We start from the raw sequence: 114,508 nt of genomic DNA on the forward strand, positions 1-114,508 counted from the left end.
TGCTGCGGCGGCCACGCCCGAGGACCACACCAGAAACCCCGAACCAGCGGCTATCGCAATCAGAGGCACGATTGCTTTCTTGAATCTCATCGACCGGGTTCCTTCCATGGACTGCAACTGGCGTGGGGTGGGATCTGGTGTCTCGTCTTCGGTATCCGTCATCGACTGTCGTCGGCGAGGCTCAGCGGAAGCTCAAGCGCGGCTCTGCGATGACGCAACATCTGTACGGTGCGTATTCAGATCTGACTTTCCGAGCCTGTTTCGTAGCGGAGAGTGTTCGTCGTAGGGGTGTCGGCTGACAGGTCGGCCGTTCGGCCCCCGGACTGTGGAAAACGCGGTGTGCGAAACCCGCGGACACCCGGGCGCACACCCGCCGGATACGAAGCGGTCCGGACCCCACGGGGGGAGGCCCGGACCGCGCCGATACCGGTGGGCGGAGGTGGGTTTCAGGTGCGGAAGACGGCCGTGAGCTTCGACAGCTCGGTGGCCATCGCGGACAGTTCGGTCGCCGCGCGGTAGGTCTCGTTGGAGGCGGCGCGGCTCTCGTCCGCGGCGCCGCTGATCGTCGCGATCGCGTCGGTGATCGACCCCGAACTCTCGGCCACCCGCGTCGCGCTCGCCGCCACCGCGGCCGTGCTGGCGCCCTGCTGCACCACCGTCGAGGCGACCGACTCCTGATGCGTCGAGATCGTGCCGATCACCTCGGTGATCTGGTGCACGGCCGAGACCGCGCCGTCCATCCCCGACTGGATCTCCTCCACCCGGCGGGTGATCTCCTCGGTCGCCTTCGCCGTCGCCTCCGCGAGATCCTTCACCTCGCCGGCCACGATCGCGAAGCCGCGCCCCGCCTCACCCGCGCGGGCGGCCTCGATGGTGGCGTTCAGCGCCAGGAGGTTGGTCTGGGCGGCGATCGCCGTGATCGAACGGACCACGTCGCCGATCTGCAGGCTCTGCTCGCGCAGGCGTTCGACGTTCTCCGCGGCCAGCCGCGCGTTGTCGACCGCGCCGCCGGCCGCCGAGGAGACCGCGTCCGTCGTCGCGCTGATCTCGTCGATGGCCACCCGCATCTGTTCCGCGCCGCGGGCGACCATGCCGAGTTCGCCGCTGGTCCCGTCGGCCTCCGACTTGACCGTGCTCAGCCGGGCGACCGTCTCCTCCGCCGTGGCCGTCATCATGCTGCTCGCCTCCTTGAGGGAGACGGAGGATTCGGCCAGTCGTTCCGCGGCCTCGCGCACGCCGCTCACCGTCGCGCCGACCTGCTTCACCATTCCGTTGAACGCCTGAGCCATCAGCCCGAGCTCCAACTTCCCCTCCATGTGGATCTGCTGGGTCAGATCCCCCTGAGCGGCTTTCGTGATCGCCGTCGTGACCGTCACGATTCCGTCGATCGTGGTCCGCACCGCGGACTTCGCGAAGTACAGGGCGATCGGGCCGCACAGGCCGAAGAAGACCGCGCTGACGTGGAGGCGTTCGAGGCCGGCGCGGGCTTCCGACCCGGCCGGCAGCGTCGGCGCCACATCGCCGGTGATCCACCAGGTGATGATCGCGAGACCGACCACGCTCCAGGTCCAGAGGGCACGACTGATGAACGCCCGCGCCTTGGCCGAGAGCACCTCGATCGGTCGGTAGAACACACGACACCTCCCTCGGGCATGCACATCGTCTGGCAACGAGCGACTTGCAGCAGATTGGTGTGAAAATTCCGAACGCGCGGGGGCCTGTCCGGCGACACTCCCGTGGCTGCGGTTGGATGGTGTGCATGAGCCAGCCAGGACCGCGTCCCGACCGTCTCGAACTGAACGTGCTCGGCCCCGTCGCCACCGTGACGATCAACAACGTCACCAAGCGGAACGTCATGACCGCCGCGATGTGGCACGACCTGTGCGTTCTGCTGGACCGGCTGGCCGCCGACTCCTCCGTTCGGGTGATGGTGCTGCGCGGGGCCGGCGACACGTTCTGCGCCGGGGCCGACATCACCAATCTGGGTGACCTCGGCGGCACCGACGACGGCGGCCTTGCCGCGGTGGCCGAGGAAAAACTGGCATCCTTCCCCAAGCCCACCCTCGCCCAGCTGAACGGCTACTGCGTCGGCGGCGGCTGTCAGCTCGCCGTCGCCTGCGACCTACGTTTCGCGGCGGCCGGCACGCGCATCGGCATCCCGCCCGCGAAGCTCGGCATCGTCTACCCCGCCCGGACGACCCGCCGCCTGGTGGACCTCATCGGCCCGTCGTCAGCGAAATACCTTCTCTTCTCCGCCGAACTCGTCGACGCCCAGCGCGCACTCGCGATGGGCCTGGTCGACGAGATCGTTCCGGCGCATCAACTGGCGACCCGGGTGGACGCCTTCGCCCGCGTCATCGCGAACCGCTCTCAGCTCACGCTCGCCGCCAGCAAGGACATCGTGGAGATGGCGGCCCGGGGCGAGATGGACCCCGCCCGGGTCGCGCACTGGTACCACCAGGCCGTGGTGGGTCCGGACGCCGCCGAGGGCGTAACCGCCTTCCAGGAACGCCGTGCCCCCCGCTTCACCTGGTCCCCGGCCACCGCACCGGCCCCACCTGGAGCCGCCACCCCCGCGACTCCGCCTGCCACTTCGCCCGGCGCGCCTGCCGGCCCTGCGGCCTGGTCGGCCCCCTCTGGCGCACCTGCCGCTGCGGCCCAGGCGGGCTCGCCCGGGGAGCGTGTCGGCCCTGCGGCTTGGGCGGGTCCGACCGGTGCGCCGACAGCAACGGACGGCCCGGGTGCTGCTCCGTCGGCGCCACCCGGTGCGGTGTATCGCGACGGGGTGGTCCCCGGCGAAGGCGGCTGGCCCACTCTCCCGGCACCGCAGCCGGCGCCCTCCGGCTCATCCGCACCGACAGCCCCGCATGCACCGATCGCCCCACAGCCCTCGGAGGCGCCCGCGTCGCAGTCCCCGGCCGCTCCGGGCAGGCCGACCGGGTCCCAATCGCCGGAAGCACCGCAGTCCCCGGCCGGACCGCCGACGCCACACAGGCCGCAGACTCCTGTCGGGCCGCACACGCCGCCGACGCCGCACACGCCTGCCGGGCCGCAGACGTCGACGGCGCCGCACACGCCGACGGCGCCATACCCGGCGGCGGCTCCCCGATCGCCGGTTGCGCCTCCGGCCGGCCTGTCCTCGCCGGGTGCGCCGGTCTTCCCGCCGCAGGCGCCGCCGCCTCCGGTCGCGTGGGCGACCCCGGTCCCCATGCCCGATCAGCCCGGCGTCGTCACGCCGCAGCCGCCCGCAGCCCCGTCGCCGGCCGGCGCGTCATCTCCAGCGGCCCCCTCCCCGGCGGACATCCCCACCGCCGTTGCGGCACCGGTGAGCCCGTTCGCCACGGGTACCCCGCCTTCCGACCGCCCCGCCCCGCGCGGCATCTCCACCCCGGGAAGCGAGGCGGCCGGGGAGGCCCATTCGCGCGAGCGCCCGGCACGGCACGAAGGCTCCACCGCGGGGGCGTCGAGCGCCTCCACCCCGGCCGGCGCAGCCGCCGCATCCGCCCCCCGCCCGCAGCTCCCGAAGGCCACCGTGTCGGCATCCGTCCCCGCCCACCGGCCCGGCGCCGCCGCCTCCGAACCCACCGCACAGGTGCCGGCCACGGACACCACCCCGAGCGCGGACCCGACGCCCCCCGGCACTACCCCGGAATCGACACCATCCGCCACGCAGGCCTCCGCAGCCGACCGCTCGAAGCCACCCGCCGCGCCCGGCCCCTCCGCAGCCCCGACTTCTGCCGAGCGATCGGCACCGACAATCTCCGGCCGAGCCGCACTGCCCACCTCGTCAGCCGCCACCAGGCCTCCCACCGGCGACGGCACGCGACCCGTGTCGCAGCACTCACCCGCTGGGTCGGCATCGGAGGGCTCATCCGCCGGATCGGGGCCAGGGTTCGGCCTCGGTGGCGTGTCGGCCGTCGCTTCCGCCCGGGTGTCGGGCCGCGGCGCCATGCACCCGCCCGCGTCGGGTTCGGTGCGGAGTCACGCCACCCCGGCCGGCTCGGCGGCGGTGCCGACGGTCCGCCCGGCCGTGCCCCGCCCGACCCCGCCGACGGAGGCCGATCCCGCACAATCCCCTCCGGCGGCCCCGGACAAGCCCTCCGCCCCCGCCGAGGCGGCCGCCCCCGAGGATGCCCGAGGGTCCGATCCGGAGGAGGCCGCCGACGAGGACGCCCCGACGGCCGTCGCCCCGATTCTGCCGGCCGCGCCGGTTCGCGCCACGGCTCCGGTGACCAAGAAGCGGAAGCAGTGATCGATGTAAGTTCGGTTGCGCGACGCGCCGAGGTGTCCCGTATCGTGGGCCGGCGTGAGCGGGGCACCGGTCCACAGCGACCAGAAGCAGTTCACCTTTTGCGATGACACCACCGGGGAGCGGGTCGCTCTCAGCGCGGGTGAGCTGGCCGGGTGGGCGGCGCGGGTGGCCGGGCTGCTGCACGAGGGCTGCGGGCTCGACGCGAGCAGTCGGGTGGGGGTTCTGGCGCCGGCGCACTGGCAGACGGCGGCGATCATGCTGGGCGCGTGGTCGGCGGGGATCCCGGTGTCGTACCACCGCTGGTCGACGGCCGGGCTCGAGAAGGCCGAGTGCGACGCGGTGTTCGTGACGCGCACACGGCTCGACTCGTGGTTGGAAGAAGTGCCTCCGGCGCGGCACAGGTTCGTGCTGCTGGGGGAGGCGCCCGCGGGCTACCGGGACTTCCTCGCCGAGGCGCAACGGTTCCCGGACAGCCTGCCGGCGTACGCGACCATCGGCGCGGCCGACGCGGCGCATCCCGACGGCACGACGTTCCGGCAGTTCGGGGCGGTGGCGCGGGAGTTGGCGGACCGGCTGGACCTGCGGGCCGGCGACCGCGTGCTCGTCGACGCGGCCGAGGTCGAGGAGCCGTTGCGGTGGCTGCTCGCGCCGCTGTCCGTCGGGGCGTCGGTGGTGGTGGTCGCCGGGCTCGATCGGTCCACTGTGGACGTTCGGGCGGCGGCCGAGGGAGCCAACCGCATCCTGTAGCGCGGCACCGGTGCGCGAACCTGCCGGCGTCCTGCCGCCGGATCGCCTGGCCCGAGGGTCGCCGAGAGCGAAGGATCGAAACGCTGAGCCTTCTTCACAACCGGGGGGATCCGGTGCCCGGGCGTGCATCGTCCGGGCACCGGCTCTTTCACCGGTAGTCGTTGACCTGCACGCCGATGCGGTGCCGGTCAGAGGGCCAAGCGGGCACGTTGACGACGTCGAGCCCGCCGCCGCGCGGTCGCACGGCCAGCGCGACGATGCCCCTCGCCGGCACGTAGACGTCCATCCCGGTGATGAAGGTCTGGCTGTAGAACGCGGGGATGGGCGCGCTCAGGTCGGTGACCCGGTCGACGTTCGCGTCGTAGGCGAACATGCCGATGACCCGCTTGACCCGCGGGGAGTTGGCGGCGTTGAGGACGTTCGTGCCGTTGACGAACACGGCGTCGCCGGCCTCGCCCTGATCGCCCCACCACTCCTTGTTGCGGCTGATCGTCAGGTTCGAGTGGTGCGGGCCGGTCTCCGTCAGCGCCCCGATGCCCTCGCCCGGGCGGCTGGTGAGCAGCCGGATGAGCCGGTCGGTGCGCCGGAACGGCTGGAAGTACAGGTGGTGCGTCTGCCCACCGGCGTAGACGATCGCGAACTCGTAGCGGGCGTCCGGATCGGCGCGGAACGGCCCGAACGCGCCGTCGCCGCTCAGTTCGTAGGTGTGCAGCGGCCGGTGGCTGAGCCGGTGGCCGGTGAGCGCGCCGACCCGGTAGATCTCCAGCCGCGCGCCGGTGACGCCGGCGTTGCTGGGGAACAGGACGGCCCGGCCGGCCAACGTCGTCGGGCCGCGCTTCACCTGCGAGGTCCGCGGAGCGGAGCCGTTGAAGAACGTGTACTGCGCGACGAAGCTCTCCTGTGACGTCACGGTCTGGGTGTGCGACTGGTCGGGCAGGTAGGTGTTCGTGGCGCCGGCGATCGCGCGGGTCTGGTCGCCCTCGCCCCAGATTGCCAGCGTCGGCACGCCACCGGGCGGCGCGGCGGCGGTGCGCCCGTCGAGATTGACGTAGTGGGCGACGCGCGCGGCGCGGGCGGGGGAACTGTTCAGATACCCCTGCATCACGAACGTCCCGAGCGAGTGCGCGGCCAGGTCCACCCGGTCGGCGCCGGTGGCGCTGAGCAGCCGGCCGATGCGCGCGTCGAGGCCGGCGTAGACGTCCGGCAGGACAGCGGCGATGTTCGGTGAGTCGTACTCGTGCGCCTCGATGTACTCGGCCGGATAGCCGTTGCCGGCGAAGCGTTTGGCCTGGGTCTCGTACTGCAGCCCCGAACCGGCGCTCCCGTGCAGGAAGACGATCGGCCGGTGCTTCACCGGGGTGTCGGCGAGGGCCGGGTTCGACAGGAAAGTGGTTAGCAACGCGAGGACCGGGATCAGACGGTGGATCTTCACGGGCAGCCTCCATTCTGCACTGTCGGTGAAGATACCCCGCAACGGTCAGCGTCGATAGATGAGCCGCTCCTGGAATCCCTGCGCCCGCGACACCATCCACAGGCCGAGGTAGCCGAAGACGAGAAAACCGCCGACGGCGTGCACCGCCCAGGCTCCGGCGAGGCTGGGCCCGCCCCAGGCGTTCGACAGCGAATCGGGACCGTCGACGCGGACCGGGTAGGCGAGGTTGAGCACCAGCCCCGCGACCACATAGGCGGCCAGTCCCGACGCGAAAAGATGCACCGGCAGTGCGAGCAGGGCCGCCTTCGGGGACGGAGTGCCCCGGCCGACCGCCGACAGCACGCGCGCCGCCGCCGAACGCCGTCCGACGATCACCAGCACCAGGCAGACCAGCCACCCGGCGGGGGAGAGGAGCGCGAACAGGAGGCGGCGCCAGGTCTCGACGCGGAACGGCAGTCTCATGCCGAAGGACGCTAGGGCACCCGCACGCCGGTTGTCCCCAGGGCGGGCCGCACCCTGTGCACCCCGGCCGGCCCGGTCACCGGTAGCCCATGCGCTCCCGCTGCAGCCGGGCCTTGTGCGAACTGCGCCGCACCCCGGTGACGATCGCGATGATCAGGGCGATGAAGAGTCCCACGCACGGCACCGCGATCGCCCCCACGAACGCCCCCGCGCCCCCGAAGACGCGCGCCATGAAGCCGCCCACCTCGATGGAGTCGCCGATCGCGTACACATCGGTCCCCGGAACGCGCGTGTTGGACGTGCAGGTGATCGAGTACTGGCCGTCCTGGCTGACCGTGATCTCGTAGAGGATCGACCAGGTGCTGCCCTCGGCGGTGGCGCTGGCGTCGTAGCTGAGCGGGCTCAGGTCGATCGTGCCGCCGGAGACCGGCGTGGCCGTGCACGTGGCGCCCGCCGAGCCCGCCGTGTCCTCCAGGACGACCGCGTAGATCGCCGACTTCTTTCCGGCCGTCAGCTCCACGGTCGTCGCGGCGCCGCCGTTGAACTGCGTGTCGAGGCTGGGCAGCTGCCCGATCGCCGACCCGAACGAGGCGAACCCGAGCACCACCAGCAGCGGCGCGGCGACGATGCCGAGCACCGCGATGACGGTCGCGACCAGGTACCACGCGCGGCTGGGCCGCACGTCGCGCGGGTCGATCGGGTAGGGAGGCGGCGGATAGCCCATGCCAGGCATGGTGCCCTAGCTGTCAAGCGGAACGATCGTCGCCGCCGTCATCCGACTCGCGCAGCACCCCCTGGGCGACCTTGAACGCCGTGTTCGCCGCCGGCACCCCCGCGTAGATCGCCGTCTGGAGCAGCACCTCGCGGATCTCGTCCGGGGTGAGGCCGTTGCGCAGGGCGGCGCGCACGTGCATCGCCAGTTCCTCCTCGGCCCGCAGGGTGGTGAGGATCGACAGGGTGATCACGCTGCGGGTGCGCCGGTCGAGGCCGGGCCGGGCCCAGATCTCGCCCCACGCGTAGCGGGTGATGAGGTCCTGGAAGTCGGCCGTGAAGTCGTCGGTGTTCGCCACGGCGCGATCGACGTGCGCGTCGCCGAGCACCTCGCGCCGCACCCGCATGCCCTCATCCAAGGAAGTGCTCCCGAAGCAGGTGGTTGACGGTGGCGGCCTGCTCGTGGCTCGCCAGGTGGGCGGCATCGGGGATCGACGCGAACCGCGCGCCCGGGATCGACGAGGCGATCGCCCGTGCGTGCTCGGGCGGCGTGGCGGGATCCTCCTGGCCCGCGATGACCAGCGTCGGCGCGCTGATCCGGCCGATGACCGGCCGCAGGTCCATCGCGGCGATCGCCTCGCAGCAGCCCGCGTACCCCTCGGGCGGCGTCGAGGCGATCATCTCCTGGAGGCGCCGCACCTCGTCGGGATGCGCCGACGCGTAGGCGGGCGTCAGCCAGCGGCTCACCACCGTGGGCGCCACGGCGCCGGTGCCCTCGGCGCGCACCAGCCGGGCCCGCTCCAGCCAGCCGGCGGCGGGCGGCAGGAACGCCGCGGTGCAGAGCAGGGCGAGGCGTTCGACCCGGTCGGGATGGTGCGCGGCGAGCCACATGCCGACCATGCCGCCCAAGGAGAGGCCGGCGTACGAGACCCGCGCGGCGCCCACCTTCTCCAGCAGGAGCAGCAGCTCCTCGCCGAGCCGGTCGAGGGAGTAGGGACCGGGCGGGACCGCCGAGCCGCCGTGGCCCAGGTGGTCGTAGCGCAGCAGCCGCACGCCCGAAAGCGTTGCGAGCTGCGGTTCCCACATCGCGCGGGTGCTGCCCAGCGAGCCGCCGAGCACCAGCACCGGCGCCCCGTCCGGCCCGCTGAGGTCGTAGTCGAGCTCGCTCATGTGTTTTCTCCGTGCGCGGTCAGGGCGCGGTCGACCAGCAGGCCGGCCCAACCCAGGTAGGAGGTGGGGTCGAAGGCGTCGGCCAGTTCGGGGCGGTCCAGCGCCACCCGCAGGGAGACGTCGTCCGCGCGGGCCTTGGCCACCGCCGCCGCGACGATCTCCCGCGCCTCCTGCCGGCCGACGGTGGCGGCGAGCCGGGTGACGACGTTCTCCGCCATGTAGAGGTCGCCGGCCGCGTCCAGGTTGGACCGCATCCGGCGCGCGTCGACCCGCAGGTCCGCGACGAGGTCGCCGTGGTGGGCCGCCGCCGCGCCGCACAGCTTGAGCAGATCGGTCACGGCACCCCACTCCGCCTGCCATCTTCCGGGGGAACGCTGTAACTCCTGCGGTTGCCCCGCCAGGATCGAGGCGACGAGTCCGGGTACCCGGTGCGCACACGCCGTCACGAGGGTGGAGCGGGCCGGATTGCGTTTGTGCGGCATGGCCGACGAACCGCCGGGTGCGCCCTCCGCCAGTTCCCCCAACTCGGTTTGGGACAGCAACGTGACGTCCAGCGCGACGGTCGCGACGGCGCCCGTGACGACGGCGATCGCGGCGGCCAGCTCGGCCACCCGGGACCGGGAGGTGTGCCACGGCAGGTCGGGCGACGGCAACCCCAATTCCTGCGCGAGAAGAGCGGCCACGTGCGGCGCGGCGTCACCGAGGGCCGCGAGCGTGCCCACCGCCCCGCCGAACTGCACCGCCAACCGCTCCCGCCGCACCTGCGCGAGCCGGGTGCGCGCCTCGTCCAGCGCCACCAGCCACCCCGCGCACACCACCCCGAACGTCGTCGGCAACGCCTGCTGCAACAGCGTCCGTCCGAGCATGACCGTGTCGCGATGGCGCTCGGTGTGATCGGCGAGCGCGTCTGCCGCGACGGCGAGATCCTCCAGCACCGGCTCCGTGGCCGAACGCGCCACCAGCATCATGGCCGTGTCGACGACGTCCTGACTGGTGGCGCCCACGTGCACGGCTACCGCCGCGTCGGCCGGCACCCGCGCGGTCAGGTGCTTCACCAGCGCCGGAACGGGCGTCGCCGCCGACACCGCCTCCCGACCGATCTCGCCGATCGGGAACTGATCGGCCACGCACGCCGCGGACACCGCCTCGGCGGCGGCGGCCGGAACGAGTCCCGCCCGCGCGCAGGCCCGCGCCAGCGCACCCTCGAAGTCGAGCATCGCCTGCAGCCACGCCGTCGCACCGACCCGCGCGTCGACCTCGGGAGTGCTGAACAGCCCACCGAACAGTGGATCAGACATCGAAGAAGACTGTCTCCCCTTCGCCCTGGAGCCGGATGTCGAACCGGTATCCGCCCTCGACCGCGGTCGCCACCAGGGTACCGGCGCGGCTCGGATCCGGCAGTCCGACGAGAACGGGGTCGGCGGCGTTGGCGGCCTCCTCGTCGGGGAAGTACAGGCGGGTCACGACCCGGTCGAGCAGCCCGCGCGCGAAGACCGACACGTCGAGGTGCGGCGCCTCGACGGCCCCGCCGCCGGCCGGCAGCGCGCCGGGTTTCACCGTGACGATCCGGTACGTGCCGTCCGGCCCGGTGGGACACCGCCCGAACCCGCGAAAACCGTCCACTGTGGACTTCGCCGCGCCGCGCGGGTCGTCCGGGTGGTCGAAGCGCCCGTCGGGATCGGCCTGCCAGGTCTCGATGAGCGCGTCCGGGACGGGCTGCCCGGCGCCGTCGTACACGGTGCCGGTGATGGTGAACGCACCCTCCACAGTGGACGGCACCACGAACGGCCCGTCCTCCCACGGCAGCCCGATGTGCAGGAACGGCCCCACCGTCTGCGAGGCGGTGATGGCCGGGGTCTCAGTCATCGTCCCCCTCCTCTTCGAACGGCGTCGTTTCGGCGCCGCGCAGCACGATGTCCCAGCGGTAGGCCAACGCCCACTCGGGCTCCGTGGCACTCAGGTCGAAGCGCGACACCAGACGCTTGCGGGCCCTGGGATCGCGGATCGAGTTCATGACGGGATCCTGGGCGAAGAGCGAGTCGTCCGGGAAGTACATCTGCGTCACGAGCCGCTGCGTGAACGCCCGCCCGAAGAGCGAGAAGTGGATGTGTGCCGGTCGCCAGGCGTTGTGGTGATTGCCCCACGGATAGGCCCCCGGCATGATCGTCAGGAACCGGAACCCGCCGTCCCGGTCGGTGAGGGCCCGCCCGGCGCCCGTGAAGTGCGGGTCCAGCGGCGCGGGCCAGGTGTCGCGCGCGTGCCTGTAGCGACCGCCCGCATTGGCCTGCCAGATCTCCACCAGCGTTTCCGGTACCGGCCGCCCGTCGGACTCGATCACCCGGCCCAGCACGATGATCCGCTGCCCCACGGCCTCGCCGCCGCTGTCCCGGGTCAGGTCGGCGTCGTCCGCCGTGACGCGGTCCTCGCCCAGCACCGGCCCGGTGATCTCGGTCAGCCGATGCGGCAGCAGAACGGGCTTCTGCGACGGCGCGCGCAGGACCGTGGATTTGTACTCCGGACTGAGCAGCGGCGGATGAACCCCGTCCGGCCGCACGTACGACGGCAGTTTCACGCGGAAACCCCTCCCTTGGTCGCTTCGAGGTGGCGCAGGATCTTCAGTTCCTCGGCGGTGGGCGGCGGGGTGGTCTCCAGGTCGGCCGCGACGGCGAGGTCCCAGCCGGTGGCGTCGCGCGCCTGCTCGACGGTCACGCCCGGGTGCAGCGCGGTCAGCGTCAGCTCCGCCGTGTCGGGGTCGGGGGAGAGGACCCCGAGATCGGTGATCACCCGGCGCGGCCCGGCGCCCCGGAAGCCCAGCCCGTCCCGCTTGGCGCCGACGCTCGTCACGAAGTCGACCCGTTCGACGAACGCGCGGGGGCTCTGGCGCACCACCACCGTCACCTCCTTGCAGGAGGCCGCGATCTCCGGCGCCCCGCCGGCGCCCGGCAGCCGCACCTTCGGATCGCGGTAGTCGCCGCCGATGACGGTGGTGTTGATGTTCGCGAACCGGTCGAGCTGCGCGGCACCGAGGAATCCCACGTCGATCCGGCCCGGCTGGAGCCAGTAGTTGAAGATCTCCGGCACGGACACCACCGAGTCGGCCGTCTCGGCGAGCACGCCGTCGCCGATGGACAGCGGCAGGTGGCCGGGCTTCGCGCCGATCGTGCCCGACTCGTAGATGAGCACGAGGTTTGGCGCGTGCGTGCGGCGGGCCAGGTTGGCGGCGGTGCTCGGCAGGCCGATCCCGACGAAGCACACCGCCCCGTCGCGCAACGTCCGCGACGCCGCCACCGACATCATCTCGTCAGCGGAGTACGCATTCATAGATCCTCCAGCCACCGTGTGAAGGCCTCCCGGTCCCGGCCGATCGGATCCCACTTCTGGTAGAACTCGTTGTCCCGCACCGAGTAGCCGTGGGCGTAGGACGGGTGCGCGCCGCCCGGCACGTGCGCCACGCGGGTGATCACCCAGGACGGGAGCACCACCGCGCCCGGCCGTGGCTCCAGCCGGTCGACCACTTCCTCGACCGTCACGAGGGAACGCCGTGCGCTCAGCACCGCCTCCTTCTGCACGCCGACGATGCCCCACAGCTGGACGTTCCCCGCACGGTCGGCCTGTTGCGCGTGCACGATCGCGACGTCCGGGTTGAGCGCCGGGACGGCCGTCAGCACCTCCCCGGTGAACGGGCACGTGATCGGCTTGATCGTCTCCGTCTGGTGCACGAGGTCGGTGCCCACGTACCCGCGCAGCACCGCGAACGGCAGGCCCGACGCGCCGGCCACGTACCGGTTCGCCATGCCCGCGTGGCTGTGCTCCTCCAGCTCCAGCGGCACCGGCCAGGAGTCCTTCACCGCGTCCCGGAACCGGTGCAGCGAGCCCACGCCCGGGTTCCCGCCCCAGGAGAAGATCAGCTTGCGCGCGCAGCCGGCCCCGATGAGTTGGTCGTAGACCAGGTCCGGCGTCATGCGCACGAGCGTCAGGTCCCGCCGCTTCTGCCGGATGATCTCGTGCCCCGCCGCGAACGGGATCAGGTGCGTGAAGCCCTCCAGCGCCACGGTGTCGCCGTCACGGACGAGTTCCGCGACGGCGTCGTGCAGGGAGACCAGTTCCGCCATGCGTCAGAGCCTTTCGTACGCGAGACCGACGTAGTTCTCGGCGAGGCTGGTGCGGGCCGGGTCGGAGGCGGCCGTGTAGCGCAGTTGCGCCAGTTGCAGCCGCCGGTCGAACGGGTCCGCGTCCGGCGCCAGGTGCAGCATCGACGTCATCCACCAGGAGAAGTGCTCCGCGCGCCAGACCCGCTTGAGGCAGTCGGCGGAGTAGCTGTCGAGGAGCCGTTCGTCCTTGTTGCGGACGAACTCCTCGACGGCCCGCGCGAGCAGGCGTACGTCGGCGATCGCCAGGTTCATCCCCTTGGCCCCGGTCGGGGGAACGATATGAGCCGCGTCGCCGGCCAGGAAGAGCCGCCCGTGGCGCAGCGGTTCGGCGACGAAGCTGCGCATCGGCGTGACGCCCTTGTCCAGGATCGGCCCGCTCGTCAGCGTGAACCCGTCCCGGGTCGCCAGCCGGGCGCTCAACTCGTCCCAGATGCGCGCGTCGGACCAATCGGCGATGTCCTCCTCGGGCGGCACCTGGAGATACAGGCGGGTGATCTCCGGCGAACGCATGCTGTGCAACGCGAACCCGCGCTCATGGTACGTGTAGATCAGTTCGTCGGCCGACGGTGCGGTCCGCGCCAACACCCCCAGCCACGCGAACGGGTACGCCCGTTCGAAGATCGTCAGCACGCTCTGCGGGATCGACTGCCGGGCCACCCCGTGGAACCCGTCGCAGCCGGCGACGACGTCGCAGGTCAGCTCCTGGGCGGTCCCGTCGGCGCCGCGCCAGGTGATGCGCGGGGCGTCGGTGGTGAGGTCGTGCAGGGCCACGTCGGAGACGTCGAACAGGAGCGGCTCCCCGGCGGCCAGGCGCAGCGCGATGAGGTCCTTCACCACCTCCTGCTGCCCGTAGACCGTGATCGGGTGGCCGGTCAGCCCGGACAGGTCGACCCGGTGGTCCACCCCGTCGAAGCGCAGCGCGAAGCCGTGGTGCGGCAGCCCTTCGCGGTCCAGGCGTTCACCGGCGCCGGTCTCGCGCAGCAGCTCGACCGTGGGGTGCTCGAGCACGCCGGCGCGCACCCGCTTCTCGACGTACTCACGGCTGCGCCGTTCGAGGACGACGGAGTCGATGCCGGCGAGGCGCAGCAGGTGGGCCAGCATGAGGCCGGCCGGGCCCGCACCGACGATGCCCACGCGGGTCCGCACAGGGTGCCTCCTCGTTCTGGTGTTGGCCCACTTTGCGTCGACCGGCTACCCGACTCCGCTCGCGTTTCCGTTGAACGGAAGGCAGGATGGCGTTCATGAGCGGAGGCTTGCCGGAGCGAATCGTGGGGCTCTGTGCGCTCGCGTCTCGTGGCGCCGGTGAGCGGAGCGAGGCGGCGGCATGAGCACGCGCAGGGAGCCGGGGGTCTCCGTGACGGCGCGGCTGTTGCGCGTGTTCGAGGCGTTCACGGCGGAACAACCGCGGCTCACCCTGTCCGAGATCGCCCGCCGGGTCGGACTCCCGCTCGCCACGGCCCACCGCATGATCGACGAACTGGTCCGCTGGGGCGCGCTCGAACGCGACGACGACGCCAGGTACCACATCGGACTGCGGCTGTGGGAGGTCGGCGCACTGGCACCACGCGGCCTGGGCGTGCGGGAACGGGCGATGCCGTTCCTCGAGGACCTCTACGAGGCCACCCACCAGAACGTCCAGCTCGCGGTGCGCGACGGTGTCGAGGCGCTCTACGTCGAACGCCTCTCCGGCCGTGGCGCCGTCAAGGTGATCTCCCGGGTGGGTGGCCGGCTCCCGCTGCACGCCACCGGCGTGGGGCTGGCCCTGCTCGCGTTCGCCCCCGCCGACGTGCAGGAACAGGTGCTCGCGGGGCCGCTGCGGGCGTTCACCCGAAAAACCGTGACGAGCGCCCACGAGCTGCGGCGGGTCCTCGCCACCGTGCGCCTGGAGGGGGTCGTGATCATCGAGGGCGGCGTCGACCTGGACGCGCTCTCGGTGGCCGCGCCCATCTTCGACCGCACCGACCAGGTGGCCGCGGCCCTGTCGATCGTGATCCCCGCGAGCGAACCTCCCGCGCCGTACACGCCGGTGGTGCGGGCCGCGGCGCGGGGGGTCTCCCGGGCACTCGGGGCACCCCGCGCGCTGCGCCGTCCGACCTGAACTTTCTGTCGTACCGCGGGTCTAGCGTGTGCCCGTGACCATCCAGGCGTACGCGTACCTCGCCGAGTCCAGCCTCGCCGGGCGCGACCTGCGCCTGCAGACCTCCTCCGACGGCCGGTTCCCGCGCTTCTTCACCGGGTTCCTGACCACGCCCGAGCCGGCTGCGCTGGGGCTGCTCGCCGTCGCCGAGGTGGCCCGCACCCGCTACTACCGGCCGCGCGATCCCGCCGGCCTCGACCCGGTCGTGACGGGCAGCGCCGACCGGCTGCGCTTCGAGTCGTTCTCCGGGTGCTGCGGCGTCTACGCCCGGCTCGACGTGCTCCCCGCCGGCCTCGACGGCGACGTGCTCGGACCCGGCACGACAAACGTCGACGTCAACGACCCGCTGCGCCGCGCGCTGACCGACGTCACCGGCCTGGAGCCGCTGCACCTGAGCGTCGGGCCGGACGACCTGACGGTGTCCACAATGGACGGTGCCGTGGTGGAGCGGAAGGTGCCGCTGCCCGACCGGTGGCTGCGCGGGTTCGCCGAGGTGCCGGTGATCGCGTCGGCGTTCGACCCGCGGGCCGAGCTGGACATCGCCGAGGCCCGCGCCTTCCTGCACCGGCTGCCGGCCGGGCGGGACACGTCGGTGCTGTGGGCGGTGCCGGCGGGCCGCGCGCTCCGGCTCACCTCGCGGCCGGTGCCCGGCGCCGTGTGCCTGGCCGGCGCGGGGCGGCTCGCGGCGCTGCGGCCGCTGCTGCGCTTCGCCTCCGCGCTGCGCGTCTACGGGCCGCCGGTCGGGGCCGGCAACGCGCCGGTCGCGAGCACCTGGGAGCTGGACACCGGTGCGCTGCGGCTGTCGCTGACCCTCTCCCCGGAGCCGCGGCGCGGGTTCTCCGGGGAGGGGGCGGTGCTGCCGTCGCTGGCCGACGCCGAGGACGAGGACGCCGAGCTGATCGGTTCCCTCCTGGCGTGGGACCCGACCGTGGACGTCGCCGTGCTTGCGGCCCGCGCCGACATTCCGGTCGAACGGACCCGCGCCGCGCTCATCCGCCTCGGCACCGCGGGGCAGGTCGGCTACGACGTCTCCGAGGCGGCGTACTTCCACCGCGTGCTGCCCTACGACGCCACGCGCGCGGCCCGGGACAATCCCCGCCTGGTGGCCGCCCGCGCACTCGTCGAGGCGGGCGCGGTCGAGGCCGGCGACGGCGCGGTCGCGACGGTGCGCAGCGGCGAGCGGGCCTACCGGGTGCGGCGCGACGGCGCGGCGTTCACCTGCACCTGCGAGTGGTGGGGCCGCTACCGGGGCGGGCGCGGGCCGTGCAAGCACGCGCTCGCCGTATCCCTCGCCGGGGCCGCGCTCGCCGGCACCGTGGCCGAGGACGCGCCCGCCTTCGCTCCCGCCGATCAGCCGCCGAGCTGATCCCGCCAGGCGTGGCGCGGCGTGTAGCCGAGCAGCCGCCGGGCCTTGTCGATGGAGAGCAGCGTCTCGGTCCCCTCGAGCGGCCGCTTGACGGGCGTGTCCGGGAAGTACTCGGCGGCGAGTTCGGCACTCGGGCGGCTCATCACCGTGTCGGCGTTGGCGATCACGAACACCTCCGTCCCCGGCCGCTCGTAGTCCAGGGCGAGCCGCACCGCCTGGGCGCCGTCGCGGGCGTCGATGTAGCCCCACAGGTTCCAGATCCGCTTGCGCGGGTCGCTGTCGAACGCGGGGAACGCGGCGTAGTCGCCGGGCTCCATCACGTTGGAGAAGCGCAGGCCGACGGCGGTCAGTTCGGGGTCCCAGCGGCAGAACTGCGCCACCATCTGCTCCTCGAGGTGCTTGCCCAGCGAGTACGTGCTCTCCGGCCGGGCCGGGTACTCCTCGTCGACGGGCAGGTACGGCGGCGGCACGTCGAACGGCAGCCCGAGCACCGTCTCGCTCGATGCCCACACGATGCGCTTGATGCCGGCGACGCGGGCGGCGGCGAAGACGTTGTAACTGGCGGTCAGGTTGTTGGCGAAGATCGCCGCGTTGGGCGCGATGCCCGGCGCGGGGATCGCGGCGAGGTGCACGACGGCGTCGAGCCCGCTGTGCCGGTCGTCGATGCCGGCGAGCGCCCCGACGACCTGCCCGTAGTCGGTGAGGTCGACGCGCGTGTGCGGCCCCTGCGGGGTGCGCGGCGCCTGGATGTCCAGGTTGACGACCTCGTGGCCGTGTGCGGTCAACTCCTCGACGACGGCGCGACCGAGCTTGCCGCTGCCACCGGTCACTGCGATGCGGTACGTGTTCACGGCACCAGTCTTACCCGGCCGCGACGCGGGGAGGCGGTCGAAATCTGGCCGGCGGGCCCGCGTCCGGCGCCCGGCCGCGCTAACCTACTCGTGAGTAGATACGCCGACCTATCGACAGGAGACCCGCTGTGAGCATCGACGGCAAGTGGAAGGTCGAGATCCAGACCCCGATGGGCAAGCAGAACGCCGACTTCGACCTCGCCTCCGACGGTGACAAGCTGACCGGCACGGCCACGCAGGGCGGCAACTCCACGCCGATCCAGGACGGGTCGGTCAACGGTGACGAGGCCACCTGGAAGCTCTCGCTGACCTCGCCGATCCCGGTGACGCTCACCTTCACGGTCAACGTGGCGGGCGACGCGCTGAGCGGCAGTGCCAAGGCGGCGGCGTTCCCGGCCTTCGCGCTCACCGGTCAGCGCGCCTGACCCACTGATCACCCGGGCGGCGGCTCCTTCGCGGGGCCGCCGTTTTCGTGTCTCGGCTGCCTGCCGCTCCCGGGCGGCCGGATCGCCGGGGACTGTGGCGTGGTCGGCGCCGCGTCGGCCGATCAGTGGGCGGGGCGGGACGCGTTGTGCCGGCGGGCTTCGGCGAGCTGGTCCTCGAGGGTGATGATGCGGCAGGCGGCGGCCATGTCGGTGCCTTGCTCGCACATCTGGTAGGCCCGGGCGGCAAGGCGCAGCTGGCTGCGTGAGTAGCGGCGATGGCCGCCGGCGGAGCGGTGCGGGTCGATCAGTTGCGCGTCGCCGAGCCGGCGAAGGAAGTCCTGCGAACAGCCGACGATGTCCGCGGCGCGGCCCATCGTGTAGGCGGGGTAGTCGTCGTCGTCGAGCATGTCGTCGGATTGGCCCATGCCACCTCCATGAACGAGGGCCCCGGCGCTTGCGCCGGGGCCCAGGGTCAACGGGTCAGAAACACCATTACCGACAGACTGTCGGCTTGCTCTGTCCGCACGTGGCCGGACGGCCTCTTGTGCGGTGATCGCGTAAGCGTGACCGGAGCACCACCTCTCTCGATGGGACTGCGGTGTCCGCACCCGGCCGTCAGTGCGGCCGGCAGCGGGCGATCCAACGGTGTACGGCCCTCCCTTTCCTCAATCTTCTTGCGCTGAATGCTGTGCGCACGAAGGTGTCCTTTGTCGAACCTTCACACGCAACGTTAGAAAGGCTAACCGACGAGCACCAGAAAATCTAGCGATCGGCGCGTAGATTTTCTCGTGGCCGTTGCCGGGCGCGGATGCCCCGCGCCAGCCGGTCGTTCAGGAGGCCCGGGCACTCCCGGGCGCTGTCACCGCTGCCCTACGGACGTTCGGCGACGGCGCTCAGCACCTCGGTGTAGCGGGCGCGGCGGTCCGGGCGGGCCCGCCCCTCGGCGTGGCGCAGCGCCGGCACGGCGACCGGGCCCAGGCGGACCAGGCCTTCAGCGGCGGTGCGCCGGACGATCGGGTGCCGGTGCTCGAGGAGGCGCACCAGGAACGGCACCGCCGCCTCGTACCCGCCGTGGCTGACGGACAGGATCGCGCGGCGCACCACGTCCGGCAGCGGGTCGTCGAGCAGGATCGCCGCGTGCCGCAGGTACGCCGCCCGCTCCAGCACCCGGCGGGACAGCCGCAGCGCGTGCAGGCGGACGCGCGGTTCCGGGTGGTGCAGCAGGTCGTCGACGAGCGCCACGAGCGCGGGGTCGTCTTCGTGCGCGTCGCGCAGGAGGGCGTTCAGGGCGCGGCGGTCGCCGTCCTTGGCCCGCGCCATCCACTCCGCGCGGTCGGGGGCGGCCGGGCGCGCCTGCCGGTCCGGCCGGCGCAGCGCGGCAAGGCGTTCGGCGTCGTCGGCCCCGGCTTGCGGATCGCGCAGCGGGCCGTCGACCAGGATCAGCGCCTCCGGGTCGTCGCCGGCCTCGGCGAGAGCGGCACGGAAGCGCACGAGCGCGGGAGTGCGCAGGAGCGGCCGGTGGGCGAACAGGTCCAGCAGGCCGCGGTCGCCGGCCGCGAGCCGGTCGGCCAGCAAATCGGCGAGGGCGTCGGCGGGCACCGTGCGCAGGGCGCCGCGCGCCTCGGTCCGGCCGCCCCGCCACTGCTCCAGCAGCCACGGCGCGAACGCCGTGCGCCGTTCCGGCGCCAGCCGTTGCACCAGGGCGGCGACGCGATCGACCCGCGGGTGCGCGTCGAGCACGGAGGTGTCCACTGTGGACGCCAACGCCGCGGTGGGACTCAGCGCGACCCGCCCGTCGAGGAACGCCTCCAGCACGGCGCGGCGGTACTCCGGTTCCGGCCAGGCGAGCAGGGTTTTCGCGGCGGTGTCGCGTTCGGCGGGGTCGGCCGCGTGCAGCGCGTCGCGCAGCCGTCGACCCTCCACCGTGGAACGCGTCCGCTCGGGCGGCGTCTTCTCGGGGTGGCCGCGCCGTTCCAAGAGTGTCCACTGTGGAGCGTCGAGCGGCTGCAGGTCGGTCATCCAGTCGAGGAGTGCCGGGCGGGCGTCGGCACGGGCGTGCGGGTAGGCCTCGATGAGCCCGTCGAGAACGGTGCGCGAGTCCGCCGGGTGCCTCCCCTCACGCCGGAACCCGGCCACGGTGCCGTCGACGCGCGCGGCGGCATCCAGAGCGGCCCGCCACGCCCGCACCTCGTGCACGGGCGGCGGCCGCAGCGGCACCGGTTCCCCGAACGCCTCGCGCAGCACCCGCAGCCGCGCCTTCCAGGGATCCGGCCCGTGGCCGGCGCCGTCGAGGGCCCGTTCGAGATCGCTGCGCACGATCACCGCCCCGCACGCGCGCAGGGCCGACAGCTGCCCGACGTGCCACACGTTCGGCTCCCGCAGCGCACCCACCACCTCGAACGCCGCCTCCGGCCCGAGCCTCGGCCCGACGGCGGCCACGATCGCGAGCAGCCCTTCCCGACTCCCGCGGTCGGCGGTGTCGCGCAGAGCCCCGATCAGCGCATGCACCCCCCGAAAGAAGTGCCCCAGCTCCGCTTCCGTCCACGGCGGCGGACACATCGCGACGACGAGCCGCAGCACGTCCCGGGCGGTCGACGCCTCGCAGGAGCCGGCCAGCCACAGCCAGTCCGCGAGGAACGCCCGCACCGGTCGCAGCCGCTCGGCGTCCGGCAGCGGCCCGGCACCGGCGATGCGGAGGGCCCGCTCCGTTTGCCAGCCCTCGCGGGCGAGCGCGTCGATGTCGACATCGACCGGATCGCGCGCCGGCTCGACCGGCACCTCGACCCCGAACGCCGCGAACATCCCGGCCAGGTCGCCGAGCGCGCCGCCGCGCAGCCCGATCCGCCGCTCGGCGACGAGCCGCAGCAGCGCTTCGGCCACGACGGGATCCCCGCCCGCCACGGGCCCCACACCGTCACGCGCACCCGCGCCACCGCGCACGCCGGAGTGCGCACCCGCGCCACTGCCCTCGCCGGAACGCGCACCGGCGCCACCGCCCACGCCGGGCCCGGCATCCTGGGGGCCGTCCTCCCGCGGCAAGGCCGCCGGGCGCACGCCACCCACCGACGGAGCGGCCGACGAAGCGCCGGCCGGTGAGGCATCGTCCCGCGCCGCGGCGGTGCGCGTGCCGTCCGGGGCCGCCGCGCCCCGCGAGTCGCCGGCCCGCGCTGCGGCGGAGCCTTCGCCGGCCTCCTGTGCCGGGCCGCTCGGCGAGGCGGCCTCCTGTGCCGGGCCGCTCGGCGAGGCGGCCGCCTGCGGCGTGGCGGAGCGGGGTGCGCGTTCGGCGAAGCGGCGCACCTGGGCCGTGTCGAGCGCCCGGTCGACCGCGAGGAGCAGCAGCTCACGCGTGCGCGGATCCGCTCCGGACGCCGCCGCCAGCAACGCCTCGGGCCAGTTCTCGCCGAGCACTGCCGCCAGCGCCTTGCGCAGCACGAGCCGGAACCCGCGGTTGTCGTGCCGCCCCAGCCAGCCCACCAGCGCCGGCGCCACGGCCGGGGTGCCCGCCTCGACCAGCGCCTCGGCGGCCGCCTTCTTCACCGCCATCGCGGGATGTTCGAGGCAGGCGGCGATCGCCTCGGCCGCCCAGCGTGCCCGGGCGGCGCCGAGAGCGGTCACGGCCTCGCGGACCGTGCCGTCATCGTCGGAACGGGTCAACGCGATCAGACTGGCCGACAGCACCGGCGCGCGCCGGGCCAGCAGCGCCACGACCCGGCGGCGGACCTCCGGCTCCGGGTCGCGCAGCAGGTGGTGCACCCGGGCGTGGGTGCGCGCGTACGGGGCGTGCCGCAGCAGGTCGAGGAGGATCGGCCGTTCGCCCGGTGCGGGCTCGGGGCGTTCGAGCAGGTCGAGTGCGAGGTGCGCGACGAGCGCGTGGCCCGCGCCGGTGGCGTCGGCCGCGTCCATCAGGGCCGCCGGCCGGATCCTGCCCCGCGCCCAGAGCCGACGCCCGAGCCCGGCGATCGCGTTGACCGCCTCGACCGGAACGGCCGGCGCGAAGTCCTGTGGCGCAACGGCCGCCAGGTCGACCACCACCCGGTGCAGCAGGTCGGCGATCACGGGCAGGGTGGCCGCGTCACCGACCTCCGCCAACGCGCACAGCGCCGCCACGGCGGCATCCGCATCGGACCGCGCGCCCGGAGCCGCGCCGGTGCCGGGCCGTCCGCCGAGAGCCGCACGCGTCGGCTGGGCGCGGCTCGTGTACTCGTCATGCTGGCCGCTCAGCTCGAGCCACGCTGTGTGGCCGGCGCCGGCGCCGCCAGGCCGGATGCGGCCGGCGGGCACCCGCACCGGCGGGACGTCCTGGGCCAGGGCCGTGGCGAGCACCGCCACCTCGTGCGGGTCGGGCGCGCCCAGGTCCCTGCGCACCGCCGCGGGCAGGTCGCGCGGGTCGAGGAGCGCCAGTGCGGCGGCCCGGTCGGGCGGGCCGAGCAGCCACCACACCTCCACGGCGCGCTTGCGGATCGGACGCAGCCACCCGGGAATCGCCCCGTCCGGCGCGAGTCCCGCCAGCCCCCGGCCGTCCCGATCCGAGCCGCCCGCGCCGGGGCCGGACGAGGTGGTAGCGCCCGCGCCGGCCGGGGCGCCCGTGCCGGGGCTGGGCGGGGTGGTCGTGCCTGCGCCGGTCGGGGCGCCCGTGCCGGGGTCGGGTGAGGTGGTGGCGCTCGTGCCGGTCGGGACGCGCGTGCCGGCGCCGGACGAGGTGGTCGCGCGCCCGCCGGTCGGGGCGCCCGTGCCGGGGTCGGACGGGACGGTGGTGGCGTGGCCGGACAGCGCGGCCGGGTCGGCGCCGAGCAGGGTGCCGAGCGCCTCGACGGTGCGGGTCCCGCCGAGGGCCGCCAACGCTTCGAGCGCCGCTGACGGGCTGCGGGGCAACGCGGCCAGTACCGCCTCCTCGGCGGGGGCGTAGCGCAGTTCGGCCAGTGCGCGTAGGAAGGGCTCCGGGTCGGGTGCGTCCGGCAGGACAGCCGTGATCGCCGCGCCGATCGGCAGGTCGCCGACGCCCTGGGCGGCGAGGGCCAGCAGGAGTTCGAGGCGGCGCGGCCAGTCCGGGGAGGTGGGCGGCGCGTCGGTGAGGTGGCGCAGCGCGGCGGCCCGGCCGACGTACAGCACGGCGGCGACGTCGAGCGCCGCGACGGTGTGGTCGGCGAGCGCCAGCGCCAGAATGTCCGGCACCCGCGCGTCGTCGGGAAAGGTGCCCCGCCGGTGCAGCCCCACGAACGCCTCGACGGCCGCCGGCGCGTACCGCAGCGGGTCCCGGGCCGCCACGCTCAGGATCTCCTCGACCGTGCCGCCGAGGGGCTCGTGCGGACGGGCCACAACCCGTTCCATCAAGGAAAGAAAGATGTCCGGACGGCGCGTGTCGCGCGGATCGAGACCGGCGACGGCCTGGTGCAACAGCTCGCTCGGCGGCTCGGTGCGCAGCAGCGCCGGATCGTGCCGGATGGCCGCGCGCAGCCAGGCGACCCGTACGCCGGGCGGGAGGTCGGCGGCGCGCCAGTCCGGCCACGGCTGCTCGTGCGCGTACCGCCGGTACAGCTCGGCGAGCAGGAGCGCCGACTCGGGTCGCAGGCCCGCGAGGTCGGTGGGCAGGCGGACCGCGCCCGGCGGCAGCCCGGGCAGCTCGGCGGCGAGCCGCAGCAGCGCCCGGTGCGTATCCATCGGCCGATCGTAGGCGCGTCCGAACACCCGCCCCAGCGATATAACGCGGTCAATCGCCCCAGTCGTACACGTCGGGGACGGCCCGTCCGGGCAGGTCGTCGAGGCCGCCGGCCGCGTGCGGGAACCGGTCGGCGAGCGGCCCCAGCTCCGGCCGCGGCGTGTGCGTGCCGAACGTGCGCCGGTGATACGTCAGCGGCGGACGCGACGGCTCCTCGGCGGCGCCCACCACCGTGCCGAACAGCACCTCGTGATCGCCGCCCGGCAGCACCGACGTGAGTTCGCAGGCCAGCCATCCGGCCGTGGCGGGGAAGCGCGGCAACCCGTCGTCGGTGAACCAGTGCGTGCCCGCGAACTTGTCGTCGCCCTTGCGCGCGAACCGCAGCGCGAGATCGCCCTGCCCGGCGGCGAGGATGTTCACCCCGAAGCGGCGGCTGCGCTTGGCCGCCTCCAGCAGGTGCGAGGAGAGGTCGAGGGCGAGCAGCACCATCGGCGGCCGCAGCGACAGCGACGCGAACGAGCTGACCGTCGCGCCGTGCGGCCCGGCGGCCGTGACGATGGTGACCGGGGTGGCCACGGAACCCATGACCGCGCGGAACACCTGGGGGTCGACGCTCATAGCCGGGCGATCACCTCGCGGCCGAACAGCTCCAGGCTGCGGCGGGCGTGTGCGAACGGCAGGTTCAGCTCGTTGAACGCCAGGTCGAGAATGCCCACGCCGGTGGCCGTCACGAAGTCCCGCACCTGTGCGGTGACGGTGGCGGACGAGCCGACGAACATCGGCCCCGCCGGCAGAACGTCCACAGTGGACGGTGCGGTGCCGCCGAAGGCGCGGGTCAGTTCGCGGGAGACGCGCGGATCGCTGACGGCCCGCATCGCGGTCAGATCCCCGTACCCGTACCGCCGCACCAGCCCGTCCGCCTCGTCGTCCGAGGGGGCGACCAGCGCGAACTGCCGGCACAGCACGTCGTCGGCGGTAGGTTCCCACCCGGCGGCCCGGGCCTCCTCCCGGTACGCCGCCACCAGCGCGGCGGCCCGGGCCGCGGAGACGAACGACAGCCCCAACCGGCACCGCTGCCGGGCCGCGTACCGGGCGGTCGCGGGCGTGTTGCCGGCGACCAGGATCGGCGGATGCGGCTGCTGCACGGGACGCGGCCACACGGCGACGGTCCGGTACTCGTGGTGCCGGCCGATCCACGCGAACGGCTCCGGCTCCGTCCACGCCGCCCGCACCAGGTCCAGCGCCTCCTCGTAGGCCTCGCGGGAGCGGTAGGGGTCGGTACCGTAGGCGAGGAACTCGTTCGGCGCGCCGCGGAACAGCCCCACCAGCAGCCGCCCGCCGGTGAGGACGTCGAGGACGGCGAGTTCCTCGGCGGTGCGCAGCGGGTTGGTCAGCGGCAGGTCGACGCCGAGCACCGCCACCCCGGCCGAACGCAGCCGCTGGCTCAGCGCCGCCGCCATCAGCAGCGGGTTGGGGGTCATCTGGCGCGGGTGGTAGTGGTGTTCGGCCACGCTCACGTAGTCGAACCCGAGTTCGTCGGCGAGGTCGCACAGCTCCCACGCGCGCGCCAGCCCGTCACCCGCCAGGCCGGGGGCGGAGTAGCGCGGCGGCACCGGCCAGCGCGCCGGGTCCGCTTCGGTGCCGTAGACGGGAAAGGGGTTGAAGGCGGAGAACTTCACGCGTCGCCGCCGATGGCGAACAGCACGTCCCGGGCGAGGAAGTCGCCGACCACTCGCGCGTACTGTGCGGGCCGGTCGCGGCGGACGTCCGCCCCGGCGCCGTGGACCAGCGCGTACGTGCAGCGCGGCAGCAGCCGCCGGTAGGCCCGCCCGCGATGCGCCTGCGGGTCGGCGTGCCCGAACAGCACCAGCACCGGCACCTCGCACCCCGGCAGCCGGGCGATCAGGTCCTCGTCGAGCGGCTCCTCGTGCAGGGCGGTGGGCGCCTCAAGCACCAGTGAGACCACCGATTCCGGCCGGTCGACGGCCCACCACAGGGCGACGGCGTCCCGGCCGAGGATCCGGTGCGGGCCGGGGCCGGCGGTGTCGGCGAGCGCGGCGGCGGTCTCCCGGGCGGGGCGGTCGGCCGGCGGCGACAACCCGACCACGCGAATCCCGGAGAGCGGAAGCCCGTCCGCCGGCCCGAGCGCGATCACCTCGTCGCGGCCGGGCCGGAGCCCGCGAACGTCGTCGGCCGGCTGCGCATCCATAGGCTGAAAACCCTACGCGGCCACCCCGCACGCGCCCCACCGACACCACCTACTACATTCCGTAGTATGCGCGGGCTCGGTGACCTGGAGCGCGCGGTCATGGAGGCCGTGTGGGCCGCCCCCGGTCCGGTCCGGGTGCGGGACGTGGTGGACCGCCTCGACGACCGCGGCCCGGCGTACACGACGGTGCTGACGGTGCTCGACCGGCTGGCCGGCAAGGGTCTCGTCAGCCGTGAGCGGGACGGCAAGGCCTGGTCGTACCGGGCCGTTCACGACCGCGAGGAGTACATCGCGCGGCTGATGCTCGACGCGTTGGCCCTGGCGGGCAGCCGGGACGCGGCGCTCGTGCACTTCGCCGACTCGGTCAGCCCGGACGAGGCCGCGACCCTGCGCGCCGCGCTGCGCGAGAAGTCATGACCCAGGTCGGCGTTCTCGCGATCGGCGCCCTCGTCTGGCCGGCCCTGGTCCGCGCGTGCTGGCCGGCCCGCGCGCCCCGTACGGCGATCGCGGTGTGGCACCTGGTCACCGCGGGCGTGGCCGCCGCCGTGGTCGGCCTCTTCCCGCCCGCACTCTGCGCCGTTCTCGTTCTTCTTCTCTGGGGATACGGCCACCGTGCCCGCGGCCGGCGACGGCACCTGCGCCTGTTGCGGCTGGTGGCGCGCCGTTCGGCGGACGGTTCGCTGGTCGTGGACCATCCGGGGCGGCTGGTGTACTGCCTGCCGGGGCGGGCCGGAGGAGTGGTGATCAGCGCCGGTGCGCTGGCCGCGCTGTCGGCGGCGGAGCTGTCGGCCGTTCTCGCCCACGAACGGGCGCACCTGCGCGAACGGCACGACCTGGCGCTGTTGCCGTTCGCCGCGTTGGGCCGGCTGGCGCCGGGGGCGCACGCGGCGGTCGCGACCCTGGTGGAGATGTGCGCGGACGATCAGGCCGTGCGCCGGCACGGGCGGCGTGCGGTGCGGGCGGCGCTGCGCCGGATCGCCGGCGGGATCCCCCCGCAGATGGGCCTGGCGGCGGCCTCGACCGGGATTCCGGCCCGGCTGCGGCGACTGGACCTGCCGCCGCGCGTACTACCGGTGTGGGTCAGGGCTCTGCTGTTGATGTCGGCCGTGCTGTACGCGTTCGCCCCCGTGGCGAGCACCTACTACGGCCTGTAGTAGGTTCGCGGGGGGAGGTGGTCGTGGACGCCGTCGAGGTGACCGGGGTCGTGGTGCGCTACGGCGACACCACCGCCGTCGACGGGGTCTCGCTGAGCGTGCCCCGCGGGCAGGTGCTCGGCCTGCTCGGGGCCAACGGCGCGGGCAAGACCAGCCTGCTGCAGGTGCTCGGCGGGTTCCGCCGGCCCGACGCCGGGACGGCCCGGGTGCTGGGCCTCGACCCGTTCGGCGACCATGACGAGCTGATGCCGCGCATCGGCGTGATGCTGCAGTCCGGCGGCGTCTACCCGTGGGTGCGCGCGGGGGAGATCCTGCGGCTGTTCGCGTCGTTCGCGGCGCATCCGCTGGAGCTGGACCCGCTGATCGACCGCTTGGGACTGCGCCCCAAGCTCGGCACCGCCTACAAGCGGCTCTCCGGCGGGGAGCAGCAGCGGCTCGCGCTCGCGCTGGCCGTCGTCGGCCGGCCGGAGCTGGTGTTCCTGGACGAGCCCACCGCCGGCATGGATCCGGCGGCCCGCCACGCCACCTGGGAGCTGATCTCCGAGCTGCGGGCCGACGGGGTGGCCGTCGTGCTCACCACGCACCTGCTCGACGAGGCCGAACGGCTCTCCGACTCGGTCGTGATCGTCAACAAGGGCCGGGTGGTCGCCACGGGCACACCCGCCGAGCTGACCGCCGTCGCCGGCATCGAACGCCTCACCATCCGCGCCGAGCCGGACCTCCCGCTGGCGCGGCTGCGCGAGAAGCTCCCGGACGGCGTGGAGCTGACGGAGTGCGCGCCCGGCGAGTACTCGGTCCGTGGGCGGCTCGCGACGGACACCGTGGCGGTCGTGCTCTCCTGGTACGCCGCCGAGGGCGCGCACGTCACGGGCGTCAACTCCGAACGCCGCACCCTGGAAGACGTCTACCTCGCGCTGACGAAAGCTGCCGCATGACTGCCGGTGCGGAGCGCCGGCTGGCGTGCGGCACGGGTTTGGCCGCTGTTGAAGGTGGTGGAGCATGAGTTTCGTTCCGGCTCCCGGCCGCGCGCCGATGCGCGTGGTGTTGCGTCACCAGACCCTGCTCGAGTTGCGCCTGACGATGCGCCGCGGCGAGGCGCTCGTACTGGCGTTGGGCGTTCCGCTGCTGGTGCTGCTGGGCGCGGGGCTGACCGACGTGACGCGGCTGCCGACGGAGGACCGGCTCGGCTGGGTGGCTCCCGGCGTGCTTGCGCTGACGGTGCTCTCGACGGCGTTCACCGGCCAGGCGATCACCACCGGCTACGAACGCTCCTACGGCGTCCTCAAGCGACTCGGCGCCTCCCCGCTGACGCGCGGCGGCCTGTTGGCCGCGAAGACGGGAGCGATCGCCTGCCTCGTCCTGATCCAGTGCACGCTTCTCGCCGCTGCCGCGGCCCTGGCGGGCTGGCGCCCCACGATCGTGCACCTGCCCTCGGCGATCGCCGTGACCCTGCTCGCGACGGCCGCGTACAGCGGCTTCGCCCTGCTGCTGGCGAGCCTGCTCAAGCCGGAGACGACGACCGGCCTGGCGACCCTCGTGTACGTCGTGATGCTGGCGGCCGGCGGCGTGATGTTCGAGGGCTTCGGCCCGGTCGAGTACGTGCTGCCGCTGGCCGCGCACGCGGAGGCGCTGCGGGACACGTTGACGGCGGGCCGCCCGGTGGCCGGCTGGACCTGGCTCACCCTCGCGGCGTGGGGCCTGATCGGCCCGCTCCTGGCGGCCCGCCATTTCCGTTGGGAGTAGTTGCTACGCGGGCAGCGTGAGGCAGGCGGCCCGGGCGCCCGCTGTACCCGACTGCCCGGGCGCGAACTTCGTCTGCTCCGCGTGGATCACCAGCGACCGCGCACCCTCCCCGGCGGGGAACTGCCACGTCTCGGTCATGGTGACGTTCGCCGCGCCCGAACCGTCGGTGGTGAAATCCAGCCACACCTCGTTGATCGGGTTGGCGTAGGACGGGTCGACCGACGGCGGTGAGGCCGAGGCCGCCGGGTCCGGCCGGTGCTGGTAGTGCGGCCCGGCCGCGTCGCCGGTGGGGCCGCAGGGCCTGGTGTGCAGGTGTGCCCCGTAGGCCCGGTTCGCCACGAGCCCGGTGACGGCGAGCGCGACCTCGCTGCCCGAACCGAGGACGGAGAGCACGACCTCGGCCGTTGCGCCGACCGGTACGAGGGCCGGGTCGTAGGTGACGGCCTGGTTGTCGGCCCCGGGCGCGGCGAACGTGCCGTACGACTTGGCGGTCGGCGACGCACTGGGCAGTCCCCGGTCGAGGCCCGGTGTCGAGGCGGGGCCGGCGCAGGCGCCGAGTCCGAGGCCGGCGGCGAGCAGGAGCAGGGTGAACGGTCGACGCATGCCCGCACTATGCCCGCAAAACGTGCGCCAATACGTCCGACTTCGTCATGATTCATCCCATGGTCCAAGGGTTTCCCGCCCTTGTGTGGCGGGTGCCCCGCTCAGAAGGATCGACCAATGGCGATACCCACACGCTTGCTCGCCGGTGCGCTGACGATCGTCACGGCACTGGCCGCCGCAGCACCGGCCGTTCAGGCCGCGCCGCCGGTCGACCCGCACACGCGGGACTTCGGCAACGGCCCCGAGCGCAACGACGTGGCGGCGTTGGACTCCGCGCCCGTCACCATTTCCGGGTCGGAAGCGGCCGACACGGCGCAGACCACCACGTTCCCCCGGGAGACCGGCTACCCGCGCAAGCGTGTGCTGCCGCTGCCGCCGGAGGACCCCACCGACCGTTCGATCAAATTGGGCCTCGTCCCGTATCACGGCATCGCCCCCCGCCTGAACGACCTCCAGGCCCGCAGCGACCGCGTCTCCGCCGAGATCATCGGCAGGTCGGCCGGCGGCCGCGATCTCTACCTGGTGACCGTGACGGCGCCGGAGAAGGCGTCGGACACCGCGCAGCAGTCCCGCTGGCGGCAGCTCATCGAGGACGCTCCGGCGGTGGCGGCCCGGGACCGCGGACTGCTCGCCGGCTACAAGGCCCCGATCTGGATCAACGGGAACATCCACGGCGACGAGTGGGAGGGCACCGACGGCGCCCTGCGCCTCATCGAGAAGCTGGCGACCGCGACCGACGCGGCGACCGGGGACCTGCTCCGGCGCACCCGCGTCTACTTCACCGTCACCAACAACCCGGACGGCCGGGTCGCCGGCACCCGCGCCAACGCGGCCGGGTTCGACATCAACCGCGACTACGCCACCACGGCACAGCCGGAGGCGCGGGCCAACCGTGCGGTGCTGCTCCACACGCAGCCGCTGGTCATGCTCGACGAACACGGCTACGCCGGCCCGACGCTGATCGAGCCGGCCACCGCCCCGCACGGCCAGAACTACGACTACGACCTCTACATCAAGCACGCCTACCCCAACGCGATCGGCATGGAGAAGGCGGTGCAGGCGCTCGGGTACCCGGAGACGGCGCGGGCGGACATCCCGTTCCGGGACTACGCGCCCGGGGACTGGGACGACTGGCCGCCGATCTTCACGCCGATGTACGCGATCTACCACGGCGCGGTGGGGCACACGGTCGAGCTGCCCCTGCGGGTCAACCGCAACGATTACAACACGCTGCCGGTGCAGGAGCTGCGCCGGCGTTCGGCGCTCAACGTGGACGTCGCCGAGGCGACCATCCGCGGCGCGATCGGCTACACGGACGCGAATCGCGAACAGCTGATCAAGGACCAGATCGAGCTGTTCCGCCGGGGCTGGGCCGGCGAGGCGCAGCGCGAGATCCCGGACGGGTTCGTGCCGGGTTTCGGTCCGGAGGACCGGTACCGCACCGAGTTCCCACGGGCCTGGGTGATCCCCGCCGGCAGCGGCCAGCGATCCGCCCCCTCGGCCGCCGCGCTCGTCGATCACCTCATATCGAACGACGTGCGGGTGACCCGCGCTCTTCTTCCGTTCACGCTGCACGGGAAGCGCTATCCGGCCGGCTCCTACGTGGTCGACATGCACCAACCGAAGCGGGGCCTGGCGAACGCGCTGCTGGAAGCGGGGCGGGACATCTCCGGACTGGTGCCGCAGATGTACGACATCTCGGGCTGGAGCCACGGGCTGCTGTGGGGCGCCACGGTCGACCGGATCGACGGGCGGTTCCTGCCGGTGCTCGGCATCCCGGTGAGCGTGGCGGCGCCGACCGGTGGCGTGGACGCGCCGCGCGGGGCCGACCTCCAGCTCACGCTCGCCGCCGAGGCCGACGTCAAGGCCCTGAACGCCCTCCTCGACGCCGGTGTGCCGCTGCGCGCCCGGGACAACGGGACGATCGTGGTGCCGGCGTCGGCCCGGCGCACGGCGGAGACCGTGGCCGACCGCTACGGCGTCCGCTTCACCCGCGCACAGGGCCCACCGGGGAACGCCCTGAAGCGGCCGGTGATCGCCGCGGCGGCAGCGGCGGACGAGCTGTTCGCCCTGCGGCGGATGGGCTTCGAGGTGCGACCCGTCTCCACCGCGCTGCTGAACGGCGGCTTCGACCTCACCGGCGTCGACGTGCTGTACGTGTCGGCCGGACTGTCGTACGCCGCGCTCAATCCGACCGCGAGGGGCGCGCTCGACGCGTTCCTCGGCCGGGGAGCGGTGATCACCCGGGGCGCCACCGGCGCCGCGTTCAACGCCGCGGCGGGGCTCCTGCCCGTGACGGCCACGGCCGGTCGAGGTGACGCCAACGGCGTCGTCGCCGTCCAGAACGGCACCGGCGCGGTCGGCACCGGTTCGTTGCCGCACGCGTTCGTCTACACGCCGTTGTGGTTCACGGTCACCGGCGCCGGCGTCACGGTGGAGAGCCGCTATGCCGCCGGCAATCCGCTCGTGGCCGGCCACTGGCTCCCGAACGACGACGGCACCGGCGGCCCCACCCGGGCCGGCGGGCAGCCCGCGATCGTCTCCGGGGTGGCCGCACGCGGGACGGCGACGGTCCTGTTCGGCACCGAACCGCTGTTCCGGGCGCACCCGCTGGGGTCGTTCGGCCAGGTGGCCAGGGCGGTGGTCTGGTCGGCCACGCACTAGCCGCCGCGGCCCCGCACTACTGGGCCGCGAGCAGCGGGTCCATCGTCACGAACCGGTAGCCCTGGCTCTTGAGCGCACGGATCACGTGCGGCAGGGCGTCGGCGTCCAATGTGGAGTGATCGGACTTGTTCTCCCCGGCGTGCATCAACACGATCGCGCCGGGGCGAGCGGCCCGCGTGACGTCGTTGACGATGCCCTGCACGGTGATCCCCTTGCTCGCGCCCATCCAGCCGCGGGAGTCGACCGTCCAGCCGACGCAGACGTAGCCCAGGGCGTTCACCTTGGCGACGAGGTCACCGTTGTGGTTGCCGTAGGGGAAGCGGAACAGCGGGCGCGGGTCGGCGCCGGCCGCGCGGATGGCCGCCTCGCCCCGCTCGATCTCGTCCCGCACGTTCCAGTCGCCGATCTGCGTGAAGTACGGGTGGTCGTAGGAGTGGTGCGCCATCCGGTGTCCCTCGCGCACGATCCGCTGCACCGCGTCGTGGTGCCCCTCGACGAACTGCCCCGTGAAGAAGAAGGTCGCCGGCACGTGCTCCCGCTTGAGCGTGTCGAGGACCGAACGCAGGCCGCGCCCGTTGCCGTCGTCGAAGGTGAGCGCGATCTCCGGCTGCGAGGTCGGGAAGCTGACCCAGTTGTGCCCGGCGAGCCGTGCCGGCAGGCCACCCGGCCCCCAGGTGGGACTCGGAACGGGCACGCTCGGCGACGGGCTGGTCACCGACGCGGGAGCCGCGGCGGCCGCGGCCCGCGCGGCGGTGTTCTCCTCCAGGTGCGTCTGCGACTTCACGGCGAGCATGAGCAGCGTGGTGACCAGGGCGAATACGGCCACGGCCGCCACGATCGTGGGGCCCGCCGGACGGCGGACGGACCCGGCCGGGGCGGTCGACTCGACCGGCTCCGGCGGCACGGAGTTGGGCATCCGTCGATTTGAGCAGGTCGGCGCCGCTCAAAAATCGGCCGAAAGTGTGAAACCTTCACAAGGGGACAGGGCGTCAGACATTTAATCGAGCGGTGCGCCGCAGCGTAGTGCGCTTCCGGCGGGTTACGGCGGGTTGTGGGTATTCACAGAAAGTTGCATGAACGCTCAATCAATGCTCGGATGGCCTGGTGGTGACAGGTGTGGAGGTCTCGGACGAGGCTCTCCTGGCCGGCATGGCCGCCGGTGATCAGGAGGCCGCTGGGGTGTTCGTGCGCCGGTTCAAGGCGCGCGTCTACGGGCTCGCCATCGCCATCGTCGGCTTATCCACCGAGGCCGAGGAGATCGCCCAGGACACGTTCCTGCGCGCGTGGCGCTACGCCGGCGCCTACGACCCGCGCCGCGGCAGCGTCGCCACCTGGCTGCTCACCATCACCCGCAACGCCTCCGTCGACGTGCTGCGGATCCGCCGCGAGGTCCCCGTCGACCCCGGTTCCCTGCTGGCCGCGCTCAGCCTCTCCTACGACGGCGGCACGGAGCAGCTGGCCGATGCCTTACGGCTGCGTTCGGCGCTCGCCGAGATCCCCCGCGAACAGGCGACCTCCGTCGTTCTATCGGTATTCTTCGGCTTGACGGCCGCCGAGATAGCGAGCCGGGACGGGATTCCCCTGGGTACCGCCAAGACCCGGATCCGGTCCGGCCTGCTGCGATTGCGGGACAAGCTGGGAGTCACAGATGGTTGAACGGTTCGGTTGCGACGACGCGGCCGACCTGCTGCTCGACGTCGCGACCGGCGCTGCCACCGGCGCCGACCGCGATCAGGTGCTCCAGCATGCCGATTCCTGTGTGATCTGCCGCACCGAGCTGGCCGACCTCGCCGCCGTCGCCGACGGGCTCCTGCCGCTCGTGCCGCACCGCGAGCCGCCGGCCGATTTCACCGAGTACGTCCTCGACCGCATCGCGTCGTCCGAACGGCCCATGTCGTTGGTCGACGAGCGGCGCCGCCGCCGGGCGCCCCGCGTGCTCGCCTACGCCGCCGCGCTGCTGCTCGTCGCCGCGCTCGGCGGAGGGCTGGTCTGGTGGCGCACCGGGACGGACCGCTCCGTCGCGGCCGACTACCGCGGGGCGCTGACCGCGGGCAACGGCAAGTACATCCGAGCCGGTCAGGTGCTCTCCGAGGACGGCGTGCAGGTCGGGCGGGTCTTCGCCTACCAGGGCGACCCGTCCTGGCTGCTGCTGACGGTGACGTCCGCACCGAGGGACGGGACGTACTCGGTGCACATGTACACCAAGGCCGGCTCCCAGAAGGACGTCGGGCAGTGCGTGGTCGTGGACGGCGCCTGCACGCTGGGTGTCACGATCGGCGACGTGAACGCCGGCGAGATCCGCGTGGTCCGGTTGGAATGCCCGGTCGGCACCCGCCTCACGGCCAGCTTCGCCGAACCCCCCGCCCGCTAGGACGATGCCTCACGCGAAGTAGGTGCGGCAGAGGCCCTGGCGGCGCGCGTCCCACACCATGTACGACCCGAGCACGAGCTGAACCACGCTGCGCCACACGTCCTCCCACCGGTCCCGCACCCGCAGCCACCCCAGCGCGGCCCGCCGGCGCCGGCCGTTCGGCGTGGTGCCGCGCGGCATGAGGAGCACCGGCCCACGGCTCGGCAGCGAACGGGTGTGCCCGGCGGAGGTGGCCAGTTCCCAGGACAGGAGCATGTGCCGCAGCACCGCGCGCAACGCCGTCGGGGCGACGCCGCGTGCCGGGCAGGGCCGGTTGGCCGTTATCCCGAACGGGATGTGGTTGGCGTCCTTTGTGGACAGCGTGTCCCAGCGGTCCGGCAGGAAGCGCTCGGGCGAGGCGAAGCCGGTGCGGTGGTACTCGGGGTAGCTGAAGCAGAGCACCGACCCGGCCGGGATCGTGGTGCGGTCGTTCACCCGGATGTCGGCGCTGGTGATGCGGTGCGCGATGCCGAAGAGCGGGTACAGCCGCACGGTCTCCTCCAGCACGTGCGCCATGAGCGGACCGTCGGGGTCGGCGGCGAGGCGTTCCTGCACATCGGGGTGGGCCGCCAGGGCCATGCCCAGATGCGCGGTGGCGTCGGACATCTGCACGACCGTGGTCGTGAAGAAGACCCCCTGCAGGTACAGCGCGAACTCGAGGTCGTCGAAGCCGGCCGGCCGCGGGTGCGGCACGTCGGCCAGGTGTGCGACGATGTAGCGGGTCAGCGCGTCGCGGCGGTCCATGTGGCGCAGGCGGGTGCACTTCAGCGCGTCGACCACGTCGGTGGCGTGCGCCACGATGAGGTCGCGGGCCGCGGGCGTGCACGGGCGGCCGAAGACCAGTTCGTGGGCGTACTCGGCCCAGACCGGCATCGCGAGGTCGCGGACGCGCACCAGGCCGGGTGCGAGGGTGACGCCGGCCAGGATCTTCTCCATCAGCGCGGCGGTGTCCGCGTGGCGCATCGCCAGGATCCGGCGCGTCGTGCGGGCGACCTCCTCGTAGCGCGGCCCGGGTTCGAGGTGTTCCTGGTGCAGGTGGGCGCCGGGGGAGAGCCAGTACCAGAACAGGTCCGACAGCGCGGCGCCCCGGCTGCGGCCGTCCGCGGCCGGATGGGCGTACACGTCGCGGTACTCGTCGACGCTGACGAGCGGGCCGGGCACCGGGATGCCGTCCGGGCCGTTGATCCGGGCGAAGATCCACATACGCAGCGCGGTGACCCGGGCGGGCAGCCAGTACGGAAGGCTGATCAGCAGCAGCGCCAGCGGCGGTACGACTATCCACATAGGACACTCCTGGTCAGGTCCGACGGGCGGGCGACGCCGCACAGCGCGAGGGCGCGCGAGATCTCGGCTCGCAGCAGGTCGAGCATCCGCGTGACGCCGGCCTCACCGGCGGTGGCCAGGCCCCACAGCACCGGCCGGCCGACCCCGACCGCGGTGGCGCCGAGCGCGAGCGCCTTGACGACGTCGGTGCCGCGCCGCACGCCGCCGTCCATGAGCACCGGGATCCGGCCGCCGACCGCGTCCACAATGGACGGAAGCAGGTCGATCGCGGCCGGCATGCCGTCGAGCTGGCGCCCGCCGTGGTTGGACACGACGATCCCGGCGGCGCCGTGCCGCACGGCCAGGCGGGCGTCGTCGGGATGCGCGATTCCCTTCAGCCACAGGGGAAGCGGGGTCGTCTCGCGCAGCCGCCGCACGCAGTCCCATCCCGAGCGCGGGTCGAAGGCGATCGTTCGGACCGCCCCGGTGTCGGGGTCGCGCAGGTTTTCGCAGTGCAGGCCCTCCGGCAGGTCGAGGAAGCCGTTGCGCACGTCGCGCCGCCGGTGGCCGAAGACGGGCGAGTCGACGGAGAGCACGAACGCGCCGCAGCCGGCCGCCTCGACGCGCTTGACGAGCCGTTCCATGAAGGCTTTGTCGGGTTGGGGGTACAGCTGGAACCACGGCGCCGGCGCGTCCGGGTCGACGCCGCGATGCGCGTCGAGCACCTCCTCGACCGCGACCGTCGCGGCCATGCTCACCACCATCACGACGCCCGCCGCGCTCGCCGCCCGCGCGGTCGCCCGTTCCCCGTCCTCGTGTGCCAGCCGGTGGAACGCCGTGGGCGCCAGCACGACCGGCATGGCGCCCACGGGTGGGGTGGGCAGGTCCGGCCGGCCGGCGCCGCACAGCACGCGCGGCACCAGCCGGAGCCGGTCGAACGCGGAAACGTTGTCCCGCAGCGTGTTCTCGTCGTCGGCGCCGCCGGCGAAGAAGTCGTACACCGGAGGCGGCAGCAGCTCACGCGCCGCCGCCTCCATGTCTTCGAGGCAAGCGACTGTGGCGAGGCAGGTGATGCTCACCGGGCCCCGGCCGGCTGTGGTGCGAGCGCCTCCGCGAAGAACGCCCGCAGCGGCTCGACGTGGTTCGGGGCCCGCCACTCGTTCTCCAGGTTCTCGGTGACGTGGTGCTCGGCGACGACGACGCCCTCCCGGTACTGGCGCACCACCGGGTGCAGGTAGCGGCTGTCGAGCGCGCCGCCGTCCGCGCTCTGCGCCATGCGGTCGATCGAGATGTCGAACGGGTCGACCGCGTCGTGATCCGCCCCGTACTCCAGCGTGACCGTGAAGTACGTGGCGGCCGGCGGAAGGCCACCGTCGCGCAGATAGTCGATCGGCACCTCCTCCAGGTATGCGGCCGTGCCGTCGTCGTGCACGGCCACCACGTCACCCAGGAACCCGAACAGCTGCCACAGCGCGGACGAGCGGTTGACCCGGTCGAGCACGGCGTCGGTCAGCGCATCCGCGTCCGTCGACAGTGGACGGTGCGGCCACGGGTTGTCGTGGTAACGGCTCTCCAGGATCCGGTGCAACGCCCGGACGCTGTACCGGAAACCGTGGATGAAGCCGTTCGTCGACTTCTTGAAGTCGCGCACCTGCGAGATGGTGCCGGCGAAGTAGAGCCCGGGCACGTTGGTGGACTCCCACGCCGAGGTCTGCGCCGGGAAGCGGTCGTTGATGGCCAGCGCCGGCCGGTTCCCCGGGGCGAAGATGCCGCTGTCGAAACGGAAGCCGGTGCAGGAGAGCACCCGGTCGTAGCGCAGTTCCTTGACGACCTCGTTGACCCGCACGAACGAGAACGTCACCACGTACTGGTCGCCGTCCTTCTCGATGCCCAGCACGTCGCCGTCGAGCAGGGCGTTCTGCGACTTGAGCTGGTAGGTGTCGAGGAAGTTGTTGTTGACGGCCCGCAGGTGTCCCACGTAGTGCGTGCGCCACGCGAACTTCACCGCGTGCGGTCCGGCCAGGTGGATGACGGCGGCGTGCGCCACGAGGCTGTCGGCGGTCTCGAACGCCGAGTTCCCCTTGCCGATGATGAGCACCCGCTGGTCGGTGTAGTCCGCCGGGTCGACCGGCATCGTGCCGTACGTCTCGGCGTGTTCGATGCCGGGGATGGGGGCGATGTTCTCCTTCGACACGCCGGTGGCCACCACGACCCGGGGTGCGCGGTACACATTGCCCGACGCGTCGGTGACCCGGAATCCGCCGCCGTCCACTGTGGACACCTCGGTGACCGTGGTGTCGTAGCGGATGTTCAGCCCGCGCGCGTCGGCGAACTCCTCCAGATAGCGCACCATGTCGTCGGCGTCCGGGAAGTACTTCGCGTTGCGCGCGGTGAACAGCAGCGACGGGTCGTCGGACAGCAGCGAGTTCCAGTCCATCCGCAGGCGCAGCTCGGGATCGTCGGTGCCGCAGTGGCGCTTGTTGATGCTGATCAGCGTGCGGTGCCGGGGATGGCTCCGGAAGAACGTGCCGGCCCGCGGCCCGGCCTCCAGGATCACGTACTCCCGGCCGGCTTCCTCGAGCAGGCTGCCGAGCTGCAGCCCGGCCGGGCCGGCACCGATGATGATGTAGTCCACGATTCTCCTCAGGCGGGGCTGGCGACCGGTTCGGGGCTCTTGGCGACGGGTGCGCGGACGCCGTGGGCGTCGAAGGTGTGTCCGCTGGCGATCCAGCGGTACATGGGCGTCGCCGCGAACGTCGTCACGATGGCCATGACGGCTAGCACCGTGTAGATCTCGGGCGATACGACACCGGCGTTCAGGCCGATGTTGAGCAGGATGAGTTCCATCAGGCCGCGGGCGTTCATGAGGGAACCGAGCGAGCCGGCCTCCCGCCACGACATGCCCTGGATCCGCGCGGCCAGCCCGACGGAGACGCCCTTGCCGACGAACGACACCACGAGCACCAGCGCGAGCATCGCCAGCACGGTCGGGTCGAAGAGCAGGGTCAGCCGGGTGTTCAGGCCCGAGTAGACGAAGAACGCCGGCAGCAGCACGTACGCCGTCAGCGGTTCCAACCGGTCGCGCAGCGCCTCGGTGAGCGCGCCGCGCGGCATCACCGTTCCCGCGATGAAGGCACCGAAGACGGCATAGATGCCCACGCGGTCGGTGACCCACGCGCCGGCCAGGAGGACCAGCATCACGATCAGCAGGGCCGCCGGGGGGATCGTGCCGTCGGCGGCGATCCGGGGCGCGGCCCACTCGCCGACGCGGCGCAGCAGGGCACGCCCGGCGGTGACCATGACCAGGAGGTAGGCGAGCCCGCCGAAGAGCGCGAGCAGCGCCACGGCGGGGCTGCCGGCGGTGGAGGCGACGACGGCGGCGAGCAGGATCCACGCGGCCGCGTCGTCGGCCGCCGCGCAGGCGAGCGCCATGGTGCCGAGGCGGGTGTGCAGGAGGCCGGAGTCGTAGACGATCCAGGCCAGCATCGGGAACGCGGTGATCGCGACGGCGGCTGCCACGAAGAGCGCCGCCTGCCAGTTCGCCATCTTGTCGGGGAACAGGCCGTTGGTCCACATGAGATAGCCGACGGCACCGCCGAGGATCATCGGCGCGGCGATGCCCGCGAACGACGTGACGGCGGCGTGCCGCAGGTGATCGGCGAAGATGCCGACGTTGAAGCCCATGCCGACGATGAACATGTACAGCACGAGGCCGAGTTGGCCGGTGACGTAGAGGGCCGCCAGATTGGGGTGGACGACCTGGGTGCCGGCCACGCTGGCCTTGGCCGGGAAGATCCACTCTTGAACGTCGGGCGCGATCGCCCCGAGCAACGACGGGCCGAGCACGAACCCGGCGACCATGATGGCGACGACCTGGACCTGACCGAGTCTGCGGAACAGGGGCCACAGCAGTCGGTAGGTGGCCAGGACGACGGCCATCTGCAGGAAGAAGTGCATGGCGACATCTGCGATTGCGGGCAACGGGAACCCCCAGGAGAAGTGTCGATCCTGGAGTACTACGGGTTTCCCTAGTGCAGAGATTGCGATCAATTGATGGCGTGAAGCGCGTCACATGTGGATCCGGTCGTCACCTGGGTATCACGGGTGGCCGTGGCCGAAGGTGGACTGAAGTCGATCATCGCCGCCCTCGGGGCGAACCTCGGGATCGCGGTGAGCAAGTTCGTGGCGTACCTGTTCACCGGCTCGTCGTCGATGCTCGCCGAGGCGGTGCACTCGTTCGCCGACTCGTCGAACCAGGTCCTCCTGCTGATCGGCGGCAGGCGCGCCAAGCGGCCCCCGACGGCGGAGCACCCGTTCGGCTACGGGCGTTCGCGGTACGTGTACGCGTTCCTCGTGGCCGTCGTGATCTTCTTGGCCGGTGGGGTGTTCGCGCTGTTCGAGGCGTACGAGAAGTTCCACTCGCCGACGCCGGTGGAGGATCCGGCGTGGGCGTTCGGGGTGCTGGTGGTCGCCATCGGGCTCGAGGGCTTCTCGCTGCGAACGGCCCTGCGCGAGGCGAAGCCCCGGCGGCGCGGACTCTCCCTCCCGGACTTCATCCGCCGCACGAAGACGCCCGAGTTCGCGGTCGTCATCCTGGAGGACTTCGGCGCGCTGTGCGGCCTGGTCCTCGCGCTCGTCGGGGTGTCGGTCGCGGTGCTCACCGGCGACGGGCGGTGGGACGGGGTGGGTTCGGCGGCGATCGGTGTGCTGCTCGTGGCGATCGCGGTCGTGCTCGCCACGCAGGTCGCCAGCCTGCTCGTCGGCGAGGCGGCCGACCCCACGATGGAGAACGCCGTCCGCGCGGCGATCGGCGACGAGCTGATCCACCTGCGCACCCTGCACCTGGGCCCGGACGAACTGCTGGTCGCCGCGAAGATCGCCGTTCCGGCGGAACGGGCCGCCGGCGACGTGGTCGACGCGATCCACGCGACCGAGGAGAAGATCCGCGCCGCGGTGCCCTACGACTGCACCATTTACCTGGAACCGGACCTGCGACGAACGCCGTCCTTTTAGGCTCACCCCTGGGTAAAGGGGGTGCGGCATGGTGGTTGTGGCTACGTCCACCGCCACGGCCGACCCCGGGCCCGCCGCCGGCCCCTGGACCACCGCCGGCGCGCTCGACCCCGAGGGGCACCGGCTGGACCTGCTCGTGGTGCCGGGCAGCGGCGGGGTGCGGTACGCCGTTCTCGCCGAGCCCCGGGTGCGCCGGGTGGCCGGAGGCGGGCGGCTGTTTTCCGCGACCGTGATCCACCACTCCGCCGACGACGACACCGTCGAACGGGTCGTGCTGTCGTTCGATGTCGACACCGCCCCGCCGGCCGTGGCGCTGGAGAGCCTGCGCGAGACGACGGGCGTGACGCACCTGGCGCTCTTCCCGCGCCGGACCACGGTGCGCCTGGTCGACGCCGGCACCGGGCGGGTGCTCGGCACCGGTTCGGCGCCGACCGGCTCGGCCGCGCTGACCTGCACGCTCGACGGGGCGGCGGCGCGGGCCGCGCACGATGCGATCGCCGGCCGTCCCGGAACGCTCGCCGTGCACACCGAACTCGAGTACCGGGTCGCGGGCGTCCGGGTGCCGCGGCTCGGGTTCGACCTGGCGGCCGTGCACGACCGGCTCGCCGGGATCGCGGCGGGTGCGCCCCTGCCGGCGGCGTCCCTCGCGGGGCACCTGCGCGACCTGATCCTCGCCGGCGTGGTGCGGGCCGAGCCCTCCGTCGACGGCCGGACCGCCACGGCGGAGCTGGCGGTGGCGACCCTGCCCGCGTTCCTCCGGGCGGCCGCCCCGATCCTGCACCCACAGACCCAGGCCACACCCTCACCGGTTGCCCCGCGACACCCGAACGCCGACCCCTCGCCCGACCCGGTGCCGGCTGACCCGCCCGGCCCGGACGCCGGCCGCTTGCCGGGACGGGAGCCGGCTGGTGCGCTCGGCCCGGACGCCGGCCGCTCGCCCGGCCCGGTGTCCGCTGACCCACCCCGCCCGGATGCCGGCCCCACGCCCGGGTCGCCGGCCGGTGAGGGCGCACTGCCCGCAGACCGCTACCTCCTCGGGGAGCGACCCGCCGACGGCAGGTGGGTCGAGACGGCCGACCCCTCCGCCGGCACCGGCCGGATCGAGCAGCGGATCCCGCTGGAGCGCCTGGTCGCCGAGGTCCTGCGCCGCGGCCCCCGGACCCCCTACGTCCGCGCGCTCACCACCGCCGGCGCGCGCACCAGGGCCGTCCCGTCCGAGGTCCGCACCGACCCGAGGTCCGCCCCGATGGTCACGGTCACCGGCCGGATCACCACCCGGTGGAACGCCGTCCGCCCGCAACCCGTCGACCCCGGACCCGACGCGCACGCGCTGCTGGCCGCGACGGCCGGCACCGCCGACCCGGCGGCCGCACCCGAGCGGTGGGTCCTGCCCGACGGCGTGCTCGCCGCACCCGGCCCTGGTCCGGAGCCGGACGGGAGCGACCTGTGGCCGGACCGCGTCGACCCGGCGATCCGCTGGTACGCGCCGACGTTCACGCTGGTGGGCCTGACCCTGACGCAATCCACCGGCGACCTGATGGTGGTGGCCGCCGTCGTCCCCGATCCCGCCCCGCCCGCCACCGCCCCGTGGCCGGCCCTGCCCGCGCACGTCCCGGACGCCGTCGCGCCCGCCCCGCCCGCGACCGCCGCGCCCGACCCCGGCACGGCCGCCGCGGCTGCCCCGGGCACCACCGCCTCCCCGGACCCCCGGCACGACCCCCGGCCGCTGCCGCTCGACGACCTCTCGGCCGCGCTGCACCTGCCGTACCGCGACGCCGACGGCCGCCCCCGGACGGCGGCGATCCCGGCGACAGGTGTGCGCGCCGACGCCGAACGCCTCGAGTTCACCTTCGCCGTCGCCGCCTCCTGGGCCGACACCGCCCGCGCGGCGATGGCCGGCGGCGCGTGGCGGACGGCGCGGCTGTCCGTGGCGTACACGTTCGCCGGCTGGGTCCGCGAACGCGCCACACCCGTGCTCGGCCCGATGACCCTGCGCCTGCCGGTCGTCGAAGGAACACCCGGCCACGGCACCACGGTCGACGCCCGCAGCGGCGTGATCCGCTTCGACGACGGCGCCGAACTCCCACCGCGCGACCGCCCCTCCGTTGCCGTGCACGTCGCCCCGTCGGCCGTCCCGCCGGAACCCGTCCGCCACGTGCGCCGCACCCACGGCCGCGCGTTCGCCGTCGAACTGATCGCACCCGGCCTGGACGCGCCGCCGGCGCCGCCCCCGGGGCCGGTGCACGAGGCGGTGCCGGTCGACGCCGCGCCCACCGGCACCACGATCCTGCGGGTCCGGCCGGCGCCGGGGCGGTTCGTGCTGGTGCCGGCCGCGTACACGATCACGCGCCACGGCCCCGAGGAGGGCGAACGCGCCTACCGGCCCGCACTGGCCGTGCACGGCACGATCGACCCGCCGCGCTGCCTGCTGACGGCCGGCCTGCACCCGGATTTGACCCCGGCGCAGCGCCACGCGATCGAGGTGGAGCTGCGCGCCCGCCACCATCCGGCGCCGGTGCTGGAACACGTGACGGCGGTGCCGGCCGGCGCCGATGTGCGATGGGAGCGGCCGGTGGCGACCGTGCGTTCCCCCGAGGGGTTCCAGATAGGTGTCGACACGGACGGCGCCGGGGCCGCGGAGCTGGAGTCGGCGCTGGTCGCCGGGGGTGTGCGGGGGCGGGTGACCTTCACGCTCAGCGACGGCACGACGGCCGCGTCCGAGCTGGTCCTGGACCTCGCGCGGATCTCCGGCCCGTGGACCGGTCCGGTGGCGACCGGCCTGGCCGACGACGTACTCGCGTTGACCAACCGGATCGAGGCGCCGGTCGGCGTGGCCGACGTGATCATCCCGGGTGCGCCGGGCGGCACCGTGCCCGTCGAGCGGGTGCTGGAGCCGGGCGCCGGCGTCGTCGTCCGAGTCCCGCCCGGCTCCGTCGGACACCTGGTCTCCGCGGCCGTGCGGGCCGCCCCCACCGGTCTTTCCGACATCCGGGCGAACGTCGATGAGGTGGTCTTCGACGTGGTCTTCCTCAACCTGGTGGACCCCGCGGGCATCGCCGTGACGGCCCGCCCGGTGGGCGCTCGCGCGGAGCACACCGTCGCCCTGCCACCGGGGACGGCCGCCGGTGGCCTGACGCTCACCCTCGCGGTGAACGCGTTCCTGGCCCGGCCGGTGCTCGAATACCGGGTCCGGCGCTCCGCCACGGGAGCCACCGGCGCATGGCACACGTGGGACCTGGCCCGCTACGGCCACGTCGTCGCCGTCACCCGGGACCGCGCCGCCTGAACGACTTGCGTCGATTTGCTAGCCTCCCGGTCCTGTAGTGACCTGGAGGGACCCGTGACGTCACCGGACAGCTACATCGACCCCGCGCAGTTGGCGGCCTTCGCCGACAAGACCCGTGCGCTCGCCGCTACCTTCGACCGTCTGAGCAGCGACAAGGCGCGACTCGACGTCAGCCGCTGGGCCTTCGGCCGGCTGCCGGCGTCGAACGAGTTCTGGGACCTGTACCAGGAGATCGCGGACGCCCTCCTGGCCGGGCTGGAGGACGGCTTCACGGCGTTCGAGGACATCGCCGACGGGGTCACCGACGAGAGCGCCGCGTACGAGGGCACCGACCTGGCCAACCGCGACCTGTTCCGGCCGGAGGGGGGAAATTGAGCCAGATCGCGCTGGAGCGCAACCGGACCTACTTCGAACAACTCGTCGGCTGGGCGCCGGAGCCGTTCAAGGCGCTGACCCGGGTGGTGCTCTTACCGTTCGAATGGGCGCTGGAACTGGTGGCCGGTGATCCGGACGAGCTCATGGAGGGTGCCCGGCAGGCGGCGCACATGGGCGACAAGGTGCGCTTCGCGGCGGCCCAGCACCGGATCAACTGCGAGCGGCTGCGCCCACACTGGCGAGGGCCGGCGGGTGATGCTTTCCAGGAGGCGATGGGCGAGTTCAGCGGCGCGGTCGACGAGTTGGGCGAGGGCTTCGACGAACTGGCGAAGATCCTGGTCGAGGCGGCGAAGGCGTCGGTCGACGCGTTCAACCTGCTGTGCGAGATCATCTTCGAGTTCATCCTGTGGTACGTCGCCGAGCTGATCATCGCCGCGGTCGCGGCCGCGGTCTCGTTCGGGGCGAGCGCGGTGGCCTTCGCCGTTCGTGCGGTCGCGCGGCTCGCGGCGGTCCTGAGCCGCATCTGGCGGGTGATCGGCCGCTTCGCGATGATGCTCGAACGGCTCGCCCTGCGGATCCGGGCCGTGGCGAAGCTGCTGATGACGTACTCCCGCAAGCTCGTGACGATCTTCAAGACGAAACGGCAGTACTCGCCCTGGAAGGGCGCGCTCTATACCAGAGCCGGATTCAACTTCCAGGTCCAGAAGTTCCTGTGGATGCTGCCGGGCAAGCTCGTCATCAACGCCGCCTCGCCGGTCAACCTTCCGGGGCTCGGCGGTGCGGCCCTCGACGCCGGGGTCGGGTTCCGCGACATCGGCGACGGCACCAAGGACCGCAACTACGTGGTCGACGGCACCTACGAGGATGTGACGGGCGAGTACACCCGACCCATCCAGGACCTCATCGATCTGGTGGGCACGTAGGTGAGCGGGCACGAGTATCCGGCCCTGGACCGGTTGGAGAAGCTCATCAACGGGCTGCACGCGATGGGCGGCCGGCTCGGTGAGCGCATCGGCGAACTGGCCGAGCAGGCCGCCGAGGGCGTCAGCGACTCCGGCTTCGTGATCGTCCGGGCGAAGAACGACGGCACCATCGTCGACGTCCTTCTCGACCCGCGCGCCATGCGTGCCGCGTCGCAGACCCTGGCGGAGGAGTTCCTCCAGGCTGCCCAACGGGCGCAGGAGCAGGCGGCCGAGTCGTCCCGTGCGGCGGTGCGCGCGCTGCTGGACCCGCTGCCCGGCATGGACGGGCGCACCGAGCCGGACGTTGATCGGTATCCGGATGTTCCTTGATCCGGATCCGCTGCGGGCCTACGCCGAGGCACTGGCCGAACTCGCGCCGGGGCAGCGCGTGCTGGCCGCGGTCGTCACGCACGCCGCACCCGGGGTCGGCCCGCTCCCGCCGCCCGAGCGGGACCTGACGCGCACCCCCGGGACGGTCGCGGCGGGTGTCGCCGGCGCGATCCTCTCGCCCAACCTGCCCGGTGGGGAACGCCTGGTGCGGCTCCTGCTCGGCCGCGCCGCCGGCGGGGCGCCCGACTCGCTCGCGGCGCGCTGCCGGCAGGCCTGCGAGGGCACGAGCGACCTGCTGTTGGTGGTCACCGACGCGCGGCTGCTGCTGTTCGAACCGCTCGACGGCGGCCACTTCGTCGACCGGGCCGACCAGCACGACAAGCCCGCGTCGGCGCGGCTGCGCCCGCTGTGGGAGACGCCGGTGTCGACCGTGCGTTCGGCCCGCGTCGGCCGGTACCGGCTCAACTGGTCCCGCCTGACCGTCGGGTTCGGCGACGGCTCGTGGGTGGCGTTCGCCAGCCTGCTGTACATGGGCCGGGGCAAGGCCCGCCGGATCGCGGCCGCGCTGTGCGGCTGAACGGTCAGGTCGACTCGCGCACCACCAGGTCGACGGGGAGCATCTTGGCCTGTTCGATCGCCTCGCCCGCGGCCAGCCGCAGCACCTGCCGGGCCAGGGTCCGGCCGATCTCCTGGATGGGCTGGCGCACCGTGGTCAGCGGCGGGTCCGCGAACGCCGCCACCATGTTGTCGTCGAACCCGACCACGGCCACGTCCTCCGGCACCCGACGGCCGGCCTGCTTGAGCGTGCGCAACGCCCCGTCGGCCATCAGGTCGGAACCGGCGAACACCGCGTCGATGCCCGGGTCGTCGGCCAGCAACTGGCGCATCGCCGTGGCGCCCGACTCGCGGGTGAAGTCGCCGACCGCGATGATCGAACGCCGGTCCGAGTCCTTCAGCACCGTGCGGTAGCCCTGCAGCCGGTCGACGCCCGCGACCATGTCCTGCGGCCCGGCGATCGTGGCGATCCGGCGCCGGCCCTGTTCCATCAGGTAGCGCACGGCCGTCTCGGCGCCGGCCACGTTGTCCACGTCCACGTAGGGCAGCGGCCCGAACTCCGGCGGCGGCTGGTTGGGCGGCAGCAGCGGCCGCCCGTTGCAGACCACCGGAACGCCCATCCTCAGCAGGGTGTTCGGCAGCGGGTCGGCGCCGTGGATGGAGAAGAGCATCACGCCGTCGACGTGACCGCCGGCCGCGTAGCGTTCGACCCGCTGGTGGCTGGCCCCGGTGGCGGCCATGATCAGCACGAGCTGCTTGCCGGCGCTCTCCAGTTCCTGGCTGACGCCGTGGATGACGCCCGCGAAGTACGGGTCGTCGGAGAAGATCCGGGACTGCGGCTCGGACGCGACCAGCGCGAACGCGTCGGTTCGCTGCGTCACGAGGCTGCGGGCCGCCTGGTTGGGCACGTAGCCGAGCGCCTCGACCGCACGCATGACGACCTCACGCAGGTGCGGGGCCACGGTCTGGGAGCCGTTGACCACCCGGGAGACGGTGGCGCGCGAGACGCCCGCACGCGACGCCACCATCTCCAGGGTCGGCCGTTCCCGACCGGCAATTCTCTCCGTCACGCTCCGACCATAAGGTAATTCGTCACGCCAGACCGTTCCGGGTGATCACGTCGGAGTAGAAGCGGGCGCTTGCCTTAGGGATCCGGGCCTGCGTGGGGTAGTCGACGTAGACGATCCCGAAGCGCTTGGCGTAGCCCTCGGCCCACTCGAAGTTGTCGAGCAGCGACCACGCGAAGTAACCCTTCAACGGGACACCGGCGGCGATCGCGTCGTGGCAGGCCCGCAGGTGGGCGTCGTAGTAGGCGGTGCGCTGCGGGTCGTCCACCCGCCCGTCGGGCCCGATCTCGTCGTCGAACGCGGCGCCGTTCTCCGTGATGTAGAGGTCGACCGCCGGATAGTCCGTGGCGATCCGGCGCAGCGTGTCCGTCAGACCGGCCGGGTGGATCTCCCAGCCCATCGCGGTGACCGGCGCGCCCCGGCCGACGAAGCGCACGTCCCCGCTGCCCGGCCAGGTGCGGTCCGGCAGCGCCGACTCCTGCGGGTCGGGTGCGGCCACCACCTGGGTGGTGTAGTAGTTGATCCCCAGGAACTCCAGCGGCTGGTGGATGGTCTCCAGGTCGCCGTCGCGGATGAACCCGAGGTCGCTGACGCCGGCGAGGTCACCGCGCACGTCGATCGGGTAGGTCCCCTTCAGCAGCGGATCCATGAAGATCCGGTTGAGCAGCCCGTCGATGCGCCGCGCCGCGTCGAGATCGCCCGGCAGGTCGGTCGCCGGGTAGATCGAGTTCGTGTTGAGCGTGATCCCGACCGGAACGCCCAGCCGCTGCGCCGCCAGGCCGTGGCCGAGCAGCAGGTGGTGCGCCGCCGCGACGGCGTTCGCCGGTTCGGTGCGCCCGGGCGCGTGGATCCCCGAGCCGTAGCCGAGGAACGCCGCCACCCACGGCTCGTTCAGGGTGGTCCAGCGCCGGACCCGGTCGCCGAGCGCGTCGTGCACCATCGCGGCGTAGTCCGCGAAGCGCGCCGCGGTGTCCCGGGCGACCCAGCCGCCCCGGTCCTCGACGCCCTGCGGCAGGTCCCAGTGGTAGAGCGTCACCCACGGTTCGATGTCGCGGGCCAGCAGTTCGTCCACCAGGCGGCGGTAGAAGTCCAGGCCGCGCTGGTTGGCCGGGCCGGAGCCGCCCGGCTGGACCCGCGGCCACGCCACCGAGAACCGGTACGCGTCGAGGCCGAGCGCGGCCATCATCGCGACGTCGTCCTTGTACCGGTGGTAGTGGTCGCAGGCCACGTCGCCGGTGTCGCCCTTGGCGACCTTGTCCGGGGTGCGGCTGAACGTGTCCCAGATCGACGGGGTCCGGCCGTCCTCGTCCGCCGCACCCTCGATCTGGTAGGAGGCCGTCGCCGCGCCCCAGAGGAACCCCGGGGGGAACTCGCGCTGGGTCTGCTCCTGCTTCGGTTGCGTCGTCGTCACGCCTTGACCGCGCCTTCCATGATTCCGCTGATGATCTGCCGGCCGAACACCACGAACACCACCAGCAGCGGCAGCGTCGCGATGGCCGTTCCCGCGAAGACGAGCGAAAAGTCGTTGTAGTAGGTGGTGCCCAGCAGCCGGAGGGACAACTGGACGGTCTGGTTGCCCGGGTCGTTCAGTACGACGAACGGCCAGATGAACTCGTTCCAGGTGGTCATGAACGTCAGCAGCCCCAGAACCGCCGCGGCCGGGCGCAGCGCCGGCAGGACCACGTTCCAGTAGATCCGCCACGTGGAGCACCCGTCCACCCGGGCGGCCTCGATCAGCTCGTCGGAGACGGCCTGGTCGGCGTACTGCCGCATCATGAAGACCCCGAACCCGCTGACCAGGAACGGCACGATGACGGCCTGGAGCTCGTTGTTCCAGCCCAGCTTGACCATGAGCATGTACTGCGGGATGAGGCCGAGCTGGATCGGCACCATCATGGTCCCGATGATGAACAGCAGCAGCCGGTTGCGTCCCGCGAACCGCAGTTTCGCGAACGCGAACCCGGCCAGCGAGGAGAAGAACACCACCGACAGCGTGACCGTCGTGGAGACGATCGCCGAGTTGATCAGACCCTGCGCGAAGTGCGCCTCGTAGTTGTCGAACAGGTGCGCCACGTTGGTCGCGAAGCGCCCGCCCGGCAGCAGCGGCGGCGGCACGTCGGCGATCGCGTCGTTGGTGCGCGTCGAGATGACGATCATCCAGTAGAACGGGAACAGCGAGATCAGCGCCAGGATCGTCAACGCGATGTAGGTGACGGGTCCCGCGTCCCACGGCCGCTTCGTGGCCTTGACCTTCGTACTCATGCCGCCGCCTCGCTTCGCTCACCGGCGCCCTGAGACCGGAGCGCACAGTGCTTCATGATTCGCTCCCGCGAGCGTCCGCTCATTGCTCGGCCCCCTTGCTGCCGCCGGCGAGACGGCGCACGAGCACCAGGTTCGCCAGCGACACGATGATGATCAGCAGGAACAGCAGCCACGCGATCGCGGCGCCGTAGCCGAAGTTGAAGCGCGTGAAGCCCTGCTCGTACAGGTACATCGCGACCGTCTGCGACTGGCGCAGCGACCCGCCGAGGATGGCGTTGTTGGAGCCGTTGAACAGCAGCGGCTCGGTGAACAGCTGCAGCCCGCCGATCGTCGCGATGATCACGCTGAACAGCAGCGTCGGCCGCAGCAGCGGCACAGTGATCTGCCAGAACTGGCGCAGCGCCGACGCCCCGTCGATCGAGGCCGACTCGTAGAGGTCCTTCGGGATGGCCTGCATCGCGGCCAGCAGGATCAGGGCGTGGTAGCCGGTCCAGCGCCAGTCGACCATCGTCGCGACGGCGAACCACGCGGAGTACCGCCCGGCCGGCCAGTCGATGGGGTCGATCCCGACGAAGCCGATCAGCCAGTTGATCAGCCCGAAGTCGCGCCCGAAGAGCTGGCTGAACACGATGGCGACGGCGGCGACCGAGGTGACGTTCGGGACGAGGACGCCCATCCGGAACGCGGTGCGCGCCCGCAGCTTCTTGTTGAGCCAGTACGCCGTCACCAGCGCCAGCAGGATCTGGGGGATCGTCGCCAGCAGGAAGATGCCGAAGGTGTTGTAGACGGCGTTCCAGAACCAGCTGTCCTTGAGGATCGCCGAGTAGTTGTCGAGGCCGACGAAGCCCCCGTCGCCGCCGAGCAGGTCCCATTTGCGCAGCGACACCCAGAGCGTGTACGCCAGCGGGAACGCGCCGAAGATCGCGAAGATGATGAAGAACGGCGAGATGAAGATGTACGGGGAGAACTTCAGATCGATCTTGGTGAGGCGGTGTCGGCTGGGCGCGGGTGGCTGCGGCGCCGCGTCCGGGGAACCGCGGTCGTGCCGGCCCCGGGTGATCTGCGCGGTCATGTGGGGTGACCTTTCCGTTCCGGTAAGGCCGCGCCGAGCCCACGGGAGAGAGAGTCCGTAGGCCCGGCGCGGAGTCCAGGGGTTAGGCCGCCGCCTTCTTGGCGTCGGCGACCGCCTGCGTCCAGGCCTGATCCGGAGTGCGCTGCTTCTGCTCCACCGTGCGGCTGGCGTTGAGCACCTGGTCCTGCACGGCCAGGTTCTTCGGGCCGTAGTGCAACGGCTTCAGGTTCCGCGCGCCGGCCGCGAAGATCTTGCCGGTGGGCGCGCCGGAGAAGTAGGCGTTGGTGGCGTCCTTGACGCTCGGGTCGTCCAGCGCCTGCGGCGAGGAGGGCAGCGTGCCCTTCGCCTTCCAACCGCCGAGCTGACCCTCGGGGCTGGTCAGGAAGATCGCCAGTTCGGCCGCGAGCTTCTTGTTCTTGCCCTGCTTCGGCACGCCGAGCCAGGAGCCGCCCCAGTTGCCGCCGCCGCCGGGCACGGTGGCGATGTCCCACTTGCCGGTGAGGCCGTCGCCGGCGTTGCCCTGGATGACACCGGTCATCCACGCCGGGCAGGCGATCGTCGCGAACTTCGACTGCTTGAAGCCGGCGACCCACTGGTCGGTCCACGACTGGTAGTTGGCCGAGAGGCCGGCGTTGATCATCTTCATGGTGGTGTCCCACGACTGCTTCACGGCCGGGTTGCTGTCGACCGCGAGCTTGTTCGACTTGTCGTAGAACGTGTAGCCGACCGAGGCGCCGTTCTGCTTGAGGATGGCCTCGAACAGGTTGGTGGCGCCGTCGACGAAGCTCGCCCCGCCGTTGTCGGGAGCCGACTTGAAGCGCTCGCCGGTGGCGATGTAGGCGTCCCAGGTGGGCCAGAGCTTGCTGACCTCGTCGCGGTTGGTCGGCAGGCCGGCCTTCTGGAACAGGTCCTGCCGGTAGCACATGGCCAGGCCGCCGACGTCGGTGCCGAGGCCCATCAGCTTGCCGTCGGCCATGCCCAGGTCCCACTTCCAGTCCAGGAAGTTGGCCTTCTTGTCGCCGGCGCCGTGGTCCAGCAGGTTCTCGAACTTGTCGGCCTGCGGCTTGTACTGGACGAGGAGGCCCTCCTCGATCGCGACGATGTCGCCGGCACCCGCGTTGGTCGCGAGGTACTGCGTCAGCTTCGGCGAGTAGTCGGAGAGGTTGGCGCCGGTGCCGCGCTCCTTGATGGTGACGCCGGGGTGGCTCGCCTCGAACTTGCGGTAGAGCTCGTCGTAGCCGAACTGGCCGAAGACGTCGACGGTCAGCGTGACGTTGCCGTCGCCGCCCTCGTCGTCGCCGCAGGCGGAGATGCCGGTCAACGCGAGGACCGCGACACTCGCGACGGCCGCGAGGCGTCGGGTGGTGGCGCCCATGCGGGTTTCCTTTCGGTGGGGTGTGAATCCCCCGGCGTCGGCGGGTGGGGCCGGCGTGGTGCCCGGGAGCGTGGCGCTCGGGGTTGAGAGAGCGCTCTCACGGAGGGTTCTACGTGTGGGAGCCGAAGTCAAGTCACAGGAGGTTCACAAACAGGCGGCGGGGCCGACCCGTGGAGTCGACCCCGCCGCGCGACGAGCGATCAGTGCACGAACGTGAACCAGTTGACGTTCAGGAAGTCGGCCGGCTGGCCGCTGGTGAAGGTCAGGTACACGGTGTGCTTACCGGTGACGTTCGAGATGTTGGCCGGGATCGTGCGCCAGGTCTGCCAGCCGCCGGTGTTGCCGACCGCGAAGCTGCCGATCGGGGTGGCCGTCGGGCTGTCCAGGCGCACCTCGAGGAGGCCGCTGATTCCGGCCCCGGCACCCGAGGCGACCCGCGCCTGGAAGTTCGTCGCCGGGGTGCTGCCGAAGTCGATGTTGTCGTAGCGGGCCCAGTCGCCGTTGGCCAGCCAGCCGATGTTCTGGCCGCCGCCCTCGTCGGTCGTGGCCTCGGTGCCCACGCCGTTGTTGGCGTTGAACGACTCGGCCTGCAGGCGCGAGTAGGCGTTGCCGCCACCGCCGGTGGGCGGCGGGCTGGTCGGCGGCTGCGTGGTGGGCGGCGGGGTGCCACCACGGGTCTGCACGGTCACGTAGTCGACCAGCATCGAGGCGCCCGGCTGGGTGCCGCCGTCCGGGCTGGTGCAGCCGCAGACGCCGTTCGGGAAGCCGCCGCCGATGGCCAGGTTGAGCAGCATGAAGTAGCCGGCGTGGTTGGTCATGTTGGTCCAGTGCGGCTCGCCGACCTGGCTCTGCGTGACCGTGTGGAACTGCTGCCCGTCCACGTACCAGCGCAGCTGCTTGGGCGAGGTGCTCTCGTCCCACTCGAAGCGGTACGTGTGGAACGCCGACTGGCACGAGGCGCCGGGGCAGGCCCGGTTGGCGCCGATGCCGTTGAACTCGTTGCACGGCCCGCCCGGCGCGACGCCGCAGTGCAGCACGCCGTGGACGTTGTTGATGCCGTTGACGTTCTCCATGATGTCGAACTCACCGATGCTGGGCCAGTTCTGGTAGTTCCCCCGGTACGGGCTGCCCAGCGCCCAGAACGCCGGCCAGTAGCCGAGGGCCGGCGCGCCGGTGATGTTCGGCATCTGGATGCGGCCTTCCATCGCCATCACGCCGCCGGCCGGGGGCCGGAAGTTGGTGCGCTGCGTCTCGATACGCGCCGATGTCCAGTTGCCCGAACCGTCGCGCAGGGCCGTGATGCGCAGGTTGCCGTTGCCGTCCTTGGCCACGTTCTGCGTGCTGTTCGTGTAGTTCTGGATCTCACCGGTGCCCCAGTTGGCGGGGCCGCCCGGGTAGTTGTGGCCGGTGTCGATGATCCAGTTCGCCGAGTCCGGCAGGGTGTTCGCGCTTCCGACGAAGTCGTCGGTCCACACGGAGGTCCAGCCGGACGGCGTCGGCGGGACGGAGGCGTTGGCGTTGATGACGACGGCGACGCTGGCCACCAGTGCGACCGCGCCGGCGGCACCGGCGGTGACGCGCCGGATCAGTCGGCGCCGGCCCGTGCGGGCACCGGTCGGGGGTTGAGTGGGCATGCCGGCCCTTTCTGGTCCTAGGGGGAGGTGCGTGGTGCGGGTGTGCGGATGCGCCGCCCAAGATCAGGGAGCGGTTTCTGATCAAGGGCGTGGCGGAACGCTAGAGATCGATTGCTTAACGGCGCTTTAATGGGGGCGGAAATGATGGAGAGCGCTCTCTTGGGCGCTGAGTGTTACGTGAAATCGATCGATCCGTCAACACCTACGACCAGGAGAATGCCTAGAGGTGCTTCATTGCGACGGTCCGTCGGGGGCGCGACCGTCGCTCCCGCCGAGCCCGCTCCGGGCCGGTCCGCTTCGCGTGACCGGCCACTCCGCTCGCCGGGTCCGCGCACCAAGATCAAACAACGCGTTGCCGCCGCACGGGTGTGAGCTCACTGCGGACGTGTGTGAGCTCAGGGAGATCAAATGGCTAGTTGACCTCCGTGAGCTCACACACGTTCGGCGATTTCGCGTCCCGGGCGGCTGCGGCTGCGGCTACGCGCGGCGCCGGCGGGCGAGCAGGACGCCTGTCGCGAAGACCGCCGCGAGCGCCGCCAGGATCGTCACGGGGCCGGCGGACTCCAGTGCGGCGGCGGCCCGCGCCTGCATGCCGGTCGCGGCGCCGACCACCGGGTCGTCGGGCGCGGCGCCGGACAGTTCGTACCAGCCGTAGTACGCCACGTACGCGCCGGTGCACGCCATGAGCCCGCCAGCGACCCGCGACACCGCCGCCGAGGCGCCGCGCAACCGCCGCACCAGTGGCGTCCGGACGGCCGCGACGGCCACGGCCAGCACGCCGACCGTGGCGCCCATGCCGGCGGCGTACACCACGAACAGCAGCAGCGCCTGCCCCGGCGAACCGGCCCGCAGGCTCGCCACGACGATCGCCAGGAACGGCGCGATCGTGCAGCTCAGCGAGGCGAGCGCATAGGCCGCCCCGAACAGGGCCACGGACGCCACGGTGCCCGTGAGTGCCGGCGCGCGGCCCGGCCGGACGAGCCCCGGAAGCGTTCGCCCGGCGACCAGCCACCCGCCGGCCACCACCAGCGCCACCCCCAGAACGACCGTGAACCACGGCAGCCGCGGCTGCAGCCACCCGGCGACCGGCGCCAGCAGGAGCCCGAACGCCGCGAACACGGCCACGAACCCGAGCGTCATCGCGGCCGTGCAGGTGAGCGCGCGCCACACCGACCCGGCGCCGTCCCGCGCCACCAGCACCGACAGGTAGGCCGGCAGCAGCGCGAACCCGCACGGGTTGGCGGCGGCCAGCATGCCGGCGGTGAACGCGAGCGGGATCAGGGCAGCCGTACTCATCGCGCCAGTGCCGCGACCTTCTCGTTGAACTGGTCGTAGTCGAGCCAGCCCTTGTGAATCACCTTGCCGCCGGCGTCGAGCAGAACGTAGGTGCTCTGTTGCGTGATCCCGTACTGCCGCCACACCGCGCCGGTCTGATCGTCCAGGTGGGTCACCGCGCCGACCTCCGCCTCACCCACGAACGTGCGCATCGCGGCGTTCTCGCCGAGCCCGGCGACGCCGAGGAAGCCCACCTTGCCGCGGTACTTCTCCTCGACCTCCGCCACCACCGGCCCCTGGCCCATGCAGCTGCCGCACCACGGCGCCCAGAACCAGAGCACCACCGGCTTCCCGGCGAGGGCGGCCGCGTCGTAGTTCTTCCCGTCGACCGTCTTCCCCTTGAACGCGAGGCCGGCGGGCACCACGGGCGCGGCCGTGCCCGAGGCGGTGGGGCCCGGGAGGGCGGACTCGGCGGCCGGCGGGGAACCCCCGGAAGATCCGGAAGTTTTGGCCGCACAGCCCGTTACCCCCGCCGCCAGGGCGATGGCGGCGAGTACCGCCACGAGTGCGCGTGCCCTCATCCGGTTACCTCCTCCGGGTGGTTCCGGCGCGATGCCGGCTCCCACAGGGAGTACGGACCGGCCCGTCACCTGGTTCCGAAGCGTGAATCCGAAGTGTGCTCGGGTTTCACATGACATTTTCAACTGGGATCGCGGGTCCCCTCGATGAGATCCTTTGCGCGGACGGGCATTTGGCGCCGAAAGGCCGAGGATGCGGAGCTGGGGAACATAGTGGACAAACGATTGACACGCTGAGATCTGAAACTCACTCCGATTTCACATCGCCCATCGCTCGCCTTTTCGGGTGACGGTGGTCCGTTTCGTTCGCCTGCACGCATGTGGTCTGGCGTGCGGCGATGCGAGTGGATTTATTGGTTCGTGATACGGGTTCGGGCGAGTCCGTAATAGATCTTGCGCCAATTACCTCCTTATTCCGTGCCACGTGTCGTTAGTGGTACCGACGGTGCCAGTGGTGCCTGCGATAACTGACGTTGTCATCGACACATTGACTTTGAGGGGCCAGACGTGCAGCACGAGCTTGCTTCCACGGGAAACCGGGAGCGTCTCAGCGGGCACCGTTCCGAGGAACGGGCCGAGCGGTCGCGCCCGGTCGAATCGCGCCTCTCGACCGCTCGCGGTCGCGCCTTCTCGGGCGACCGTTGGCGCCTGGTCGTGCTCGACCTGACCGTCGCGGTCGCGATCTCCGTCGCGGCCGCGTCGTCGTTCCCGGCCACGCTCCTGCGGGCGCTCGCACTCGTGGCGGCGTTCGCGGCGGTGGGGCTGTACCGGCGCCGGCTGCGCTTCTCCGTCCTCGACGACCTGCCCCGGCTGCTGCTCGGCGTGGTGCTCGTCCTGCCCACCGAACTGCTGGTGCGCGCCGAGCCGCGGCTGGCCGTGCCGGCGCTGCTGGGCTTCGCGGCACTGATCGGCCGGCTGGTCGGGTACGGCGTTCTGCATGCGCGGCGGCGCCGGCGTCCGGGTGTGCCGACCCTGGTGATCGGCACCGGCGACGTCGCGGTGCGGCTGACCGAGGTGCTCGCGGCCGACCGGACGTTCGGGCTCGCGCCGATGGGGCTCGTCGGGCCGCCGTCGATCACCGAGCCGACGCTGCCCGCGCCACTGCTCGGGCCGATCGAGGAGCTGGAGACGCTCGCGGCCGAGCTCGCGCCGGGGGCCGTCGTCGTCACCTTCGCGGGAACGCCCGACGCGAACCTCGTCGGCCTCATCCGCCACTGGCGGAGCCTCGGCGTGGCGGTGTTCGTGGTGCCGCGGCTGTTCGAGCTGGCGCTCGGCGAGGGTCAGGCCGAACTCGTGCAGGGCATCCCGCTGGTGCGCATGCGCCCGGAGCCGCCGCGGCGCTGGCGTCGGGCCGCCAAGCGGGCGCTGGACGTGGCGGGTGCCGCGTTCGGGATCGCCATGCTGGCGCCGGTGCTGGTCGCCTGCGCGCTCGCCGTGAAGTGGGAGTCCGGCCGGGCCGGTGTGATCTTCAAGCAGGAGCGGATCGGCCGGGGCGGTAAGCCGTTCACGATCCTCAAGTTCCGTTCCCTCACGCCTGCGACCGAGACGGAGTCGCAGGTCAAGTGGAACATCGGCACCGACCACCGGGTCGGCCCCGTGGGCCGCTTCATCCGCGCCACCTCGCTGGACGAACTCCCGCAGCTCTTCAACGTCCTGCGCGGCGACATGTCGCTCGTGGGCCCGCGCCCGGAACGCCCGTACTTCGTGGACCAGTTCCAGCGCACCTACGCCGGATACGCCGACCGGCACCGGGTGCAGGTGGGCATCACCGGCTGGGCGCAGATCAACGGCCTGCGCGGCGACACCTCGATCGAGGAGCGCACCCGCTTCGACAACTACTACATCGAGAACTGGTCCCTCGGGATGGACATCAAGATCATCGTCCGGACCTTCGGCTCCATGCTCGGAATGTGCGGGCGCTGACATGTCCGCCGTCGTCTCCGTGGTGCAGGGGCCCCTCCGGGTGGCCCTCGCCCCGCTCGCCTGGCTCCTCGCCGGGGTGGCCGGGGCGGTCCGCCGGCCGAGCGTGGTGATCGCGGCGGCGGTGCTGCTGGTCTGCCTGCCCGCGCCGTTGCAGGACCCGCTCGGCGTCGGCTTCGTCACCGTGCCGGACATCGTCGCCTGCCTCGGGGTCGGCGCGGTCGCGCTGAAGCTGTTCAGCGGCGAGGGGATCGAGGACCGGAAGGGCTTCGTGCCGTTCGCGGCGCTGGTGCTGTCCATCACGATCGCGACGATCCTCGGCACCGACATCGCGGCGAGCCTGCGCGGGTTCGTGCGGTACGCGGAGCTGTTCGTGCTGGTGCCGCTGGCCGCCGCGATGGCGGTGCGGGACCGGCTGGACCTCTTCCTGGTGGCCGGCGCCGTGGTGACCACGACCGTGGTCGAGGGGCTCGTCGGCGTGTACCAGTACTTCACCGCCACCGGCGCGTCGTACGCGGGGGAGTACACGCGGGCGGTCGGCACGTTCGGGGCGGAGCAGATCCAGGCGCTGGGCGCGCTGGTGGGCTACGGCATCCTCGTGACGCTCGCGCTCGCGTTCGCCACCGAGGGACGGACCCGCCTGGCGTTCCTGGGGACGACGGCGTTCCTGCTGGCGCCGCTGTACTTCTCGCTGAGCCGCGGCGCGTGGATCGCCACCGCCGGTTCGGTGTTCCTGATGCTCGTGCTGTTCAGCTGGCGACTCGTGACCGCTATCTCGGCCACGGCGCTGTTCGCCGTGGCCGTTCTCTTTGTGGTGCAGGACCCGGCGAAGCCGATCCTCGACGAGCGGGTCACCAGCATCTTCTCCAGCACGCAGGAGCCGGACCGTTCGGTGCGGGACCGCTATGCGCTGTGGAGCGCCGCGGTCGACATCTGGGCCACGAAGCCGGTCACCGGCGTGGGGCTCAAGGACTTCCCGAACTACCGGGACAGCCACGCGCCGATCGAACTGTCGGCCGGCAGCGACGTCTCCAACGGGGCGACGGACTTCCAACGCGAGCCGCTGCTGTCGCCGCACAACCAGTACCTGCTGGTGCTGGCCGAGCAGGGGCTGATCGGGATCACCGCGTTCGCCGGACTGCTGCTCGGCATCCTCTGGACCGCACTGCGCCGCCGCCAGGGCGCCGAGGAGTCCACCGTGGAGACCCGCTTCCTCGACTACGCGGCGCCGACCGTCCTGATCTGGACGATGATCGACTTCGCGTACGGCGACATCGGCGCGGGTCCCACCGGCATGGTGCTGGCGATCCTGCTCGGCCTCGCGGCCCGGCGTTCCCTCATCGTCCCTCGCTCCGGTGGTGCATCATGACCCGGACGGTCGACTCGAAGAGCAGCACCCTGGTCAAGGCGGCCATCGTCACGATGGTCGTCACCGTCTCCGGCTCCGCCCTCGGCTTCGTGCGGGACCTGTTGCTGGCGCGCTACTTCGGCGCCGGCAGCGACACCGACGCCTTCCTCGTCTCGTGGACCGTGCCCGAGACGGCGTTCCCGCTGGTGGTCGAGGGGGCGATGTCGTTCCTGCTGGTGCCGCTGTTCAGCCGGGCGGTGGCGGGCAACCTCTCCGCGCGGGAGGCCGTCGCGGCGACGCTGCCGAAGATCACGGCCGTTCTCGTCGTGGTGTCCACGGTGGTCTGTCTCAGCGCGCCGCTGATCGTGCGGGTGCTCGCGCCCGGGCTCGCCGAACCGGAGCTGGCCGTCACGTGCACCCGCCTCACGTCGGTGACGGTGCTGATGTTCGGGCTCGCCGGCTACGTCAGCGCGGCGCTGCGGGCGCACCACGTCTTCGCCGCACCGGCGGCCATCCACCTCGCCTACAACGTCGGGATCCTCGGTCTCATGTGGACACTCCACGGGCGGATCGGGATCGTCAGCGCCGCCGCGGGTGTCGCGCTCGGCAGCGTCTTCATGGTGCTGGTGCAGCTGCCGTCGTTCGTGAAGCACGTCGGGCTGCCCAGGTCCATCCACAAAGGACGGTCGCTGGTGACGCTCGGCGCGTTCGTCCCGCTGGCCGCCTACACGCTGACCCGTCAGGCGCAGGTCTTCGTCGAACGCTTCCTCGGCTCCAACCTCCCCGAGGGCACCATCTCGTACCTGAACTACGCGCAGAAGCTGGCGCAGCTGCCGATGCTGGTGGCGCTGCTGGTCTGCACGGTCACGTTCCCCACGCTGGCCCGCAACGTCGCCGCGGGCGAGGACGCCGCCGCCCGGCGCCGCCTGGAGAGCGACCTGCGCACCGTCACGGCGATGATCCTCGTGGCCGCCTCGTACCTGGTCGTGTTCGCCCCGGCGATCGTGGAGGTGCTGCTGGAACACGGGGAGTTCAGCAACGCCGACACCAACGCGACCGCCGCGATCCTGCGGGTGTACGCGCTCGGCCTGCTCGGGCACGCGCTCGTGGGTGTGCTGTCGCGCCCGTTCTTCACCGGGGAACGCCCGACGTGGCACCCGTTCGGGGCGATGGCCGCAGGGCTGGCGCTCACCACGGTGGTGGCGTTCGCCGGTGCGCCGCGCCTCGGCGCGTGGACGATCGCGGCCGCGAACGGCGCCGGCATCACGCTCACCGCCGCGCTGCTGCTCGTCGGGCTGCGCCACCGCATCCTCGCGGTCTCCCTGCCGGCGGTCGCCTCGGCCACCGCCCGGCTCGGGGCCGCCGCGATCGTCGCCGGTGCGCTCGGTTGGGCGCTCGGGCGGCTGCTGCTCGACATGCACCCGCTGCTGACGCTGGTCGGCGGTGGCGCGGTGGTGCTGGTGGCGTTCACGGGCCTGGCCCACCTGTTCGGGATCGGCGAGGTCGCCAGGCTGGCCTCGCGTGTGACGGGGAGGTTCCGTCGTGTCTGAAGCCATGCCGCTGGTGCTGATGTACCACTCCGTCGAGCCCTACGAGACCGACCCGTACCAGGTCACCGTCTCGCCGCGCCGGTTCGCCGCGCAGCTGCGGTGGTTGCGCCGCGCGGGCCTTCGCGGCGTCTCCATGGGGGAACTGCTGCAGGCCCGCCGCGAGGGGCGCGACGCCGGCCTGATCGGGCTCACCTTCGACGACGGCTACGCCGACTTCATGTCGAACGCCCTGCCGGCCCTGCGGGAGCACGACTTCGGCGCCACCGTCTTCGTGCTGCCGGGCGTCTTCGGCGCCGACAACGCGTGGGACACGCCCGGGCCGCGCAAGGCGCTGATGACGGCCGACGACGTGCGCACCGCCGCGGCGGCCGGGATGGAGATCGCCTCGCACGGCATGACGCACAAGCGGCTGCCGGACTGCGACGACAAGGTGCTGCACGAGGAGGTGCACACCAGCCGCGAACTGCTCGGCGACGTGCTCGGGCAGGACGTCACCGGGTTCTGCTACCCGTGGGGCTTCTACGGGCCGCGGGAGATGGAGGCGGTGCGGGCGGCCGGCTACGAGTACGCCTGCTCGGTGTATCCGTCCACATTGGACGGTCGGTTCGCGTTGCCCCGGCAGTTCGTCGGCGACCGGGACGGGCTGCTGCGCCTGGGCGCCAAGTGGGCCCGCTTCAACGTCCGGCAGCGGAGGGCCGCCTCATGAGGGTTCTGCACGTCATCACCGGGCTGAACGCGGGCGGCGCCGAGCACCAGTTGCGGCTGCTGCTGCGGCACCTGCCGGACGAGTGCGAGGTGGTCACGCTCGCGAACCCCGGCCCGATCGCCTCGGCGATCCGCGACGCCGGCACGCCGGTGCACGAGGTGCTCATGCGGAGCAACACCGACCTGGCGGCCGTTCCCCGGCTGGCGAGGCTGATCCGGGCCGGGCGCTACGACGTGGTGCACACGCACCTCTACCGCGCCGGGCTGTACGGCGCGCTCGCCGCCCGGCTGGCCGGCGTCCGGAACGTGGTCGCGACGGAACACTCGCTCGGCGACGGCGTCATCGAGGGCCGGCCGACGACCCGCGGCGTGCGCGCCCTCTACCTGGGCGCGGAGCGGCTCACGAAGGCGACCGTCGCCGTCTCGGAAACGGTCCGCACCCGCCTCGTGAACTGGGGCGTGCCGGAGCGCAAGATCCAGGTGATCCCGAACGGCATCGACGCGGCGGAGTTCCGTTTCGACCCGGTGGTCCGCGAGGCGACCCGCCGCAGGCTCGGCATCCCGCAGGACGCGCCCGTGGTCGGGGCCGTCGGCCGGCTCGTCGCCACCAAGCGGTTCGACGTGCTCGTGGGGGCGACGGCGGCGCTGCCCGAGGCGTGGCTGCTGCTCGTCGGTGGCGGGCCCGAGGAGGCCGCCCTGCGGGAAGCGGCAAGGGAACGCGGCCTCGCGGACCGGGTGCTGTTCGCCGGTCCGACCGCACACGCCCGCGAGGTGCTGTGCGCGATGGACGTGTTCGCGTCACCGTCGCCGCACGAGACGTTCGGGCTGGCCATACTGGAGGCCCTCGCCTCCGGCCTCCCGGTCGCCTACGTCGCCTGTCCTCCCCTGGAGGAGGCGCCGCCCGCCGCGGCGCCCACCGCCTCGCGCATCCCATTGGACGAGAAGTCCTTTCAGGACGCCCTGCGCGATGTGCTCACTCTTGTCAAACGACGTGACTACACACGGCAACCGGCGCCACCGATCGTCGCCCGGTTCGACATAGCGCCGCTGGCCAGCGCGGTCAGCGGACTTTACGAGCGGGTGACAGCCCCGCGCAGATCAGTTTCCCCTCGGGGTCCACTCAGGAGTGAAAGGTCATGAAGGTGCGAACGCCGGAGATCCTCAAGCGCCTGGTGCGGCGGTTCGGCCTGCTGCTCCTGCTGACGCTCATCGGCGCCGGCGCGGGAGGCGCGTACGGGGCCATGAAGACGCCGACCTACCAGGCTCAGTCATACGTGTCCGTCGCGCCGGGGGAGCAGGTCGAGTCGATCGCCGCGCTCAACTACGCGCAGGCCTACGGGAAGATCGTCACGAAGGGGCCGGTGGCCGACGCCGCCAAGGCCGCGCTCGGGCTGAAGAGCCTGGGCAATGTCACCGCGGCGACCTCGCCGGACGCCCCGATCATCGGTATCACCGTGGTCGGGCCGAACCGGCAGCGGGTCACCGACGTCGCCAACGCCCTCGCCAAGGCGCTCGTCGACTTCGGCAACGGGCGCAAGACCGAGACCCGGGTGGGGCTCGCCGTCTTCGCGACTGCGTCGGTGCCGGGTTCGCCGATCTCTCCCAAGCCCCCGTTGGAACTGGCGGTCGGCGCGGCCGGCGGCCTGCTCATCGGCGCGCTGGCGGTTCTCGCCGGGGTCGGCCGCGGCCGGCGGAAGGCCGAGGCGCCGGAGGGGCCGCCGAGCCCGGCCGCCCCGGTGGCACCCCCGACGATGCCCACCCAGCCGAGCGGAACGGCGCAGGTGTGGGCCGTCGCGGCGACGCAGCCGATCCCGATCGTGCCCGCGATCACGGCCGGACCCAGCGAGCACGTGGTGCGCCTGCCCGAACAGAAGGCGCTCGGCTGGTACGACGAGGCCGCCGTGCTGGAGTACCTGCCGGTCGAGTCCGACGGCGACAGCGCGGAGGCCGAGGCGGACACCGCCGACACCGACAAGATCGTGGGCCGCGCCGTCGTCATCTACCGGAGCAACCAATGAGCGTGATCCAGCGGACGACGACGGGCTTCACCACGAAGGTCATTCGCGACACCGACGCCTTCGCCGCCCTGCGCGAGGAGTGGATCGTCCTGTTCGGACGGTGTGCGCGGGCGACGCCGTTCCAGTCGCACGCGTGGCTGCTCTCCTGGTGGCAGGTGTACGGCCGGCCGGGTGCGCTGCGCGTGGTGACGGTCCGGCGCGACGGGCAGCTGGTCGGTGCGGCGCCGCTGTACCGGACCCGCCGCGGCGGGTGCGCGGTGCTGGTGCCGATCGGCGGCGCGCTGTCGGACTTCGCCGACCTGCTGCTCGACGACGCCTGTGCGCCCGAGGCGGCGGAGGCCATGACGACGGCCCTGCTGGCGCTGCGCGACTGGCAGGTGATCGACCTGCACGAGACGCGGCCGCGCGCCATGGCGGGCGGGGTCTTCGCCACCTCGTGGCGCGGCGGGGCCAGGGGGATCGCCGCATCCGTGTGCCTGGAACTCCCGTCGAGCCCGATGGACGCCCTCGTCAAGGAACTCCCGGCGCACACCCGCAAGACCGTGAAGCGGCGCGTCAACCAGATCGCCAAGCTCGGGGTGGACGTACGTCCGGCGCCGGCCGACGAGTCCACGCGCGCCGTCGCCGACCTGCTGCGCCTGCACGAGGCGCAGTGGCAGGGGCGCGGCGTCAACCCGGAACACCTGCGGCCGGAGTTCGCGCGGCACCTGAGCGGCGCGCTGGAGGGCATGGTGCGCGCCGGCGAGGCAGCCGTGCTGGAGTACCGGATCGACGGGCGGCACGTGGTGTCCAACCTCGTGCTGATCGGGCCGGACCTGGTGGGCGGCTACCTCTTCGGCGCCCTGCCGGAACTGCGCGAGAAGCTCGACGTGACCACGTTGCTGATCGGCTCGACGCTGCCGTTCGCGCACGAGCGGGGCCGGCCGGTGATGAGCATGCTGCGCGGGGCGGAGCCGCACAAGTACCGCTGGCGCCCCGCCGAGTCGCAGAACCTCCGCCTGCTCTTCAGCCGCCCGCGCAGCCCGCGCGCGGCGGTGTACGTGGCGCTCGTGGCGACGAAGCGGCGCGCCGTGCTCTACGCCAAGGCGAAGGCCCCATGGGTCAGGCAAGCCAGGGACCGGGTCCGCGCGCTGCTGTCCCGCAGGGCGAAGCCGAGCGTGCCCACCCAGCCCGGGCCACCGGCCGAGGAGAAGGCGCCATGAGGGTGCTGCATGTGGCCCAGCCGCGGGAGGGCGGCGTCGCGGGGTATCTCGTCGCGGCCGCCCGGGACCAGGTGGCGCGGGGGTGGGACGTGACCGTGGCCTGCCCGGCCGAGGGGCAGTTGGCGACCCGGCTGCGGGAGCACGGGATCGCGCACGAGGCGTGGGAGGCGGTGCGCAGTCCGGGGCCGTCGGCGTTCGGGGAGGCGCGCGCGTTGGGCCGGATCGTCGCGGCGAAGCGGCCGGACGTCCTGCACTTGCATGCCTCCAAGGCCGGACTGGCCGGCCGGCTCCTGCCCCGGCAGCGGACGCCGGTGCTCTTCCAGCCCCACGCGTGGTCCTGGCTCGCCGTCACCGGCGCGCTCCGGCACGCCACCGTCGCCTGGGAACGCCACGCCGCCCGCCGCACCGGCCTGTTCGTCTGCGTGGCCGAGGCGGAGGCCGCCCAGGGGCGCGAACGCGGCGTCAAGGGCGAGTACACGGTGGTCCGCAACGGCGTCGACCTGACCCGGTTCCGGCCGGCGGACGACGAGGCGCGCATGGCCGCCCGGGCGGCGCTCGGCGTGGGACGCGACGTGCCCCTGGTGGTCTGCGTCGGGCGCATCACCCGCCAGAAGGGCCAGGACGTGCTGCTCGACGCGTGGCGCCGGGTGCGGCAGGAGTGCCCGACCGCCGAACTTGCCCTGGTCGGCGGCGGCGATCTGTACGAGTCGACGAAGGCGACCGGGGCGCCGGGGGCGAGGTTCACCGGCCCGGTCGACGACGTGCGGGGCTGGCTGGCCGCCGCCGACCTCGTGGCGCTTCCCTCCCGCTGGGAGGGGCTGCCGCTGACGGCGCTGGAGGCGTTCGCGACCGGGCGGCCGGTGGTGGCCTCGGCGGTGCCGGGACTGATCGAGACGCTCACCCCGGAGGTCGGCGAACTCGTGCAGCCCGAGGACCCGGGCGCGCTGGCGTGGGCGCTCACCCGCCGGCTGCAGGCACCGGCGCTGATGCGCGCCGAGGGCAAGGAAGCGCTGCGCAGGTCCCAGGGGTTCGACCTGCGGCACACCTACGACCGGCTCGCGGACGCCACCACCGAGGTGGCCGAGCGCAGAAAGATGGCGGTGAACCGATGACGGCGACGCTTACCGTGGACCTGACCGACGCCGCGTTCTGGCGCCGGCCGCACGAGGAACGTGCCGCCGCCTTCGCCGCGCTGCGGCAACGGAGCGAGCCGGTCTTCTTCGCTGAAGGACGTTCCGGCAAAGGCTTTTACGCTCTGGTGCGGCACGCGGACGTGGTGGCCGCGAGCCGTAACCCGGAGGTCTTCACCAGCGGCTCCGGGGTGACCATGCCGAAGCCGGCGCGCTGGGTACGCACGGTCTTCGGCGACTCGATGGTCAACCTCGACGACCCGCGGCACGCGCGGCTGCGGGGCATCGTCTCGCGCGCGTTCACGCCGCGGGTGGTGCGCAAGATCGCCGACGACATGGGCGGCATCGCGTCGTCCATTGTGGACGGTGTCGTGGCGCAACGCCCGGACGACTTCGTGGCGTCGGTGGCGGCACAGCTGCCGTTCCGGGTCATCTGCAACATGATGGGCATCCCCGAGGAGGAGCGCCCCGCCATCTTCGAACGGGTCGAACGCAGCAGCGGCCACACAGGTGGGTTCCGCATCCCGGGCCAGACCCTGCGCGCGATGGCCCGCCTGCAGCACACCATCGGCCGCATCGGCCAGGAGAAGCGGGCGAACCCCACGGACGACCTGATCTCCGCGCTCGTCACGGCGGACGTCGACGGCCGCGGCCTGAACGCCCGTGAGCTCGGCGCGTTTTTCAACCTGCTGCTCGTCGCGGGGGTCGAGACCACCCGGAACGCCATCGCGCACGCGCTGCACCTGATCACCGTTCATCCGGACCAGCGGGAGTTGCTGCTGGCCGACTACGAGGGCCGGGTCGGCGGCTTCGTGGAGGAGACGGTGCGGCACTGCTCGCCCATCATCCAGTTCCGCCGCACGCTTTCGCGTGACCACGAGCTGAACGGCCACCTGTTACGTGAAGGCGAAGACGTCGTTCTCTTCTATAATTCGGCTAATAGGGACGAAACGGTCTTCAAGGATGCGGACCGCTTCGACCTGACCCGGTCGCCGAATCCGCACGTCGGCTTCGGCGGCGGCGGTCCGCACTTCTGCCTGGGCACCTCGCTCGCGCGGCAGGAGATGACGGTGCTGTTCCGGGAGCTGTTCACCCGCCTGCCGGAGATCCGTTCGGTCGGCGAACCGGAACTCGTGCCGTCCAACTTCGACAACCGAATCAGCCGGCTCCGTTTCACGTATTGAGGAATGATCATGGCGACCAACTACGCGACCCCACCGGCCCCTCCGGCCGGTCCGGGCCACCGTCCGCCCGTCAACAGGCAATGGTTGATCGTGGCCGCCGTCGCGGTCGTCGGGATCATCGTGGCGTCGACGATCCTGTTCATCGCGCTGAGCGGCGACGACACCGATACGACCGGCGTCGCCGGCACCCGCACGCCCGCCCCGACCGTGGCCGAGGACGGCGGGCCGCCGATGCCGGTCGGCCAGAAGTCCGGCTGGGCGTTGACCTTCTCCGACGAGTTCGAGGGGAACGCCCTCGACACCGGCCGCTGGACCGACGTCACCAGCGCCGCCGAGGACCTGGGCCAGGGCAACCGGGGCAACAAGCAGCTCGAGTGGAACCAACTCGCCAACTGCCAGGTCAAGAACGGCGAACTGATCATGACGGCCCGCAAGCAGGCGTACACCTCGAAGTCGGGGACGAAGTACGACTGGACCTCGTGCCTCATCTCCAGCACGCCCGGCTACGACTTCCAGTACGGCTACATCGAGGAACGCGCGGTGCTCCCGACGGCGCCCGGCTTCTGGCCGGCGTTCTGGACCTGGCAGGCGCCCCTGGAGAACGGCCGCTCGCCGGCCAAGCCGACCGAGACGGACGTGTACGAGCTGTACACCAACGAGTCCCGCGACTTCCATCTCACGCAGCACTCGGGCACCAAGGGCTTCTGCAAGTCGAAGGTGAACTTCGACCCCGGCAAGGGCTACCACACGTACGGCGCCGCGATCGAGCCCAGCGGCACCACGTGGTACATCGACGGCGTCGAGGTCTGCAAGAGCCCCGCGAGCAGCGACGCCCACACCAACATCCTCTCCAACCTCGCGGTCTTCGCCGAGAAGCCCCCGTCGGGCGGCACCACGTCGGCGGTCAAGGTGGTCGACTACATCCGCGCCTGGCAGCGGGCCTGATATCGCGCGTTTCCTCCCCTCGGGGACGGCGGAGCCCGGATAGTGATCCTGTGGGGGAAGCGGAGTTGGCCGCGGAGCTGCTGGCGTGCACGCGGACCGAGACGGTGCTCGACACGGCGGCCCGGACCGCGGCCTCGCTGATCGGCGACGCGGCCGTGCTCTGGGTCCGCGGCGAGGAGGGCGGCGGCACGGTCGTCGCCCATCACCGCGACCCGGAGACGGACCGGCTGGTCACCGAGGCGCTCGCCGCCGCCGGAGAGATCTCCGCGCCGCCCTCGGCTCCTCCGGGGGAACGGCGTGAGCTCGCGTTCACCGGTGCCGATCGGGAGCGGGTGCGGCGGCTCGTCCCGGAGAGCCACCGCGCGCTGTTCGACCGGGTCGACGTGACGGCCGGCGTGCTGTGCCCGTTGGTGGCAGGGGAGGCCTTCCTCGGCTACCTCGCGGTCGTCGGCAACGACGTCGACGTGCCCCGTGCGGCGGCCGCGGCCGACCAGGTCTCCGCGGCGCTCGCCACCGCCCGCACCGTCGAACGCGCCGACGCCACCGCGCGCCGCGAGCACGGCACCGCCGAGACGCTGCGCCGCCAGCTGGACGAACTGCGCCGCACCGACAGCATCGGCCAGCTGGTCGGCGGGATCGCGCACGACTTCAACAACCTGCTGACGTACATCTCCGGGGCGGCCGAGGTGCTCACCACCGAGCTGGATCCGGAGTCCCCGCAGCACGAGCTGGCGGCCGGCATCGTCGAGTCCGCGGCCCGCGGCGGCGAACTCACCCGGCAGCTGCAGTCGTTCGGCCAGCACAACCGCAAGTCCGACACCGTCTCGGTCGCCGACCTCCTGCACGGCGTCGGTGAACTGCTCGGCCGCGCGCTCGGCGAGCACATCCGCCTCAGCATCGGTGCCGCGCCCGACGTGTGGTCCGTCAAGGCCGACCGGGGCCAGCTCGAACAGGCCCTCGCCAACCTCGCCACGAACGCGCGCGACGCGATGGGCCGCGGCGGCACGCTCACCATCGAGGCGAGCAACGCCGAGATCGAGCCGGGCCAGCTGGAGAACGCCGGGAAGGCCGCGGGCCGCTTCGTGCGGCTGGTCGTCTCGGACACCGGCGTCGGCATGGACCCGACCGTGCGGGCGCGGGCGTTCGACGACGCGTTCACCACCAAGGGGGAACGCGGCGGGACCGGCCAGGGCCTCGGGACGGTGGACCGCATCGTGCGCGGTGCCGGCGGGCACATCCAGCTCTACTCCGAACCCGGACTGGGCACGACCGTCAACCTGTTCCTGCCGGCTACGGAGGAGCCCGAGGCGCCACCCCGCCCCGCCGTGGTGGAACGCCCGAGCGGCCGCCGCGCGCACATCCTCGTCGTGGAGGACCAGCCGGAGCTGGCCCGGCTCACCCAGCAGCTGCTCCAGCCGGACGGCTACACGGTGACCGTGGCGACCGATCCGGCCGGCGCCATCGCGCACATCCACACCGGCGCGCATCCCGACCTGTTGCTCACCGACGTCGTCATGCCCGGCATGACCGGCCCCGAACTGGCCCGCGCGCTGCGCGCCCGCAGGCCCACGCTGCGGGTGCTCTACATGTCCGGCTACACGGCCGGGGTGCTCAACCCGCAGGGGCACCTGGACCAGGACAGCGCCCTGCTGCAGAAGCCGTTCAACCGGGAGACCCTGCTGGCGGCCGTGTCTAGGGCGCTTGCCCGCTGAGCAGTTCCTTCAGCCGCGCCGCCGAGAACGGCTTCGCGAGGTAGCCGTCGGCGCCGGCCGCGCGCAGCCGGTCGACCGTCTGGTCGGCCACGTCGCCGCTGACGATCACCACCCGCGTGCCGGCCGTCGCCGGGTCGGCGCGCAGCTTCTCCAGCACCTGTTCGCCGCCGGCCCCGGCGAGGTTGAGGTCGAGCAGCACCAGGTCCGGCCGGTGCGCGCGGGCCAGTTCCAGAGCGGTGTCGGGGGTGGAGGCGCTCAGCAGCGTCACGTCGGGCACGGCCGCGGCGATCCGGGTCACCAGGCGCAGCAGCATGTCGTCGTCGTCGACGTAGAGCACCGTGCGGGTTCCCGTCCCGGCGTCTCCGCCGGCGGCGGCGGGGATCGCGGCGAGCGTGCGGGCGAGGCGTTCGGGCTCGATCGGCTTGGGCAGGAAGTCGTCCATGCCGGCGTCCCGGCAGGCCCGCCGGTTCTCCTCGGTGATGCTGGCCGTCAGCGCGATGATGTGCGGCCCCGCCTCCGTGCGCGCGGCGCGGATCCGCCTGGTCGCCTCGAGGCCGTCGACGTCGGGCATGTGCAGGTCCATCAGCACGACGTCGTAGTCCGCGCGCAGCACCGCCTCGGCCGCCGCCGCGCCGTCGACCACCGCGTCGACCCGGTGCCCGAGGCGTTCGAGCAGGAGCGTGGCCGCGCGGCGGTTCGCCGGATCGTCCTCCGCGAGCAGGATCCGCAGGGTGTGTCCGGTCGGGCGCAGCGCGGGAGTGTCCACAGTGGACTTCTGCGGGCGGCCCGGGTCCAGGATCCGCACCACCGTCTCGTACAACCGGTCGCGGCGCACCGGTGCGGTCACGACGGCCGTGACGGCGCCGCCGACCGGTGGTGCCGCGCCGGGTGCGGCGACCACGATCAGCGGTTCGCCGCGCAGTCCGCCGAGCGCCTCGTGGGCCACGACCAGATCGGCCCCGGCTACGTCGACGGCGCCGCGGGTCTCGGTCACGTGCATGCCCCACGAGGACAGGTGCCGGCACAGCGCCTCGCGGATCAGCCCGACCGGGTGCGTCAGCACGGCGCGCCGGCCCGCGAGCGCCCGGTCCGGGGTGCCGTAGCGCGGAGCCTCCGGGACCGCGCGTGCCGTCACCGAACAGGTGAACGTCGAGCCCACCCCGACCGTCGACTCGACCGAGATGCCGCCGCCCATCAGTTCCGCGAGGTGGCGGCAGATGAACAGGCCCAGGCCGGTCCCGCCGAAGCGGCGCGTCGTGGCGGCGTCCGCCTGACTGAACGGCGCGAAGAGGCGTTCGATCGCCTCGGGTGCGATGCCGATGCCGGTGTCGCGCACCAGGAACCGCACCAGCGGCGTCCCCGGTTCGCCGAGCACCTCCACGCTGACGGCGCCCCGCGCGGTGAACTTGACGGCGTTCGTCAGCAGGTTGACGAGGATCTGGCGCAGCCGCAGCGGGTCGCCGACCACCCGCGTCGGCGCGCCCGGGGAGAAGAGCGCCGCCAGCGGGAGCCCCTTCGCCTCGGCCGCCGGGCTGACGATGCCGACCGCGTCCTCCACGCAGCCCACCAGGTCGAACGGGATCTCCTCCAGGTCCAGCTTCCCGGACTCGATCTTCGCCGTGTCGAGCACGTCGTCGATGACGCTGTGCAGGTGGCTGCCGGCCGCGCGGACGGCCCGGGCGTACTCGTCCTGCTCGTCGTTGAGCGGGGTGTCCAGCAGCAGCGACGTGAAGCCGATGACGGCGTTCAACGGGGAACGGATCTCGTGGCTCATCGTCGCCAGGAACGACGACTTCGCCTGCGACGCCTGTTCGGCGGCGGTGCGCGCCTCCGACAGCTCGCCGTAGAGCGCCATCAGGCCGCGGTTCGTCTCGTCCAGCTCCCCGCGCAGCTCGTTCGCGTCGCGTTCGGCGGCGGTGAGGCGGCTGGTGTGCTGTTCCGCGCCGGCCAGCAGGTACGCGAGGAGTGCGCGCGGGGAGAGCGTCGCCGCCGCCAGGTACAGCTCGTCGTGCGCCACGTCGCCGGGGCCGGGCGGGTCGACGTTCACCGACAGGAGGCGTGGGCCGTCCGGCCCCGGCACCTCCACCTCGACCCGTCGCCCGTCGGAACGCACGCTCAACGCCGTTCCCTCGGAAGGTCGTCCGAGTGCCTCGATCGCGGCGAGGGCCAGGCGGACCGCGCGCACCGGGGGAAGGCCGCCGGCCATGGCGGCGTCCCGGACGCGCACGGCGACCTCCTCGGGATCCTCCGGCGGCCCCGCCGGGACGGACAGCAGCTGCCCGGTGCGCTCGGTGCTCATGTGGCCGTGCTCCGCACCACCACCACCGTGGCGTCGTCGCGATCGCGGGTGTGATCGCGGTGCAGCACGGCCGCCACCAGGGCCGGGTCGTGCTCCAGCAGATCCGCGCGCCCCTCCAGCTCCAGGCGGCTCGACAGCCCGTCGGTCCACAGCACCAGCGTCGAGTCGGGGGCCCAGGAAAGCGTCCGCACCTGCGCCTTGGGTGGCGTCGCCTGCAGGCCCAGCGTGCCGTTGCTGGTCGCGAGGCCGCGGATCCCGGACGGGCCGACGACGCGGCCGTTGACGTTGCCGACCGCGGTGTACCGCACGATCTCCGCGTCCGGGTCGATCACGCACAGGGTGGCGGCCGCGCCCCGGGTCATGCGGGCCGCCTCGTGCGCGCGGGCCACGTACCCCTCGACATCGGTCGGATCGAGCGCGAACGCCTTCAGCACCGCGTCCGCAGCCACCGACGCGGACGCCCCGTGCCCCAGCCCGTCGACCACCGCCACCGCCAGGCACCCGCCGGCCTCCGCCACCGCCCAGCCGTCCCCGCAGGCCTCCGTGACGCCGACGGACATGCCCGCCCAGCGGCGCGGGGCGTGCTCCGGACGGCCCCGGCGAACATCGACGAGCGACAGCACGGCGGTGCCGCGGTCCTTCTCGGTGTGCACGTCGAACCGCTCCGAGACCCGGCGGACCGAGGCGAGCCCGCACCCGAGGCCCTTCGGCTCGGGCACGTGCCCCTCGACGGCGGCCGCCACGTCGGCGATCCCCGGCCCGCGGTCGACGGCCAGGATCTCCACGCGGTCCGGCGGCACCGGCCGGGTCAGCACCCACCCACCCGGAACGGCGTGCCGCAGCAGGTTCGTCGCCAGCTCGGTGGCGACCAGTTCGGCGTGCGCGCTGGAGCCGTGCAGACGCTCGGCGTGCTGCTTGACCGCGCGGCGCGCGGCTCCGACATCGGCGGGGTCGGCGACGGCGACCCGTTCGTGGGCGAACTGCCTCAGCGGTTCCACTGGCAGATCACAATGGTCGTGCCACGGCCCGGGACGGAGTCGATCTCGAACTCGTCCATGAGGCGCCGGCTGCCCGGCAGCCCCAGCCCCATGCTGCCGCCCGAGCTGTAGCCGTCCGTCATCGCGGCACCCAGGTCGACGATGCCCGGCCCGTCGTCGGAGAACCGCGCCCGCACGCCGCGCCGCGACCCCTCCTCGGCCGTCTCGACCAGCACGACGCCCTGGCCGTGGGTGGCGTAGCGGACGATGTTGCGGGCCAGTTCGCTGCCGGCGGTGACCAGCTTGGTGGCGGCCGTCAGCCCCAGGCCCGCCACCTGGGCCTGCGCCCGCAGGGTCGAGCGGACCCGCAGCAGGTCCGCCTCGCCCGTGATCTGCACGAGGGTCGGCGCTTCCCCGGGTGCCCGGGGTTCAGCGGCGGTAGCCAGTGGTGTCATCCCACATCCTCCGCAATCGCGCCATGCCCTGTTCGGCGTTGAGCGCCGTGTGCACGTGGTCCATCGGGACCCCCAGCTCGACCAGGGTGATCGCGACGGCCGGCTGGATGCCGACGATGGTCGACACCGCTCCCAGCAGCGCGACCATGCCGACCAGGCGGGCGATCACCCGCGCCACGAACGAGTCCACGACGGCCAGCCCGCTGACGTCGATCAGCACCCCGCGGGCGCGCACCTTGGCGACCTCGTCGGTGACGGCGCGCTCGATCCGTTCGACCGTCGCGTCGTCGAGGTCGCCCTGCAGCGTCACGATGATCGTGTGCCCGAGCCGCTGGAGCGGCACCTGCTCAAGCATGGGCGTTGACCCGTTCATCCGCGGACCCGCCGCCGACCAGCCGCAGCGCGAGCTGGAGCGCGTCCTGGAGGGAGTTGCGGCTGCGCAGCCGGCCCAGTTCGATGCCGAGGTGCACGATCGCCTGCGCGGTCTCCGGCCGGACGCCGCTCAGGATGCTGGTGGTGCCCATGAGCCGGGCCGCCTCGACCGTCTTGAGCAGGTGCTGCGCCACGTCGGTGTCGATCGCCGGCACGCCGCTGATGTCGAGGATCACCACCTCGGCCTGGTCGACGGCGATGCGTTCGAGCAGGCTCTCGGTGAGCCGGGCGGCGCGGGCGCTGTCCAGCGTGCCGATGATCGGCAGCACCAGCACCTTGTCCCAGACCTGGATCACCGGGGTGGACAGTTCGAGGATCTCGTCGCGTTGGCGCTGCACCAGCTGTTCCTGCTCGCGCCGGTCGGTCAGGTCGCGGGCCACCTTGACGTAGCCGGTCACCTCGCCCTTGTCGTCGCGGATCGGGCTGAGGCTGATGCTGCTCCAGAAGCGGCTGCCGTCCTTGCGGACCCGCCAGCCCTCCGTCTCGTAGCGACCGGCCCGCGCCGCCGCGGCCATCTCCCGTTCCGCGAGGCCGGACCGCCTGTCCTCCTCCGTGTAGAACATCGAGACGTGGTGCCCGATCACCTCCTCGGCGGTGAACTGCTTGAGCGTGCGCGCACCCGGGTTCCACGACCGGACGACGCCCTGCTGGTCGAGCCGGATCACCTCGTAGTCGGTGATGGCGTCGAGCATCTGCTCCATGCTGCGCATCGCCAGTTCCTGCTCACGCGCCTCGCTGACGTCGCGGGCGACGAGCACGTAGCCGCTGATCGAACGGTCGTGCCCGTGGATCGGCGTGAGCACCGCGGAGGCCCAGAAGCGTGCGCCGTCCCGGCGGGACTGCCAGCTCTCGATCTTGTGCCGGCCCTTGTCGGCGGCGACGCGCAGTTCGCCGAGGAGCCGTTCGGCGGGAACCTCGTCGGAGGGGTACAGCATGGACAGCGGTTGGCCGACGGTCTCCTCGGCGGAGTAACCGGTGAGTTGTTTCGCGCCGGAGGGCCAGGTGAGGATCGTTCCCTCGGGGTCCAGCCGGATGATCTCGTAGTCCGTGACGCTGTCGATCATCGTTTCGTACGCGGTCAGGGCGCTGTCGACACCCGCTTCAGCCATGGCACACCCCCGGTTCACGAGTACAGGGGCATCCTATGTCCGGCATGACCGAGAGCTACTGGATTGCAACTTTCGGTGAACCCAACTTGCAACCGAGGTGTCCTCAGCGCAGCCAACCGTCGCGGCGGACGATCCGGATGGCGTCGAGCCGGTTGCGCGCACCGGTCTTGGTGATCACCGACGACAGGTGGTTGCGCACGGTCCCGAGCGACAGGTAGAGGCGACGGGCGATGTCCGCCACGGTGTCGCCCTGCGCGGCGAGGCCCAGGATCTCCAGCTCACGGGTGCTCGCCACCTTGTCCGCGCCGATCGCCGCGATCTCCAGCCGCGGGTCGACCAGCCGCTCGCCGCGGGCCACCCGACGGATCGCGTCGGCCAGCACCGGCGTCGGCGTGCCGCGCAGCAGGAAACTCGCCTCCCTGGCCCGCCGGCGCGGCGGCAGCATCCCCCGCACGTCCGGGTCGGAGAGGATCAGTGGATAGCCGACCGGATTGCGGGTGCGCATCTCGTCGACGACCGGCAGCAACTGGCTCACCATCAGCGCGGTGTTGAACAGCGCCACGTGCGGGCCGAGCCGCATGGCGTGCGCCGGCACGTCGGCCTCCACGTCCACCGAACCGAGCACGGCGATGTCCGCCTGGCCGGTGAGCAGGCGCACGAGTCCCGCGCGGGTGGACCGGCTGTCCTCGACCAGAAGAAGTCGGATCACGTGAGCCCCCGGGGGAGAGCTTGTGTACAAGACGTCGGCGCGGTCTCACGTTATCCCGGATCGGGCCTCCGGGGATTCCGGAAAGCCGGTTCCGGTAGCGGCGGAAATTTGTCAGTCGGCGCGGTTCAGCCGATAAAGGTCGTACTTCTTCATGATTGCGGTCAGCCGTGCGGCGTATTGCGGATCGGTCGCGTATCCCGCGCGATGCAGTTCGACCGCGAACCGGTCGGGATCGGTGCGGTGCAGATATGCGGTGGCGTAGCGCGGCATGTTCACGAACAGCAGCCCGTGGTCGCGGAACGAGTCCGCCGCCGACGCGTACACGCGGAAGCGCGCGGTGCTGGGACGGCAGCCGTTCGCGTCGCAGTGCCGATCGGCGCCGGCCCGACAACCGATCGCGATGGGACCGGCGCCGCGCCGGCCGCACGTCATTCCGAAGTAGTTGTTGGCGGTGCGCGACAGCGCGCTCCTGCCCCAGCCGGACTCGAGGATCGCCTGCGCCACGGTCACCGAGGCCGGGACGCCGTAGGTCGCCTGGCTCAGCCGCGCCGCCCGGGACGCCGACGCCAGGAACGTCGACTGCGCGCCGGAGAGCGTCGTGGCGTCGGCGACGCCGCCGGACAGGACGGCGCAGGCGAACGCGGCGGTAGCGGCGACAACGGCCGCGGTACGGAACACAAGGCGCATTGCTGCATCCTGGCGACGTTCCGGCCGCTTCGGGCGAAAGCCCGGGTGCGGACCGGTTGCAGGTCAGTTGCCGCGCGCGGTCAGCTCCTCGACGGCTGACAGCAGGTCCGGCGCGTCGAACGGCTTCGCGAGGTACCGGTCCGCGCCGCGGGCCCGCCCGAGCAGCTTCGCGACCCCGTCGTCCCGGGCGGTCAGCATGATCACGGGCAGGTCGGCGACGGCCGGGTCCTCCCGGATCTCCCGACACACGTCGAACCCGCTCATCCCCGGCATCATCACGTCGAGGATCACCAGGTCGGGCTTGTCGTCGCGGATCGCCCGCAGCGCCTCGGGCCCGTCCGCGACCATGTCGGCCCGGTAGCCGGCGGCCTCGAGCCGGGCGGCCACCAGCACCCGGATGTCCTCGTCGTCGTCGACCACGAGCACGCGTGCTGTCTCCATGGCGGCCTCCTCCGTCGTCACGCTCCGCAGATCTCATCTTGCGGGGCGGCGTCGCGGCGGGTCCGGCGATTCGGCCGAAAGGTTCGTGATCGCCCCGCAAAAGGAGTGAGTCGGACGCCCGGGCATGCCCGGGAACTATTTCCTATCGCCCGGTAAATGGGAGGTCCCGGAATTACCGGAGCGGGTGGCGCGCAATGCCGCGAAACCGTTCGGCCGGTTGAGGAAACTCGCCGACCGGACGGCCAATTCCGCTTCCCGGATTTTGTAACGGGCGCGGCCGAACTGGTATCGATGCTGCTGGGACTGATCGGAAGGGGTCGGACGTGGGCGAGGTACACCACTTCACGTATGGGTGGGTCACGCCGGTATTCGCCTACGGGCTGTCATTTCTGGGATCGATGTTGGGATTGGTGTGCACCGCGCGGGCGCGTGTGGCGACCGATAACCGCAAGCGCGCCGGACTGCTCGTTCTCGCCGCCTGGGCAATCGGTGGAACGGGCATCTGGGTCATGCATTTCATGGCGATGATCGGGTTCAGCGTGTCCGGTTCGGAGGTGCGCTACGACGTGCCGCTGACGGTGCTGAGCTTCGTCATCGCGGTGGTGATGGTGGGCGTGGGGCTGTTCATCGTCGGGATGGGGAAGCCGAACGCGCTCAAGGTGCTCAGCGGTGGTCTGGTCGCCGGGCTGAGCGTCGCCGCGATGCACTACATCGGCATGGCCGCGATGGAGATCGACGGAAAGATCGGCTACGACCGGAACCTCGTCCTCGGCTCCGTCGCGATCGCCGTGGTCGCCGCGACGGTGGCGCTCTGGTTCACGCTGGTGATCCGGGGACTCGGCGCGACGATCCTGGCGGCGGCCGTCATGGGGGTCGCGGTCTGCGGCATGCACTACACCGGCATGGCGGCCATGCGCCTGGAGTCCAGCACCGGCTTCACCGCCCTGCACGGCGTCTCAGTGAACTGGTTCCTCGCACCGATGGTGCTCTTCGTGCTGGTCGTCTTCTTCGCCATGATGAACCTGACGATGGCCGTTCCCACGGCGGAGGAGGAACGCGGATACGCTTCGCGTCAGATGGGCAACAGCCCGGCCTGAAACTTAGAGCAGTCTTAAGTGAGTACGTCCGGTTTGGCCACGGGGACCTCCGTTGACCTGGCACAAAGGCGGGATTCGCATTAAGTCCCACGCGGGACATGATCTGCGGGTCGAAGGAGGTGCGGGATGAGGAAGACCGCTCGGAAGTTGGTCATGGTGGGGGTGCTCGGCGGGCTCCTGGCCCTGGCCGGCTGCGGCGGTGGCGAGAAGGGTTCGTGGTACGAGCCCGGCGCCGCGCCGCCCGGAACACCCTCCCCGTCCCCGGTCGCCAACGTGACCGTCTCCGCCCCGGCGGACGGCGCCACCAACGTCACCACGGCCACCGAGCTGACGCTCAGCAAGGCCGACCCGGGCGTGACCGTCGCGGTCGCCGGCCCCGACGGCGCGGCCGTGCCGGGTGCGCTCAGCGCCGACGGCGCTACCTGGGTCCCCGGCGCACAGCTCAAGTACGCGACCGCCTACAAGGTCACCGTCACCACGCCGCAGAAGGCCGAGCCGGTGACGACGTCGTTCACGACGATGGCCAAGCCGGGCAAGACGACCTCGGTCAACACGCCCCTCGCCGACGGCAAGACGTACGGGGTGGCGCTGCCGATCGTGCTGAACTTCGGCTCGGCGGTCCCGCAGGACCAGCGCGCCAACGTCGAGAAGCGGCTCCGGGTCACCAGCGAACCGGCGCAGCTCGGCACCTGGCACTGGTTCAGCGGCACCGAGGTGCACTACCGGCCCAAGGAGTACTGGCAGTCCGGCACGAAGATCTCGGTGCGCGCGGCGATCGGCGGCCTGCCGATGGGCAACAACGCCTACGGCTCCAAGGACCTCACGTGGAACGCCACCATCGGCGACAAGATCGTGATGGTCACCGACGACGCCACCCACCACATGACCGTGTACCAGAACGACCAGGAGATCCGGCAGATCCCGATCAGCCTCGGCAAGGCGAGCACCCCGTCGTCCAGCGGCGCGATGGTCGTCATGGAGAAGAACCGCCAGGAGATCTTCAAGTCCACCGACCCGTCCGACCCCTACGAGGAGGAGGTCGAGTGGACCCAGCGCCTCACGTGGGGCGGGGAGTACCTGCACTCGGCCCCGTGGTCCGTCGGTGACCAGGGCAAGCGCAACGTCTCGCACGGCTGCACCAACATGTCCGAGTCCAACGCCACCTGGCTGTGGAACCTCACGAAGATCGGCGACCCGGTGACGGTCAAGGGCACGCCCCGCGAACTCAAGTGGGGCAACGGCTGGACCGACTGGAACCGGTCGTGGGAGGAGTACCTGAAGGGCAGCGCCCTGCCGGCTCCGGCCGCCCCGGCCGCCTCGCCGAGCTCCCCGGCGCCGGCGAACTAGGTGAGCCCCTTCTGGCGCTCCTCCTCCTTCGGGGCGTCCCGCATCTCGACGAACGGCTCCTGGTCCGGCGGCATCCCGCCGACGATGGCGCGCCCGCGGTGCAGCTCGGCGTCGAACTCGGCACCGAGCAGCACCGCGATGTTGGAGATGTAGAGCCAGACGAAGAAGACGATCACTCCACCGAGTGCGCCGTAGGTCTTGTTGTACGACTCGAAGTTCGAGACGTAGAGCGCGAAGCCGACCGAGGCGACGATCCAGATCAGGACCGCCACGACGCCGCCGGGCGTGATCCAGCGGAAGCCGGCGGGGCGGGCGTTCGGGGCGGCCCAGTAGAGCAGGGCGAGCATGAGGCCGACCAGCACCACCAGCACCGGCCACTTGACGACGTCCCACGCCGCCACCGCCCACTCGCCGGCGCCGATCAGGTCACCGACCCACTCGGCGAGCCGTCCGGTGAAGACCACGGCGATCGCGGTCGCGCCGAGCAGTGCGCCGACCACCAGGGTCAGGACGAGGCGCAGCGGGAGCGTCTTCCACAGCGGCCGCCCCTCGGGAACGTCGTAGATGGCGTTCGACGCGCGCATGAACGCCGCGATGTAGCCCGACGCCGACCAGAACGCCCCCAGCAGCGCCACGATCGCGAGCACGCCGGAGCTGCCCTGCGCGTCCTGCAACGAACGCGCCCCCTGCGTGAGGATGTCGCGCACGGCCCCGGGCGCGATGGTCGCCAGGTTGTCGATCAGCGGCTGCGTCACGCTCTGGCCGATGAGGCCGAGCACCGATACCAGCAGCAACAGGCCCGGGAAGATCGACAACACGGAGTAGTACGTCAGCGCGGCGGCCCAGTCGCTGAGATTGTCGTCGGAGTACTCGCGCACGGTCCGGCGCAGAACGCCCCACCAGGCGCGGAATCCCAGCTGAGAAGGGCGTTCGGGGAGTTCCATGGCCGGTGTATGCCCGGCGGCGGATTCGTTCAACCGCCGTCCGGCGCAGTGGCACCCGCGGGTACTTCCCCACGATGTGTGTAAACCGCCACACTGAGCGTGGTCTTGGATCGACAGGTGTGGAGGTCACGTGGCCCGTCCCGTCAGCACGCCCGAGCTCGTCATCGATCTGGACGCGGTGGCCGATGCGTATCGCGGCATCGCCGCCGCACTGCCCGGCATCGCCGTGCACTACGCGACGAAGTGCAATCCCCACCCGGACGTGCTGCGGCGGCTGCACGCGCTGGGCAGCCGGTTCGAGATCGCGTCGGCGGCCGAGCTGGAGCTGTTGGAGACCCTGGGCGTCGCGCCGGGGGAGGTGCTGTACAGCAATCCGGTGAAGCCCGTGGCGCACATCGCGCGGGCGTTCGCGACGGGGGTGTGGCGCTTCGCGTTCGACTCGCACGACGAGATCGCCAAGTTGGCGCAGGTGGCGCCCGGCGCGGCCGTCGTGGTCCGGCTGGCCGCCCCGCGTACGCGCAGCGACGTGCCGAGCGAGGGCAAGTTCGGCGTCGACCCCGAGCAGGCGGTCGAACTGGTGCTGGCCGCGCGGGCGCGTGGACTGCGGCCCTACGGGGTGGCGTTCCACGTGGGATCGCAGATGCTGGCGCCGGATGCCTGGAGCCGGCCGCTGCGCGCGGTGGGCTGGTTGATGGAACGCCTCGCCGAGCACGGCGTCCGACTGTCCATGGTGGACCTCGGGGGCGGGTTCCCGGCGCGCTACGCCGCGTCGCCGCTGCCGCTGGCCGAGTACGCCGCGGTGATCGAGGCCGGCCTGGCGGGCCTGCCGTACGGCGTCGAGGCGGTGATCGAACCGGGCCGGGCCGTGGTGGCCGAGGCGGGCACGCTGGTCGCGTCGGTCATCGGCACCGCGCTGCGCGGCGGGGCCCGCTGGGCACACCTGGACGTGGGCGCGTTCAACGGGCTGATGGAGAGCCTGGAAACGGGCAACCGGCTGCGCTTCCCGGTGCGCGACTCCCGCGACTCGGCGCAGCGGGACAGGTTCCACCTGACGGGCCCGACCTGCGACAGCCAGGACACCATCCTCTTCGACGTGGAACTGTCCGCGGACCTGTCCGTGGGCGACCACGTCTACCTGGGCAGCACCGGCGCCTACACGACGGTCTACGCCTCCCACTTCAACGGCTTCGCACCGCCGACGGTGCGGTGCGTGAGCGGTCAGGCCGCACCCGGGCGGGGCGCTCTGGTGGGCGCCCCGCCCGGACAATGACGACCCTCGACACACGTCCACGCAAAGGGGGTCAGGTCAACACACCGGCCTGGACGTCCTCCCGGCCGAAATGTGAAACGGCATATGTTGACTTTGGGTTGCCACTTCCCGTCGTTGTGTGTCTATGGGTACAGTCAGCTGGCGAGGTCGAACTCGCCGCCCTTCGCCGAGTCAATGAACGCGACCCAGGCGGAGGGGTTGAAGAACAGCGGAGAACCCGTGGGGTTCTTGCTATCACGCACGGCGACAGCCGTGTCGAGGACTGCCACCTCGACGCAGTTACTGCCGCCGTTGCCGTTGCTGCGGCTGCTCTTTTTCCAGGCAGCAGCCGCTAGATCGTGCGCGGACATGCCGGCACTCCCTTCCGGTATTCGGTTCTTAGGCGTGCGGATCGAATCGATCGAGAGCTTACCGGTCCAGGAGGCTCTCGATCATGCTTACCGATGAATGTTGATCGAGTGCTTTCTTGCTGAGTCGATCAAACTCTTCACGGTAGCGAGCAACCTCGCTCGGTTGCTCTTCGTAATAATCTCCCGCCAGCCCCTCCATGTAAATCACATCCGCGTGCACACTCTCGCCAAACTCGAGAAATGCAGCGGGGCCGCCGAGGAAGGGATGTTCGCCGGCGCTGAAGGGCATCACCTGAATGCTCACGTTGGGTAGCTGTCCGACCTTGATCAGGTGGCGCAGCTGGGTGTCCATCACGTCCCGCCCGCCGACCATCCGGCGCACCGCCGACTCGTCGATCACGGCGTACAGCGAGAGCGGGTTGTCGGCCGTCAGTCGGCTCTGGCGCTTGAGGCGCAGCGAGATCCGGCGGTCGATGTGCTCCTGCGGGTCGACGCTGCGGCCCGTGCGCATGAGGGCACGCATGTAACCCTCTGTCTGCAACAGGCCGGGCAGGAGGATCGGCTCCCAAACCCGGGTGATCGTCGCCTCGGCCTCCAGGCCGATGAAGTTGCCCGGCCGCATGATGTCGCGGTAATCCGTCCACCAGGTGCGTTGCCGGGAGGTGCGGGCCAGCTCGGTGAGCGCCTCGCGATACCCCTCGTCCGTCACCCCGTAGAGGGTCAGCAGGTCGCGCACGTCACGTGGAGTGACCGTCACGCGGGCGGTCTCGATCCGGGTGACCTTGGCCGCGTGCCATTCGAAGCGCCGCGACACCTGCTCCTGGGTGAGGCCGGCCGCCTCGCGGCACTTCTTCAGCTCGGTGCCCAGGCGCCTCCGTCGCAGTGTCGGACCCTCGTCGACGGTCACCCCAGACCTCCCCAATTGCGGTGCGGTGCGCGTTCCGCATGAGGTTAGAGGATCTAGCCGATCTATGCGGAACGTGTTCGGGGTCTTTACCTGGCGTTCGGTACTCCGAGTCTAGTACTTATTGCGCTAGACCCTGAGTCAGGTACATGATGCTGAGAGCATCGGGGCTAATGCTTTTCAATATCCACATCCTTGCCTGTCGACGTGGGCCATGAGGGGCGTGACGGCATTGTTGGCTGACCAGTTCTTCCTGATCGCACATGAGGACCGCAGTGGACGGTCGCGACTGCACCCGCGCGCCACCGGATTGGGTCTGGCCGCCGCTCTTCTCGGTGAACTGATGTTGAGCGACCGGCTCCGGGTCTTCGAGGGCGAGCTCGACGTGGTGAGCCGCGAACCTCCGCGCGACGCGCTGTCGCACAACATCCTCGACCTGCTGATCGCGCAGCCGCAGCATCGCGAGCTGCGTACCTGGCTGCACTTCCTGGCGCAGGACGCCGCGGAGAAGGTCGGCGAACGGCTGATCCGCGCCGGCGTCGTCGAGCCGGTGCTGCGCCGCAAGATTCTCTCGACCCAGACGATCTACATGCCGATGAACGAGGACCAGCGCAACGTCGCCGCGTGGGCGCCGATCCGGCTGGCGAACATCCTCGTGCACCGGCGTCCCATGGACATCGGTGACCGGGTGCTCTCCGGTCTGGTGGTCGCGACCGGGCTCACCCGGCACGTGCTGTGGGACTTCACCGCCCATCGCCAGGCGCTCATGCATCTGCCGAACGTCGTCGGCTCGCTCCCCGACGACCTCCGCGAGCTGATCGAGCACACCGAGGCGCTGGTCGGTTCGGCGATGGCCGCCGGCCGCCGGTGACCCGCCCGTGGCCGTCATCTCCACCCGAACCCGGGGCCGGCACCATCCCGGCCCCGGCAAGTTCAACTACTCAGACCGACTCAACGGCACCGCAGGGAGGCAGTTGATGCCCCGTCGTCCGGACCCGGCCGACCCCGATATCGTCTCGCGAGCCCTGGCCAAGAACAGGCTCGGAGTTCCGTCGGTGGTCTTCTTCGGGGTGGCGGGCGCCGCCCCGTTGACCGTGATCCTGGGAGCGGCGACGACGATCTACGCGGTGGTCGGCAACACCGCGGTGCCGCTGGTGTACTTCGTCGCCGCCGGCATCCTGTCGATGTTCACGGTCGGCTTCGTCGCCATGAGCCGCCACATCGTCAACTCCGGGGCGTTCTACTCCTACATCAGTCACGGGCTGGGGCGCGTGGTCGGCGTCGGTGCGGCGTTCGTGGCGTTGCCGGCGTACGCACTCATGCAGATCGGTCTCTTCGGTCTCTTCGGCGTGGTGGCCGACGGCATTCTCGGGTCTCTCGGCTTCCACGTGGGCTGGTTCAACTGCGCGATCGTGGCGTGGGTCGTGGTCGCCGTTCTCGGTGTGCTGTGGGTGGACCTGAGCGGCAAGGTGCTCGCCGTGCTCCTGGTCGCCGAGATCCTCATCGTGCTGACCTACGACGTCGTGATGCTGTTGAACCCGTTCGAGGGGCAGGTCAGCGTCACCAACCTCAATCCGGCGCGCATCTTCACGCCGGAGGCCGGCGCGATGCTGGTGCTGGCGATCGCGGGCTTCGTCGGGTTCGAGGCGACGGTCGTGCTCTCCGAGGAGGCGAAGGACCCGAAGAAGACCATCGCGCGGGCGACGCACTGGGCGGTGTTCCTGCCGGGCCTGCTCTGCGGGCTGTCGGCGTGGGCCATGTCGGTCGCGACCGGCCCGCAGAACATCGTCGAGGCGGCCAAGCGCGAGGAGACCGACCTGGTCTTCAGCCTGGTCTCGCCGCACGTGCCGGAGGCGTTGATCAGCACCGGCTACATCCTCTTCATGACCAGTGTCTTCGCCGCGCTGCTGGCGTTCCACGCGGCGGTCGCGCGGTACCAGTTCGCGCTCGGACGGGAAGGGGTGCTGCCGGAGACGTGGGGGCGCACCCATCCACGCACCGGCGCACCGATCATGGGCTCGGTGAGCCAATCCGCGCTCGCGCTCGTGGTACTGGTTGTGTACAACGTGTTGAAGATCGACCCGCTGGTCCACCTGTTCGCGTGGCTGACCGTCGTCGGCGGGCTCGGCGTGTTGATCCTCATGTGGTGCGCGTCCATCGCGGTGCCGGTGTTCTTCATCCGCAACCGCGGCAAGGAGAACGTGTGGCGCGGGCAGATCGCGCCGATCATCGCGTTCCTGTTGTTGAGTGTGGTGCTCGCCGCGACCGTGATCGGGCTCGGGGACCTGCTCCAGGTGGAGGGCGACTCGCCGTTCAACTGGGTGTTCCAGGTCGGGTTCGTGGTCGCCGCGGTGCTCGGCTTCCTGTGGGCGTTGATCCTGCGCACCACCCGTCCGGAGATCTACGCCGCGATCGGGCGTGGCACCGACGGGCGCGTCGCGGCGACCCCGTGGGACGAGCAGCTCGGTGCGATCAGCGTGCGGAACGCGCCGCGCCGCTCGGACATCGCCGAGATGAGCGACACCACCGCCGAGCTGACCGACATCAAGAAAGGACTCTGATGACCCACGCCATCCAGGAACTGGTGATTCGCGACGTCGCGCCAGTTGACACCGATGAGATCACCGGACTTCTGGCACTCGCGATGGGGGACATGCCCGTCGCGCGGTGGATGCAGCCGGACGGCGCTGCCCGACGCGCCGGCGCCGCGGCGTACTTCCACATCTACGCGGCGCACGCCGTCCAGTACGGCGAGGTGTACGCGACGGTCGACGACCGGACCGGCCGGCTCTCCGGCGTGGCGCTGTGGTTCCCGTACACGACGGCGATCCCCGGTCCGATCGACTACGAGCGCAGGCTGAAGGAAGCGACCGACACCGCCTTCGACCGCGCGTGCTATCTCGACCTCGCGTTCGAGGAGGAGCACCCGATCGACCCGCACCACTACCTGGCGTTCCTCGCCGTGCACCCGGACATGCAGAACCAGGGCATCGGCAGCTCGTTGCTCGATCGCCACCATGCCCGGTTGGACGCGGCCGGAATTCCGGCGTACCTCGAAGCCAACGATCCGCGCAATCGCGATCTTTATCTCCGCCACGGATACGAGATCCGCACGGTGATCCAATTGCCGGCCGGACCGCCGGTGTGGTCGATGTGGCGGAAGCCCCGCCCCTGAATGATCTCGGTCAATAATTGATCTTTAGGCGGCGCTGGGGAACTGATACATCCAGAACGATTGTTGATCCATCAGTTCGGCCTTCACGTCACCCGAGAGGCGGTGCAGCATGAGTTGGATGACCCGGGACATGTGCCGCTTCTTGTCGTTAAACGTGCAGAAGTCGAGACTGATGATCCCGTTCTGCGTGGCGGCGCGTAGGTACATGGCCTCCACCAGCTCCTGGAACGAGTGGTTCGCGCGTCCGTTGGCCGTCACGGCCACGAATCCGCAGTACCAGATGCGGTGTTCGCGGTAGTGGTCGGGCCAGCGGCGGGCGAAGTACTCCGGAGCGATGAGCGGCATCGACTCCAGTTGGTTGGTGTACGTGGAGAACCCGCACAGTTCACCGGCGTCGCTGTAGCACAGGTATTTCTCGATCCGCTCGTCGGCGATGACCTCGTCGAACTCGGACCGGTACATGAGGTGCCGCTGTACCGCGAGCGCGTTCACGTCCTTGAACGTGTCGTAGTACAGATCCCAGGAGGTCTCGGCCAGAGCACCGTCGAGCCGATCAACCACTTTGATTACCACGGTGTACCCCCGACCTGCGCATCTGCAGTGATCAATGGTATGGGCCACTAGATTACGTGAGGTTAGTTCAAGAGCGACAGAGTGTGAGTAAAGCTGCACATTGCAAGCGGCGATGCCCGGGAAGCATCGCCGCTGGTAGATGCCGCTATTGATCGGCGTTGCTAAGATCGCGCCTCGTCGTGCCATTCTGCGAGAGAGGCTGCGTTGGCCGTCCTGCACCTGCGTGTCCCGTACGCCGACTCCGACGCCGCCATGCTCGGGTTCGCCGTCGGGCTGCCGGTGATCGAAGCGCTGGGCGAGCTCAGCCTCGACGCCCCCGCGGGGCGCGGCACCGCCGTGTCCCTGCGCCTCCTGGGCGCCTCCCACCAGGTGGTGATCGACACCGGCGCGGGTGTCTTCACCGAGACCGTCGCCTGCCACGACGGCGTGCTCGCGGGCGAGCTGCCCGGCCGGGTCACGCGAACCGTGTGCGGCGCGCACTACGCGTTCCACGCAGAAGTGGAACGTGTGAGCGCGGACGGGATGCGGCGCGCGGCGGACGCGCTGCGCGGACGCCTCGCCGGCAGAAGGCATGCGCTCGTCGGGGTCTTCCCCGGCAGCCCCGACGCGATCACCGCGCTGCTGGCGGACCCCGCGCCGGACCGGCGTGCCGTACGGTGGCAGACCTGGCACCTGTATCCACGGACCGGGGAGATCGCGCACACCCTCAGCGCGGTGCGGATACGGCGCCGGTTCGGGAGGAGAACATGAAGCGGGCCCTGACCGTCGTCCTGGTCCTGGTGGCCTTCCTGGCCGGTGGCTGCGGATTCACCGACGACGACGTCGAGGACCACGTGCAGGGCGAGTACAAGCGCGCCCGGTCACTGGACATCGCCGGCGGCGCCGTCGCCTACACCTCGTCGAAGGCGCCCGGCCCCGTCGAGCAGGCGATCACCAAGAAGTGGAAGGCCAGCGACCGGCTCTCCGACGCGCAGGGCGTGCTGCTGCGCTATCCGCAGCACGTCGTCAGCCTCGGCCCCAACGGCTCCGGCACCGTGATCCGCGTCGAGCCGATCGGGACCGCGTACAACCGCTACCGCGACCGGGTCGGCAACCGGTGGGCGTGGGGACCGACCGGCGAGAATGAGCACGGCGGCGGCCCCGGAGAAGGAAAGTAGGAGCGCTCGTGTTTGAAGATCTTCTCCGGGACGCGATCGCGGTGCTCGCCTACGGCGGCGTCGGCATCGCACTCATGGGCCTCGGATTCGTCTACGTCGACATCATCACGCCCGGCAAGCTGCGCGAACTGATCTGGGTCGAGCGCAACCCCAACGCCGCGCTGCTGCTCGCCTCCAACCTGCTCGGGCTCGGCGGCGTCATCGTCGCGTCGATCTTCGCGAGCGACGGGCGGCTGGCGTTCGGGCTCGCGTCGACGGCCGTCTACGGGGTGCTCGGGCTGATCCTCATCGGGGTGTCGTTCCTGCTGCTGGACTGGATCACGCCGGGCAAGCTCGGGGACGTGCTGTGCGAGCCGCACCTGCACCCCGGGACGCTGGTCTCCTCGGCGGCGCACCTCGCGGTGGCGGCGGTCGCTGCTGCGGCCATTGTCTGAGGTTTCCTTGTCTTCGCCCGCGCCGTCCGAGGCGGCCTTACCCGCGACGGCCGGCGCGGCGCGGGCGCGGGGCTATTCGCGGCATGCGCGGGCCGGGGTGCTCGCGGCGGTCTTCGCGTGTGCGGCGTGCGGGCTCGTCTACGAACTGGCGCTGGTCGCGCTCGGCAGCTACCTGATCGGCGACGCGGTCGGGCAGGCCTCGATCGTGCTCGCCGTCATGGTGGCCGCGATGGGCGTCGGCGCCCTGCTCGCCAAGCCGTGGCAGCACCGCGCGGCCGCGGCGTTCGGCGCCGTCGAACTGCTGCTCGCCCTGCTCGGCGGCGTCTCCGTGCTGCTCCTGTACGCGGCGTTCGCGTGGATGGACGTGTACCACCCGATCCTCGTGCTCGTCGCGGCCGTGCTCGGCGTGCTCATCGGCGCCGAGATCCCGCTGCTGATGGTGCTGCTGCAGGACATCCGGCGGCAGGAGGCCGGCAGCGCCGTGGCGGACCTGTTCGCCGCGGACTACATCGGGGCGCTGGTCGGCGGTTTGGCGTTCCCGTTCCTGATCCTGCCGGTTTTCGGGCTGCTGCGCGGGGCGCTCGTCGTCGGCGCCGTGAACGCCCTCGTGGGGACGGTGCTGCTGTTCACCGCGTTCCGGCGTTCGCTCTCGGTGCGGGCCCGGGTGTCGCTCGGTGCGGCCGCGGCGCTGGTCGGTCTTCTGCTGGGCACCGTCTACGTCGGGAGCGGGCCGTTCGAGGTGACCGCGCGGCAGAAGCTCTACAAGGATCCGGTGGTGCACGCCGAACGCAGCCGGTACCAGGAGATCGTGCTGACCCGCGCCGTGCCGCTGCCGGGCATCAACGAACGGGTACCCGACCTGCGGCTGTTCCTCAACGGGGACCTGCAGTTCTCCTCCGTCGACGAGTACCGGTACCACGAGGCGCTGGTGCATCCGGTGCTGGCCGGCGCGCGGGGCCGCGTGCTGATCCTGGGCGGCGGGGACGGGATGGCCGCCCGGGAGGTGCTGCGCTACGCCGACGTCGAAAGCGTCACGCTCGTGGAGCTGGACCCCGCCGTGGTGCGCCTGGCCCGCACCCGCGCCGACCTCGCCGCGTTGAACGGGCACGTCTTCGACAATCCGCGGCTCCAGGTGGTGCACGCCGACGCGCTGGAGTGGTTGCGGCACAACGCTTCGCCGTTCGACGCCGTGATCGTGGACCTGCCCGACCCGGACGAGACGGCCACGGCGAAGCTGTACTCGGTGGAGTTCTACACGCTGGTGCGGGCCGCGTTGGCGCCCGGCGCGCGGCTGGTCGTGCAAGCCGGGTCGCCGTACTTCGCGCCGCGTTCGTACTGGTGCATCGACGCCACGCTGCGGGCCGCGGGCATCGCCGCCGCCGCCTACCACGTGGACGTGCCGACGTTCGGGGACTGGGGGTTCCTGCTCGGGGCCGTGGGGTCCGCGCCCGCCGTGGCGCTGCCGGCCGACGCGCCGGGGATGCGGTTCCTGACGCCGGGCGTGCTGAGCGCCGCGCAGACCTTCCCGGCCGACCGGCCGCGGTTGGAGATGCCGCCGTCGACGCTGCTCGAACCGCGCATCGTCGGCTACACCCGCGGGGAGTGGTCGGGCTACTGAGTGCGGCGCGCGGCACGGGCGGTCAGGTGGCGGCGCTCGGGAAGGCTGGTCGCGTGCTTCGCCGCGAGGCGGTAGTCGGCCGCCGCGCCCGCCGGGTCGCCGGCGAGGTCGCGGAGAAACGCCCGCGCGGCGAGGAGCCGGTGGTGGCGGGCCATCCGGGCCTCCGCCGCCAGCGTGTCCAGCAGCGCGAGGCCGGCCTCCGGGCCACGCACCATCGCGACGGCGACCGCGCGGTTGAGGGTGACCAGCGGGCCGGGCGCGACCCGTTCCAGCAGGTCGTACAGGGCGAGGATCTGCGGCCAGTCGGTGTCGTCCACGTGCGCCGCCTCGTCGTGCACCGCCGCGATCGCCGCCTGCAACTGGTACGGCCCGACCCGCCCCTTCGGCAGCGCGGCCGTCACCAGCGCGATGCCCTCGGCCACCAGGGAGGCGTCCCACCGTGAGCGGTCCTGCTCGGCCAGCGGCACCAGGCTCCCGTCGGGCGCCGTGCGGGCCGGGCGGCGGGCGTCGGTCAGCAGCATCAGCGCCAGCAGGCCCGTCACCTCGGCATCCTCCGGCACCAGGCGGTGCAGCCAGCGGGTGAGCCGGATCGCCTCGTCGGACAGGTGCGGGACGGTCAGGTCGTTGCCGGACGACGTCGTGTAGCCCTCGTTGAAGATCAGGTACAGCACGTGCAGGACGACGGCGAGGTCGCCCTTCCCACCCTGCAGGCCCTCGGCGCGGATCGTCTGCTTGGCGCGGCTGATCCGCTGCGCCATCGTCGCCTCCGGCACCAGGAACGCGGCGGCGATCTGCGCGGTCGTCAACCCGCCCACCGCGCGCAGCGTGAGCGCGATCTGGCTCGGCACCGACAGCGCCGGATGGCAGCACAGGAACAGCAGCGTGAGCGAGTCGTCGGTGTCGTCGACCGGCGGCTGCTCCTGCGGCGGGGATTTCTCCTCGCGGCGGCGGCGGGCGTGTTCGGAACGCATCTCGTCGAGCAGGCGACGGGAGCCGACCGTCACCAGCCAGCCGCGCGGGTTGTCCGGGACGCCCTCGGTGGGCCACTGCACGGTGGCGGCCAGCAGCGCCTCCTGGGTGGCGTCCTCCGCCTGGTCGAACTGCCCGTACCGGCGCACGAGCGCACCGAGGACCTGCGGCGCGAGTTCACGCAGCAGGCCCTCGATCGTCGCAGTGGTACTCAGAGGTCCGGACTCGACTCGTGCAGGATCGGCCACAGCTCCACCGGATCCCGATCGGCCATCGGCATGTCGGCGGCGATCTCGCGGGCGCGTTCCGGGCTCTCGCAGTCGAGCACGTACAGGCTGCCGACGTACTCCTTCGTCTCCAGGTAGGGGCCGTCGGTGACGGCGGGCAGGCCGTTCTCCCGGCGGATCAGCTTCGCCGTCACGGCGTCGCCGAGCCCGTAGGCGCCGAGCAGCTCGCCGGTCTGCTGGTACTTGGCGTTCCACGCGTCCTGGTCGGCGATGATCTGGGTCAGCTCGTCCGCCGGCAACGAGCCCCACTTCTCCTCGTTGCCGTAGATCAGCAGCAGGTACTTCATGTCGTGCTCCTCTCCTCGTCCGGTGGTCGGAGCGAGAAAGCGGCTCTCGACATCAGTTCACCTGACGGGTGCGATCCTTCCAGAACGGCTCGCGGAGCTTGAACTTCTGGACCTTTCCGGTGGCGGTGCGCGGCAGTTCGTCGACGAACTCCACCCGCTTCGGGCACTTGTACCCGGCCAGGTGCGCCCGGCAGTGCGCGATCAGTTCCTCGGCCGTCACGGCCGGGTCCTCACGCACCACGAGCGCGGTCACCAGTTCGCCCCACCTGTCGTCGGGGATGCCGATGACGGCCGCCTCGCGCACCCCGGCGTGGGTGTACAGGGCGTCCTCGACCTCGATCGAGGAGACGTTCTCGCCGCCGCTGATGATCACGTCCTTCTTCCGGTCGGCGATGCTCAGATAGCCGTCCTCGAACGTGCCGCCGTCGCCGGTGTGGAACCAGCCGCCCTCCTGCACCCGGGCCGTCTCCTCCGGGTTCTGCCAGTAGCCGTCGAGGTTGTGGTTGCTGCGCGCCAGCACCTCACCGCTGCCGTCGACCGCGATCCGGGTGCCGATCACCGGCGTGCCGGCGCGCCCGAGCAGGCGGGCCTGCTCCGCCGGGTCGAGGTCGTCCCACTCCTGGCGCATCCGGTTGATCGTCAGCAGCGGCGCCGTCTCGGTCAGGCCGTAGATCTGGATGAACTCCCAACCGAGCTCGGCGCGCACCCGTTCGATCGTGCGGGTCGGGGGAGGTGCGCCGGCCACCACGATGCGCACCCGGTCCCGGCCCGGGATCTCGCCCTCCCACGCCTGCGCGGCCTCCAGGGCGGCGGCCACCACGGCGGGAGCCGCGCACATCAGCGTCACCCCGTGCTCGCGCACCCGGCGCAGGATCTCGGTGCCGTCGACCTTGCGCAGCACGATGTGCCGGCCGCCGAGCCCGGTGACGGCGTACGGCATGCCCCAGCCGTTGGCGTGGAACATCGGCAGCGTGTGCAGCAGCACGTCCCGGTCGGTGACGGTGGTGTGCAACGCGAACGTGACGGCGTTGAGCCAGATGTTGCGCTGGGTCAGCTGCACGCCCTTGGGCCGGGCGGTGGTGCCCGACGTGTAGTTGATCGTCGCGGTGGCGCCCTCGTCACCGGCCCACGGCTCGGGCTCCGCGCTCCCCGCGAAGGCCGCCTCGACGGCAGGCGAACCGAGCACGAACGTGTGCTTCGCCTGCACCGTGTCCAGCAGGCCCTCCAGCTCGGGGTCGACGAGGAGCACGTCGGCTCCCGAATGTTCGACGATGTAACGCACCTCGGGGGCGGCGAGCCGGAAGTTGACCGGCACCAGGACCCGCCCCCAGCCGGAGACCCCGAAGAACGACACCAGCATCCGGGCGGAGTTGTGGGAGACGATCGCCACCCGCCCACCGACCGGAACGCCCAGCGCGTCCAGGCCGGCCGCCTGCGCGCGGGCGCGTCGCGCCAGCTCGCGATAGGTCAGCGGGCCGAGCGGGGGAGCGGGCTGGACGGGCTCGTCGACGACGGCCACCCGGTCGGGATAGACCGACTCGGCCCGGTCGAGGAAATCGCGCACACCGAGGTCGTAGAACATGGGCCATTATCACTCCGCAGCACACGCGTTGCGAGCAGATCGCCAACCCGGTGTAACAACGGCGGTACCCCGGTGAAACGGCCGCTGCCCACCATCGCGGGATGGAGACGGCCACCCACTGTCCGTACTGCTCCCTGCAGTGCGGGATCACGGTGCGGCCGGCCCCGCCCCGGGCGCCCGTTCTCGAACCGGCCGATTTCCCCACCAACCGCGGCGGCCTGTGCGCCAAGGGCTGGAGCGCGGCCGAACTGCTCGATCATCCGGACCGGCTGGACACCCCGCTGATCCGCCGCGGCGGCACACTCGCACCGGCGACCTGGGACGAGGCGTACGCGCGCATCGTCGACGGCATCCGCGCGAGCCAGGAACGCCACGGCAACGACAGCGTCGGCTGCTTCGGCGGCGGCGGGCTGACCAACGAGAAGGCCTATCAGCTCGGCAAGTTCGCCCGGGTGGCGCTGCGCACGGCGCACATCGACTACAACGGCCGGTTCTGCATGTCCTCGGCGGCGACCGCGGGCAACAAGGCGTTCGGGGTGGACCGGGGGCTGCCGTTCCCGCTGTCCGACATCGCGCGAGCGGAGGCGGTGCTGGTGGTCGGCGGCAATCCGGCCGACACGATGCCGCCGGCCATGCAGTACTTCGACGCCGGCCGGGCCGCGGGAGCGACGCACATCGTGGTGGATCCGCGGCGTTCGGCCACGGCGCGCGGGTCGCATCTGCACCTGCAGACCACGCCGGGCACCGACCTCGCGCTCGCCAACGGGCTGCTGCACATCGCGATCCGCGAGGGGCACGTCGACGAGGCGTACGTCGCCGCGCGGACCACCGGGTTCGCGGCCGTCAAGGCGTCCGCCGCGGCCTACTGGCCGGACCGGGTCGAGCGGATCACCGGCGTCCCGGCCGCCGACCTGCGTCGCACGGTCGAGGCGCTCGCGGGGGCACGGTCCGCGATGATCCTCACCGCCCGTGGTGCCGAGCAGCATTCCCAGGGAACGGACACCGCGTCAGCGTTCGTCAATCTCGCCCTGGCGCTGGGCCTGCCCGGACGGCCGTTCAGCGGATACGGCACCGTCACCGGGCAGGGGAACGGGCAGGGCGGCCGCGAACACGGCCAGAAATGCGACCAGCTGCCCGGGTACCGCCGGCTCGACGACCCGGCCGCCCGGGCACACGTGGCGCGGGTGTGGGGGATCGACCCCGACGAGCTGCCCGGCCCGGGGCGTTCCGCCGTCGAGATGCTCGACGCGATCGGCACACCGGGCGGGGTGCGCGTGCTGCTGACGTTCGCCAGCAACATCCTGGTGTCGGCACCGGACCGCAACCGGGTCCGCGAACGCCTCCGCGCTCTCGACCTCTTCGTCGTCTCCGATTTCTTCCTCTCCGAGACGGCGGCGCTCGCCGACGTCGTGCTGCCGGCGGCGATGTGGGCCGAGGAGGAGGGCACGCTGACCAACCTCGAGGGTCGCGTGCTGCGCCGCCGCCGCGCGCTCGACCCGCCGGCCGGGGTGCGCGACGACCTGACCGTCCTCGGCGAACTCGCGGAGAAACTGGGGCGGGGCAAGTACTTCGCCACGGATCCGCGCACCGTCTTCGACGAGCTGCGCCGCGCGAGCGCGGGCGGGATCGCGGACTACGCCGGCATCACCTACGAGCGCGTCGAGGCCGAGAACGGCGTCTTCTGGCCCTGCCCCGACGAGACGCACCCGGGCACCCCGCGGCTGTTCACCGAGCGGTTCTCCACAGTGGACGGTCGGGCGCGGTTCGTGCGGGTCGAGCACCGCGACGCGGTCGAGGCGCCGGACGCGGAGTACCCGTACCTGCTGACCACCGGCCGGGTCATGCAGCAGTACCAGAGCGGCAACCAGACCCGGCGGGCCAGATCGCTCCAGACCACGGCGCACGACCCGCGGGTGGAGATACACCCCGATCTGGCCCGCCGGCACGGCATCGGCATCAGCGACCTCGTCGAACTGCGTACCCGCCGGGGCAGCGCCGTCTTCCGTGCCCACCTGACCGACGCGATCCGGCCGGACACGGTGTTCGCGCCGTTCCACTGGGGCGGCGGGGCGAGTGCGAACGCGCTCACCGACCCGACCCTGGACCCCCACTCGCGCATGCCCGCCTTCAAGGCGTGCGCCGTCGCGCTGACCCGGGTGGCCGGGCCGGACGCGCCGGCGGCCGCCGAACCCCCGTTACGAAAGGACGGATGAGATGCAGTCGAGTCCACGGTTTCTGCAGGGTGTCTACCCGTTCGAGGGCAAGGGGCTGGACGCGCCGTTCGCGCTGGATGCCGCCCTTTCGTACACGGTGCCGGACGGGGTCGTGACGCAGCCGGTGTACCTGCGCGCCGGCAACTCCACCGGCGAACTGGTCTACCTGGTGCTGATGCGCGACGGGCGGCCGATGCGCTACTTCCCGATCGGCGCGCGCGCCGACACGCACGTGCCGCTGCGCGTGGTCGAGGACCTCGACGGCGGCACCTCGATCGAACTGCATCTCGCCGCACCGGCCGGGGCCGCCGGCTACGCGGTGATCGACGTGGGGCTGGTGGAGATCGCATGAACGGGGTGAGCGCATGACGAAGGTGGTGGTCGTCGGCAACGGGATGGCCGGTGCGCGCACGGTCGAGGAGATCCTGGCGCGCGGCGACGGCTTCGCCATCACGATGTTCGGCGAGGAGCCGTACGGCAACTACAACCGGATCCTCCTGTCGAACGTGCTCTCCGGGGCCGAGGAGGAGGACGGCATCTTCCTCAACAGCCTCGGCTGGTACGCCGAGAACGGCATCGACCTGCGCGCCGGGGTGCGGGTCACGCGCATCGACACGTTCGCGAAGGTGGTGCACGCCGACGACGGCTCCGTGACGGCCTACGACAAGCTCGTCATCGCCACGGGGAGCACGCCGTTCGTGCCGCCCGTGAAGGGGATGCACCATCCGCGGCGCGGGTTCCACCAGGGGGTCTTCGCCTTCCGCACGCTCGACGACACCCGCGCGATGGTCCGCTACGCCCGCGACCACGAACGCGCCGTCGTCATCGGCGGCGGGCTCCTCGGCCTGGAGGCGGCCCGCGGCCTGCAGACCCACGGCGTCGAGGTGACCCTCGTGCACGCCGCCGGGCACCTGATGAACGCCCAGCTCGACGCGCAGGGCGGCGGCATCCTGCGGCGCAGCGTGGAACGCCTCGGCATCACCGTGCGGCTGCCCGCACGCACCACCGAGATCCTGGGCAGGGACCGCGTCGAGGGGGTGCGCTTCGCCGACGGGAACAGCGTCGCGTGCGACATGGTCGTGGTGGCCGCCGGCATCCGGCCGAACGTGGCGCTGGCGCAGGCGAGCGGGCTGCCGGTCGAACGCGGCATCGTCGTCGACGACCAGCTGCGGGTGCAGGACGAGCCCGACGTCTACGCGGTCGGCGAGTGCGTGCAGCACCGCGGCGCGACGTACGGGCTCGTGGCGCCGCTGTGGGAACAGGCGAAGGTGCTCGCCGACCATCTGACGGGGCGCGACCCGAAGGCGGCGTACCACGGCTCGCGCACGGCAACCAAGCTGAAGGTCGCCGGTGTCGACGTCGCCGCGATGGGCATCGTGGCGCCGGAACGCGACGACGACGAGTTCGTGGTCTTCGCCGAGCCGAAGCGGGGCGTCTACAAGAGCGTGGTCATCCGGGACGACCGGATCGTCGGCGCCACGCTCCTCGGCGACGTGCACAAGGTCGGCTTCCTCATGCAGGCGTTCGACCGGGGGCTGCCGTTGCCGCAGGAGCGGGTGCGCCTTCTCTTCGACCTCGGCGGCCCGTCGGAGGAGGTCGCCGCCGCCGAACTGGACGACTCCGCGCAGGTGTGCAACTGCAACGGCGTCACCAAGGGCGCCATCGCCGCCACCGTCCACGGTGGAGTGAAGACGCTCGGCGGCGTGATGGACGCGACCCGCGCCGGCAAGGGCTGCGGCTCCTGCAAGACGCTGGTGTCGCAGATCGTCGAGTGGGCCGCGGGCGGCGCCGTCGAGGAGGACCCGTCCGCCGGCTGGTACGTGCCCGGGGTGCCGCTGTCCAAGCCGGAGCTCATGGCGGCGATCCGCGAACGCGGCCTGCGCAGCGTGTCGTCGGTGTTCGACGCGCTCGCGGGTGGCCGGGAGGACGCGAAGAGCAAGATGGGCCTCGTCTCGCTGCTGCGCATGATGTGGGGCGACGAGTACGTCGACGAACGCGACGCGCGGTTCATCAACGACCGCGTGCACGCGAACATCCAGAAGGACGGCACCTTCTCGGTCGTGCCGCAGATGAAGGGCGGCTGCACCACCCCGCAGCAGCTGCGGCGCATCGCCGACGTGGCCGAACGCTACGCGCTGCCGCTGGTGAAGGTGACCGGCGGGCAGCGCATCGACCTGCTCGGGGTGCGCAAGGAGGATCTGCCCAAGGTGTGGGCCGAGCTCGACATGCCCTCCGGCTACGCCTACGGCAAGAGCTTCCGGACCGTCAAGACCTGTGTCGGCGCGGACTTCTGCCGGTTCGGGCTCGGTGACTCGACCGCGCTCGGGATCGCGATCGAGAGCCGGTTCCAGGGGCTGGAGAGCCCGGGCAAGCTGAAGCTGGCCGTCACCGGCTGCCCGCGCAACTGCGCCGAGGCGTACGTGAAGGACCTCGGCGTGGTGGCCGTCGAGGGCGGCCGCTGGGAGATCTACGTGGGTGGCGCCGCCGGTGCGCACGTGCGCAAGGGCGACCTGCTGGCCACTGTGGACAGTCCCGCCGAGGTCCTGGCGCTCACCGGCCGGTTCATCCAGTACTACCGCGAGTCGGCGAACTGGCTCGAACGCACCTACGCGTGGGTGCCGCGCGTCGGCATCGAGCACCTGCGGGCGGTGCTCGTCGAGGACAGCGAGGGGCTGTGCGCCGGGCTCGACGCGCGCGTGCAGGCCGCCGTCGACGCGTACCGGGACCCCTGGAAGGAGGGCGCTGAACCGGCGACGCCCGGACAGTTCCGCGAATCGCTGCCGCTGACCGTCGTCGGCAACGGTGCCCGTGCGACGGGCCCGGTGCCGGCGGTCGGGTCGGCCGTGGCCGGGGAGTCGACATGACCGCGGCGGCGGTGGAGTACCGGCTCGGGCCGGTCGCCGACCTGCCGGTCGGGGAGGGCCGACTGTACACAGTGGACGGTGTCGGCGTGGCCGTGTTCCGGCTGCGCGACGGCTCGCTGCGGGCCGTCTCCGCGGTCTGCCCGCACGCGGGCGGGCCCATCGCCGACGGGCTGGCCGACGCCGAGGTCGTCATCTGTCCGTTGCACCAGCACGTCTTCGAACTGGCCACCGGATGTTCGCGAACCGGGCAGGCGCCGCTGCGCGTGTATCCCGTCCGCGACGACGGCGGCGAACTGGTGATCGGGGTGGAACAGTGACGACGACCGCACAGCCGACCGCCATCGAGTACAGCCGCCACGGCCGGACCGGCCGCTGGATCGAGGACTGGCGGCCGGAGGACGAGACGTTCTGGAAGCAGACCGGAGCGGCCGTCGCCCGACGCAACCTCGTCTTCTCCATCTTCTCCGAACACATCGGCTTCTCCGTCTGGACGCTCTGGTCGGTGCTGGTGCTGTTCCTCGGGCCGGCGTACGGGATCGACCCGGCCGGCAAGTTCGTGCTGACCGCCGTGCCGGCGCTGGTCGGATCGGTGCTGCGGCTGCCGTATACGTTCGCGGTGGCGAAGTTCGGCGGGCGCAATTGGACGGTGTTCAGCGCCGCACTGCTGCTGGTGCCCTGCCTGCTCGCCGCGCTCGTGCTGGAGCCCGGTGTCTCCTACTCGACGCTGCTGCTCGTGGCGGCCGTCGCCGGTGTGGGCGGCGGCAACTTCGCCTCCTCGATGGCGAACATCAACGCCTACTACCCGGAACGCTACAAGGGCTGGGCCCTCGGCCTGAACGCCGGCGGCGGCAACATCGGCGTCGCGGCGGTGCAACTCGTCGGGCTGCTGGTGCTCGCCACGGCGGGTGCGGCGCACCCGCGCCTCGTGCCGGGCCTGTACATCCCGCTGATCGTGCTGGCGGCGCTCGGTTCCTGGCGGTACATGGACAATCTCGCGTCGGCGCGCAACGACAAGCGGGCGATGCGTGACGCCACCCGCGATTCGCACACGTGGATCATGTCGGTGCTGTACATCGGGACGTTCGGCTCGTTCATCGGCTTCGGGTTCGCCTTCGGGCAGGTGCTGCAGGTGCAGTTCAAGGCCGACTTCGACACTCCGATCAAGGCGGCGTACCTGACGTTCCTGGGGCCGCTGCTGGGTTCGCTGATCCGGCCGCTGGGCGGTGCGCTCGCCGACCGGGTCGGTGGTGCGCTGGTGACGTTCTGGAACTTCGTCGCGATGGCGTGCGGTGCCGGGATCGTGCTGCTGGCGTCCAGCGCGAACTCGCTGTCGCTGTTCCTGCTGGGGTTCATCCTGCTGTTCGTCTTCTCCGGCGTGGGCAACGGGTCGACGTACAAGATGATCCCGGCGATCTTCCGGGCGAAGGCCCGGGCGGCGGTGGCCGGCGGCACCGACCCCGACGCCGCGGACCGGGACGCCCGCCGGCTGTCCGGGGCGCTGATCGGCATCGCGGGCGCCGTCGGGGCCTTCGGCGGCGTGCTGGTGAACCTGGCGTTCCGGCAGTCGTTCGTGGAGACCGGCAGCGGGAACGCCGCCTATGTCGCGTTCATCGGCTACTACGCGGTGTGCTTCGGGCTCACGTGGTGGGTGTACCTGCGCCCGTCCGAACGGCGTCTCGCAGGCGTGTAGCCGCCCACTCCGCGAGGCTCGTGAGCGGGATGCCGAACGCCCGCGCGTACTCCGGGCGGGCCGGCTGCGGGGCGGCGTTCATCCACTCGCCCGCGATGCCCATGGGCGGCATGCCGGCGGCGACCGCCTCCTCGAACGTGAGGTCGGGTGCGGACAGCGGCACGCCCCATGCGCGGGAGAGGATCGCGGCGATCTCGGTCATCGACAGGTGTTCGCCGGCGAGTTCGAGTTCGACCTGGTGGAAACGCTCGGGCTCGGCGAAGGCCACCGCCGCGGCGGTGCCGATGTCCCGCACCGCGACGGGGGAGATGCGGGTCCGCGGCCGGATCAGCGTCACCAGGCCGCCGTCGACGCCGCGCGGGAAGAGGTAGGCCGTCGTCGGCAGGAAGTTCTCCATGAAGAAGCCCGGCTTGAGGATCGTCCAGCGGGGGAAGCCGGCGGCCCGGACCGCGTCCTGCACGGCGCTCTTGGCGTCCATCGACGGGACGACGGCCGACCACCGGCTCTCCCACTCCGGGTGCCGCCGGTGCTGGCCCGCGCCGGTGACGGAGGTGTGGACGAACTGCGTCACGCCGGCGGCCCGCGCGGCCTCGACGAGGTTGACGCCCATGGTCACCTCGCCGGCGAAGTCGAAGCCGTCGGCGGTGAAGGCGGGCATCTGCACGGAGAAGACCGCGCGTGCCCCGTCGGCCGCGCGGCGGACGCTTTCCCGTTCCATCAGATCGCCCGTGACGAGCGTGGCGCCGAGGGCCTCGACGGCCTTGGCGCCCGCGGACGACGGGTCGCGCACCAGGGCGCGGACCGGAACGCCCGCCGCGAGCAGCGCCCGGGCGGTGGCCCCGCCCTGCTGGCCGGTGGCGCCGGTGACCAGGACCGGATTCTCGGACATGCGGACTCCCTCCGATAAACGGCGGGGGCCGCCGTTTCCTGTTCGCTACGATATGGCGGGGCCCGCCGTTTAGCAAGGAGTCGCCATGCCGCAGCGCGCCGACGCGCGACGCAACTACGCGCGGATCCTCGCCGTGGCGCAGGACGAGGTCGCCGCACACGGCGCGGACGCCTCCCTGGAACAGATCGCCCGCGTCGCCGGCGTCGGCTCGGCGACCGTGCGCCGGCACTTCCCCACGCGGCACGCCCTGCTCACCGCCGTCTCCCGGCACCGCATCGAGGCGCTGTGCGCGCGCGCCGAGGAGCTGGCCGGCGCGGAGAACGGTCGCGCCGCGCTACTGGAGTGGATGGACGAGGTCGTCGCCTACTGCGTCGACGCGCGCGGGCTCGCGGAGGCGATCGCGTACGACGGCGACATCCACGAGAACAGCTGCTCGGCCGCGTTGGAGGAGGCCGCGAGGCCGTTGCTGCGCGACGGGGCGGTGGCCCACGGGGTCACCGTGGCGGACCTGATCGCACTGGCGGTCGGGGTGGTGATGGCGACCTCGCACCACCCGGAGCCGCTGCGGCAGTCGCGACACCTCTTTCGGCTGGCGGCCGCGGGCTTCTCGCCCGGCGATCTTGACGGGCGGTCGTCCGTGTAGGTCAACTTCGCGTGATGACCTTCATGAGCCACCGCGCGTCAAGATCCGCCCGGGACCACCCGGTTCTCCCACGCCCACACGGCGATCTCGGTGCGGTTGCGGGCACCCAGCTTCGCCTGGATCCCGGACAGGTGGGACTTGACCGTGCTCAGCGAGATGAACAGTTCGGCCGCGATCTCCTGATTGGTGCGACCCCGCGCGACGGCCTGCACGACCTCGGTCTCCCGTTCCGACAGGGGATTGCTTTGCGGCTCACCGGCCGGGTGGAAGTGACGCAGCAGCCGCACGGTGATCGACGGGGAGATGAGCGCGTCACCGGCGTGGGCCGCGCGCACGGCCTCCACGAGCAGCGTCGGCCCGGCATCCTTCAACAGGAACCCGGCCGCACCCGCGCGCAGCGCCCCGTGCACGTACTCGTCCAGGTCGAACGTCGTCACCACGATCACCTTCAGCGGCGCCAACGCCCGCGTCACGGCGATGCCGTCCAGGCGCGGCATGCGGATGTCGACCAGGCAGACGTCCGGGCGCAACCGGCGGGCCGCCTCGATCGCGTCCACCCCGTCGACCGCCTCGGCGACGACCTCGAAGTCCGGCTGGTCCTCCAGGATCATCCGCAGGCCGCCGCGCACCATCGCCTGGTCGTCGGCGATGAGGATGCGGATCGTCATCGCGCCTCCCGGAGGGGGAGGCGGGCGCGTACGCACCAGCCGGTGTCCTCGCCGGCGGCCGGGCCGGCGTACAGGGTGCCGCCCAGCGCCTCCACCCGCTCGCGCATGCCGAGCAGCCCGAAGCCGCCCCCGCCCGACGACTGCGGCGGCGGTCCGTCGTCGGTCACCTCGACCGAGACGCCGTCGCCGTCGCGCCGCACCTCGACCGTCACCGAACGGGCCCGCGGGGCGTGGCGGGCGATGTTCGTCAGGGACTCGCGCACGATGCGGTGGACGGTGTCGGGCAGCGGCAGATCGCCCTCCGGCAGGCGCAGCGTCACGGGCGGGCCGTCGAAGTTCGCCACCAGGGCGGCGAGGTCGTCGTGGGCGAGAGCGGCGTCGGTGCGCAGCAGGCCGACGACGCGGCGCATCGCGGTGAGCGCGTCGGCGCCGGCCGTCTCGATGTCGTTCAGGGCGCCGTCGAGCCGATCCGGGTGGCGGCCGGCGACGAGGCGGGCGCCCTGCGCCTGGAGCACCAGGCCGGTGAGGTGGTGGGCGGCGACGTCGTGGAGTTCGCGGGCGAGGTCGAGGCGCTCCTGCCGCCGCACCCGCGCGGCGACGATCCGCCGGCGTGCTGCCACGGCGCGCAGCGTGGCCCCCGTGATCACCGCGCCGCACCAGCTGATCCCATGGAACGCCGCGACGGGATCGGCCCCCGACACCGGCGGCCGGGTGGCGAGCACCGAGACCACCACGACGGCCAGCCCGGCGGCCACCACCACGGCGGCGAACCGCAACCGCTGCCGCCGCACGACCGAGCCGGTCAGCACGGCGAGCCCGAGCGCGGCGGCCGGCCCCGGTTCGGCGGGCAGCTCGGCGACGCGCGCCACGACGACGGCCACGAACGCCACCCCGTAAGCGCCGAGCGCATACCGCCGGCGCAACGCCAGCCCGCAGATCACCACGGCGACGGCCGCCCCGAACACCCACGACAGGCCGCCCCACGTGACGGCCAGCGCGGCGACCTGGAGCACCAGCACCCCGCCGAAGAGCACCCCGACCCCCGTCTGCTTCACGAAATCCAGGCTACGAACGCGAACCGCCGTTCATACACCGGTCAAAAGTCGGGTCGTGCGGGCGCCGAACCGTCCCGCGGACCGATGCCGCACGCGCCTCCGGACCCAACGATGAGCCGCATGAATTCCCCAGACCGACCGGTGCTCGAGGCCGAGCACCTGACGAAGCGGTACGGAAAGCGCACCGCGCTCGACGACTGCGCCCTGGCCGTGCCGCGCGGGCGGATCGTCGGCCTCGTCGGCCCGAACGGCGCCGGCAAGTCCACCCTCCTGAACCTCACCTGCGGCCTGACGACCCCCACGTCCGGCGCGCTGCGCGTGCTCGGCGCGCGGCCCGGCGGGAACCTCGCGCGGGTCGGCTTCGTCGCGCAGGACACGCCGGTCTACGCGGGCCTGACCGTGGCGGAGCACCTGCGCATGGGCGCGCGCCTCAACCCGTCCTGGGACGGCGCCCTCGCGCGGCGCAGGATCGCCGACGCCGCCCTCGACCCGAACGCCAGGGCGGGCCGCCTCTCCGGTGGCCAGCGCGCCCAACTGGCCCTGACGGTGGCGGCCGCCAAACGACCCGACCTGTTGCTCCTCGACGAACCGGCAGCCGCCCTGGACCCCTTGGCGCGCAAGGCTTTCCTGCACGATCTCGTCGACTTCGTGGCGGAGTTGGGCAGCACGGCGATCCTCTCCTCGCACCTGCTCGCCGACGTCGAACGGGTCTGTGACCACCTGATCGTTCTCAGCGGCGGCCGGGTCCGGGTCGCCGGCGACGTGCGGGACCTGCTGACCGACGGCCGGCGGCTGGAGGAACTGGTGCTCAGCCACCTGGAGGCGACCCGATGATCTGGCTCAGTTGGCGGCAGTTCCGCGCGCAGGGCGTGACGGCTTGCGTGGCGCTCGTCCCGTTCGCGGCGTTCGTGGTGTGGACCGGGCTGCGGCTGCGGGACGACTGCGCGGCCGAGTGTGTGCGCGCCTTCCAGGGCCGGCTGTACCTGCTCGACGCGGTGCTGCTGGCGCTGCCGGCGGTGCTGGGGATGTTCTGGGGCGCGCCGCTCGTGGCCCGCGAACTCGAGGCCGGCACGCACCGCACGGTCTGGAACCAGAGCGTGTCCCGCCGGCGCTGGCTGCTGGTGAAGCTGCTGTTCACCGCGGCCTGCGCGGCCGTCCTCGCGGGCGCGTGCAGCGCGTTGCTGACCTGGGCGGCCGCGCCCTACGACCGGCTCGCGGCGGACCGGTTCACGGCGCTGATCTTCGGGGCCCGCAACGTGGCGCCGGTCGCGTACGCGGCGTTCGCCGTGGTGCTGGGCGCACTGCTCGGCCTGGTGCTGCGGCGCACGCTGCCCGCGATGGCGCTCACGGCCGCCGCGTTCGTCGCCGTGCAGGTCGCGATGCCGACGCTCGTGCGCCCCCACCTGGTCCCGCCCGTCACGGCGGATGCCAGGATGACCGTGGAAGTGCTGCGAAACCTCCGGTTTCTCGGGGCGGACGCGTCGATCGAGGGCCTGTCGGTCCCCGGCGGCTGGGTCACCTCCACGAGCAAAATGCGCCGGTCGAACGGCGATCCGGTCGACCTCGCCCACTACGGGAGTTGCATCTCCGCCTCGCCGGATCTCGCTTCCCAGTGCATCGCGGCGCTCGACCTGCACGTGCGTGCCGAGTATCAGCCGGCCGGGCGCTACTGGCGGTTCCAGTGGCTGGAGGTGGGTCTGTTCGCGGCGATGACCGCGACGGCCGGTGCGCTCGGCCTGTGGCGGGTGCGCCGCCGCCCGGACTGAGCGCCGCCTGCCGCGGCCGGCCCGGCGGCTCACGGCATCAGCGACTCGCGCGGCGCTCGCCCACTCAGCGGCCCGCACCGGCGGCCCGCGCCGGCAGCGCGCGTCGGTGGCGGGCGTCGCTGGTTCGCGCGGCGCTTGCTGGCCCGGCGGCGTGAGCCGGTGGTGGGTGTCGGTGGCTCGGTGCGGGTGGGCGATGCGACGCATCCGTGTCCGGGCGTGCGAAGCCGAGGCGGCGCCGGTCGGGTGCCGGCGCCGCGCGAGCGGCTGGGTCAGTTGTTGACCGAACGCATGCCCTGTTCGGGGTAGCGGGTGCCGGCCGCCGCACCCGGCGGGAGCGCGTCGTCGAGCCGGGCCAGCGCCTCCGGGCTGAGCGTGAGGTCGGCGGCGTCGGCGTTCTCCTCGACGTACTTGACCCGCCGGGTGCCGGGGATCGCGAACACGTCCTCGCCCCGGGAGAGCACCCACGCGAGCGCTACCTTCGCCGGCGAGGCGCCCACCTCGTCGGCGACCGTGCGCACCACGTCGACCAGCTTGGCGTTGTGGTCGAGGTTCTCCTCGGAGTACCGCGGGCTGAACCGGCGGTAGTCCCGCTCGGCCAGGTCGGCCCTGCTCTGCACCGTGCCGGTGAGGATGCCGCGCCCGTAGGGCGAGTACGCCACGAGCGCCACGCCAAGCTCACGGCAGGCGTCCAGGAGGCCGTTCTCGGGATCGCGGGTGAACAGCGAGTACTCCACCTGAACTGCCGCGATCGGATGCACGGCGTGCGCGCGACGCAGCGTGTCGACGGCCACCTCGGAAAGGCCCAGGTGCCGCACCTTCCCCGCCCGCACCAGTCCGGCCATCGCGCCCACGGTGTCCTCGATCGGAACATCCGGCAGCTTCCGGTGCATGTAGTACAGGTCGATCGTGTCGATCCCGAGCCGGGCGAGCGAGGCGTCGCAGGCCTGCGGCACCCACTCCGGGGAGGTGTCCCCGTACTGGCCGCTGTTCGGGCCGAGCCACGAGGCGCGGTCGGCGCCCTCGGGGAACCGCGCGAGGAACTTCGTCGCCACGAACGCCTCGTCGCGCCGACCCTTGAGCGCCTGCCCGAGAACCCGTTCGCTGTGGCCCGCGCCGTACATGTCGGCGGTGTCGAAGTGCGTCATCCCGACGTCGAGCGCGCGATGCACCGCTGCGATCGACTCGTTGTCGTCGGCCGGCCCGTACACGTCCGCGAACGACATGGTGCCGAGCCCGACGGCGGCGACCTGCGGCCCGTTCGTGCCCAACTGGCGAAGCTTCATGAGGTGGCCTCCGTGTAGAAGTCGATTTTCCAGTCGATGACCTTCAGGTCCTTCTGCAGGGCATCGATCTGCGCCACGACGCGGGCCCGGTGCGAGACCAGGATCTCGAGGCGTTCGTGGTTGGTGGTGTCGCCGACGTTTATCAGCTCCACATAGCGGATCATGTCCCGAACGGGCATCCCGGTGTCCCGCAGCTTGCAGAGGAAGCGCAGCCGCTCCACGTCCTGCTCGGCGTAACGGCGCCGGCCGGCGGAGTCGCGTCCGATCGGGCCGACCAGGCCCAGCCGCTCGTACCAGCGCAGCGTGTGCGCGGAGAGGTCGACCTGCCCGGCCACTTCGCTGACGGAGAGAAAGGCGCCCACGGGTTCCACTCTTCCCCTTCGAGCGCACTCTAAGTCAAGCGAACTCCACCAGATTGGGCCTGTGGATAACGTTGATTCGTCCGACAGGTGTACGAGAATGGGGGGCATGCGGACAGGCTGAAGGAAGCCGAAGCCGTACTGGCTCCGTGCCTTCAGACCAGCACGCTGTATCTGTCCACACAGGACATTGCCACCGGAGTGTGCCTGGCCGTGCTGGACGGCAACGGCATCCCACTCGACGTCGGCCGCACCAAACGACTCGTCGTCGGCGAGCTACGCCACGCCGCAACATCTGCCACCGGCGACCATGAGCCGCTACGGCCGGCCGAGGTCCCGCGGATGGTCGAACTCGTCCGCCGGACACCACACGTTGAGCGTGTACTCCGGCCGCAGCGTCGACCGGTCGAACGGGACCGTGAACCGCTGCCCGTCCGTGAGCACCACCTCGACGGTGTTCGCGGAGGCGAAGCGCGCCGACTCGTACTGCCGCGGCGGCGGGTCGTTGAACTCCGACCGCGCGCACAGCAGCGGATACCGCGACTCCCGAGTGAGAAGACCGGCGGGGCGGCGCACCACGAGTTCCTGGCGTTCGCCCCAGCCGTCGGGGCCGGCGGTGATCACCAGCTCCAGCCCCGCCTGCTCGGCGATCCGATGATCGGTCGGCGGGGCGTCGGAGAGGAACCACAGGGCGCCCGCCACGCAGGACAGCGCCAGCGCCGCCACGGACGCCAGCACGGTGACCACGATCGCTGCCCGCTTGTCCCGCAGGGTCAGCCAGGCGACCACGATCCCCATGAGCGGCGTACCCACCACGGCGAACGGCGGTGCCCAATATCCCGCCCGCCGCAGGATCACCAGGTCGAGGGGGTTCCACCAGAGCAGCAGCGAGAGGGTCAGCACGATCAGCGTGAAAACGGCGACCAGCGCGGCGATCCGGCGCGAGGCGCGGGTGGGCCGCAGCGAACCAGGCGTCGACCTGGGAAGCGTCGACAGCGGGGGCGGTAAGACGGGCACCCGACCGATGGTCGATCATGCCCGGCCGGCAGCGCGTCGCCCGCGCCGAGCCCTGGCACGAAGCCGGGGTTCGACGCCGAGGGTTGACGTCGGAGAACCGGACGGCGAACGTGAATCCCGTTGGCCGTACCGCAAAAGGCATGAACGCCGTCCCGCACAAAGGCTGAACGCCGCACCGCGAAGGGGATCAACCATGAGCGTCAAGGTCACCCAGCCGTCCGACAACGAGATCCGGCTCGTCCGGGTTTTCGCCGCGCCGCCCGAGCTCGTCTTCGCCGCGCACACCCGGGCGGAATACCTGAAGCAGTGGTGGGGCCGGGGCAATCCGCTCGACGTCGAGATCGACCTACGGGTCGGCGGCACCTACCGGTTCGTCGAGCACGCGCCCGACGGGGAGCTGTACGCGTTCCGGGGCGAGTTCCGTGAGCTGGAGCCGCCGGGGCGGATCGTGCAGACGTTCGAGTTCGAGGGGATGCCGGGGCACGTGGCCGTCGAGACGCTCACGCTCGAGGCGCACGACGGCGGGACGTTGATGACGAGCACGACGTGGTTCGACTCGAAGGAGGATCGCGACGGGATGCTGGAGACCGGCATGGTCGAGGGGACGGAGCAGTCGTTCGCCGCGCTCGACAAGATGCTCGCGGCAGCCGGCTAGAGGTGCTTGATGTGGCGCAGGATGCGGTGCAGGGCCTCGTCGTCGATCTCCTGACGGATCGTGCACATGACGTGGCCCGCCGCGTCCAGGTCGTCGACGAGTTTCCACGTGTCGGTGAGCGGGATGTCGAGCGTCGCCGCGATCTCCGCCACCGAACGGGGATTGAGGCACAGCCGCGCGACCCGCCGGCTGTCGGGGCTCAACGGTGCGGACAGCGCCGCCGGTGCCGTGGCCACGATCGTGTCCACCCCCAGGTCAGCCGGAACCGGGCGAGCGTAGTCGCTAGCCTGGCCGTTCGGCCGATCCGTCATACGGCCATATTCGCTTCTTCGCGAAGCCTGTGCAATCTGCGGTCCGATTACATACAGTGATCTTCGGCGAATGTAACGTTTCGAATTGGAGCCGTCGCTAATAGCCGTTCGACAAAGAACATATCCGCGAGCGCGGACGGCTCGAGCGGTCGGGCGAATAGGAATCCCTGACCGAGGCGGTAGCCGAGGTCGTGAAGGAACGCGGCCTGCTCCGGCGTCTCGATTCCCTCGGCCACCGCGGACAGCTCCAACGACCTGGCCATCTGCACCACGGCGGTGGCCACGGTCGACTGGCGGGCGACGGTCGTTACCCGGTCGACGAACGACCGGTCCAGCTTCAACGCGTCGACCGGGCAGGTCAGCAGCAGTCCGAGCGAGGACGCGGCGGTGCCGAAGTCGTCCAGCGCGAGGCCGATCCCCTGGGCGCGCAGTGCGTGCAGGGTGGCGATCGTCGGCGCGTCGGAGAGCACACCCGACTCGGTGACCTCGATCGTCAGGAGTTCGGCGGGCATGCCGGTCTCGGCGAGCACGGCCGCCACGTCGTCGGCGAACCCGGCCTCCTGCAGCTGGCGGCCGGAGACGTTGACATTCATCCGCAGGGCGCGGGCCCGCGGATGCTGCGCGCGCCACTCGACCGCCTGCCGGCACGCCTCGCGCAGGATCCAGCGGCCGAGCGGCACGATCAGCCCGGTCTGCTCCGCGATCGGGATGAAGTCGCCCGGCGACATCGGCCCGCGCACCGGGCTGTGCCAGCGCACCAGCGCCTCCACGCCCACGAGGTCCCCCTCCGGCAGCGTTACGATCGGCTGGTAGAGCAGGTGGAACTCGTTCGCGCCGATCGCGTCGCGCAGCAGCGACGTCAGCCGGGCCGTCTCCAGGATCCGCGCGGTCATGTTCGGGGTGTAGGCGGCGTATCCGCCCTTGCCGCTGTCCTTGGCCGCGTACATGGCGATGTCGGCCTTACGGATCAGCTCGTCCAGGGTGTCCTCGCCGTCGGCGACCGCGACGCCGACGCTCGCCCGCGTCATGATCTCCGAGCTGGCGGCCCGCACCGGCCGGCTCACGGCGGCGAGCAGTTCCGCCGCGTACGCCGAGCCGTCGCCGCCGGACTCCCGCCCGCGCAGCAGCACGGCGAACTCGTCACCGCCGAGGCGTGCCACCACGTCGCCGTCCCGGGTGGCGCCGCGCAGCCGCGCGGCGACCGCCACCAGCATCGCGTCGCCGGCCGCGTGGCCGAGCGTGTCGTTCACCGCCTTGAAGTCGTCCAGGTCGATGAGCAGCAGGTAGAGGCGTTCGCCGGGGGCGCGGCCGGCGAGCGCGCCGGAGACCGCGTCGACGAAGGCGGTCCGGTTGAACAGGCCGGTCATGCCGTCCTGCAGCGCCTGCTCGCGCAGCCGCCCCTCCTTGTCGCGCACCTCCAGCAGGGCCGCGTCCAGGCGGTCGATCAGGCGGAAGTTGTCGCGGAACGCGAGGACCTGCCGGACCACGACGATCGCGGTCACGGCCACGGCGCCGCCGATGGCACCCCACACGTGTGTGTCCAGGCCGTCCGGCAGGGTCACGATCATGGTGGCGAACGTCACGAGCACGGCCGCGTACGGCAGCAGCCGGTAGGGCTTCTCGCGCAGGGGGATGAGCGCGGTCGGATTGCCGCGCTGGCGCAGTTCCTGGATCCGCGGCCCGAACATGAGCACCAGCGACGGCAGCAACCGCAGTGCGAGCGTCGCCGACCCCACGGTCTCGGCCGAGTAGTCGACCGGCGCGACGAAGGCGCCGACCCCCTGCAGGAACGCGGCCGTCACCAGCGGCAGGGCCGCCAGCCGGGTCGCGGGCGGCACCGCCGCGAGGGTCACCCGGATCGCCGAGAACCCCGCGACCAGCACCAACGCCACGGTCATCACGCCGGTGGTCGCGTCGACGTCGCCGCCCCCGCCGCTCGCCAGCACCGCCCACGCGAGAACGCCGCTCGCCACCATCACGGTCGCCGAGTCGAGCCAGAAGCGCAGCCGCGCCCCGGGCGAACCGGTGCCGCTCGGGTAGATCAGCATGTTGACGACCATCACGGCCAGGCCGGCGACCAGCAGCACGGACTGGAGCACGCCGCCGTTGACGTCGCCCGGGGTCATGCGCCCCCACGTGTCGACCAGTTGCGCACCGTCGCCGGCCGTGAACATCCCGACCGCGATCGTCAGCCCGAGCCAGAACCGGCGCACGATCGGGTTCACCGCCGAGATCCGCACCAGCCGCAGCGTCAGCACCATCATGCCGAGGTCGGCGACCATGATCATCGGCCAGAACGCCGCGAGCTTGGTGTGCGCGGAGGCGGGCCACGCGAGGAACCACCCGACGGCGGCGAGCGACGACCCGGCGAGCCCGACGAGTACCGGATCGCGCCACAGCGGCACAGCACGCCCGCGGCCTGCTGCCGGATCAGCAGCGTGCACGCCAGGGGTCCCTTCTCGCGGCAGATGTCGATCTACTCGTCGGCGCCGCGAGGCGGAAGTTGAGCGGATGTGACAACGGGCCCGGGGGCAATCCCCGGGCCCGTTGCGGTGTGTGCCTTACAGCGTCAGGGTCCAGCTGTTGATGTAACCGGTGTCCAGCGACGCGGCGTCCTGCACGCGGAGGTTCCACGTGCCGTCGGCCTGCTCACCGGCGAGGTTGACCGTGAAGGTCTGGTCCACGTTGTCCGCCGAGCCGCCGCTGCGGTTGAGCAGCGTGTAGACCGAGCCGTCCGGCGCGATCAGGCTGACGACCAGGTCGCCCCGGTAGGTGTGGACGATGTGCACCTCGGCCGTGCTGCCGGCCGACGCGGCCCGCCCGCAGCCGTTGATCGTGATCGGGCTGCTCACCGTCGAGTTGTCGGAGATGGTGTAGTCCTGCGAGTTGGTGCCGGAGCAGCCCGGCGCGCCGACCACCGTCAGGGTGTAGGTCGCCGTCTTGACGGCGCTGCTGCCGGTGCCGGTGATCGTCACCGGGTAGGTGCCGCCCGGCGTCGACGCCGAGGTGGCGATCGTCAGCGTCGACGAACCGCCCGACGTGACCGAGGTCGGGCTGAACGTCGCCGTCGCGCCGCTCGGCAGGCCGCTCGCCGAGAACGCCACGGACTGCGCCGAGCCGCCCGTGGTGGCGGTGGAGACCGTCGCCGTGACGGAGCCGCCCGCGTTCGTCGAGCCCGCGGTCGGGCTGACGGCCACCGAGAAGTCGCTCGCCGGCAGGCCGGAGTTGTCGACGTACAGCAGCTTGTTGGGGGAGCCGGTGCCCGGGCTGGTGACGACGTTCGGGGTCGCGTCGTTGCTCAGCTTCGAGGCGACCTGCGCCGGCGTGTAGCTCGGGTTCTGGGCCAGGACCAGGGCGGCCGCGCCGACGACGTGCGGCGTGGCCATCGAGGTGCCGCTGATGGTGTTGGTGTTGGTGGCGCCGCCGATCCACGCCGACGTGATGCCGGAGCCGGGCGCGAAGATGTCCAGGCAGGTGCCGATGTTGGAGTACGACGCGCGGGCGTCGGTGTTGGTGGTGGCGCCGACCGTGATGGCGTTCGGGGTGCTGGCGGGGGAGACCTGGCAGGCGTTGGACCCGTTCTCGTTGCCGGCCGCCACGCCGTAGGTGACGCCGTCGGCGATGGAGTTGGTGACGGCCTGGTTGAGCGCCGTGTTGAGGCCGCCGCCGAGGCTCATGTTCGCCACGGCCAGCTCACCCGGGTCGTGGTCGCCGGTGACCCAGTCGATGCCGGCGATGACCTGGTCCCAGGTGCCGCTGCCGGAGCAGTTCAGGACGCGGACGCCGACCAGCGTCACGCCCTTGGCCACGCCGTAGGTGTTGCCGCCGACGGTGCCGGAGACGTGGGTGCCGTGCCCCTGGCAGTCGGTGGCGTCGTTGTCGTTGTCGATGGTGTCGCGCCCGGAGACGGCCCGGCCGCCGAAGTCGTTGTGGCCGAAGTTGATGCCGGTGTCGACGATGTACGCGCGCACCGTCGAGGCCAGGGTCGGGTAGGTGTAGGAGTTGTTCAGCGGCAGCGCCCGCTGGTCGATGCGGTCCAGGCCCCAGGAGGGGGTCGGCGCCTGGGTGCCGCTGGCCTGGACGGTGTGGTTCTGCGTCACGTAGCGGACCGTCGGGTCGGCGGCGAGCTTGCGGGCGGCGTCCGCGGACATGTTCGCCGCGAAGCCGCGCAGCGCGTGCTGATAGGTGCGCGCGACGGTGGCGTTGTACTGCGTCGCGAGCGAAGTGGCGGTGGCCTGCACGCCGGCGCTGCTGACCGCGAGGTCGTTCAGCACGACGATGTAGGAGTCGGCGATGGCGGTCGCCCCACCTGCGTCGAGGATGGTGCCCTCCGCGGGAGCGGCACTGGCCGGCGTGCCGGCCGCGACGGCGAGCGCCGCCGCCGCGATCAGGAAACCGGACCGGCGCAAACCGGTCCGGGTCGTTCCTGCCTTGCCCATGTGGTTCCTTCCCCCTACCCCTGGTGACCGATCCCCGCTCCGACGATCGAAGCGGGTCGATCAGTATGTGAGGCGTAATGGTAAGGACCACGTATTACGATTGATAGATATAGGCGTGCGTCATTGTAATGCCGTACACTGCGCCCCGGATTTCCGGGCCTAGGTGACGGTAAATGGGCGACTCGTGCCCGTGAACGCGGTTATCCTCCCGGTCCATCCGTTTTTCCAGTCACCGTGATGCACGATCCGATAGACGCCCGTCGGGATGTCCAGCGGAATCTCCCAGGTGATTTCCGCCTTCGAATCCGCGACGCTGTGCCGCGTCCAGCGATAGACGGTCTCCCAGTCGTCGTCGTCCGCGACCGTGTGCCAGGTCGTTCCCTCCTGGCGTTGGATTTCGAGGAACGTCCCCTCGGTGCGCAGGTTGTTCTTCGGGTGTCCGCTCCAGAAGACGGCCCGTGCCGTACCGCCCCGCGGGTACGAGGCGGCCGGCTCCTCGGCGACCTGACCGAAGCTCACCCCGCCCGGAGTGGTGTCGAAGACGACGCCGAGCCCCACGACGACCTGGTCGTCCGAGAGGTCCCGCGGCGTCACCGCGCTCGGCGTCGGCTGCCCCGCCCGCAGCGCGGCGGCCACCGCCGTGAACTCCTGCGTGAACGCCGGAAGCGTCCACCGCCCGAACAGCGTCGAGCCGCCCTCGTAGTGCTGCGCGTCGTACTCCTCCGGCGTCGTCACGTAGTTCGCGTAGGCGTTCGCGTAGCCGGCCAGCAGTACGTGCCGCGCCGCGGGCCCCATCGCCGCCCGCACCGCGTCGGTCAGCCGCGCACCCGCCACGATCGTGAACTCCGCCGGCGCCGCCGCCAGCACCAGCGGGCCGATCCGCACCACCTGCACCGGCAGCACCTCCGGCGTCCACGGGTACGGCGCCTGCGTCCCCGTCGCGAGGAACACGTCCTTCGGCGCCTGGCACGCCCGCAGCTGCGGGGACGGCGCGGACACCAGGATCCCGGCCGCCAGCAGCAGTGGGTTCGAGCGCAGCGAACCCTCGTCGGCGAAGTCCGGCCCGGGCGCGTCCTCGGCCCCCGCCGTGAACGCCTCACCGAGCGCCGCCTGGCACGTCCGGTGCGTGGCGCCGTCGCCGGTGAACTCCGGCCGAACGTCCACAGTGGACATGTTCACGTAGCGGAGGCGGCCGCCGACCGGGCCGGTGAGTTCCTCCGTGGCGTTCGCGAACGCCTGCCGCGCCGCCGCGTCCTGGCGCTGGCCGATGATGCGGGTGCTCTCCGTGCGGTCGTCGACGGGGCCCTGAGAGCCGCCGCCGCGCAGGTTCGGCGACATGTCGCCGGCGGCCGTCTGCGCGAACGCCGTCACCATGCCGGGCGCCGAGCGTTCCCACGCCCACTCGGCGTAGCCCTTGTTGTCGCCGGTGATCAGCGGGTTGTCCGGGTCCATCGAGGTTCCGTGCGTGGGGAACCAGCTGATCGCGCCGACCGGCTGCCCGCCGCGCGCCAGTTTCAGCACCGTCATGCGGGAGTCGATCGCGTCCGGGAAGCGCGCCCGGTCGGCCGCCGGATTCAGGTCGAACGCCGCCCGCGAACGGTTCACCGACGCGTTCGTCAGCGTCGACGTTCCGATGTGGACGGTGCCGGGGGCGAGGTTCGCGTGCGCCCGTTCGATCGAACGCACGATGCCCGACACGATGGCCTCGTACGTCTTGGGCTGGTAGCCCAGGATCGTCAGGTTGTAGAGCGTGTAGTGCGAGTGCCCGCCCGGTCCGGAGTGGCTGTGAGTGGCCGACAGGATCGTGTTGTCGGCGGTGTACACGCCGCCCATCCGGCTCGACAGGCGGCGGATCACCTCCAGGTGCACGCCCTGGAAGAGCTGGCCCACGTCGACGTTGACGAACACGGCACGCCCGCCGCCCGGCTGCGCGACGACGAACGCCCGCGCCCACTGGCGTTGCTTGACGCCGGCCGTCTTCTGGTCGACGCGGGCGTTGCCCATCATGCCGACCTCGGCGGCCTCGCCGGTGACGTCGGCCTTCCCGACGCCCACCAGGTACGGCGGGTCGGCGGCCGCGCCGGCGGCCGGTGGTATCCAGGTCGCCACCGCGACGACGAGGGCGACGACGAGAGCGATGACGAGCGGGACGGCTGATGGGCGGAGGGGCTTCAAGTGCGGGGGTCTCATGTGAAACATTTACACATATCAACGTCTGTCGCGCAGCAGGTCAGCGGTAGTAACTTGTGGCAGGGTGGTCCCGTGGGTGCCGCCGATGAGACGCGTGACGGGGTCGCGCTGACCAACCTCGACCAGCCGCTGTTCGACGGGGCCGAGGCCACCAAACGGGACCTCGTGGACTACCTCGACGCGGTGGCCGAGCGGATCATCCCGGCGCTGCGCGACCGGCCGCTGTCGGTGCTGCGCGTGCGGCCCGGACAGCAGCCGTTCATGCAGAAGAACCTGCCGAAGTACACGCCGGACTTCGTGCGGTCCGTGAAGCTGTGGGCCGAGGCGTCGCACCGCGAGATCTCCTACGCGCTCTGCGAGGAACGCCCGACGCTGCTGTGGCTCGCCAACCAGCGGGCGGTCGAGTACCACCCGACGCTGCTCAGCGTCTCCTCACCCGACCGGCCCACGCACCTCGTG

The 114,508-nt window shown here is 72.0% G+C and carries 104 protein-coding genes and 2 pseudogenes (1 of these 106 cut by a window edge); 49 read left to right on the forward strand and 57 right to left on the reverse strand.

What is annotated here, in order from left to right; genetic code table 11:
- Nucleotides 1-446: 446 nt before the first annotated feature.
- The gene (locus Val02_RS31515; RefSeq protein WP_203902902.1) at nt 447-1,634 is read right to left on the reverse strand and encodes a methyl-accepting chemotaxis protein; all 1,188 of its coding nucleotides are present in this window, start codon (nt 1,632-1,634) and stop codon (nt 447-449) included.
- A gap of 125 nt (nt 1,635-1,759) precedes the next feature.
- Between Val02_RS31515 and Val02_RS48565 the strand changes: the two genes are divergently transcribed.
- Together Val02_RS48565 and Val02_RS31525 are read left to right on the forward strand one after the other, a co-directional pair.
- Nucleotides 1,760-4,252: an enoyl-CoA hydratase/isomerase family protein gene (locus Val02_RS48565; RefSeq protein ID WP_308440033.1), complete on the forward strand. Its 2,493-nt coding sequence runs from the start codon at nt 1,760-1,762 to the stop codon at nt 4,250-4,252.
- A 54-nt stretch (nt 4,253-4,306) separates the two neighbouring features.
- A complete protein-coding gene (locus Val02_RS31525) occupies nt 4,307-4,999 on the forward strand; it encodes a TIGR03089 family protein (RefSeq protein ID WP_203902903.1) in 693 nt (230 codons plus the stop codon).
- A gap of 148 nt (nt 5,000-5,147) precedes the next feature.
- On the opposite strand, the gene Val02_RS31530 is transcribed toward Val02_RS31525, so the two are convergent.
- The 11 genes from Val02_RS31530 to Val02_RS31580 form a co-directional block, all read right to left on the reverse strand.
- Complete coding sequence (locus Val02_RS31530; RefSeq protein WP_239153476.1) at nt 5,148-6,431, reverse strand: alpha/beta hydrolase; 1,284 nt, start codon at nt 6,429-6,431, stop codon at nt 5,148-5,150.
- A 45-nt stretch (nt 6,432-6,476) separates the two neighbouring features.
- A complete protein-coding gene (locus Val02_RS31535) occupies nt 6,477-6,893 on the reverse strand; it encodes a hypothetical protein (RefSeq protein WP_203902904.1) in 417 nt (138 codons plus the stop codon).
- Nucleotides 6,894-6,969: 76 nt separating this feature from the next.
- Nucleotides 6,970-7,617, reverse strand: a complete 648-nt coding sequence (locus Val02_RS31540; protein ID WP_203902905.1) for a hypothetical protein — start codon at nt 7,615-7,617, stop codon at nt 6,970-6,972.
- 22 nt (nt 7,618-7,639) lie between these two features.
- Nucleotides 7,640-8,011, reverse strand: coding sequence for a 4-carboxymuconolactone decarboxylase (gene pcaC / locus Val02_RS31545; protein WP_239153477.1), 372 nt, complete (start codon nt 8,009-8,011; stop codon nt 7,640-7,642).
- A gap of 4 nt (nt 8,012-8,015) precedes the next feature.
- Nucleotides 8,016-8,774 carry a 3-oxoadipate enol-lactonase gene (gene pcaD, locus Val02_RS31550; RefSeq protein ID WP_203902907.1) on the reverse strand — a complete coding sequence of 253 codons (759 nt, stop codon included), beginning with the start codon at nt 8,772-8,774 and terminating at the stop codon, nt 8,016-8,018.
- Nucleotides 8,771-10,072 carry a 3-carboxy-cis,cis-muconate cycloisomerase gene (pcaB, locus tag Val02_RS31555; RefSeq protein WP_203902908.1) on the reverse strand — a complete coding sequence of 434 codons (1,302 nt, stop codon included), beginning with the start codon at nt 10,070-10,072 and terminating at the stop codon, nt 8,771-8,773. Before pcaB ends, pcaD begins: the two co-directional genes overlap by 4 nt.
- A complete protein-coding gene (gene pcaG, locus Val02_RS31560) occupies nt 10,065-10,640 on the reverse strand; it encodes a protocatechuate 3,4-dioxygenase subunit alpha (protein WP_203902909.1) in 576 nt (191 codons plus the stop codon). The genes pcaB and pcaG overlap by 8 nt, the downstream gene beginning before the upstream one ends.
- Nucleotides 10,633-11,346, reverse strand: coding sequence for a protocatechuate 3,4-dioxygenase subunit beta (gene pcaH / locus Val02_RS31565; protein ID WP_203902910.1), 714 nt, complete (start codon nt 11,344-11,346; stop codon nt 10,633-10,635). The genes pcaG and pcaH overlap by 8 nt, the downstream gene beginning before the upstream one ends.
- A complete protein-coding gene (locus tag Val02_RS31570) occupies nt 11,343-12,095 on the reverse strand; it encodes a CoA-transferase subunit beta (RefSeq protein ID WP_203902911.1) in 753 nt (250 codons plus the stop codon). Before Val02_RS31570 ends, pcaH begins: the two co-directional genes overlap by 4 nt.
- Nucleotides 12,092-12,886, reverse strand: a complete 795-nt coding sequence (locus Val02_RS31575; protein ID WP_203902912.1) for a CoA transferase subunit A — start codon at nt 12,884-12,886, stop codon at nt 12,092-12,094. The genes Val02_RS31570 and Val02_RS31575 overlap by 4 nt, the downstream gene beginning before the upstream one ends.
- 3 nt (nt 12,887-12,889) lie before the next feature.
- Nucleotides 12,890-14,071 carry a 4-hydroxybenzoate 3-monooxygenase gene (locus Val02_RS31580; protein WP_203902913.1) on the reverse strand — a complete coding sequence of 394 codons (1,182 nt, stop codon included), beginning with the start codon at nt 14,069-14,071 and terminating at the stop codon, nt 12,890-12,892.
- 178 nt (nt 14,072-14,249) lie between these two features.
- Between Val02_RS31580 and Val02_RS31585 the strand changes: the two genes are divergently transcribed.
- Entirely contained in the window at nt 14,250-15,023 is a 774-nt protein-coding gene (locus Val02_RS31585) for an IclR family transcriptional regulator (RefSeq protein WP_203902914.1), read from the forward strand.
- A 34-nt stretch (nt 15,024-15,057) separates the two neighbouring features.
- A complete protein-coding gene (locus Val02_RS31590; protein WP_203902915.1) occupies nt 15,058-16,428 on the forward strand; it encodes an SWIM zinc finger family protein in 1,371 nt (456 codons plus the stop codon).
- Here the strand turns inward: Val02_RS31590 and Val02_RS31595 are convergent.
- Nucleotides 16,413-17,279 (reverse strand): NAD-dependent epimerase/dehydratase family protein, encoded by an 867-nt coding sequence (locus Val02_RS31595; RefSeq protein ID WP_203902916.1) that lies wholly within the window; start codon nt 17,277-17,279, stop codon nt 16,413-16,415. The two genes, Val02_RS31590 and Val02_RS31595, sit on opposite strands and share 16 nt — an antisense overlap.
- A 128-nt stretch (nt 17,280-17,407) precedes the next feature.
- Here Val02_RS31595 and Val02_RS31600 point away from each other — a divergent pair, with 128 nt between their 5' ends.
- Nucleotides 17,408-17,704 carry a hypothetical protein gene (locus tag Val02_RS31600; RefSeq protein WP_203902917.1) on the forward strand — a complete coding sequence of 99 codons (297 nt, stop codon included), beginning with the start codon at nt 17,408-17,410 and terminating at the stop codon, nt 17,702-17,704.
- Nucleotides 17,705-17,826: 122 nt separating this feature from the next.
- Here the strand turns inward: Val02_RS31600 and Val02_RS31605 are convergent, their stop codons facing one another.
- The 5 genes from Val02_RS31605 to Val02_RS31625 all read right to left on the reverse strand — a co-directional run bounded on the left by Val02_RS31605 (nt 17,827) and on the right by Val02_RS31625 (nt 25,569).
- On the reverse strand, nt 17,827-18,129 hold the full coding sequence (locus tag Val02_RS31605) for a helix-turn-helix domain-containing protein (RefSeq protein WP_203902918.1): 303 nt from the start codon (nt 18,127-18,129) through the stop codon (nt 17,827-17,829).
- A gap of 445 nt (nt 18,130-18,574) precedes the next feature.
- Complete coding sequence (locus tag Val02_RS48340) at nt 18,575-23,362, reverse strand: HEAT repeat domain-containing protein (protein ID WP_203902919.1); 4,788 nt, start codon at nt 23,360-23,362, stop codon at nt 18,575-18,577.
- Nucleotides 23,363-23,411: 49 nt separating this feature from the next.
- Nucleotides 23,412-23,978, reverse strand: coding sequence for a flavin reductase family protein (locus tag Val02_RS31615; protein WP_203902920.1), 567 nt, complete (start codon nt 23,976-23,978; stop codon nt 23,412-23,414).
- Nucleotides 23,975-25,039, reverse strand: coding sequence for an LLM class flavin-dependent oxidoreductase (locus Val02_RS31620; RefSeq protein WP_203902921.1), 1,065 nt, complete (start codon nt 25,037-25,039; stop codon nt 23,975-23,977). The genes Val02_RS31615 and Val02_RS31620 overlap by 4 nt, the downstream gene beginning before the upstream one ends.
- Entirely contained in the window at nt 25,036-25,569 is a 534-nt protein-coding gene (locus Val02_RS31625) for an alpha/beta fold hydrolase (protein WP_203902922.1), read from the reverse strand. Before Val02_RS31625 ends, Val02_RS31620 begins: the two co-directional genes overlap by 4 nt.
- A 66-nt stretch (nt 25,570-25,635) precedes the next feature.
- On the opposite strand from Val02_RS31625, the pseudogene Val02_RS31630 reads away from it, so the two are divergent.
- The 4 genes and pseudogenes from Val02_RS31630 to Val02_RS31645 form a co-directional block, all read left to right on the forward strand.
- A pseudogene (locus Val02_RS31630) lies at nt 25,636-25,983 on the forward strand (BlaI/MecI/CopY family transcriptional regulator); the annotation flags it as partial.
- A complete protein-coding gene (locus Val02_RS31635; RefSeq protein ID WP_203902924.1) occupies nt 25,983-26,723 on the forward strand; it encodes a M48 family metalloprotease in 741 nt (246 codons plus the stop codon). The pseudogene Val02_RS31630 and the gene Val02_RS31635, both read left to right, overlap by 1 nt.
- Nucleotides 26,724-26,746: 23 nt before the next feature.
- A complete protein-coding gene (locus tag Val02_RS31640) occupies nt 26,747-27,658 on the forward strand; it encodes an ABC transporter ATP-binding protein (RefSeq protein ID WP_239153478.1) in 912 nt (303 codons plus the stop codon).
- 64 nt (nt 27,659-27,722) lie between these two features.
- Entirely contained in the window at nt 27,723-28,466 is a 744-nt protein-coding gene (locus tag Val02_RS31645; protein ID WP_239153479.1) for an ABC transporter permease, read from the forward strand.
- A gap of 3 nt (nt 28,467-28,469) precedes the next feature.
- Here Val02_RS31645 and Val02_RS31650 read toward each other — a convergent pair whose 3' ends face one another.
- Complete coding sequence (locus Val02_RS31650) at nt 28,470-29,069, reverse strand: superoxide dismutase family protein (RefSeq protein ID WP_203902926.1); 600 nt, start codon at nt 29,067-29,069, stop codon at nt 28,470-28,472.
- 117 nt (nt 29,070-29,186) lie between these two features.
- On the opposite strand from Val02_RS31650, the gene Val02_RS31655 reads away from it, so the two are divergent.
- Nucleotides 29,187-31,733 (forward strand): M14 family zinc carboxypeptidase, encoded by a 2,547-nt coding sequence (locus Val02_RS31655; RefSeq protein WP_203902927.1) that lies wholly within the window; start codon nt 29,187-29,189, stop codon nt 31,731-31,733.
- Between the two features lie 16 nt (nt 31,734-31,749).
- Here Val02_RS31655 and Val02_RS31660 read toward each other — a convergent pair whose 3' ends face one another.
- On the reverse strand, nt 31,750-32,649 hold the full coding sequence (locus Val02_RS31660) for a polysaccharide deacetylase family protein (protein WP_203902928.1): 900 nt from the start codon (nt 32,647-32,649) through the stop codon (nt 31,750-31,752).
- Nucleotides 32,650-32,837: 188 nt separating this feature from the next.
- Between Val02_RS31660 and Val02_RS31665 the strand changes: the two genes are divergently transcribed.
- A complete protein-coding gene (locus Val02_RS31665) occupies nt 32,838-33,389 on the forward strand; it encodes a sigma-70 family RNA polymerase sigma factor (RefSeq protein ID WP_203902929.1) in 552 nt (183 codons plus the stop codon).
- Nucleotides 33,382-34,104, forward strand: a complete 723-nt coding sequence (locus Val02_RS31670; RefSeq protein ID WP_203902930.1) for an anti-sigma factor family protein — start codon at nt 33,382-33,384, stop codon at nt 34,102-34,104. Before Val02_RS31665 ends, Val02_RS31670 begins: the two co-directional genes overlap by 8 nt.
- Nucleotides 34,105-34,113: 9 nt before the next feature.
- On the opposite strand, the gene Val02_RS31675 is transcribed toward Val02_RS31670, so the two are convergent.
- The 4 genes from Val02_RS31675 to Val02_RS31690 are packed head-to-tail and all read right to left on the reverse strand — an operon-like array spanning nt 34,114 to nt 39,363.
- Nucleotides 34,114-35,427 (reverse strand): cytochrome P450, encoded by a 1,314-nt coding sequence (locus tag Val02_RS31675; RefSeq protein ID WP_203902931.1) that lies wholly within the window; start codon nt 35,425-35,427, stop codon nt 34,114-34,116.
- The gene (locus Val02_RS31680) at nt 35,418-36,443 is read right to left on the reverse strand and encodes an alpha-hydroxy acid oxidase (protein WP_203902932.1); all 1,026 of its coding nucleotides are present in this window, start codon (nt 36,441-36,443) and stop codon (nt 35,418-35,420) included. Before Val02_RS31680 ends, Val02_RS31675 begins: the two co-directional genes overlap by 10 nt.
- A 38-nt stretch (nt 36,444-36,481) precedes the next feature.
- Complete coding sequence (locus tag Val02_RS31685; protein ID WP_239153480.1) at nt 36,482-38,041, reverse strand: NAD(P)-binding domain-containing protein; 1,560 nt, start codon at nt 38,039-38,041, stop codon at nt 36,482-36,484.
- A gap of 8 nt (nt 38,042-38,049) precedes the next feature.
- Entirely contained in the window at nt 38,050-39,363 is a 1,314-nt protein-coding gene (locus Val02_RS31690; protein WP_203902933.1) for a cation:proton antiporter, read from the reverse strand.
- A 153-nt stretch (nt 39,364-39,516) separates the two neighbouring features.
- Between Val02_RS31690 and Val02_RS31695 the strand changes: the two genes are divergently transcribed.
- From Val02_RS31695 to Val02_RS31720, 6 genes are read left to right on the forward strand one after another with little or no spacing between them, the layout of a single operon-like run.
- The gene (locus Val02_RS31695; protein ID WP_308440034.1) at nt 39,517-40,419 is read left to right on the forward strand and encodes a cation diffusion facilitator family transporter; all 903 of its coding nucleotides are present in this window, start codon (nt 39,517-39,519) and stop codon (nt 40,417-40,419) included.
- Nucleotides 40,420-40,447: 28 nt separating this feature from the next.
- Nucleotides 40,448-43,705, forward strand: a complete 3,258-nt coding sequence (locus Val02_RS31700) for a hypothetical protein (protein ID WP_203902935.1) — start codon at nt 40,448-40,450, stop codon at nt 43,703-43,705.
- 54 nt (nt 43,706-43,759) lie between these two features.
- A complete protein-coding gene (locus Val02_RS31705; protein WP_203902936.1) occupies nt 43,760-44,080 on the forward strand; it encodes a hypothetical protein in 321 nt (106 codons plus the stop codon).
- The gene (locus tag Val02_RS31710) at nt 44,077-45,003 is read left to right on the forward strand and encodes a WXG100 family type VII secretion target (RefSeq protein WP_203902937.1); all 927 of its coding nucleotides are present in this window, start codon (nt 44,077-44,079) and stop codon (nt 45,001-45,003) included. Before Val02_RS31705 ends, Val02_RS31710 begins: the two co-directional genes overlap by 4 nt.
- Entirely contained in the window at nt 45,004-45,372 is a 369-nt protein-coding gene (locus Val02_RS31715; RefSeq protein WP_203902938.1) for a YbaB/EbfC family nucleoid-associated protein, read from the forward strand.
- Complete coding sequence (locus Val02_RS31720; protein ID WP_203902939.1) at nt 45,362-45,949, forward strand: hypothetical protein; 588 nt, start codon at nt 45,362-45,364, stop codon at nt 45,947-45,949. Before Val02_RS31715 ends, Val02_RS31720 begins: the two co-directional genes overlap by 11 nt.
- 4 nt (nt 45,950-45,953) lie before the next feature.
- Here the strand turns inward: Val02_RS31720 and Val02_RS31725 are convergent, their stop codons facing one another.
- From Val02_RS31725 to Val02_RS31760, 8 genes are all read right to left on the reverse strand, one after another.
- Entirely contained in the window at nt 45,954-46,985 is a 1,032-nt protein-coding gene (locus Val02_RS31725) for a LacI family DNA-binding transcriptional regulator (RefSeq protein ID WP_203903028.1), read from the reverse strand.
- Nucleotides 46,986-47,019: 34 nt separating this feature from the next.
- Nucleotides 47,020-48,405 (reverse strand): GH1 family beta-glucosidase, encoded by a 1,386-nt coding sequence (locus Val02_RS31730; protein WP_203902940.1) that lies wholly within the window; start codon nt 48,403-48,405, stop codon nt 47,020-47,022.
- Entirely contained in the window at nt 48,402-49,256 is an 855-nt protein-coding gene (locus tag Val02_RS31735) for a carbohydrate ABC transporter permease (protein ID WP_203902941.1), read from the reverse strand. The genes Val02_RS31730 and Val02_RS31735 overlap by 4 nt, the downstream gene beginning before the upstream one ends.
- Before the next feature lie 79 nt (nt 49,257-49,335).
- A complete protein-coding gene (locus Val02_RS31740; RefSeq protein WP_203902942.1) occupies nt 49,336-50,328 on the reverse strand; it encodes a carbohydrate ABC transporter permease in 993 nt (330 codons plus the stop codon).
- A gap of 82 nt (nt 50,329-50,410) precedes the next feature.
- Nucleotides 50,411-51,703, reverse strand: coding sequence for an ABC transporter substrate-binding protein (locus tag Val02_RS31745; protein ID WP_203902943.1), 1,293 nt, complete (start codon nt 51,701-51,703; stop codon nt 50,411-50,413).
- A gap of 200 nt (nt 51,704-51,903) precedes the next feature.
- A complete protein-coding gene (locus Val02_RS31750; protein ID WP_203902944.1) occupies nt 51,904-53,337 on the reverse strand; it encodes a glycoside hydrolase family 16 protein in 1,434 nt (477 codons plus the stop codon).
- Between the two features lie 477 nt (nt 53,338-53,814).
- On the reverse strand, nt 53,815-54,633 hold the full coding sequence (locus Val02_RS31755; protein WP_203902945.1) for a cytochrome c biogenesis CcdA family protein: 819 nt from the start codon (nt 54,631-54,633) through the stop codon (nt 53,815-53,817).
- Nucleotides 54,630-55,193 carry a TlpA family protein disulfide reductase gene (locus Val02_RS31760; protein ID WP_203902946.1) on the reverse strand — a complete coding sequence of 188 codons (564 nt, stop codon included), beginning with the start codon at nt 55,191-55,193 and terminating at the stop codon, nt 54,630-54,632. Before Val02_RS31760 ends, Val02_RS31755 begins: the two co-directional genes overlap by 4 nt.
- Before the next feature lie 504 nt (nt 55,194-55,697).
- On the opposite strand from Val02_RS31760, the gene Val02_RS31765 reads away from it, so the two are divergent.
- Genes Val02_RS31765 through Val02_RS31815 form a run of 11 tightly spaced genes read left to right on the forward strand, consistent with a single transcriptional unit; the run spans nt 55,698 to nt 68,904 of the window.
- On the forward strand, nt 55,698-57,113 hold the full coding sequence (locus Val02_RS31765; protein ID WP_203902947.1) for a sugar transferase: 1,416 nt from the start codon (nt 55,698-55,700) through the stop codon (nt 57,111-57,113).
- 1 nt (nt 57,114) lies between these two features.
- The gene (locus Val02_RS31770; protein ID WP_203902948.1) at nt 57,115-58,479 is read left to right on the forward strand and encodes an O-antigen ligase family protein; all 1,365 of its coding nucleotides are present in this window, start codon (nt 57,115-57,117) and stop codon (nt 58,477-58,479) included.
- Nucleotides 58,476-60,008 carry a murein biosynthesis integral membrane protein MurJ gene (murJ, locus tag Val02_RS31775; RefSeq protein WP_203902949.1) on the forward strand — a complete coding sequence of 511 codons (1,533 nt, stop codon included), beginning with the start codon at nt 58,476-58,478 and terminating at the stop codon, nt 60,006-60,008. The genes Val02_RS31770 and murJ overlap by 4 nt, the downstream gene beginning before the upstream one ends.
- Nucleotides 60,001-60,714, forward strand: coding sequence for a polysaccharide deacetylase family protein (locus Val02_RS31780; RefSeq protein WP_203902950.1), 714 nt, complete (start codon nt 60,001-60,003; stop codon nt 60,712-60,714). Before murJ ends, Val02_RS31780 begins: the two co-directional genes overlap by 8 nt.
- Nucleotides 60,711-61,853: a glycosyltransferase gene (locus Val02_RS31785; protein WP_203902951.1), complete on the forward strand. Its 1,143-nt coding sequence runs from the start codon at nt 60,711-60,713 to the stop codon at nt 61,851-61,853. The genes Val02_RS31780 and Val02_RS31785 overlap by 4 nt, the downstream gene beginning before the upstream one ends.
- Nucleotides 61,850-62,731 (forward strand): YveK family protein, encoded by an 882-nt coding sequence (locus tag Val02_RS31790; RefSeq protein WP_203902952.1) that lies wholly within the window; start codon nt 61,850-61,852, stop codon nt 62,729-62,731. Before Val02_RS31785 ends, Val02_RS31790 begins: the two co-directional genes overlap by 4 nt.
- Nucleotides 62,728-63,933 (forward strand): GNAT family N-acetyltransferase, encoded by a 1,206-nt coding sequence (locus Val02_RS31795; protein ID WP_203902953.1) that lies wholly within the window; start codon nt 62,728-62,730, stop codon nt 63,931-63,933. The genes Val02_RS31790 and Val02_RS31795 overlap by 4 nt, the downstream gene beginning before the upstream one ends.
- Nucleotides 63,930-65,045 carry a glycosyltransferase gene (locus Val02_RS31800; protein WP_203902954.1) on the forward strand — a complete coding sequence of 372 codons (1,116 nt, stop codon included), beginning with the start codon at nt 63,930-63,932 and terminating at the stop codon, nt 65,043-65,045. Before Val02_RS31795 ends, Val02_RS31800 begins: the two co-directional genes overlap by 4 nt.
- A complete protein-coding gene (locus tag Val02_RS31805) occupies nt 65,042-66,247 on the forward strand; it encodes a cytochrome P450 (protein WP_203902955.1) in 1,206 nt (401 codons plus the stop codon). Before Val02_RS31800 ends, Val02_RS31805 begins: the two co-directional genes overlap by 4 nt.
- A 9-nt stretch (nt 66,248-66,256) precedes the next feature.
- Complete coding sequence (locus Val02_RS31810; RefSeq protein WP_203902956.1) at nt 66,257-67,192, forward strand: glycoside hydrolase family 16 protein; 936 nt, start codon at nt 66,257-66,259, stop codon at nt 67,190-67,192.
- A gap of 50 nt (nt 67,193-67,242) precedes the next feature.
- On the forward strand, nt 67,243-68,904 hold the full coding sequence (locus Val02_RS31815; protein ID WP_203902957.1) for an ATP-binding protein: 1,662 nt from the start codon (nt 67,243-67,245) through the stop codon (nt 68,902-68,904).
- Here the strand turns inward: Val02_RS31815 and Val02_RS31820 are convergent.
- The 8 genes from Val02_RS31820 to Val02_RS31855 form a co-directional block, all read right to left on the reverse strand.
- Nucleotides 68,885-71,203 carry a response regulator gene (locus tag Val02_RS31820; protein WP_203902958.1) on the reverse strand — a complete coding sequence of 773 codons (2,319 nt, stop codon included), beginning with the start codon at nt 71,201-71,203 and terminating at the stop codon, nt 68,885-68,887. The two genes, Val02_RS31815 and Val02_RS31820, sit on opposite strands and share 20 nt — an antisense overlap.
- A complete protein-coding gene (locus Val02_RS31825; protein WP_203902959.1) occupies nt 71,200-72,201 on the reverse strand; it encodes a SpoIIE family protein phosphatase in 1,002 nt (333 codons plus the stop codon). The genes Val02_RS31820 and Val02_RS31825 overlap by 4 nt, the downstream gene beginning before the upstream one ends.
- On the reverse strand, nt 72,189-72,635 hold the full coding sequence (locus Val02_RS31830; RefSeq protein WP_203902960.1) for an ATP-binding protein: 447 nt from the start codon (nt 72,633-72,635) through the stop codon (nt 72,189-72,191). Before Val02_RS31830 ends, Val02_RS31825 begins: the two co-directional genes overlap by 13 nt.
- The gene (locus tag Val02_RS31835; protein ID WP_203902961.1) at nt 72,610-72,990 is read right to left on the reverse strand and encodes an STAS domain-containing protein; all 381 of its coding nucleotides are present in this window, start codon (nt 72,988-72,990) and stop codon (nt 72,610-72,612) included. The genes Val02_RS31830 and Val02_RS31835 overlap by 26 nt, the downstream gene beginning before the upstream one ends.
- Nucleotides 72,983-74,176 (reverse strand): PAS domain S-box protein, encoded by a 1,194-nt coding sequence (locus tag Val02_RS31840; RefSeq protein ID WP_203902962.1) that lies wholly within the window; start codon nt 74,174-74,176, stop codon nt 72,983-72,985. The genes Val02_RS31835 and Val02_RS31840 overlap by 8 nt, the downstream gene beginning before the upstream one ends.
- 103 nt (nt 74,177-74,279) lie before the next feature.
- Nucleotides 74,280-74,885, reverse strand: coding sequence for a response regulator transcription factor (locus tag Val02_RS31845; RefSeq protein WP_203902963.1), 606 nt, complete (start codon nt 74,883-74,885; stop codon nt 74,280-74,282).
- Nucleotides 74,886-74,996: 111 nt separating this feature from the next.
- Nucleotides 74,997-75,572 (reverse strand): glucosaminidase domain-containing protein, encoded by a 576-nt coding sequence (locus Val02_RS31850; protein WP_203902964.1) that lies wholly within the window; start codon nt 75,570-75,572, stop codon nt 74,997-74,999.
- Nucleotides 75,573-75,635: 63 nt separating this feature from the next.
- Nucleotides 75,636-76,013, reverse strand: a complete 378-nt coding sequence (locus Val02_RS31855) for a response regulator transcription factor (RefSeq protein ID WP_203902965.1) — start codon at nt 76,011-76,013, stop codon at nt 75,636-75,638.
- A 431-nt stretch (nt 76,014-76,444) separates the two neighbouring features.
- On the opposite strand from Val02_RS31855, the gene Val02_RS31860 reads away from it, so the two are divergent.
- Entirely contained in the window at nt 76,445-77,110 is a 666-nt protein-coding gene (locus tag Val02_RS31860; protein ID WP_203902966.1) for an MHYT domain-containing protein, read from the forward strand.
- 126 nt (nt 77,111-77,236) lie between these two features.
- Nucleotides 77,237-78,457 (forward strand): Ig-like domain-containing protein, encoded by a 1,221-nt coding sequence (locus Val02_RS31865; protein WP_203902967.1) that lies wholly within the window; start codon nt 77,237-77,239, stop codon nt 78,455-78,457.
- On the opposite strand, the gene Val02_RS31870 is transcribed toward Val02_RS31865, so the two are convergent.
- On the reverse strand, nt 78,454-79,401 hold the full coding sequence (locus tag Val02_RS31870) for a YihY/virulence factor BrkB family protein (RefSeq protein ID WP_203902968.1): 948 nt from the start codon (nt 79,399-79,401) through the stop codon (nt 78,454-78,456). The genes Val02_RS31865 and Val02_RS31870 overlap by 4 nt on opposite strands.
- Nucleotides 79,402-79,531: 130 nt before the next feature.
- On the opposite strand from Val02_RS31870, the gene Val02_RS31875 reads away from it, so the two are divergent.
- On the forward strand, nt 79,532-80,671 hold the full coding sequence (locus Val02_RS31875; RefSeq protein WP_203902969.1) for a type III PLP-dependent enzyme: 1,140 nt from the start codon (nt 79,532-79,534) through the stop codon (nt 80,669-80,671).
- Nucleotides 80,672-80,805: 134 nt separating this feature from the next.
- Here the strand turns inward: Val02_RS31875 and Val02_RS31880 are convergent, their stop codons facing one another.
- Together Val02_RS31880 and Val02_RS31885 are read right to left on the reverse strand one after the other, a co-directional pair.
- Nucleotides 80,806-81,021: a DUF397 domain-containing protein gene (locus Val02_RS31880; RefSeq protein ID WP_203902970.1), complete on the reverse strand. Its 216-nt coding sequence runs from the start codon at nt 81,019-81,021 to the stop codon at nt 80,806-80,808.
- 58 nt (nt 81,022-81,079) lie between these two features.
- On the reverse strand, nt 81,080-81,928 hold the full coding sequence (locus tag Val02_RS31885) for a helix-turn-helix domain-containing protein (RefSeq protein WP_203902971.1): 849 nt from the start codon (nt 81,926-81,928) through the stop codon (nt 81,080-81,082).
- 211 nt (nt 81,929-82,139) lie between these two features.
- Here Val02_RS31885 and Val02_RS31890 point away from each other — a divergent pair, with 211 nt between their 5' ends.
- From Val02_RS31890 to Val02_RS31900, 3 genes are all read left to right on the forward strand, one after another.
- A complete protein-coding gene (locus tag Val02_RS31890) occupies nt 82,140-82,796 on the forward strand; it encodes a GOLPH3/VPS74 family protein (protein WP_203902972.1) in 657 nt (218 codons plus the stop codon).
- Between the two features lie 106 nt (nt 82,797-82,902).
- Nucleotides 82,903-84,486: an APC family permease gene (locus Val02_RS31895; protein WP_203902973.1), complete on the forward strand. Its 1,584-nt coding sequence runs from the start codon at nt 82,903-82,905 to the stop codon at nt 84,484-84,486.
- Entirely contained in the window at nt 84,486-85,100 is a 615-nt protein-coding gene (locus tag Val02_RS31900; RefSeq protein ID WP_203902974.1) for a GNAT family N-acetyltransferase, read from the forward strand. Before Val02_RS31895 ends, Val02_RS31900 begins: the two co-directional genes overlap by 1 nt.
- Before the next feature lie 24 nt (nt 85,101-85,124).
- On the opposite strand, the gene Val02_RS31905 is transcribed toward Val02_RS31900, so the two are convergent.
- Nucleotides 85,125-85,661, reverse strand: a complete 537-nt coding sequence (locus Val02_RS31905; RefSeq protein ID WP_239153481.1) for a hypothetical protein — start codon at nt 85,659-85,661, stop codon at nt 85,125-85,127.
- A 216-nt stretch (nt 85,662-85,877) separates the two neighbouring features.
- Here Val02_RS31905 and Val02_RS31910 point away from each other — a divergent pair, with 216 nt between their 5' ends.
- The 4 genes from Val02_RS31910 to Val02_RS31925 are packed head-to-tail and all read left to right on the forward strand — an operon-like array spanning nt 85,878 to nt 88,882.
- Nucleotides 85,878-86,423, forward strand: a complete 546-nt coding sequence (locus Val02_RS31910) for a DUF2617 family protein (RefSeq protein WP_203902976.1) — start codon at nt 85,878-85,880, stop codon at nt 86,421-86,423.
- Nucleotides 86,420-86,830 (forward strand): DUF4247 domain-containing protein, encoded by a 411-nt coding sequence (locus tag Val02_RS31915; RefSeq protein WP_203902977.1) that lies wholly within the window; start codon nt 86,420-86,422, stop codon nt 86,828-86,830. The genes Val02_RS31910 and Val02_RS31915 overlap by 4 nt, the downstream gene beginning before the upstream one ends.
- A gap of 8 nt (nt 86,831-86,838) precedes the next feature.
- Nucleotides 86,839-87,264 carry a DUF350 domain-containing protein gene (locus Val02_RS31920; RefSeq protein ID WP_203902978.1) on the forward strand — a complete coding sequence of 142 codons (426 nt, stop codon included), beginning with the start codon at nt 86,839-86,841 and terminating at the stop codon, nt 87,262-87,264.
- A gap of 7 nt (nt 87,265-87,271) precedes the next feature.
- Nucleotides 87,272-88,882 (forward strand): polyamine aminopropyltransferase, encoded by a 1,611-nt coding sequence (locus Val02_RS31925; RefSeq protein ID WP_203902979.1) that lies wholly within the window; start codon nt 87,272-87,274, stop codon nt 88,880-88,882.
- Here the strand turns inward: Val02_RS31925 and Val02_RS31930 are convergent.
- From Val02_RS31930 to Val02_RS31940, 3 genes are read right to left on the reverse strand one after another with little or no spacing between them, the layout of a single operon-like run.
- Nucleotides 88,876-90,099 carry an RNA polymerase sigma factor gene (locus Val02_RS31930; protein WP_239153482.1) on the reverse strand — a complete coding sequence of 408 codons (1,224 nt, stop codon included), beginning with the start codon at nt 90,097-90,099 and terminating at the stop codon, nt 88,876-88,878. The genes Val02_RS31925 and Val02_RS31930 overlap by 7 nt on opposite strands.
- Nucleotides 90,063-90,425 (reverse strand): YciI family protein, encoded by a 363-nt coding sequence (locus tag Val02_RS31935; protein WP_203902980.1) that lies wholly within the window; start codon nt 90,423-90,425, stop codon nt 90,063-90,065. Before Val02_RS31935 ends, Val02_RS31930 begins: the two co-directional genes overlap by 37 nt.
- A gap of 52 nt (nt 90,426-90,477) precedes the next feature.
- Nucleotides 90,478-92,007 (reverse strand): AMP-binding protein, encoded by a 1,530-nt coding sequence (locus Val02_RS31940; protein WP_203902981.1) that lies wholly within the window; start codon nt 92,005-92,007, stop codon nt 90,478-90,480.
- Nucleotides 92,008-92,108: 101 nt separating this feature from the next.
- Between Val02_RS31940 and Val02_RS31945 the strand changes: the two genes are divergently transcribed.
- From Val02_RS31945 to Val02_RS31965, 5 genes are read left to right on the forward strand one after another with little or no spacing between them, the layout of a single operon-like run.
- On the forward strand, nt 92,109-94,220 hold the full coding sequence (locus Val02_RS31945; protein ID WP_203902982.1) for a molybdopterin oxidoreductase family protein: 2,112 nt from the start codon (nt 92,109-92,111) through the stop codon (nt 94,218-94,220).
- 1 nt (nt 94,221) lies between these two features.
- Nucleotides 94,222-94,572 (forward strand): molybdopterin oxidoreductase, encoded by a 351-nt coding sequence (locus Val02_RS31950; protein ID WP_203902983.1) that lies wholly within the window; start codon nt 94,222-94,224, stop codon nt 94,570-94,572.
- 13 nt (nt 94,573-94,585) lie between these two features.
- Nucleotides 94,586-97,084, forward strand: coding sequence for a nitrite reductase large subunit NirB (gene nirB, locus Val02_RS31955; protein WP_203902984.1), 2,499 nt, complete (start codon nt 94,586-94,588; stop codon nt 97,082-97,084).
- On the forward strand, nt 97,081-97,401 hold the full coding sequence (locus tag Val02_RS31960) for a Rieske (2Fe-2S) protein (protein WP_203902985.1): 321 nt from the start codon (nt 97,081-97,083) through the stop codon (nt 97,399-97,401). Before nirB ends, Val02_RS31960 begins: the two co-directional genes overlap by 4 nt.
- A complete protein-coding gene (locus Val02_RS31965) occupies nt 97,398-98,774 on the forward strand; it encodes a nitrate/nitrite transporter (protein WP_373317971.1) in 1,377 nt (458 codons plus the stop codon). The genes Val02_RS31960 and Val02_RS31965 overlap by 4 nt, the downstream gene beginning before the upstream one ends.
- Here the strand turns inward: Val02_RS31965 and Val02_RS31970 are convergent.
- Entirely contained in the window at nt 98,722-99,663 is a 942-nt protein-coding gene (locus Val02_RS31970; protein ID WP_203902987.1) for an NmrA/HSCARG family protein, read from the reverse strand. The genes Val02_RS31965 and Val02_RS31970 overlap by 53 nt on opposite strands.
- Before the next feature lie 85 nt (nt 99,664-99,748).
- Between Val02_RS31970 and Val02_RS31975 the strand changes: the two genes are divergently transcribed.
- Complete coding sequence (locus tag Val02_RS31975) at nt 99,749-100,306, forward strand: TetR/AcrR family transcriptional regulator (RefSeq protein ID WP_203902988.1); 558 nt, start codon at nt 99,749-99,751, stop codon at nt 100,304-100,306.
- A gap of 38 nt (nt 100,307-100,344) precedes the next feature.
- Here the strand turns inward: Val02_RS31975 and Val02_RS31980 are convergent, their stop codons facing one another.
- Nucleotides 100,345-100,974 (reverse strand): response regulator, encoded by a 630-nt coding sequence (locus tag Val02_RS31980; protein WP_203902989.1) that lies wholly within the window; start codon nt 100,972-100,974, stop codon nt 100,345-100,347.
- A complete protein-coding gene (locus Val02_RS31985) occupies nt 100,971-102,029 on the reverse strand; it encodes a sensor histidine kinase (protein WP_203902990.1) in 1,059 nt (352 codons plus the stop codon). The genes Val02_RS31980 and Val02_RS31985 overlap by 4 nt, the downstream gene beginning before the upstream one ends.
- A 120-nt stretch (nt 102,030-102,149) precedes the next feature.
- On the opposite strand from Val02_RS31985, the pseudogene Val02_RS31990 reads away from it, so the two are divergent.
- Together Val02_RS31990 and Val02_RS31995 are read left to right on the forward strand one after the other, a co-directional pair.
- Nucleotides 102,150-102,824, forward strand: a pseudogene (locus Val02_RS31990) (ABC transporter ATP-binding protein); the annotation flags it as partial.
- Nucleotides 102,825-102,859: 35 nt separating this feature from the next.
- Nucleotides 102,860-103,795, forward strand: a complete 936-nt coding sequence (locus Val02_RS31995) for an ABC-2 membrane transporter-related protein (protein ID WP_203902992.1) — start codon at nt 102,860-102,862, stop codon at nt 103,793-103,795.
- 269 nt (nt 103,796-104,064) lie between these two features.
- Here Val02_RS31995 and Val02_RS32000 read toward each other — a convergent pair whose 3' ends face one another.
- The 3 genes from Val02_RS32000 to Val02_RS32010 all read right to left on the reverse strand — a co-directional run bounded on the left by Val02_RS32000 (nt 104,065) and on the right by Val02_RS32010 (nt 106,454).
- Complete coding sequence (locus Val02_RS32000; RefSeq protein ID WP_203902993.1) at nt 104,065-105,078, reverse strand: aldo/keto reductase; 1,014 nt, start codon at nt 105,076-105,078, stop codon at nt 104,065-104,067.
- Entirely contained in the window at nt 105,075-105,440 is a 366-nt protein-coding gene (locus Val02_RS32005) for a MerR family transcriptional regulator (protein ID WP_239153483.1), read from the reverse strand. Before Val02_RS32005 ends, Val02_RS32000 begins: the two co-directional genes overlap by 4 nt.
- Before the next feature lie 315 nt (nt 105,441-105,755).
- Nucleotides 105,756-106,454 (reverse strand): hypothetical protein, encoded by a 699-nt coding sequence (locus Val02_RS32010; protein WP_203902995.1) that lies wholly within the window; start codon nt 106,452-106,454, stop codon nt 105,756-105,758.
- A gap of 193 nt (nt 106,455-106,647) precedes the next feature.
- Between Val02_RS32010 and Val02_RS32015 the strand changes: the two genes are divergently transcribed.
- On the forward strand, nt 106,648-107,109 hold the full coding sequence (locus Val02_RS32015) for an SRPBCC family protein (RefSeq protein WP_203902996.1): 462 nt from the start codon (nt 106,648-106,650) through the stop codon (nt 107,107-107,109).
- Here the strand turns inward: Val02_RS32015 and Val02_RS32020 are convergent.
- From Val02_RS32020 to Val02_RS32035, 4 genes are all read right to left on the reverse strand, one after another.
- Entirely contained in the window at nt 107,106-107,420 is a 315-nt protein-coding gene (locus Val02_RS32020; RefSeq protein WP_203902997.1) for a DUF742 domain-containing protein, read from the reverse strand. The two genes, Val02_RS32015 and Val02_RS32020, sit on opposite strands and share 4 nt — an antisense overlap.
- Before the next feature lie 47 nt (nt 107,421-107,467).
- Entirely contained in the window at nt 107,468-109,864 is a 2,397-nt protein-coding gene (locus Val02_RS32025; protein ID WP_203902998.1) for a putative bifunctional diguanylate cyclase/phosphodiesterase, read from the reverse strand.
- A 117-nt stretch (nt 109,865-109,981) separates the two neighbouring features.
- Nucleotides 109,982-111,859 carry a S8 family peptidase gene (locus tag Val02_RS32030; RefSeq protein WP_203902999.1) on the reverse strand — a complete coding sequence of 626 codons (1,878 nt, stop codon included), beginning with the start codon at nt 111,857-111,859 and terminating at the stop codon, nt 109,982-109,984.
- Nucleotides 111,860-112,018: 159 nt separating this feature from the next.
- Complete coding sequence (locus Val02_RS32035) at nt 112,019-114,049, reverse strand: neutral/alkaline ceramidase (RefSeq protein WP_203903000.1); 2,031 nt, start codon at nt 114,047-114,049, stop codon at nt 112,019-112,021.
- A gap of 72 nt (nt 114,050-114,121) precedes the next feature.
- On the opposite strand from Val02_RS32035, the gene ligD reads away from it, so the two are divergent.
- Nucleotides 114,122-114,508: the beginning of a non-homologous end-joining DNA ligase gene (gene ligD / locus Val02_RS32040; protein ID WP_203903001.1), read on the forward strand. Its footprint extends 588 nt past the window's final position; only the first 387 of its 975 coding nucleotides appear in the window; its start codon is at nt 114,122-114,124; the stop codon falls past the right edge of the window.

The sequence above is a fragment of the Virgisporangium aliadipatigenens genome, from assembly GCF_016863615.1.
GTDB lineage: Bacteria > Actinomycetota > Actinomycetes > Mycobacteriales > Micromonosporaceae > Virgisporangium > Virgisporangium aliadipatigenens.

Coding starts and splice junctions, on each gene's coding strand:
- Val02_RS31975 (WP_203902988.1), top strand. CDS start 99,749: ATGCCGCAGCGCGCCGACGCGCGACGCAACTACGCGCGGATCCTCGCC.
- Val02_RS31945 (WP_203902982.1), top strand. CDS start 92,109: ATGGAGACGGCCACCCACTGTCCGTACTGCTCCCTGCAGTGCGGGATC.
- Val02_RS31935 (WP_203902980.1), bottom strand. CDS start 90,425: ATGAAGTACCTGCTGCTGATCTACGGCAACGAGGAGAAGTGGGGCTCG.
- Val02_RS31855 (WP_203902965.1), bottom strand. CDS start 76,013: ATGGAGACAGCACGCGTGCTCGTGGTCGACGACGACGAGGACATCCGG.
- Val02_RS31835 (WP_203902961.1), bottom strand. CDS start 72,990: ATGCTTGAGCAGGTGCCGCTCCAGCGGCTCGGGCACACGATCATCGTG.
- Val02_RS31655 (WP_203902927.1), top strand. CDS start 29,187: ATGGCGATACCCACACGCTTGCTCGCCGGTGCGCTGACGATCGTCACG.
- pcaC (WP_239153477.1), bottom strand. CDS start 8,011: ATGCGGGTGCGGCGCGAGGTGCTCGGCGACGCGCACGTCGATCGCGCC.
- Val02_RS31570 (WP_203902911.1), bottom strand. CDS start 12,095: ATGAATGCGTACTCCGCTGACGAGATGATGTCGGTGGCGGCGTCGCGG.
- Val02_RS31540 (WP_203902905.1), bottom strand. CDS start 7,617: ATGGGCTATCCGCCGCCTCCCTACCCGATCGACCCGCGCGACGTGCGG.
- Val02_RS31760 (WP_203902946.1), bottom strand. CDS start 55,193: ATGAGGGCACGCGCACTCGTGGCGGTACTCGCCGCCATCGCCCTGGCG.
- Val02_RS31795 (WP_203902953.1), top strand. CDS start 62,728: ATGAGCGTGATCCAGCGGACGACGACGGGCTTCACCACGAAGGTCATT.
- Val02_RS31805 (WP_203902955.1), top strand. CDS start 65,042: ATGACGGCGACGCTTACCGTGGACCTGACCGACGCCGCGTTCTGGCGC.
- Val02_RS31740 (WP_203902942.1), bottom strand. CDS start 50,328: ATGACCGCGCAGATCACCCGGGGCCGGCACGACCGCGGTTCCCCGGAC.
- Val02_RS31755 (WP_203902945.1), bottom strand. CDS start 54,633: ATGAGTACGGCTGCCCTGATCCCGCTCGCGTTCACCGCCGGCATGCTG.
- Val02_RS31605 (WP_203902918.1), bottom strand. CDS start 18,129: ATGGGCCAATCCGACGACATGCTCGACGACGACGACTACCCCGCCTAC.
- Val02_RS31650 (WP_203902926.1), bottom strand. CDS start 29,069: ATGCGTCGACCGTTCACCCTGCTCCTGCTCGCCGCCGGCCTCGGACTC.
- Val02_RS31660 (WP_203902928.1), bottom strand. CDS start 32,649: ATGCCCAACTCCGTGCCGCCGGAGCCGGTCGAGTCGACCGCCCCGGCC.
- Val02_RS31900 (WP_203902974.1), top strand. CDS start 84,486: ATGACCCACGCCATCCAGGAACTGGTGATTCGCGACGTCGCGCCAGTT.
- Val02_RS31645 (WP_239153479.1), top strand. CDS start 27,723: ATGAGTTTCGTTCCGGCTCCCGGCCGCGCGCCGATGCGCGTGGTGTTG.
- Val02_RS31670 (WP_203902930.1), top strand. CDS start 33,382: ATGGTTGAACGGTTCGGTTGCGACGACGCGGCCGACCTGCTGCTCGAC.
- Val02_RS31535 (WP_203902904.1), bottom strand. CDS start 6,893: ATGAGACTGCCGTTCCGCGTCGAGACCTGGCGCCGCCTCCTGTTCGCG.
- Val02_RS31770 (WP_203902948.1), top strand. CDS start 57,115: ATGTCCGCCGTCGTCTCCGTGGTGCAGGGGCCCCTCCGGGTGGCCCTC.
- Val02_RS31790 (WP_203902952.1), top strand. CDS start 61,850: ATGAAGGTGCGAACGCCGGAGATCCTCAAGCGCCTGGTGCGGCGGTTC.
- Val02_RS31830 (WP_203902960.1), bottom strand. CDS start 72,635: ATGACACCACTGGCTACCGCCGCTGAACCCCGGGCACCCGGGGAAGCG.
- Val02_RS31880 (WP_203902970.1), bottom strand. CDS start 81,021: ATGTCCGCGCACGATCTAGCGGCTGCTGCCTGGAAAAAGAGCAGCCGC.
- Val02_RS31870 (WP_203902968.1), bottom strand. CDS start 79,401: ATGGAACTCCCCGAACGCCCTTCTCAGCTGGGATTCCGCGCCTGGTGG.
- Val02_RS31800 (WP_203902954.1), top strand. CDS start 63,930: ATGAGGGTGCTGCATGTGGCCCAGCCGCGGGAGGGCGGCGTCGCGGGG.
- Val02_RS31615 (WP_203902920.1), bottom strand. CDS start 23,978: ATGAGCGTCGACCCCCAGGTGTTCCGCGCGGTCATGGGTTCCGTGGCC.
- Val02_RS31960 (WP_203902985.1), top strand. CDS start 97,081: ATGACCGCGGCGGCGGTGGAGTACCGGCTCGGGCCGGTCGCCGACCTG.
- Val02_RS31940 (WP_203902981.1), bottom strand. CDS start 92,007: ATGTTCTACGACCTCGGTGTGCGCGATTTCCTCGACCGGGCCGAGTCG.
- Val02_RS31980 (WP_203902989.1), bottom strand. CDS start 100,974: ATGACGATCCGCATCCTCATCGCCGACGACCAGGCGATGGTGCGCGGC.
- Val02_RS31890 (WP_203902972.1), top strand. CDS start 82,140: ATGAGGGGCGTGACGGCATTGTTGGCTGACCAGTTCTTCCTGATCGCA.
- nirB (WP_203902984.1), top strand. CDS start 94,586: ATGACGAAGGTGGTGGTCGTCGGCAACGGGATGGCCGGTGCGCGCACG.
- murJ (WP_203902949.1), top strand. CDS start 58,476: ATGACCCGGACGGTCGACTCGAAGAGCAGCACCCTGGTCAAGGCGGCC.
- Val02_RS31575 (WP_203902912.1), bottom strand. CDS start 12,886: ATGGCGGAACTGGTCTCCCTGCACGACGCCGTCGCGGAACTCGTCCGT.
- Val02_RS48565 (WP_308440033.1), top strand. CDS start 1,760: ATGAGCCAGCCAGGACCGCGTCCCGACCGTCTCGAACTGAACGTGCTC.
- Val02_RS31785 (WP_203902951.1), top strand. CDS start 60,711: ATGAGGGTTCTGCACGTCATCACCGGGCTGAACGCGGGCGGCGCCGAG.
- Val02_RS31745 (WP_203902943.1), bottom strand. CDS start 51,703: ATGGGCGCCACCACCCGACGCCTCGCGGCCGTCGCGAGTGTCGCGGTC.
- Val02_RS31840 (WP_203902962.1), bottom strand. CDS start 74,176: ATGGCTGAAGCGGGTGTCGACAGCGCCCTGACCGCGTACGAAACGATG.
- Val02_RS31895 (WP_203902973.1), top strand. CDS start 82,903: ATGCCCCGTCGTCCGGACCCGGCCGACCCCGATATCGTCTCGCGAGCC.
- Val02_RS32020 (WP_203902997.1), bottom strand. CDS start 107,420: ATGACGGATCGGCCGAACGGCCAGGCTAGCGACTACGCTCGCCCGGTT.
- Val02_RS31585 (WP_203902914.1), top strand. CDS start 14,250: ATGAGCACGCGCAGGGAGCCGGGGGTCTCCGTGACGGCGCGGCTGTTG.
- Val02_RS31810 (WP_203902956.1), top strand. CDS start 66,257: ATGGCGACCAACTACGCGACCCCACCGGCCCCTCCGGCCGGTCCGGGC.
- Val02_RS31995 (WP_203902992.1), top strand. CDS start 102,860: ATGATCTGGCTCAGTTGGCGGCAGTTCCGCGCGCAGGGCGTGACGGCT.
- Val02_RS31635 (WP_203902924.1), top strand. CDS start 25,983: ATGACCCAGGTCGGCGTTCTCGCGATCGGCGCCCTCGTCTGGCCGGCC.
- Val02_RS31820 (WP_203902958.1), bottom strand. CDS start 71,203: ATGAGCACCGAGCGCACCGGGCAGCTGCTGTCCGTCCCGGCGGGGCCG.
- Val02_RS32030 (WP_203902999.1), bottom strand. CDS start 111,859: ATGGGCAAGGCAGGAACGACCCGGACCGGTTTGCGCCGGTCCGGTTTC.
- Val02_RS31675 (WP_203902931.1), bottom strand. CDS start 35,427: ATGTGGATAGTCGTACCGCCGCTGGCGCTGCTGCTGATCAGCCTTCCG.
- Val02_RS32035 (WP_203903000.1), bottom strand. CDS start 114,049: ATGAGACCCCCGCACTTGAAGCCCCTCCGCCCATCAGCCGTCCCGCTC.
- Val02_RS31700 (WP_203902935.1), top strand. CDS start 40,448: ATGGTGGTTGTGGCTACGTCCACCGCCACGGCCGACCCCGGGCCCGCC.
- Val02_RS31720 (WP_203902939.1), top strand. CDS start 45,362: ATGTTCCTTGATCCGGATCCGCTGCGGGCCTACGCCGAGGCACTGGCC.
- pcaG (WP_203902909.1), bottom strand. CDS start 10,640: ATGACTGAGACCCCGGCCATCACCGCCTCGCAGACGGTGGGGCCGTTC.
- Val02_RS31680 (WP_203902932.1), bottom strand. CDS start 36,443: ATGGAGGCGGCGGCGCGTGAGCTGCTGCCGCCTCCGGTGTACGACTTC.
- Val02_RS31690 (WP_203902933.1), bottom strand. CDS start 39,363: ATGCACTTCTTCCTGCAGATGGCCGTCGTCCTGGCCACCTACCGACTG.
- Val02_RS48340 (WP_203902919.1), bottom strand. CDS start 23,362: ATGGATACGCACCGGGCGCTGCTGCGGCTCGCCGCCGAGCTGCCCGGG.
- Val02_RS31915 (WP_203902977.1), top strand. CDS start 86,420: ATGAAGCGGGCCCTGACCGTCGTCCTGGTCCTGGTGGCCTTCCTGGCC.
- Val02_RS31750 (WP_203902944.1), bottom strand. CDS start 53,337: ATGCCCACTCAACCCCCGACCGGTGCCCGCACGGGCCGGCGCCGACTG.
- Val02_RS31625 (WP_203902922.1), bottom strand. CDS start 25,569: ATGGATGCGCAGCCGGCCGACGACGTTCGCGGGCTCCGGCCCGGCCGC.
- Val02_RS31735 (WP_203902941.1), bottom strand. CDS start 49,256: ATGAGTACGAAGGTCAAGGCCACGAAGCGGCCGTGGGACGCGGGACCC.
- Val02_RS31950 (WP_203902983.1), top strand. CDS start 94,222: ATGCAGTCGAGTCCACGGTTTCTGCAGGGTGTCTACCCGTTCGAGGGC.
- pcaD (WP_203902907.1), bottom strand. CDS start 8,774: ATGAGCGAGCTCGACTACGACCTCAGCGGGCCGGACGGGGCGCCGGTG.
- Val02_RS31865 (WP_203902967.1), top strand. CDS start 77,237: ATGAGGAAGACCGCTCGGAAGTTGGTCATGGTGGGGGTGCTCGGCGGG.
- Val02_RS32015 (WP_203902996.1), top strand. CDS start 106,648: ATGAGCGTCAAGGTCACCCAGCCGTCCGACAACGAGATCCGGCTCGTC.
- Val02_RS31970 (WP_203902987.1), bottom strand. CDS start 99,663: ATGTCCGAGAATCCGGTCCTGGTCACCGGCGCCACCGGCCAGCAGGGC.
- Val02_RS32000 (WP_203902993.1), bottom strand. CDS start 105,078: ATGAAGCTTCGCCAGTTGGGCACGAACGGGCCGCAGGTCGCCGCCGTC.
- pcaB (WP_203902908.1), bottom strand. CDS start 10,072: ATGTCTGATCCACTGTTCGGTGGGCTGTTCAGCACTCCCGAGGTCGAC.
- Val02_RS31850 (WP_203902964.1), bottom strand. CDS start 75,572: ATGCGCCTTGTGTTCCGTACCGCGGCCGTTGTCGCCGCTACCGCCGCG.